General features: G+C 71.3%; 97 protein-coding genes, 6 pseudogenes and 1 riboswitch (1 of these 104 running past the window's edge). Of the genes and pseudogenes, 54 read left to right on the top strand and 49 right to left on the bottom strand.

Features of this window, described 5'->3' with window-relative positions:
• Positions 1-83: 83 nt before the first annotated feature.
• Positions 84-398, top strand: coding sequence for a hypothetical protein (locus ACQEV8_RS12220; RefSeq protein WP_432959669.1), 315 nt, complete (start codon positions 84-86; stop codon positions 396-398).
• On the opposite strand, the gene ACQEV8_RS12215 is transcribed toward ACQEV8_RS12220, so the two are convergent.
• Entirely contained in the window at positions 386-1,459 is a 1,074-nt protein-coding gene (locus ACQEV8_RS12215) for an aldo/keto reductase (RefSeq protein ID WP_432959668.1), read from the bottom strand. The genes ACQEV8_RS12220 and ACQEV8_RS12215 overlap by 13 nt on opposite strands.
• A gap of 94 nt (positions 1,460-1,553) precedes the next feature.
• Here ACQEV8_RS12215 and ACQEV8_RS12210 point away from each other — a divergent pair, with 94 nt between their 5' ends.
• Complete coding sequence (locus ACQEV8_RS12210; RefSeq protein ID WP_432959667.1) at positions 1,554-2,165, top strand: TetR/AcrR family transcriptional regulator; 612 nt, start codon at positions 1,554-1,556, stop codon at positions 2,163-2,165.
• A gap of 18 nt (positions 2,166-2,183) precedes the next feature.
• On the opposite strand, the gene ACQEV8_RS12205 is transcribed toward ACQEV8_RS12210, so the two are convergent.
• The 6 genes and pseudogenes from ACQEV8_RS12205 to ACQEV8_RS12180 all read right to left on the bottom strand — a co-directional run.
• Positions 2,184-3,812: an alpha/beta fold hydrolase gene (locus ACQEV8_RS12205; protein ID WP_432959666.1), complete on the bottom strand. Its 1,629-nt coding sequence runs from the start codon at positions 3,810-3,812 to the stop codon at positions 2,184-2,186.
• Positions 3,813-3,852: 40 nt separating this feature from the next.
• On the bottom strand, positions 3,853-4,440 hold the full coding sequence (gene pspAB, locus ACQEV8_RS12200; protein ID WP_432959665.1) for a PspA-associated protein PspAB: 588 nt from the start codon (positions 4,438-4,440) through the stop codon (positions 3,853-3,855).
• Positions 4,441-4,447: 7 nt separating this feature from the next.
• Positions 4,448-5,365: a zinc metalloprotease HtpX gene (gene htpX, locus ACQEV8_RS12195; RefSeq protein WP_432959664.1), complete on the bottom strand. Its 918-nt coding sequence runs from the start codon at positions 5,363-5,365 to the stop codon at positions 4,448-4,450.
• Between the two features lie 97 nt (positions 5,366-5,462).
• Positions 5,463-5,834: a signal peptidase I gene (locus ACQEV8_RS12190; RefSeq protein WP_432972630.1), complete on the bottom strand. Its 372-nt coding sequence runs from the start codon at positions 5,832-5,834 to the stop codon at positions 5,463-5,465.
• 44 nt (positions 5,835-5,878) lie between these two features.
• Positions 5,879-7,330 (bottom strand): hypothetical protein, encoded by a 1,452-nt coding sequence (locus tag ACQEV8_RS12185; RefSeq protein WP_432959663.1) that lies wholly within the window; start codon positions 7,328-7,330, stop codon positions 5,879-5,881.
• A gap of 86 nt (positions 7,331-7,416) precedes the next feature.
• A pseudogene (locus ACQEV8_RS12180) lies at positions 7,417-7,624 on the bottom strand (response regulator transcription factor); the annotation flags it as partial.
• A gap of 218 nt (positions 7,625-7,842) precedes the next feature.
• On the opposite strand from ACQEV8_RS12180, the gene ACQEV8_RS12175 reads away from it, so the two are divergent.
• Positions 7,843-8,391 (top strand): FtsX-like permease family protein, encoded by a 549-nt coding sequence (locus tag ACQEV8_RS12175; RefSeq protein ID WP_432959662.1) that lies wholly within the window; start codon positions 7,843-7,845, stop codon positions 8,389-8,391.
• Between the two features lie 11 nt (positions 8,392-8,402).
• Here ACQEV8_RS12175 and ACQEV8_RS12170 read toward each other — a convergent pair whose 3' ends face one another.
• Positions 8,403-8,675, bottom strand: a complete 273-nt coding sequence (locus ACQEV8_RS12170; protein WP_432959661.1) for a hypothetical protein — start codon at positions 8,673-8,675, stop codon at positions 8,403-8,405.
• A gap of 109 nt (positions 8,676-8,784) precedes the next feature.
• On the bottom strand, positions 8,785-10,194 hold the full coding sequence (glnA, locus tag ACQEV8_RS12165) for a type I glutamate--ammonia ligase (protein ID WP_432959660.1): 1,410 nt from the start codon (positions 10,192-10,194) through the stop codon (positions 8,785-8,787).
• Between the two features lie 210 nt (positions 10,195-10,404).
• Here glnA and ACQEV8_RS12160 point away from each other — a divergent pair, with 210 nt between their 5' ends.
• A complete protein-coding gene (locus ACQEV8_RS12160) occupies positions 10,405-10,872 on the top strand; it encodes an RDD family protein (RefSeq protein WP_432959659.1) in 468 nt (155 codons plus the stop codon).
• 89 nt (positions 10,873-10,961) lie between these two features.
• Here ACQEV8_RS12160 and ACQEV8_RS12155 read toward each other — a convergent pair whose 3' ends face one another.
• The 4 genes from ACQEV8_RS12155 to lipB all read right to left on the bottom strand — a co-directional run bounded on the left by ACQEV8_RS12155 (position 10,962) and on the right by lipB (position 14,072).
• A complete protein-coding gene (locus tag ACQEV8_RS12155) occupies positions 10,962-11,663 on the bottom strand; it encodes a DUF4191 domain-containing protein (RefSeq protein ID WP_432959658.1) in 702 nt (233 codons plus the stop codon).
• 75 nt (positions 11,664-11,738) lie between these two features.
• Positions 11,739-11,951: an SCO2195 family GlnR-regulated protein gene (locus ACQEV8_RS12150; RefSeq protein WP_432959657.1), complete on the bottom strand. Its 213-nt coding sequence runs from the start codon at positions 11,949-11,951 to the stop codon at positions 11,739-11,741.
• A 260-nt stretch (positions 11,952-12,211) separates the two neighbouring features.
• Positions 12,212-13,177, bottom strand: a complete 966-nt coding sequence (gene lipA / locus ACQEV8_RS12145) for a lipoyl synthase (RefSeq protein WP_432959656.1) — start codon at positions 13,175-13,177, stop codon at positions 12,212-12,214.
• A gap of 94 nt (positions 13,178-13,271) precedes the next feature.
• Positions 13,272-14,072: a lipoyl(octanoyl) transferase LipB gene (lipB, locus tag ACQEV8_RS12140; protein WP_432959655.1), complete on the bottom strand. Its 801-nt coding sequence runs from the start codon at positions 14,070-14,072 to the stop codon at positions 13,272-13,274.
• A gap of 238 nt (positions 14,073-14,310) precedes the next feature.
• Between lipB and ACQEV8_RS12135 the strand changes: the two genes are divergently transcribed.
• Entirely contained in the window at positions 14,311-15,789 is a 1,479-nt protein-coding gene (locus tag ACQEV8_RS12135) for a regulator (RefSeq protein ID WP_432959654.1), read from the top strand.
• Between the two features lie 77 nt (positions 15,790-15,866).
• On the opposite strand, the gene ACQEV8_RS12130 is transcribed toward ACQEV8_RS12135, so the two are convergent.
• Both ACQEV8_RS12130 and ACQEV8_RS12125 read right to left on the bottom strand, forming a co-directional pair.
• A complete protein-coding gene (locus ACQEV8_RS12130) occupies positions 15,867-17,264 on the bottom strand; it encodes an NAD(P)/FAD-dependent oxidoreductase (protein WP_432959653.1) in 1,398 nt (465 codons plus the stop codon).
• Between the two features lie 245 nt (positions 17,265-17,509).
• Positions 17,510-18,406, bottom strand: a complete 897-nt coding sequence (locus tag ACQEV8_RS12125; protein WP_432959652.1) for a TIGR01777 family oxidoreductase — start codon at positions 18,404-18,406, stop codon at positions 17,510-17,512.
• Positions 18,407-18,477: 71 nt separating this feature from the next.
• Here ACQEV8_RS12125 and ACQEV8_RS12120 point away from each other — a divergent pair, with 71 nt between their 5' ends.
• Positions 18,478-18,966: an N-acetyltransferase family protein gene (locus ACQEV8_RS12120; protein ID WP_432959651.1), complete on the top strand. Its 489-nt coding sequence runs from the start codon at positions 18,478-18,480 to the stop codon at positions 18,964-18,966.
• A gap of 7 nt (positions 18,967-18,973) precedes the next feature.
• Here the strand turns inward: ACQEV8_RS12120 and ACQEV8_RS12115 are convergent, their stop codons facing one another.
• The gene (locus ACQEV8_RS12115; RefSeq protein WP_432959650.1) at positions 18,974-20,158 is read right to left on the bottom strand and encodes a MarP family serine protease; all 1,185 of its coding nucleotides are present in this window, start codon (positions 20,156-20,158) and stop codon (positions 18,974-18,976) included.
• A 126-nt stretch (positions 20,159-20,284) separates the two neighbouring features.
• Here ACQEV8_RS12115 and ACQEV8_RS12110 point away from each other — a divergent pair.
• Positions 20,285-21,267 (top strand): annotated as a pseudogene (locus ACQEV8_RS12110) (peptidoglycan recognition protein family protein).
• A complete protein-coding gene (locus ACQEV8_RS12105) occupies positions 21,264-21,458 on the top strand; it encodes a hypothetical protein (protein WP_432959649.1) in 195 nt (64 codons plus the stop codon). The pseudogene ACQEV8_RS12110 and the gene ACQEV8_RS12105 overlap by 4 nt, the downstream one beginning before the upstream one ends.
• Here ACQEV8_RS12105 and ACQEV8_RS12100 read toward each other — a convergent pair.
• The 7 genes from ACQEV8_RS12100 to ACQEV8_RS12070 form a co-directional block, all read right to left on the bottom strand.
• The gene (locus tag ACQEV8_RS12100) at positions 21,448-21,966 is read right to left on the bottom strand and encodes a DUF4240 domain-containing protein (RefSeq protein WP_432972627.1); all 519 of its coding nucleotides are present in this window, start codon (positions 21,964-21,966) and stop codon (positions 21,448-21,450) included. The genes ACQEV8_RS12105 and ACQEV8_RS12100 overlap by 11 nt on opposite strands.
• Positions 21,967-22,022: 56 nt before the next feature.
• Positions 22,023-23,009 (bottom strand): helix-turn-helix transcriptional regulator, encoded by a 987-nt coding sequence (locus ACQEV8_RS12095; protein WP_432959648.1) that lies wholly within the window; start codon positions 23,007-23,009, stop codon positions 22,023-22,025.
• A 59-nt stretch (positions 23,010-23,068) separates the two neighbouring features.
• A complete protein-coding gene (gene aceE, locus ACQEV8_RS12090) occupies positions 23,069-25,771 on the bottom strand; it encodes a pyruvate dehydrogenase (acetyl-transferring), homodimeric type (protein ID WP_432959647.1) in 2,703 nt (900 codons plus the stop codon).
• Positions 25,772-26,040: 269 nt separating this feature from the next.
• Complete coding sequence (locus tag ACQEV8_RS12085) at positions 26,041-26,664, bottom strand: GntR family transcriptional regulator (RefSeq protein ID WP_432959646.1); 624 nt, start codon at positions 26,662-26,664, stop codon at positions 26,041-26,043.
• A 256-nt stretch (positions 26,665-26,920) separates the two neighbouring features.
• The gene (sucB, locus tag ACQEV8_RS12080) at positions 26,921-28,747 is read right to left on the bottom strand and encodes a 2-oxoglutarate dehydrogenase, E2 component, dihydrolipoamide succinyltransferase (protein ID WP_432959645.1); all 1,827 of its coding nucleotides are present in this window, start codon (positions 28,745-28,747) and stop codon (positions 26,921-26,923) included.
• Between the two features lie 61 nt (positions 28,748-28,808).
• Entirely contained in the window at positions 28,809-30,197 is a 1,389-nt protein-coding gene (gene lpdA / locus ACQEV8_RS12075; protein WP_432959644.1) for a dihydrolipoyl dehydrogenase, read from the bottom strand.
• A gap of 374 nt (positions 30,198-30,571) precedes the next feature.
• Positions 30,572-32,098 carry a leucyl aminopeptidase gene (locus ACQEV8_RS12070; RefSeq protein WP_432959643.1) on the bottom strand — a complete coding sequence of 509 codons (1,527 nt, stop codon included), beginning with the start codon at positions 32,096-32,098 and terminating at the stop codon, positions 30,572-30,574.
• 353 nt (positions 32,099-32,451) lie between these two features.
• On the opposite strand from ACQEV8_RS12070, the gene ACQEV8_RS12065 reads away from it, so the two are divergent.
• The 5 genes from ACQEV8_RS12065 (at position 32,452) to ACQEV8_RS12045 (ending at position 39,090) form a co-directional block, all read left to right on the top strand.
• Positions 32,452-34,485, top strand: coding sequence for a hypothetical protein (locus ACQEV8_RS12065; protein WP_432959642.1), 2,034 nt, complete (start codon positions 32,452-32,454; stop codon positions 34,483-34,485).
• 138 nt (positions 34,486-34,623) lie between these two features.
• Positions 34,624-36,147, top strand: a complete 1,524-nt coding sequence (gene pelF / locus ACQEV8_RS12060) for a GT4 family glycosyltransferase PelF (protein WP_432959641.1) — start codon at positions 34,624-34,626, stop codon at positions 36,145-36,147.
• Positions 36,144-37,655 carry a hypothetical protein gene (locus ACQEV8_RS12055; RefSeq protein WP_432959640.1) on the top strand — a complete coding sequence of 504 codons (1,512 nt, stop codon included), beginning with the start codon at positions 36,144-36,146 and terminating at the stop codon, positions 37,653-37,655. The genes pelF and ACQEV8_RS12055 overlap by 4 nt, the downstream gene beginning before the upstream one ends.
• Positions 37,652-38,311, top strand: coding sequence for a spherulation-specific family 4 protein (locus tag ACQEV8_RS12050; protein WP_432959639.1), 660 nt, complete (start codon positions 37,652-37,654; stop codon positions 38,309-38,311). Before ACQEV8_RS12055 ends, ACQEV8_RS12050 begins: the two co-directional genes overlap by 4 nt.
• Positions 38,308-39,090, top strand: a complete 783-nt coding sequence (locus ACQEV8_RS12045) for an endo alpha-1,4 polygalactosaminidase (RefSeq protein ID WP_432959638.1) — start codon at positions 38,308-38,310, stop codon at positions 39,088-39,090. Before ACQEV8_RS12050 ends, ACQEV8_RS12045 begins: the two co-directional genes overlap by 4 nt.
• A 16-nt stretch (positions 39,091-39,106) precedes the next feature.
• Here the strand turns inward: ACQEV8_RS12045 and ACQEV8_RS12040 are convergent.
• Positions 39,107-39,888: pseudogene (locus tag ACQEV8_RS12040) on the bottom strand (adenosylcobinamide-GDP ribazoletransferase).
• Positions 39,889-39,948: 60 nt separating this feature from the next.
• Here ACQEV8_RS12040 and ACQEV8_RS12035 point away from each other — a divergent pair.
• Positions 39,949-40,713 carry a hypothetical protein gene (locus ACQEV8_RS12035; RefSeq protein ID WP_432959637.1) on the top strand — a complete coding sequence of 255 codons (765 nt, stop codon included), beginning with the start codon at positions 39,949-39,951 and terminating at the stop codon, positions 40,711-40,713.
• Here the strand turns inward: ACQEV8_RS12035 and ACQEV8_RS12030 are convergent.
• Together ACQEV8_RS12030 and cobT are read right to left on the bottom strand one after the other, a co-directional pair.
• Entirely contained in the window at positions 40,653-41,351 is a 699-nt protein-coding gene (locus ACQEV8_RS12030; RefSeq protein ID WP_432959636.1) for a hypothetical protein, read from the bottom strand. The two genes, ACQEV8_RS12035 and ACQEV8_RS12030, sit on opposite strands and share 61 nt — an antisense overlap.
• Before the next feature lie 141 nt (positions 41,352-41,492).
• Complete coding sequence (cobT, locus tag ACQEV8_RS12025; RefSeq protein WP_432959635.1) at positions 41,493-42,602, bottom strand: nicotinate-nucleotide--dimethylbenzimidazole phosphoribosyltransferase; 1,110 nt, start codon at positions 42,600-42,602, stop codon at positions 41,493-41,495.
• A 156-nt stretch (positions 42,603-42,758) separates the two neighbouring features.
• Here cobT and ACQEV8_RS12020 point away from each other — a divergent pair.
• A pseudogene (locus ACQEV8_RS12020) lies at positions 42,759-43,795 on the top strand (class I SAM-dependent methyltransferase).
• A gap of 115 nt (positions 43,796-43,910) precedes the next feature.
• Here ACQEV8_RS12020 and ACQEV8_RS12015 read toward each other — a convergent pair.
• Positions 43,911-45,110: a bifunctional adenosylcobinamide kinase/adenosylcobinamide-phosphate guanylyltransferase gene (locus ACQEV8_RS12015; protein WP_432959634.1), complete on the bottom strand. Its 1,200-nt coding sequence runs from the start codon at positions 45,108-45,110 to the stop codon at positions 43,911-43,913.
• A 204-nt stretch (positions 45,111-45,314) separates the two neighbouring features.
• Between ACQEV8_RS12015 and ACQEV8_RS12010 the strand changes: the two genes are divergently transcribed.
• Complete coding sequence (locus tag ACQEV8_RS12010; RefSeq protein ID WP_432959632.1) at positions 45,315-45,527, top strand: hypothetical protein; 213 nt, start codon at positions 45,315-45,317, stop codon at positions 45,525-45,527.
• Between the two features lie 55 nt (positions 45,528-45,582).
• Here the strand turns inward: ACQEV8_RS12010 and ACQEV8_RS12005 are convergent.
• Together ACQEV8_RS12005 and ACQEV8_RS12000 are read right to left on the bottom strand one after the other, a co-directional pair.
• Positions 45,583-46,322, bottom strand: a pseudogene (locus tag ACQEV8_RS12005) (class I SAM-dependent methyltransferase).
• 80 nt (positions 46,323-46,402) lie between these two features.
• Complete coding sequence (locus ACQEV8_RS12000) at positions 46,403-47,002, bottom strand: DUF3043 domain-containing protein (protein WP_432959631.1); 600 nt, start codon at positions 47,000-47,002, stop codon at positions 46,403-46,405.
• Between the two features lie 331 nt (positions 47,003-47,333).
• Here ACQEV8_RS12000 and ACQEV8_RS11995 point away from each other — a divergent pair, with 331 nt between their 5' ends.
• The 5 genes from ACQEV8_RS11995 (at position 47,334) to ACQEV8_RS11975 (ending at position 53,661) form a co-directional block, all read left to right on the top strand.
• On the top strand, positions 47,334-48,104 hold the full coding sequence (locus ACQEV8_RS11995; protein ID WP_432972624.1) for a PspA/IM30 family protein: 771 nt from the start codon (positions 47,334-47,336) through the stop codon (positions 48,102-48,104).
• Positions 48,105-48,127: 23 nt separating this feature from the next.
• Positions 48,128-48,406, top strand: a complete 279-nt coding sequence (pspAA, locus tag ACQEV8_RS11990) for a PspA-associated protein PspAA (RefSeq protein ID WP_215121952.1) — start codon at positions 48,128-48,130, stop codon at positions 48,404-48,406.
• A 75-nt stretch (positions 48,407-48,481) separates the two neighbouring features.
• Positions 48,482-49,702: a sensor histidine kinase gene (locus ACQEV8_RS11985; RefSeq protein WP_432959629.1), complete on the top strand. Its 1,221-nt coding sequence runs from the start codon at positions 48,482-48,484 to the stop codon at positions 49,700-49,702.
• Positions 49,699-50,382, top strand: a complete 684-nt coding sequence (locus ACQEV8_RS11980) for a response regulator (RefSeq protein ID WP_432959627.1) — start codon at positions 49,699-49,701, stop codon at positions 50,380-50,382. Before ACQEV8_RS11985 ends, ACQEV8_RS11980 begins: the two co-directional genes overlap by 4 nt.
• 159 nt (positions 50,383-50,541) lie before the next feature.
• Positions 50,542-53,661 (top strand): efflux RND transporter permease subunit, encoded by a 3,120-nt coding sequence (locus tag ACQEV8_RS11975; RefSeq protein ID WP_432959625.1) that lies wholly within the window; start codon positions 50,542-50,544, stop codon positions 53,659-53,661.
• Positions 53,662-53,733: 72 nt separating this feature from the next.
• On the opposite strand, the gene nadA is transcribed toward ACQEV8_RS11975, so the two are convergent.
• Positions 53,734-54,918, bottom strand: coding sequence for a quinolinate synthase NadA (gene nadA, locus ACQEV8_RS11970; protein ID WP_432959624.1), 1,185 nt, complete (start codon positions 54,916-54,918; stop codon positions 53,734-53,736).
• A gap of 282 nt (positions 54,919-55,200) precedes the next feature.
• Between nadA and ACQEV8_RS11965 the strand changes: the two genes are divergently transcribed.
• Positions 55,201-55,557: a HesB/IscA family protein gene (locus ACQEV8_RS11965; RefSeq protein WP_189724605.1), complete on the top strand. Its 357-nt coding sequence runs from the start codon at positions 55,201-55,203 to the stop codon at positions 55,555-55,557.
• Positions 55,558-55,656: 99 nt separating this feature from the next.
• Here ACQEV8_RS11965 and ACQEV8_RS11960 read toward each other — a convergent pair whose 3' ends face one another.
• Entirely contained in the window at positions 55,657-57,672 is a 2,016-nt protein-coding gene (locus ACQEV8_RS11960) for a hypothetical protein (RefSeq protein WP_432959622.1), read from the bottom strand.
• A 145-nt stretch (positions 57,673-57,817) separates the two neighbouring features.
• Positions 57,818-58,027 carry a hypothetical protein gene (locus ACQEV8_RS11955; RefSeq protein WP_432959621.1) on the bottom strand — a complete coding sequence of 70 codons (210 nt, stop codon included), beginning with the start codon at positions 58,025-58,027 and terminating at the stop codon, positions 57,818-57,820.
• A gap of 132 nt (positions 58,028-58,159) precedes the next feature.
• Here ACQEV8_RS11955 and ACQEV8_RS11950 point away from each other — a divergent pair, with 132 nt between their 5' ends.
• Positions 58,160-59,134 carry a carbohydrate kinase family protein gene (locus ACQEV8_RS11950; protein ID WP_432959620.1) on the top strand — a complete coding sequence of 325 codons (975 nt, stop codon included), beginning with the start codon at positions 58,160-58,162 and terminating at the stop codon, positions 59,132-59,134.
• 92 nt (positions 59,135-59,226) lie between these two features.
• Here the strand turns inward: ACQEV8_RS11950 and ACQEV8_RS11945 are convergent, their stop codons facing one another.
• Positions 59,227-60,606, bottom strand: coding sequence for a cysteine desulfurase/sulfurtransferase TusA family protein (locus tag ACQEV8_RS11945; protein WP_432959619.1), 1,380 nt, complete (start codon positions 60,604-60,606; stop codon positions 59,227-59,229).
• 265 nt (positions 60,607-60,871) lie between these two features.
• Between ACQEV8_RS11945 and ctaC the strand changes: the two genes are divergently transcribed.
• The 4 genes from ctaC (at position 60,872) to ACQEV8_RS11925 (ending at position 65,392) form a co-directional block, all read left to right on the top strand.
• Entirely contained in the window at positions 60,872-61,870 is a 999-nt protein-coding gene (gene ctaC, locus ACQEV8_RS11940; RefSeq protein WP_432959618.1) for an aa3-type cytochrome oxidase subunit II, read from the top strand.
• The gene (ctaD, locus tag ACQEV8_RS11935) at positions 61,867-63,603 is read left to right on the top strand and encodes an aa3-type cytochrome oxidase subunit I (RefSeq protein ID WP_432959616.1); all 1,737 of its coding nucleotides are present in this window, start codon (positions 61,867-61,869) and stop codon (positions 63,601-63,603) included. Before ctaC ends, ctaD begins: the two co-directional genes overlap by 4 nt.
• The gene (locus ACQEV8_RS11930) at positions 63,600-63,998 is read left to right on the top strand and encodes a cytochrome c oxidase subunit 4 (RefSeq protein WP_432959614.1); all 399 of its coding nucleotides are present in this window, start codon (positions 63,600-63,602) and stop codon (positions 63,996-63,998) included. Before ctaD ends, ACQEV8_RS11930 begins: the two co-directional genes overlap by 4 nt.
• 131 nt (positions 63,999-64,129) lie before the next feature.
• The gene (locus ACQEV8_RS11925; protein ID WP_432959612.1) at positions 64,130-65,392 is read left to right on the top strand and encodes an Ig-like domain-containing protein; all 1,263 of its coding nucleotides are present in this window, start codon (positions 64,130-64,132) and stop codon (positions 65,390-65,392) included.
• A 119-nt stretch (positions 65,393-65,511) separates the two neighbouring features.
• On the opposite strand, the gene ACQEV8_RS11920 is transcribed toward ACQEV8_RS11925, so the two are convergent.
• Positions 65,512-65,913 (bottom strand): hypothetical protein, encoded by a 402-nt coding sequence (locus ACQEV8_RS11920; protein ID WP_432959610.1) that lies wholly within the window; start codon positions 65,911-65,913, stop codon positions 65,512-65,514.
• A 145-nt stretch (positions 65,914-66,058) separates the two neighbouring features.
• Here ACQEV8_RS11920 and ctaE point away from each other — a divergent pair, with 145 nt between their 5' ends.
• The 6 genes from ctaE (at position 66,059) to ACQEV8_RS11890 (ending at position 73,150) form a co-directional block, all read left to right on the top strand.
• Positions 66,059-66,679 carry an aa3-type cytochrome oxidase subunit III gene (gene ctaE / locus ACQEV8_RS11915; protein ID WP_328338040.1) on the top strand — a complete coding sequence of 207 codons (621 nt, stop codon included), beginning with the start codon at positions 66,059-66,061 and terminating at the stop codon, positions 66,677-66,679.
• An 81-nt stretch (positions 66,680-66,760) separates the two neighbouring features.
• A complete protein-coding gene (gene qcrC, locus ACQEV8_RS11910) occupies positions 66,761-67,573 on the top strand; it encodes a cytochrome bc1 complex diheme cytochrome c subunit (RefSeq protein ID WP_382587092.1) in 813 nt (270 codons plus the stop codon).
• Complete coding sequence (qcrA, locus tag ACQEV8_RS11905; RefSeq protein WP_432959607.1) at positions 67,570-68,640, top strand: cytochrome bc1 complex Rieske iron-sulfur subunit; 1,071 nt, start codon at positions 67,570-67,572, stop codon at positions 68,638-68,640. Before qcrC ends, qcrA begins: the two co-directional genes overlap by 4 nt.
• A complete protein-coding gene (gene qcrB / locus ACQEV8_RS11900; RefSeq protein WP_432959605.1) occupies positions 68,637-70,259 on the top strand; it encodes a cytochrome bc1 complex cytochrome b subunit in 1,623 nt (540 codons plus the stop codon). The genes qcrA and qcrB overlap by 4 nt, the downstream gene beginning before the upstream one ends.
• 125 nt (positions 70,260-70,384) lie before the next feature.
• Positions 70,385-71,449 carry an anthranilate phosphoribosyltransferase gene (trpD, locus tag ACQEV8_RS11895; protein WP_432959603.1) on the top strand — a complete coding sequence of 355 codons (1,065 nt, stop codon included), beginning with the start codon at positions 70,385-70,387 and terminating at the stop codon, positions 71,447-71,449.
• 74 nt (positions 71,450-71,523) lie between these two features.
• A riboswitch (SAM riboswitch) is annotated at positions 71,524-71,640 on the top strand.
• A gap of 142 nt (positions 71,641-71,782) precedes the next feature.
• On the top strand, positions 71,783-73,150 hold the full coding sequence (locus tag ACQEV8_RS11890) for an aminotransferase class V-fold PLP-dependent enzyme (RefSeq protein WP_432959602.1): 1,368 nt from the start codon (positions 71,783-71,785) through the stop codon (positions 73,148-73,150).
• On the opposite strand, the gene ACQEV8_RS11885 is transcribed toward ACQEV8_RS11890, so the two are convergent.
• The 7 genes from ACQEV8_RS11885 to ACQEV8_RS11855 all read right to left on the bottom strand — a co-directional run bounded on the left by ACQEV8_RS11885 (position 73,105) and on the right by ACQEV8_RS11855 (position 79,438).
• A complete protein-coding gene (locus ACQEV8_RS11885) occupies positions 73,105-74,298 on the bottom strand; it encodes a glycerate kinase (RefSeq protein WP_432959601.1) in 1,194 nt (397 codons plus the stop codon). The two genes, ACQEV8_RS11890 and ACQEV8_RS11885, sit on opposite strands and share 46 nt — an antisense overlap.
• An 11-nt stretch (positions 74,299-74,309) precedes the next feature.
• A complete protein-coding gene (locus tag ACQEV8_RS11880; protein WP_432959599.1) occupies positions 74,310-75,725 on the bottom strand; it encodes an SLC13 family permease in 1,416 nt (471 codons plus the stop codon).
• A gap of 159 nt (positions 75,726-75,884) precedes the next feature.
• Positions 75,885-76,544, bottom strand: a complete 660-nt coding sequence (locus tag ACQEV8_RS11875; RefSeq protein ID WP_215121980.1) for a response regulator transcription factor — start codon at positions 76,542-76,544, stop codon at positions 75,885-75,887.
• Positions 76,541-78,052, bottom strand: coding sequence for an ATP-binding protein (locus ACQEV8_RS11870; RefSeq protein ID WP_432972620.1), 1,512 nt, complete (start codon positions 78,050-78,052; stop codon positions 76,541-76,543). The genes ACQEV8_RS11875 and ACQEV8_RS11870 overlap by 4 nt, the downstream gene beginning before the upstream one ends.
• Complete coding sequence (locus ACQEV8_RS11865; RefSeq protein WP_432959597.1) at positions 77,982-78,308, bottom strand: small secreted hydrophilic protein; 327 nt, start codon at positions 78,306-78,308, stop codon at positions 77,982-77,984. The genes ACQEV8_RS11870 and ACQEV8_RS11865 overlap by 71 nt, the downstream gene beginning before the upstream one ends.
• A gap of 99 nt (positions 78,309-78,407) precedes the next feature.
• Positions 78,408-78,689, bottom strand: a complete 282-nt coding sequence (locus ACQEV8_RS11860) for an Lrp/AsnC family transcriptional regulator (RefSeq protein ID WP_030848030.1) — start codon at positions 78,687-78,689, stop codon at positions 78,408-78,410.
• Entirely contained in the window at positions 78,686-79,438 is a 753-nt protein-coding gene (locus ACQEV8_RS11855; RefSeq protein ID WP_432959596.1) for a rhomboid family intramembrane serine protease, read from the bottom strand. Before ACQEV8_RS11855 ends, ACQEV8_RS11860 begins: the two co-directional genes overlap by 4 nt.
• 159 nt (positions 79,439-79,597) lie before the next feature.
• On the opposite strand from ACQEV8_RS11855, the gene ACQEV8_RS11850 reads away from it, so the two are divergent.
• The 5 genes from ACQEV8_RS11850 to ACQEV8_RS11830 all read left to right on the top strand — a co-directional run bounded on the left by ACQEV8_RS11850 (position 79,598) and on the right by ACQEV8_RS11830 (position 84,943).
• Entirely contained in the window at positions 79,598-79,837 is a 240-nt protein-coding gene (locus tag ACQEV8_RS11850) for a hypothetical protein (RefSeq protein WP_003989675.1), read from the top strand.
• A gap of 37 nt (positions 79,838-79,874) precedes the next feature.
• Positions 79,875-81,224, top strand: coding sequence for an NYN domain-containing protein (locus tag ACQEV8_RS11845; protein ID WP_432959594.1), 1,350 nt, complete (start codon positions 79,875-79,877; stop codon positions 81,222-81,224).
• A gap of 246 nt (positions 81,225-81,470) precedes the next feature.
• The gene (locus ACQEV8_RS11840) at positions 81,471-82,511 is read left to right on the top strand and encodes an NlpC/P60 family protein (RefSeq protein ID WP_432959593.1); all 1,041 of its coding nucleotides are present in this window, start codon (positions 81,471-81,473) and stop codon (positions 82,509-82,511) included.
• 200 nt (positions 82,512-82,711) lie between these two features.
• Complete coding sequence (locus ACQEV8_RS11835) at positions 82,712-83,725, top strand: NlpC/P60 family protein (RefSeq protein WP_432959592.1); 1,014 nt, start codon at positions 82,712-82,714, stop codon at positions 83,723-83,725.
• A 33-nt stretch (positions 83,726-83,758) separates the two neighbouring features.
• Entirely contained in the window at positions 83,759-84,943 is a 1,185-nt protein-coding gene (locus ACQEV8_RS11830) for a hypothetical protein (protein WP_432959590.1), read from the top strand.
• A 191-nt stretch (positions 84,944-85,134) separates the two neighbouring features.
• Here ACQEV8_RS11830 and ACQEV8_RS11825 read toward each other — a convergent pair whose 3' ends face one another.
• Positions 85,135-85,665 (bottom strand): PadR family transcriptional regulator, encoded by a 531-nt coding sequence (locus ACQEV8_RS11825; protein ID WP_432959588.1) that lies wholly within the window; start codon positions 85,663-85,665, stop codon positions 85,135-85,137.
• A gap of 123 nt (positions 85,666-85,788) precedes the next feature.
• Between ACQEV8_RS11825 and ACQEV8_RS11820 the strand changes: the two genes are divergently transcribed.
• Complete coding sequence (locus ACQEV8_RS11820; RefSeq protein WP_432959587.1) at positions 85,789-87,114, top strand: MATE family efflux transporter; 1,326 nt, start codon at positions 85,789-85,791, stop codon at positions 87,112-87,114.
• On the opposite strand, the gene ACQEV8_RS11815 is transcribed toward ACQEV8_RS11820, so the two are convergent.
• On the bottom strand, positions 87,072-88,310 hold the full coding sequence (locus ACQEV8_RS11815; protein WP_432959586.1) for a glycosyltransferase 87 family protein: 1,239 nt from the start codon (positions 88,308-88,310) through the stop codon (positions 87,072-87,074). The two genes, ACQEV8_RS11820 and ACQEV8_RS11815, sit on opposite strands and share 43 nt — an antisense overlap.
• A 119-nt stretch (positions 88,311-88,429) precedes the next feature.
• On the opposite strand from ACQEV8_RS11815, the gene ACQEV8_RS11810 reads away from it, so the two are divergent.
• Positions 88,430-89,572 (top strand): glycosyltransferase family 4 protein, encoded by a 1,143-nt coding sequence (locus ACQEV8_RS11810; protein ID WP_432959584.1) that lies wholly within the window; start codon positions 88,430-88,432, stop codon positions 89,570-89,572.
• A gap of 103 nt (positions 89,573-89,675) precedes the next feature.
• The gene (locus ACQEV8_RS11805) at positions 89,676-91,262 is read left to right on the top strand and encodes a GMC oxidoreductase (RefSeq protein ID WP_432959582.1); all 1,587 of its coding nucleotides are present in this window, start codon (positions 89,676-89,678) and stop codon (positions 91,260-91,262) included.
• A 7-nt stretch (positions 91,263-91,269) separates the two neighbouring features.
• On the opposite strand, the gene ACQEV8_RS11800 is transcribed toward ACQEV8_RS11805, so the two are convergent.
• Together ACQEV8_RS11800 and ACQEV8_RS11795 are read right to left on the bottom strand one after the other, a co-directional pair.
• Positions 91,270-91,824 (bottom strand): hypothetical protein, encoded by a 555-nt coding sequence (locus ACQEV8_RS11800; RefSeq protein WP_432959580.1) that lies wholly within the window; start codon positions 91,822-91,824, stop codon positions 91,270-91,272.
• 85 nt (positions 91,825-91,909) lie between these two features.
• Positions 91,910-95,581: an ALF repeat-containing protein gene (locus tag ACQEV8_RS11795; protein WP_432959578.1), complete on the bottom strand. Its 3,672-nt coding sequence runs from the start codon at positions 95,579-95,581 to the stop codon at positions 91,910-91,912.
• Between the two features lie 606 nt (positions 95,582-96,187).
• Between ACQEV8_RS11795 and ACQEV8_RS11790 the strand changes: the two genes are divergently transcribed.
• The 3 genes from ACQEV8_RS11790 to ACQEV8_RS11780 all read left to right on the top strand — a co-directional run bounded on the left by ACQEV8_RS11790 (position 96,188) and on the right by ACQEV8_RS11780 (position 99,980).
• Entirely contained in the window at positions 96,188-96,682 is a 495-nt protein-coding gene (locus ACQEV8_RS11790) for a hypothetical protein (RefSeq protein WP_432959577.1), read from the top strand.
• A gap of 83 nt (positions 96,683-96,765) precedes the next feature.
• Entirely contained in the window at positions 96,766-98,958 is a 2,193-nt protein-coding gene (locus ACQEV8_RS11785) for a S1 family peptidase (protein ID WP_432959576.1), read from the top strand.
• Between the two features lie 101 nt (positions 98,959-99,059).
• Positions 99,060-99,980, top strand: coding sequence for an alpha/beta hydrolase (locus ACQEV8_RS11780; protein ID WP_432959574.1), 921 nt, complete (start codon positions 99,060-99,062; stop codon positions 99,978-99,980).
• A gap of 167 nt (positions 99,981-100,147) precedes the next feature.
• Here ACQEV8_RS11780 and ACQEV8_RS11775 read toward each other — a convergent pair whose 3' ends face one another.
• Positions 100,148-101,944 carry an AMP-dependent synthetase/ligase gene (locus ACQEV8_RS11775; RefSeq protein ID WP_432959572.1) on the bottom strand — a complete coding sequence of 599 codons (1,797 nt, stop codon included), beginning with the start codon at positions 101,942-101,944 and terminating at the stop codon, positions 100,148-100,150.
• A gap of 339 nt (positions 101,945-102,283) precedes the next feature.
• Here ACQEV8_RS11775 and ACQEV8_RS11770 point away from each other — a divergent pair, with 339 nt between their 5' ends.
• The 6 genes from ACQEV8_RS11770 (at position 102,284) to ACQEV8_RS11745 (ending at position 107,258) form a co-directional block, all read left to right on the top strand.
• A complete protein-coding gene (locus tag ACQEV8_RS11770; protein ID WP_432972617.1) occupies positions 102,284-103,039 on the top strand; it encodes a metallophosphoesterase family protein in 756 nt (251 codons plus the stop codon).
• 111 nt (positions 103,040-103,150) lie between these two features.
• The gene (locus ACQEV8_RS11765) at positions 103,151-103,591 is read left to right on the top strand and encodes an SRPBCC family protein (RefSeq protein WP_432959571.1); all 441 of its coding nucleotides are present in this window, start codon (positions 103,151-103,153) and stop codon (positions 103,589-103,591) included.
• A gap of 54 nt (positions 103,592-103,645) precedes the next feature.
• Positions 103,646-104,815: an ArsA family ATPase gene (locus tag ACQEV8_RS11760; RefSeq protein ID WP_432959570.1), complete on the top strand. Its 1,170-nt coding sequence runs from the start codon at positions 103,646-103,648 to the stop codon at positions 104,813-104,815.
• 57 nt (positions 104,816-104,872) lie between these two features.
• Positions 104,873-105,373: a DUF5304 domain-containing protein gene (locus ACQEV8_RS11755; RefSeq protein WP_432959569.1), complete on the top strand. Its 501-nt coding sequence runs from the start codon at positions 104,873-104,875 to the stop codon at positions 105,371-105,373.
• A 71-nt stretch (positions 105,374-105,444) separates the two neighbouring features.
• A complete protein-coding gene (locus tag ACQEV8_RS11750; RefSeq protein WP_432959568.1) occupies positions 105,445-106,398 on the top strand; it encodes an ROK family glucokinase in 954 nt (317 codons plus the stop codon).
• A 113-nt stretch (positions 106,399-106,511) separates the two neighbouring features.
• Positions 106,512-107,258, top strand: a complete 747-nt coding sequence (locus tag ACQEV8_RS11745; RefSeq protein WP_432959566.1) for an endonuclease/exonuclease/phosphatase family protein — start codon at positions 106,512-106,514, stop codon at positions 107,256-107,258.
• Here ACQEV8_RS11745 and ACQEV8_RS11740 read toward each other — a convergent pair.
• Together ACQEV8_RS11740 and ACQEV8_RS11735 are read right to left on the bottom strand one after the other, a co-directional pair.
• Positions 107,255-107,893 carry a hypothetical protein gene (locus tag ACQEV8_RS11740; RefSeq protein ID WP_432959565.1) on the bottom strand — a complete coding sequence of 213 codons (639 nt, stop codon included), beginning with the start codon at positions 107,891-107,893 and terminating at the stop codon, positions 107,255-107,257. The two genes, ACQEV8_RS11745 and ACQEV8_RS11740, sit on opposite strands and share 4 nt — an antisense overlap.
• Entirely contained in the window at positions 107,886-108,683 is a 798-nt protein-coding gene (locus ACQEV8_RS11735; protein ID WP_432959564.1) for an alpha/beta hydrolase, read from the bottom strand. Before ACQEV8_RS11735 ends, ACQEV8_RS11740 begins: the two co-directional genes overlap by 8 nt.
• Positions 108,684-108,885: 202 nt before the next feature.
• Here ACQEV8_RS11735 and ACQEV8_RS11730 point away from each other — a divergent pair, with 202 nt between their 5' ends.
• The 4 genes and pseudogenes from ACQEV8_RS11730 (at position 108,886) to ACQEV8_RS11715 (ending at position 112,800) form a co-directional block, all read left to right on the top strand.
• Positions 108,886-109,767: a 1-acyl-sn-glycerol-3-phosphate acyltransferase gene (locus tag ACQEV8_RS11730; RefSeq protein ID WP_432959563.1), complete on the top strand. Its 882-nt coding sequence runs from the start codon at positions 108,886-108,888 to the stop codon at positions 109,765-109,767.
• Positions 109,768-109,794: 27 nt separating this feature from the next.
• A pseudogene (gene macS / locus ACQEV8_RS11725) lies at positions 109,795-111,020 on the top strand (MacS family sensor histidine kinase).
• A complete protein-coding gene (locus ACQEV8_RS11720) occupies positions 111,017-111,718 on the top strand; it encodes a response regulator (protein ID WP_432959562.1) in 702 nt (233 codons plus the stop codon). The pseudogene macS and the gene ACQEV8_RS11720 overlap by 4 nt, the downstream one beginning before the upstream one ends.
• 53 nt (positions 111,719-111,771) lie before the next feature.
• Complete coding sequence (locus ACQEV8_RS11715) at positions 111,772-112,800, top strand: 6-phosphofructokinase (protein WP_432959560.1); 1,029 nt, start codon at positions 111,772-111,774, stop codon at positions 112,798-112,800.
• Positions 112,801-112,839: 39 nt separating this feature from the next.
• Here ACQEV8_RS11715 and ACQEV8_RS11710 read toward each other — a convergent pair whose 3' ends face one another.
• Positions 112,840-113,554, bottom strand: partial view of an anthranilate synthase family protein gene (locus ACQEV8_RS11710; RefSeq protein ID WP_432959558.1) — the 3' end only. It continues 1,142 nt past the right edge of the window; 715 of the gene's 1,857 nt are visible here — the last part of the coding sequence; the start codon falls outside the window, past its right edge; the stop codon is at positions 112,840-112,842.

The raw sequence follows: 113,554 nt of genomic DNA, 5'->3' as shown, positions 1-113,554 counted from the left end.
GGTAGAATATAAGCAGTGTTCGAGGGTGGCGCCGGGGTCGCAGAGGACTCCGGTGGCCGCCCGATCGCGACAGGAGGATGCCTGTGCCCGCTGCCGCTCTGAAGCCGAAGCCGTTGCCCACCCAGTCCACCGCGAAGCGTCCCGTCCTGCTCGACCTGCCGTACGCGCCCGTGGAGAAGCGGCCGCTGCCGCCGGGCCGGCCGCGCGAGTGGTACGTCACGCACAACCGTCGACTCAAGGCGATGCGACTCGCCATCGCCCTGCTCGACTCCGGCGTCTACATGCCGAACCAGGCCCGCAACGAGACGATCCGCAGCGCGGCGGAGCAGATCGGTGTCCACCCGCCGTCGGAGACGACGTGCCACATGGTGCGGGCGCTCATGCGTTACGCGCGCTGAAGCCGGTCCACCGGTGTTCCCGGCGCGGGGAACACCGGTGGGTTCAGCCGGGCGAAGCCCTCCTGGCGTTCGTACGGGAAGTAGGGGTACGGCGCCGGGCGGTGGCTCGCCGTGTCGAGCCTCGCCAGCTGCCCGGGGGTCAGACTCCAGCCCACGGCGCCGAGGTTCTGGCGCAGTTGCCGCTCGTCGCGGGCGCCGATGATGACGGAGGACACCGTCGGCCGCTGGAGCAGCCAGTTGAGGGCCACCTGCGGTACGGCCTTGCCCGTCTCCTCCGCGATCTCGTCCAGCGCGTCGACCACGTCGTAGAGGTGCCGGTCGGTGACGGGCGGGCCGTGGTCGGCGGTGCGGTGCAGCCGGCTGCCGGGCGGGAGCGGCGTTCCGCGGCGGACCTTGCCGGTGAGGCGACCCCAGCCGAGCGGGCTCCAGACGATCGCGCCGAGGCCCTGGTCGAGGGCGAGCGGCATGAGCTCCCACTCGTAGTCGCGGCCGATCAGCGAGTAGTACACCTGGTGGGCCACATGGCGCGGACGGTTGTGCTTCTCGGCGGCCGCGAGGGACTTCATCACCTGCCAGCCGGAGAAGTTGGAGACGCCGGTGCAGCGCACCTTGCCCGCCTGGACGAGCGTGTCGAGCGCGGCCAGTACCTCTTCGACCGGAGTCCCGGCGTCGAAGGCGTGGAGCTGGAACAGGTCGATGTGGTCGGTGCCCAGCCTGCGCAGAGCGTCCTCGCAGGCGGTGATCAGACGGGAGCGGGAGGAGCCCGCGTCCCCCGGTCCGTCACCCAGCGGCAGGCCGGTCTTGGTGGAGACGATCACCTGGTCCCGGCGGCCCTTGATCGCCTGCCCCAGCACCTCCTCGGAGGCGCCGGCGGAGTACACGTCGGCGGTGTCGAACATCGTGACCCCGGCGTCCAGGCAGATGTCCACCAGGCGGCGCGCCTCCTGCGCGTCGGTCGTGCCCCATGCGCCGAACAGCGGGCCCTGCCCGCCGAAGGTGCCGGCTCCGAAGCTCAGCGCGGGAACCATGAGTCCGGACGCGCCCAATCGCCTGTATTCCATCTCGGCTCCTTCCGGGTTTCTTAACGGGTCTATGGTTCCGTTAGTAGTCACTAAGGTAGCAGGGTGAGGCAGTTAATGGAATGGGAGTGCCGTTATGGCTGACGGAGGCGAGCCGGGGACCGTACGGCCCGGAGGGCGCACGGCGCGAGTACGGGAAGCGGTGCTGCGGGCGGCCGAGGACGCCCTGACCGAGCAGGGCCTCACCGGTCTGGACCTGGCCGACATCGCCCGACGTGCCGGAGTCGGCAAGACGACCGTCTACCGTCGCTGGGCGACGGTCACCGGGCTGGTGGCCGACCTCCTGCTGGACATGGCCGAGCAGTCCGCGCCGCGCACCGAGACCGGCTCGCTGCTCGGCGACCTGACGGCCAACGCCCGGCTGGTGCAGCGCACCCTGACGGACCCCCGGCAGGGGCCGCTGTTCAAAGCGCTGATCGCCGCCGCCACCGGCGACCCCAAGACGGCCGCGGCGCTACGGCGCTTCTACGACATCCGCGTCAGGGAATGGGCTCCCTGCGTTCGGCAGGCCGTCGACCGGGGTGAGGTGCCCGAGGGCACCGACACGCATGAGGTGATCCGCGCCGTCTCCGCCCCGCTCTACTACCACCTGCTGATCAGCGGCGCCCGGCTCGACGGCGCCACGGCCGACCGGGCCGCCGAGGCCGCCGCGACCGCGGCACGCGCGGGCGTCTACGTACGGGCCTGAGGCCGCGAAGACCCGGCCTCAGGCATACCGTTCCAACAGCCCCGTCACATACGCGGCCAGCCGCCCGCCCAGCACCTCCGGCGTCAGGTCGGTCCGCCCCAGCTCCCGCCAGGGGACCGCCAGTTTCGCCGCGTCGCGGACGTAGGCCAGGGCGTCGAGCAGCCGCCAGTACAGATGGTCCGGGCCGTCGGCCAGGTGGCGGCCGCCGTGTGCCTCGTAGCGCTCCCGGAAGCCGAGGCCGTACTCCGGGCCGTGCAGCAGCGCGAGCGCCGTCGAGCAGTGCGCTACGTCCAGGTCGGCGGGACCCCATGAGGTCTCCACCCAGTCGACGACACCGCCGATCCGCAGGCCGGCCCCCGAGCCCGTGAACAGCACGTTCCCGGGGTGGAAGTCCCGGTGCAGGAAACAGCCCTCGTACGGCGGGGGATCGCGGCGGATGACGTCCACGGCCCGCTCCCACCCCGGGGGAACGCCCTCCGGCGACGTCCACGCCTGGTACGCGCGCGGACGCACCTCGGGGACGACCCGGTGGATCCGGGCCAGTTGAGCCGCGAGCAGCTCCACGCGCGCGTCGAGATCCTCCCCGTCGACCCGGACCCGTCCCGGCAGTTCGGACATCAGCAGGGAGGGATGGTCACCGTGCTCGGCGGTCGCGTCCACCCCGACCAGGTCCGGGGCGGGCACGCCCTCCTGCCCGGCCAGCAGCATGAGCACGTCCGCCTCGCGGGCCAGCAGCCCCGGGGCATGCCGCCGGAAGAAGGGCTTCACGAACGTCCGCAGGACGAGGGCGCTGCCGTCGTCGAGGGTGAGCCGGCGCATCTGGGCGCTCCAGCCACCCGTCAGGAAAGACGACTTGTCGACCGTACGGCCCTCCGGGAGCTGCTTGGCCACCCACGTCCGGGTCGCCGCCCAGCCCTGCTCGCCGAGCCCGGTCAGCACGGCGGTGACGAACGCCCGCCGGTCGTCGGGACGGTCGCGGAACCACCGGCCCAACCGGTGCTCCGCCCCGGGAAGTTCCCAGTGGGTGAACTGGGCACGCCGGGCCAGCGCCGCCGAGACAGCCTCCGTCACGGCGGGCGGGATGACCTCGTCCGTGCCCGGCACCGCGAGCACCGCCCGCCCCTCGTACGCCCGCAGCACGTCGAGCGCGGGCGACGTACGCCAGCCGCCGGGCCGGCGGATGATCTCGCTGAACCGCCCGTCGCCCTGCCCGAACGGCACGTCCCACGCCTCGGCCGAGTACACCGCGGGCGCGCACAGGCCCAGGGCCGCCACCCGGTCCCCGTAGTGCCGGGCGAGATCGGCCACCGTCTGACCGCTCATGCTGAACCCGACCAGGAGCAGCGGCCCGTCCCCGTCCGCGTGCGCGTCGATCACGGACACGGCCTGCTCGAAGCGGCGGCGCAGGCTCAGCTCCCGCAGCCGGCCGGTGCTCTCCCCGTGGCCCGAGAAGTCGAAGGCGAGGGCGTGGCAGCCGTGCGCGGCGAACTCCGACAGCAGCGGCACCAGCCGCTCCTTGCTGCCGTTGCCCGCGCCGTGCAGGACCACGGCGGTCGCTCCCGCCGACGCGACGGCACCGCCGTACAGCCCGCTGAGTCGTTCACCGTCGGTGGTGTGCGTGAAAGGGATCAGCTCCAGCTCACTCATACGGTCATTCACTCACGCCGCGCAGACCCCTGCGGGGCGGTCACAGCCCGGGCGCTCCCCACACCGGGAACCAGCGGCCGAGATCCTGCTCGATCCGCAGGTCGCCGGCGAGCGCCGAGCGCACCTGGAGCTCCAGCGCGTTGTCGCGCCGCTGCGTCCCGCCGCCCGGCAGGGGCGCGAACGGGTAGAAGGTGCCGCGCTTGTAGAGGTAGACCAGCGCGAGCCGCCGCCCGGCCCGGTCCCGGAACCCGGCCAGGGAGCACAGCAGTTGCGGGCCGAAGCCGTTGACCTCCATCTGGCTGTTCACGGCGTGCAGGTCGTTCACGAGCGCGTGCAGCTGGTCGGGGGCGCGGTGCGAGACCAGCCAGGAGTAGCCGTAGTCGTCCTGCCGCAGTTCCACCGGTGGACCGTCGCGCTCGGTGTCGGCGTCCAGCAGAGCCTGCACCTCGCGGTGGCTCTGCTCGAAGGCCGCGCCCTCGACCGTGGCGAAGCACACCGCGCCCTGCCCGGTCGGGATGAAGCCCGCCGCGGCCTCCAGGGTCACGGCCGCCGACGGCAGGGCGAACAGCCGGTCGAGATCCGCCGCGACCGGCTTGGTCCGGCCGAGCAGGATGTCCAGCAGCCCCATGCCCCGCTCACACCCCTCCGGGTGCCGCCGCCTCGCCCAGCTCGGCGGAGATCCGGCCCAGTTGGTCGAGGCGCTGCTCCAGGCTCGGGTGGGTCGAGAAGAGCCGTGCGACACCGGGCTCGCGGCCCAGCGCCGGGGTGAAGTAGAAGGCGTTGAAGGCCTGGGCCGTGCGCAGGTCCTTCGTCGGGATGCGGGCGATGTCGCCGGAGACCTTGGTGAGGGCGGAGGCGAGTGCCGAGGGACGGCCGGTGAGCAGCGCGGCCGCCCGGTCGGCGGCCAGTTCCCGGTACCGGGACAGGGCCCGGATCAGCAGGAAGCTGATCGCGTACACGGCCGCCGCCACCCCCATCACCGCGGCGAAGACAGCGGCCGTGTTCTGGTCCCTCCTGGCCCCGCCGAACACCTGCGAGTAGAACGCGAACCGCACGATCAGCCCCGCGATCACCCCCAGGAAGGACGCGACCGTGATCACGGCGACGTCCTTGTGCGCCACATGCGACAGCTCGTGCGCGAGGACGCCCTCCAGCTCGGCCGGCTCCAGCCGCCGCAGCAGCCCGGTCGTCACACAGACCACGGCGTGGTCCGGGTTCCGCCCGGTCGCGAACGCGTTGGGCATGTCCATATCGGACACGGCCACCACCGGCTTGGGCATGTCCGCGATGGCACACAGCCGGTCCACGACCCCGTGCAGCTCGGGAAACTCCTCCCGCTCCACGACTCGCCCGCGCATGGCGTACAGCGCGATCCGGTCCGAGAACCAGTACTGAGCCCCCAACAGTCCCGCCGCGACCACCACGACGAGCACCCAGGACCTCAGCAGCACGATCAACGCCGCCACGAACCCCACGTACAACAACCCGAGCAGGAACAGCGTGATCCCCATACGGGTGGTCAACCGCCGGTCGCTCCGGAAGCGGCTGTGCATCTGCATCACCCCGCAGTCAGGCACTCGTCCCACTGCCAGTGTGCACCCGGCCCCGCCCATGAACGGGTCGTGATCACCCCCAGGACAGGCAAAGGCGTCAGCCGCCCGCGCCCACCGCGTACCCGGGCACGGACGGCCACCGGACGGTCAGCACCACCGACTCCTCCTCCGCGACCCAGGAATGATCCACCCCGCGCCCCCACACGACGTAGTCCCCCTGCCGCTCCAGCAGCACACCGCGCCCGGGCAGCTCCACCCGGAAACGCCCGCTGATCAGCACCAGCAGCGCGGTCCGCTCCTCACCCCGCACCCACTCCGCCCGCTCGTCACCCTTGGGATGGACACCCCACTTGACCTCGACGGCCTCACTCCGGCGAGGATCCCCGGCCCCCTTGAAATGCCCGAGCAGCCATCCCCGGTCCAACGCCGCGTCCACACCCGCGTTGCCCACGTACACACTGTCGTCCACACCCCCGTTGCCCCCATACACACTGTCGTCCACGCGCCGGGACGCTAGCAGCCGCTCCCGAGCTGACGCCGGGCCCGCGCCAGCAGTTCACCCGCCTCCGCGTCCGCGCGTACCGCCGCCGGGTACCAGGTCTCGGCCGACCGGGCGGCCCGCGTACGGAGTTTCCCGTCCGGATCGTCCAACAGCCGTACCGCGGCCCGCAGCCGTACGACCCCGCCCCGCGCCTCCAGCAACCGGAACGCGGCCACGCGCACCTGCCGTGGCCGCTCCGGCGCGAGGCGCTCCGCCAGCCACGCCTCGGGCAGCAGCGCCGCCGACGGCAGCAGAGCGCGGGTGGCCTCCCGTACGACACCGGGAGCAGGGTCGCCGAGCAGCGGACGCAGCCGCTCCACGTCCGTCACGTCCAGCACGCGCAGCCCCGCGACCGCCCGGGCCCGGACCGCCGGCACAGGGTGCGTGAGCAGCGGGTACAGCAGCTCGGCGTCCCCGCGCACCCCGCACTCCGCCAGCCCGACGGCCGCGCCCGGCGGCAGGGCCGGGTCACCCGCGTCCGCGCACAGCTCCCGGTACCGGCGCAGCGGATCCGCCCCGGACTGCCGTACGACATACCGCGCACAGGCCCGCACCACCGCCGACCGGTCGGTCAGGAACTCCGCGGCCCGCGGGGCCCGCCCCGTCCGTCGCAGCGCGGTGACACCGGCGGACCGGACCCGCGGATTGCGGGCGCCGAGCAGCGCTTCGAGCACGTCCTCCCCGTCCCCGCCCTCCCGTACGGCGGTCAGGGCGGCCTCGGCGCACAGGTCCTGGACGATGACGTCGTCGTCCCGGGCGGCGGTGCGGGCGAGCCGGGCGGGGGAGAGCAGCGACTCCTCCACGGCCACCCGGTACACGAACCGTCGCAGGCCGCGGTCCGGGTGCCTGAACAGGGAGTCGAACGTCCCCCGGGGCGCCCGCCGGAGCACCTCGCCCAGCAGCTCCACGCCGTACTTCCCCCGCTCCCGGCGGCCGACGCGCAGGATCAGGGGCGCGAGGGAGACGGCGGTGTCGACGTCGACGCTCTCCCGCAACAGCTCACGGGCCGTGTCCCGCACCGGCGCGACCCAGTCGGCGGCGCGCACGACGACCAAGGGCAACAGCACGGGATACCCAGCGGCCCGGACGAGGGCCGCCTCACGGGTCCGTCCGTCCGGGTGGCAGAGGGCGAGCGCGAGCCGCGGCTCGACCGGCTCCTCGGCCTGAACGGGCTCGGGCCGCCGCCGGGCAAGCCGCAGCAGACCACGGCCCTCGGCCTCCGCCGGCTTCCGGACCTGCCGGACCCGGCCCTCCACCCAGGCCCGGTCCGGCAGGTCCCGCGCCCGGTACCACCCCCAGGAGCGCACCCCGGCGTCCAGGGCGGTCCAGGCACCCGGATCCGCCGCGTCGAGAACCTCCTCCAGCAGCCCCCCGCCGGCCAGCCGCGCCGCAGCCGCCTCCCCACTCCTGACGTCCTCGTCCATCTCCGCCCCCGCTCGACCCGCTCTTTTGGGGAGCGTAGGGCGCACGGCCGGGCCGGTCGCGCGAATTATCCGGTTGTCCGGGGCCACTACGTCTGCTCGCCGGACTGCTGGGCGCCACCGCGCACGCCGGCGGTGACCAGCCCTGTCTCGTAGGCGACGATGACGGCTTGGACGGTCACGAAGTCCGAGTTCGGCGAGGACGCGGGCGACGTGGGTCTTGGCGGTCGCCTCGGCCAGGTGGAGGCGACCGGCGAGTTCGGCGTTGCTCAGCCCGCGGGCCAGCAGGCCGAGGACACCACCGACGTGATCGCCTTCACCGGCGACGCCTCCTGGGGCGGCTACACGATGGTCTCGGGCCGCTGGATCGACAGGCCCGGCGATGCCGTGGTCCCCACCCCCTTCCTGGCCGCCACCGGCACCCGCGTCGGCGAGGTCCTCGACCCCGCAAGGACGGGACGCAGGTCTTCACCGACGCCTCGACCCTCACGGCCGCGCATCCCGACCTGACGGAGATGAGTCATCACATCGCCGTCACGTCAGGCACCGGCGTCACCGGCTACGCCGACGCGCTGAACAGGGACCTGGCACTGCTGGGGGCCACCGCCCGGGCCGGCGGACTCGACGCCGGCAGCGACATGGCCGCCACGCTCAACGCGCTGTCCGCGATCCTCACACTGATGCTTGTCGCCGTCGCCGCGCTCGGCGTGCTGGGCGGCGTGCCGCTCGACACCCGCGAGCGCGTCCGGGAGATCGGTGTCCACAAGGCACTCGGCATGACCCCCCGGCAGACCGTCGTGATGGTCCTCACCTCGGTCGTCGTGACCGGCCTGGCCGCGGGCGCGCTGGGAGTGCCGCTCGGCGTGGCCCTCCACGGCTGGGTCCTCCCCGCGATGGGCGACAGCGTGGGGCTCCGCCTCCCCGGTTCCGTCATCGCCGTCTACTGCGCGGCCGAGCTGCTCCCGCTCGCACTCGGCGGCCTGCTCATCGCCACCCTGGGCGCGCTCCTGCCCGCCGGGTGGGCCGTTAGAACCCGGACCGCCACGGCCCTGCGCACCGAATAGGGAGGCAGACCCTAATGCGGCGCCCGGAAGTTGATGTACCCCAGCAGGACGATCACCGCCGCCACACAGCCGAACACCACGGCCGTGGAGATCCACGACGAGCGGGAGCGGCGGCCGCGTGAGCGGTGGTCGGGGTCGGGGCGGAAGGGGACGGGGCCGGGTGGGTCGTGCTTCCAGCGCGCGGCGAGCATGCGGGCCCGGGCCGAGGGCTCCTTGTGCTCGGCGTCGTCCGCCCATCTGAGGTCGAACTCGCGCTCCTGGCCGTCCTGTTCGTGTTCGGACATTCCCACTCCACCCCCGTGTGGTCCTGTGAGAAGAATAGAACATACGGCCGTGCCCCGCTGTCCGGACGGACAGCGGGGGCACGGCCGCAGTGCCTCGATCAGGTGTCGATCACACGTCGAAGTAGAGCTCGAACTCGTGCGGGTGCGGACGCAGCTGCAGCGGCGCGATCTCGTTCGCGCGCTTGTAGTCGATCCACGTCTCGATCAGGTCCGGCGTGAACACGTCGCCCTGGAGGAGGAACTCGTGGTCGGCCTCGAGGCGGTCGAGGACGGCCGGGAGGGAGGTCGGGACCTGCGCGACGCTGGCGTGCTCCTCGGGAGCCAGCTCGTAGAGGTCCTTGTCGATCGGCTCGGCCGGCTCGATCTTGTTCTTGATGCCGTCGAGGCCCGCGAGGAGCAGGGCCGAGAAGGCGAGGTACGGGTTGCCGGAGGAGTCGGGCGCGCGGAACTCGACGCGCTTGGCCTTCGGGTTGGAGCCCGTGATCGGGATACGCATGGCCGCGGAGCGGTTGCGCTGGGAGTAGACGAGGTTGATCGGGGCCTCGAAGCCGGGCACCAGACGGTGGTACGAGTTCACCGTCGGGTTGGTGAAGGCCAGCAGCGACGGGGCGTGCTTGAGGATGCCGCCGATGTAGTAGCGCGCGGTGTCCGACAGGCCCGCGTAGCCGGCCTCGTCGTAGAAGAGCGGCTGGCCGCCGGTCCACAGCGACTGGTGCACGTGCATGCCCGAGCCGTTGTCACCGAAGATCGGCTTCGGCATGAAGGTCGCGGTCTTGCCGTTGCGCCAGGCCACGTTCTTCACGATGTACTTGAAGAGCTGGAGGTCGTCGGCCGCGGCGAGCAGCGTGTTGAACTTGTAGTTGATCTCGGCCTGGCCGGCGGTGCCCACCTCGTGGTGCTGGCGCTCCACCTGGAGACCGGAAGCGGCCAGCTCCAGGGAGATCTCGGCACGCAGGTCGGCGAAGTGGTCGACCGGCGGGGTCGGGAAGTAGCCGCCCTTGTAGCGGACCTTGTAGCCGCGGTTGTTCTCCACCGCACCGGTGTTCCAGGCGCCGGCCTCGGAGTCGATGTGGTAGAAGCTCTCGTTCGCGCCGGTCGAGAAGCGGACCGAGTCGAAGACGTAGAACTCGGCCTCGGGACCGAAGTACGCGGTGTCCGCGATACCGGTCGAGGCGAGGTAGGCCTCGGCCTTCTTCGCCACGTTGCGCGGGTCACGGGAGTACTGCTCACCCGTGATCGGGTCGTGGATGAAGAAGTTGATGTTGACCGTCTTGTCGCGGCGGAACGGGTCGACGCGCGCGGTGGACAGGTCGGCGCGGAGCGCCATGTCGGACTCGTGGATGGCCTGGAAGCCGCGGATCGAGGAGCCGTCGAAGGCGAGCTCCTCGGCCGGGTCGAAGGCCTCGGCGGGGATCGTGAAGTGCTGCATCACGCCCGGCAGGTCGCAGAAGCGGACGTCGACGAACTTGACGTCCTCGTCCGCGATGAACTTCTTGGCCTCGTCGGCGTTCTGGAACATCCAGCTCCTCCTACTCCCGACCGTCCCGCCGGGGTGGTAGTTCGTTCGTGCTGCCAGTGCGGGTGGCACACGCTGACGTAGACCCTAGGGACGAGTGATTTCTCTGGCGTGACTCATTTGTTTCGCACAAGTTAACCGGCTCACCCTCCACCGTAGCCCTACCACACCCCGCCGTGCCCTGGTCATTTACGGGCGCAGTACCTTGGACGGGTGGACAACAGGCAAGCACTCGGATCGTGGCTCTCCGGGCCCCGCGCGGCCGCGGAAGAGGCCGGTGTCGACTTCGGATACCGCGGTGAGCAGCTCGGTCTGCCCGAGGAGGGACCCGGTTCGATCGCCCGCCCGGGCCGCCGGCTCGGCGCCCTCGCCGTGGACTGGGGCCTGAGCCTCCTGATCGCATACGGTCTTATCGCGCAGAACTACAACGAAGCGGCACAGATCTGGGCGCCGCTCATCCTGTTCGCCCTCATGGTGCTCACGGTCGGTACGGTCGGCTTCACCCCGGGCAAGCGGCTCCTCGGCCTGCGGGTGCTCGCCCTGGACACCGGCCGTGTCAGCCCCTGGCGCACGCTCCTGCGTACGGTCCTGCTCTTCCTCGCGATCCCCGCCCTGATCTGGGACCGCGACGGCCGCGGTCTGCACGACCGGATGGCGGGCACGGTCGAGGTCCGTATCTAGCGCGTCCGACCACCGTCCGGTCCAGCTACGAACGGCGAAGGGGCGCCCGGTGATCCGGGCGCCCCTTCGCCGTCAGTGTGTGCGGGGTGTCAGCGGGCCTTCGGCCCGCCCTTCGGCAGCTTCATGCCCTTCGGCATGGGCCCCTTCGGCAGCGGCATGTTGCTCATCAGGTCGCCGAGGGCGCGCAGCCGGTCGTTGGTGGCCGTGACCTGCGGTCCGGTCAGCACGCGCGGCAGCTTCAGCATGGTCGTGCGCAGCTTCTTCAGCTCGACCTGGCCCTCGCCGGTGCCCACGACCAGGTCGTGCACGGGCACGTCCGCGACGATGCGGTTCATCTTCTTCTTCTCGGCGGCGAGCAGGGACTTCACCCGGTTCGGGTTGCCCTCGGCGACCAGGACGATGCCGGCCTTGCCGACCGCGCGGTGCACCACGTCCTGGTTGCGGTTCATCGCCACCGCGGGGGTGGTCGTCCAGCCCCGGCCGACGTTGTCGAGCACCGCCGCCGCGGCGCCGGGCTGTCCCTCCATCTGCCCGAAGGCGGCCCGCTCGGCCCGGCGCCCGAACACGATCGCCGACGCGAGGAAGGCGAGCAGGAGGCCCAGGATGCCGAGATAGATGGGGTGACCGATCAAGAAACCGATCGCGAGGAAGACACCGAAGGTGACGATTCCGACTGCCGCGAGTACAAGACCGATCTTCTTGTCGGCCCTGCGGGTCATCTTGTAGGTCTGAGCGATCTGCTTCAGTCGCCCGGGATTCGCAGCGTCCGCTGCAGGTTCCTTCCTCGCCATGCCACGCAGTCTACGTGGCCCCACAAGCGCCGACGACGGCAGTGCTCGCGGGGGCCCCTGGGGGAGGGGCCGGGCTCAGGGGCGGACGGAGACGGACGGAGAAACGGACTGGTCGAGGACGCGCTGCGTCTCGACCCGGTCCTTGGCGCGGCGGCGGTCCTCCAGCACGGAGGTCCACGCGTTGCGGCGGGCGGTGCGCTGACCGCTGCTCATCAGCAGCGACTCGACGGCACGCAGTGCGGTGGTGAAGGACGGAATCGCGGTGGCGCGGACCGGCGCGGCCTGCATGGGTGAGGTCCCCCTCGGTATGGGTGTACGTGCTGTGAGTTCAGCGTCACTGATTGGTGTTACCAGGGCGTGACCGGCCGGTCAAACACCCGTGAAGCCCCGGCGGGGGCCGGTGAAACGCCGACGCGGTCCTGACATGTGCCCTCATCTGCGAGGACGGTCAGGACCGCGTCGAATCGGCCGCTACTGGCGAGTAGTCTCTTGTGCGGGAATTCACACGCTTGTCTCGCCCAGTGTCGGGCAAGGGCGGTGACGATGCGTCAGACGGCCTGGGCCGCGATGCGCGCGTCCCGCTGCTCCATGGCCATCTTGAAGAGCCGTCCCGCGCGGTACGAGGAGCGCACCAGCGGACCGGACATCACGCCGGAGAAGCCGATCTGCTCGGCCTCCTGCTGCAGCTCCACGAACTCGTGCGGCTTCACCCAGCGCTCCACGGGGTGGTGGCGCACGGAGGGCCGCAGGTACTGCGTGATGGTGACCAGCTCGCAGCCCGCGTCGTGCAGCTGCTTGAGCGCGTCGCTGACCTCCTCGCGGGTCTCGCCCATGCCGAGGATCAGGTTCGACTTGGTGACGAGGCCGTAGTCGCGGGCCTCGGTGATGACCTTCAGGGAGCGCTCGTAGCGGAAGCCGGGGCGGATGCGCTTGAAGATCCGCGGGACCGTCTCGACGTTGTGCGCGAAGACCTCGGGGCGGGAGGAGAAGACCTCCGCGAGTTGCTCGGGGACGGCGTTGAAGTCGGGCGCGAGCAGCTCGACCTTCGTCCGGCCGTCCTCGCGGTCCGCCGTCTGCTGGTGGATCTGGCGGACCGTCTCGGCGTACAGCCAGGCGCCGCCGTCCTCCAGGTCGTCGCGGGCGACGCCGGTGATCGTGGCGTAGTTCAGGTCCATCGTGACCACGGACTCACCGACCCGGCGCGGCTCGTCGCGGTCGAGTGCCTCGGGCTTGCCGGTGTCGATCTGGCAGAAGTCACAGCGCCGGGTGCACTGGTCGCCGCCGATGAGGAAGGTCGCCTCGCGGTCCTCCCAGCACTCGTAGATGTTGGGGCAGCCGGCTTCCTGGCAGACCGTGTGCAGGCCCTCGCTCTTCACGAGGTTCTGCATCTTGGTGTACTCGGGACCCATTTTCGCCCGGGTCTTGATCCACTCGGGCTTGCGCTCGATGGGGGTCTGGCTGTTGCGGACCTCCAGGCGCAGCATCTTGCGTCCGTCGGGTGCGACTGCGGACACGACCGGCTCCCTAGCGTTTGATTCTTCGGCGCCCTCAAGGGTACGCCCGTTGATTTGAATGCCTGTGTGGGTGCTAGCCCCTCCACGCGCGGCTTTATGCCGCGGGCGTCTTCTCGATCTCCCGCGGCTTCAGCTCCGCGTTCTCCAGTACGTCCCTCAGGTGCCGCTCGACGACCGGCAGCACCTCGGCGATCGGCACGTCGCGGCCGAGTTCGTTCGCCAGGGAGGCGACGCCCGCGTCGCGGATGCCGCAGGGGATGATCCGGTCGAACCACTTGTTGTCGGGGTTCACGTTGAGCGCGAACCCGTGCATGGTGACGCCCTTGGCCACGCGGATGCCGATCGCCGCGATCTTGCGGTCCTCGCGGCGTTGGCCCGCGTTGGACGGCGCGTACTCCGGGCCGTTCATGCGCGGGTCGAACTCCTCGTCGTGCAGACGTGGGTCGAAGTCCAGGGCCAGGCCGCCGAGCGCGGGGCGCTGTTCGACGGGGTCGCCCAGGACCCACACACCACTGCGGCCCTCGACCCGGGTGGTCTCCAGGCCGAACTCCGCGCAGGTGAGGATCAGGGCCTCTTCGAGGCGGCGTACGTGCGCCACGACGTCCACCGGGCGGGGCAGCTTCTGGATCGGGTAGCCCACCAGCTGCCCGGGGCCGTGCCAGGTGATCTTGCCGCCGCGGTCCACGTCCACGACCGGTGTGCCGTCCAGGGGCCGCTCGTTGTCCGCCGTGCGCCGTCCCGCCGTGTAGACCGGGGGGTGCTCCAGGAGCAGGACCGTGTCGGAGATCTCGTCGGCGAACCGCGCCGCGTGCACCCGGCGCTGCTCGTCCCAGGCCTCCTGGTACTCGACGGCCTCGTCACCGAACCCCATGCGGACGAACCGCAACCCACTCACGGCAAGCGCCTCCCTCGGACAGGTGTGTCAGGCACGTATCGCGCCCAAGCCACTGTACGTCCGGCCCGAACACGTCAGTCCCGGGGCCAATCCTCACACGATCGGATGAATGTCCGCGAAAATGTGTGATGGGGTGCTTACTCTCCGCTACATTCGCGCCGTCCAGCAAGCCAAAAGGCCTGCTCACAGGCAATCCGGCACAGCACTGACACCGGAAGGCAGGAGACCGCACCGCACCATGACGGAACGACCCGCGCAGCGCACCCCCAACCGACAGCTCGCCGCGCTCATCGCAGAAGCGGGGTTCTCCAACGCGGGACTCGCCCGTCGCGTGGACCAGCTCGGTCTCGAACACGGGCTCGACTTGAGATACGACAAGACCTCCGTCACCCGATGGCTGCGCGGCCAGCAGCCCCGGGGCACCACACCCGCGCTCATCGCCGAGGTCTTCACCCGGCGCCTGGGCCGCCGCCTCACCGCCCAGGACCTCGGCCTGGACGCCTGCGCCCCGGTCTACGCGGGGCTGGAGTTCGCGGCCGCCCCCGAGGAGGCCGTCGACATCGTCAGCGGGCTGTGGCGCAAGGACTCCGGCAGCCACGCCGAGCTGCGCAAGATCGCCTTCACCCCGGCCGGGCTCGTCGTGCCGAGCCGGGACTGGCTGATCGGCCGGGCCGACGAGAAGGTCGCCCGGGGCGAGCCGCCCGCAGCCCGCATCCCGGCCCAGGGCCGCGTCCCCGTCCGACTCCCGGGGTCGGCAGAGCCGGGCATTGCCTCCCTGCCCCGCCAGCGCGGCCTGGCCGAGCGCGGCCCCGGCCAGAAGGTCACCGCCGGCGACATCGCCGCCCTGCGCTCGGTCGGGGAGCTCTTCCGCACCCTCGACGACGCCTACGGCGGCGGTCACGCCCGCCAGGCCCTCGTGCGCTATCTGGAGCACGAGTGCGAGCCGATGCTGCGCGGCACCTACGGCGAGCAGACCGGCCGCCGGCTGTTCGCGGCAGCCGCCGACCTCACCCGGCTCGCGGGCTGGACGTCGTACGACATCGCCGCGCACGGACTCGCCCAGCGCTACTTCGTGCAGGCGCTCCGGCTCGCCCAGGCGGCCGGGGACCGGACGTACGGGGCGTATGTGCTGGTCACCATGAGCCGCCAGGCCGTCTATCTCGGGCACGGGCGGGAGGCCGTGCAGCTCGCCCGCGTGGCACAGCAGGGCGTCGGCACCTCGGCCCCGCCCGTCGTGCAGACGCTGCTGCACGCCTCCGAGGCACGCGGGCACGGGGTGCTCGGCGAGGTCCGGGCCTGCACCGCGGCCCTGGTACGCGCCGAGCGTGCCCTGGAGACGGCCCGGCCCGGGGACGACGTACCGCACTGGGCGAAGTTCTTCGACGAGGCACAGCTCGCCGACGAGTTCGGCCACTGCCACCGCGACCTGCAGCAGTTCCGCGCCGCCGCCCAGCACGCGGAACGCTCCTTGCAGCTACGCGCCCCCTCCTACGCCCGCAGCCGCCTCTTCTGCCGTGTGGTCCTGGCCACCGCCCGCCTGGGCCTGGGCGAACTCGACCAGGCCTGCCAACTCGGAGCGGAGGCGGCGGGCCAGGCCGCGGAGATGCGTTCGGTGCGGGCGGTGGAGTACGTGAGGGACTTCGAACGGAGACTGGAGCCGTACAAGGACGCGGCCCCGGTACGGACTTACCGCGACAAGGTAGCCGCCCTTCTTTAGGGGCGCGTGGCTGTGTCGATGGGCGGCTCCGCCGCGTGGGCGCGACCAGCCCCCACGCACCCGCAGCCGAGAAGCACCTAAGCAGCCCGCGGCACGGTCGGCAGCGGATCGGCGACATGCATCGACCGCCCCGCCCCCAAGTCCGTCAGAATCGCCGCCGAAGCCCGATGCCCGGAGTGCAAAGCCCCCTGCACCGTGCTGGTATCCCGGTGATCCCCACACACATACAGTCCGGCGATCAACCGCACCGGCCGCCGCAGATCATGCGGCGGCCGCATCGCCGGCACGGCCTCCACGGTCTGGTGCACGGCCAGCGTCTCCCACCGGGCCGTCGGCATCCCGTACAGCCGCGCCAGGTGCATCCGCACGGCCGTGTCGACATCCCCCGGCGGCCGCCCCAGCACCGTCGAAGACACCAGCGCCCGCCCGGCAGGGGCCCGGGACGGATCGACGCGGCTCACCACCGCCGTATGTGCGACCGGCCCGCCGAGGTCCGCGTCGAGCAGCAGCGACGCCCCCGTCTGAGGCGGCTCGTCGGTCGTGTGGTGCACCACCGTCACCGGATGAAAGTCCGGCACCCGCAGGCCCGGCAGCAGCTCGGCGGCGGCCCGGGCATCGGTCGCCACCAGCACCGCCCGGCAGCGGATCTCGCCGTGCTCGGCGGTGGTCACCGAGGTCGTGGAGACGGAGGTGACGCGCACGCCGGTGTGTACGGTGCCCGGCGGCAGCGTGCGGGCCAGCAGCTCCGGCAGGGCCTCCGCGCCGCCCTCCGGTACGCACAGCCGGCCACTCGCGAAGGCCCGCAGCGCCAGGTCCGCGCACCGGCTGGACGTGGTCAGGTCCGGGTCGCACAACAGGGCGGCGAGCAGCGGCCGCAGGAAGCCGTCGATCGTACGGGCGGGCAGTCCGCGCGCTGCCAGGGCCTCACCGGCGGGCCGCTCCGGGCGGGCCAGCAGCCGTTCGGCCGGGGTGCTCGCCAGCCGGGTGAGAGCGGCCCCCAGCCGGGCCTGGTCGACGGCCGTGCCGAGCGGGGCGCCGGACCGGCTCCGGGGCACGGAGACCTGCCGGCCCGGTACCGCCACCGGCCTCCTGGGCGCGACCGGCGACCGGGGAGCGCTCGCCAGGGCGCGCACCGCGTGGAGTGCGCCCCGTGCGCCCCCTGCGCCCGCCTGGACGCCCGCGCGATGGTGGCGTCCGTCGCCGTGCAGCAGGACACCGGGCGCGAAGGGGCGCAACACCAGCCCGCCCAGGCCGGGGGTCAGTCGTAGTTCCGGATACGCCGTGGACAGCAACTGGCCGATGCGGTCGAGCCGGAAGCCGTCGACCTTCTCCGTCGCCATGCGGCCGCCGACCCCGTGGGCGGCCTCCAGAACCATGGTCGTCACTCCTGCGCGGGTGAGCCGGTTCGCGGCCGAGAGTCCGGCGATCCCGGCCCCCACGACGACCACGTCCGCCTGGTACGCGGGCTCAAGCACGTGCCCCTCCTCGAGGTTGCGCGGGCGCTGGAGACGTCATGCCCTCAACAGGCCGCAGGGATACGCGAGTTCTGGTCGAGGGTAGGGCTGTGATCGGTCAAATGGGGTCGCGCATCAACAGGGCACGGTCGCACGGCGGTCGCATACGGATGCCTTGTGGGCATGAAGTGGTCGCAGAGGGCTGGGAGCCGACTCGAAGCCGTCCCGGAACGGCCGGGACCCGTACCGGACCTGCACCGGGGCCATCACAGCGCCGCCCGGATCGCCCCCTCGATCTCCGGGAACGCGAACCGGAAGCCCGACTCCAGCAGCCGCGTGGGCAGCACCCGGGCGCTGCCGAGCACATCTCCCGCCATCTCGCCGAGCACGCTCCGCAGGACGGGCGCGGGCACGGTGAACAGCGTCGGGCGGCGCAGCACGCGTCCCATCGCCGCGGTGATCTCACGGTTCGTCAGGGGATGAGGGGCGGTGAGGTTGAACGGTCCTGACAGACCGTCCGAGTCGATGAGATGCCGGATCGCGGCCACCTCGTCGTGCAGCGCGATGAACGACCAGTACTGCCGCCCGTCGCCCATCCGCCCGCCGAGCCCCGCCTGGAACAGCGGGAACAGCCGCCCCCACGCACCGCCGTCGCGGGACACGACCAGGCCGGTCCGGGTGAACACCGTGCGGACGCCGGCCTCCTGGGCCGGTGCCGTGGCGCCCTCCCACTCCACGCACAGCGAGGGCAGGAAGCCCTCGCCCGCCGGCGCGCTCTCGTCGACGGTCCGGTCCCCGGTCTCGCCGTAGTAGCCCATGGCGCTGCCGTTCACGAACACCCGCGGCCGGTCCCTGTCGCCGAGCGAGGCGACGGCCTCGGCGAGCGCCGCCGTGCCGTTCACCCGGCTGTCGTGGATCCGCCGCTTGTAGGCGTCCGTCCAGCGGCGGTCGCCGACCCCGGCCCCCGCCAGGTTCACCACCCCGTGGCACCCGGCGAGCCCGGCCGCGTCCACACTGCCGCCCTCCGGGTCCCAGCGGACCTCGTCCGCCGCCCGGGGCTCATGGCGCACCAGGCGCACCACCTCGTGCCCGTCCGCGGTCAGAGACCGCGTCAGAGCGCTGCCGATCAGACCGGAGGCGCCGGTCACCGCGATGCGTCGCATGGCTCAATCTTGCCGGTCGTCGCCATAAAAACCCCGTCGGGAACCGGTCTCGCCGACGTAACGTGACCGCCATGCCGACCCCGCACATACGCTCCGCACGGCTCGACGACGAGGAAGAGCTCGGGCTGCTCGACCGCGCCGTCTGGTCGCCTCTGCATGCCGTGATGCCCGAGCCGCAGCCGCCGTACCCGCCCTTCTTCAGCGAGCGGCACCCGCCCGAGGACTGCCTTGTCGCCGAGGCCGGCGACCGCCTCGCGGGCTATGTCCACCTCGGCTTCCCCACCCCGGTCGAGGCCAACCGGCACGTCCGCCAGATCCAGGGCCTGGCCGTCGGCGAGCACACGCGCGGCCGGGGCGTCGGGCGGGCGCTGGTCCGCGCCGCCGTCGACGAGGCCCGCCGGCGCGGCGCCCGCCGCCTCACCCTGCGCGTCCTCGCCCACAACGTCGCGGCCCGGGGACTCTACGAGTCCGAGGGGTTCGCGGTGGAGGGGATCCTGCCCGAGGAGTTCCTGCTCGACGGGAAGTACGTCGATGACGTACTGATGGGGCACGCCCTCTGAGCCGGATCTATGACGCGGCCAGCTCGCCCGTGTCCACCGGAGTCGTCGCGTCCGCCGCCCCTCGCGCGTCCGAGGCGACCTCGGCAGCCGTCAGGACGTAGCCGGTCTCGGCGTCCGAGGTGGAGCGGGCGAAGACCACGCCGTAGACCCGGCCGTCGGTGGTGAGGAGCGGGCCGCCGGAGTTGCCGGGGCGGACGGTGGAGCGGATCGAGTAGATCTCGCGGGTGACCGTCCCGTCGTTGTAGATGTTCTGGCCCGTCGCCCGCACGCGGTTCGCGACCGTCGCTGCCTGGAGGTTCAGGTCGCCGTCCTGCGGATAGCCCGCGACGACCGCCGAGTCGCCGCGCTCCGCCGCGTCGTCGAACGGCAGCACCGGGGCCTTCAGACCCGGCACGTACAGCACGGCCACGTCCTTCTGCGAGTCGAAGAGCACCACCCGCGCCTCGTACGTCCGACCGACCCCGCCGATCTGCACGGTCGGCTCGTCGATGCCGGCCACCACATGGGCGTTGGTCATCACGTGTTCCCGGGAGTACACGAACCCGCTGCCCTCGCGGCCCTGGGTGCCGGCGACGCCCTCGACCTTCACCGTGCTCCGCTTGGCGGCATTGGTGGCGGCCGCTGTGACGCTGTCACCGGAGGGCGCGGCGACCTCGGCGGTCGACTCGTTCTCGAACGGGTTGAAGACCTGCGGGAAACCCGCCTGGGTCAGCGCGGATGTGGCCCCCGAGAACCAGTCCGGCGTGGTGTCCGGCATCGTCCGCTGCACGGCGTCGAGCACCCGCGAGTCCCGGATCGCCGAGGTGACCAGCGGCGACGAGGACACGCCCAGGACGCTCGCGGCCACCCACGCCACGATCAGCACGGCCACGGCGTTGGCCACGGCCCCGCCGATCCCGTCCGCCACTCTGAGCGGCCCTCTGTCCAGCTCCCGCCGCAGCCGCAGCGCGAGGCGCCCCGCCAGCTCGTGGCCCACCACCGCCGGGAGCAGCACCGTGAACACCGCTGTCAGCGTCGCCCCCGTGGTCCCCGGCGTCACCAGGTCCATCACCCACGGCAGGACCCATACGCCGATGACCGCGCCGCCCACGAAGCCCGCCAGTGACACACAGCCGGCCACCAGCCCGCGCCGGTACCCGGACGCCGCATGGGCCAGGACGACCAGCAACAGCAGGATGTCGAGCAGGTCCACGCACGCCGCCTTTCATTCGGAACCCCTTAGTACGTGGGGGAGGGCCCGGTGATCAGTCACACGCGCGCGGATGATCAGAACCGGCCACGCGTCCGTGCACCAGGAAAAACGTCGCGGACCGTGACGATGGTTCCACCGGGTGGCACATCACACATCGCGGACGGACCGGATCGGGCCGACAGTGAGCACATGCGTGTCTTCCGAAGACGGCCGGGTGCGCGCAGGCACCGCGCCGCCAGGACACCCGGAATATCCGGACTGCCGCGCGCCGCCCGGGTGGGCCTCGGCTGCCTGCCGGGCCTCTCCGCCGCCGTCGCGCTGGTGCTGTGCGCCTACGGCGTCGAGAACGCCGCCGACAGCGCCCCCGAGCCGGCCGCGGCCCACCCCACCGCCAAGCCCTACACCGCCCCCGGCCGCACATCGTGCTCCGGTCGCACTGGCTGGGCGACGCCGCCCGCACCCAGCCACGCCCCCGCTACGACGACCGGGTCTCCGCCGTGTTCATCCACCACACCGACACGCCCAACGGCTACGACTGCGCCGACTCGCCCCGCATCATCCGGGACGTGTACACCGGCCAGACCGGCACCCGCGACTGGGACGACATCGGCTACAACTTCGTCGTCGACCGCTGCGGCACCGTCTACGAGGGCCGCGCCGGAGGCGTCGAGCGCGCCGTCACCGGCGCCCACACCCAGGGCTTCAACCACGGCACCACGGGCATCGCCGCCCTCGGCACCTTCACCGACGGCATGCCCGTACCGCAGGCCATGATCCACGCCATCGCCGCGCTGTCCGCCTGGAAACTGGGCCTGTCCGGCACCGACCCGCGGGCCAGCGTCCGCCTGGTCTCCAGCAACGGCCTGAGCCGGTACGCGGCCGGCACCACCGCGAAACTGCCCGCCCTCGCGGGCCACAACGACGGCTACATGACCAGCTGCCCCGGCGCCGCCCTGCACGCCCGCCTGCCGGAGATCAGAGAGCTGGCGGCCCGCCTGCAGCACCGGCCGGAGGACCCACAGCAAGGCCACAGCCGGCGCGCAGTGTCCTCAGATCCCGGCGCCCTACGGTCACCACCACAGGCAGCCGACCGGAGGTGGGGACCATGAACCACGTTCGTACGAAGAACCCGCACACCTGGAGCGCGGCCACGCGCGGCCCCTGGGCGGTGCTCCGCGCGGTCGCGACCGTCGTCCTGGGCCCGGCGGCGGCCACCGCGTCCGCCCTGGACCAGGCCAACGCGGCCCCGCTGCATCACGAGGTGAAGGCCGAGACCCGGAGCCTGGCCGTCAGCCCCTGAAGCGGTCCCACAACCGGGGGTATCGGTCGGCGAGGAGCCGCTCGTTCTCGAAGTCGAGCGACGTGCCCTCCGGCTCCGGGGGCGCGGGCGGGATCTCCAGATCCGGGGCGACCACGCCGGTGAGCTGCTCGTAGGCCTCGTCCGCCGCGTAGCCGAGTTCCTCTCCGTCGCCGTCGATCTCCTCGTCGAACTCGTCCAGCAGCTCGGCGAGCGAGTCCGGGTCGTGCACGGCGCCCTCGAAGACATGCCGGCCCTGGCCGATCAGCCAGCACCGGAAGAAGTCGAAGGCGTCGTCGCTCGCCCCGTCCAGCAGCACCCAGGCGGCGCCCCACAGGTCCCACCGGTAGGCACGGTTGTAGCGCGACTCGAAGTGACGGGCGAAGTCCAGGACCGAGTCCGGGTCCAGCTGCGAGAGCCGCTCCACGAGCAGGTCGGCCTGCTCCTCCGGGTCGCCTTCGGCGGCCTCGCGCGAGTCGTCCACCAGCTTCCAGAACTCCGTCTCGTCCATCACGGGACAAGCATCGGCCCTGGGGCACACGGGCGCACCCGGAGTGCGCGGGATCGTTATGAGGGGCGCTCGGGGTGGTACAGCCCCGCCAGCCGCAGCGCGTCCGCCGCGAACCGCTCGCGCAGGGCCTCGGGCGCCAGCACCTCCACCTCCGGGCCGAGCGCCGTCAGCTGGGTGTGGGCGACCTCCTCGGACTCCACCGGCAGAGCCACCGTCACCCATCCGTCGCCGTCCGGACCGTCCGCGTCCGCCAGGGCCTCCCTCGCGGACAGCGAATCGAGGGCGTACGGCAGCGCGCGCACACCGTCGGGGGACAACCGCACCACCACCCGCGCCCGCAGGATGGACCGGGCGAACTGTTCCGCCCGCTCCTCCCAGAAGGCGGGCAGCTCGAACTCCGGCTCCCGCTCGAAGCGCTCCTCGCCCGGGTCCACCGCCGTGAACCGGTCGATCCGGTACACCCGGAAGGACCCGCCCCCGGCCACCCGCGCGCACAGGTACCAGACGCCCGCCTTCAGCACGAGCCCGTACGGCTCCAGCTCCCGGACGGCCTCGTCCTCCCCGCGCCGGTAACGGGCGACGACCCGCCGGTCGTCCCACACGGCGTCGGCGACGGCCGGCAGCAGCGCGGGCGTCCTCGGCTCCTTGAACCAGTTCGGCGCGTCCAGATGGAAGCGTTGCGCCGCCGCCTTCGAGGCGTCCCGCAGGGACGGCAGCAGGGCCGCCGACACCTTCAACCGAGCGGCCGAGGCGGCGTCCTCCAGGCCCATCTCGCGCAGCGCCCCCGGCACCCCGGACAGGAACAGTGCCTCCGCCTCGCCGCGGTGCAGCCCGGTCAGCCGCGTTCGGTACCCGCCGACCAGCCGATACCCGCCCGCCCGGCCCCGGTCCGCGTACACCGGAACGCCCGCCTCCGACAGCGCCTGGGCGTCCCGGGTCACCGTCCGCTCCGATACCTCCAGCTCACGGGCGAGTTCGGCGGCCGTCATGGCGGGCCGGGACTGGAGCAGCAGCACCATCTTGATGAGCCGGGCAGCACGCATGGGCACATCATGCAGCAGGGCCCCCGACCGAAGCCGGGGGCCCTGCTGTTCACCGATCCTTACAGTCCGTACTTCTCGCGCGCTTCCTTCACGGCCGTCGCCTTGACCTCGCCGCGCTTGGCGAGCTGGGCCAGGGCCGCGACGACGATGGACTCGGCGTCCACGCCGAAGTGGCGGCGGGCCGCCTCACGGGTGTCCGAGAGGCCGAAGCCGTCGGCGCCCAGCGAGGACCAGTCCTGCTCGACCCACTGCGCGATCTGGTCCGGGACCTGGCGCATGTAGTCGGAGACCGCCAGCACCGGGCCCTCGGCGCCCTGGAGCGCCTGCCGCACGAACGGCACCCGCTCCTCGCCGCGCAGCAGCGCGTCGTCCGCCTCCAGGGCGTCCCGGCGCAGCTCGCCCCAGGACGTCGCCGACCACACGTCGGCCGCCACACCCCACTCCTCGGCGAGCAGCTGCTGCGCCTTCAGCGCCCAGTGGATCGCCGTACCGGAGCCGAGCAGCTGGATCCGCGGGGCGTCGGCCGGGGGCGTGATGCCCGCCGACTCCGCCGTGTTGAAGCGGTACAGGCCCTTGACGATGCCCTCGTCGACCCCGTCCACCGACGGCTTCGCCGGCTGCGGCATCGGCTCGTTGTAGACCGTCAGGTAGTAGAAGACGTTCTGGTCCTCACCCGGGGCCGCCTCGCCGTACATCCGGCGCAGACCGTCCTTGACGATCGCCGCGACCTCGTAGGCGAACGCCGGGTCGTACGACAGGGCCGCCGGGTTGGTCGCCGCGATCACGGGGGAGTGGCCGTCGGCGTGCTGGAGGCCCTCACCGGTCAGGGTGGTGCGGCCGGCCGTGGCGCCGACGAGGAAGCCGCGGCCGAGCTGGTCGCCGAGCTGCCACATCTGGTCGGCCGTGCGCTGCCAGCCGAACATCGAGTAGAAGATGTAGAACGGGATCATCGTCTCGCCGTGCGTCGCGTACGACGTCGAAGCGGCGATGAAGTCGGCCATCGAACCGGCCTCGGTGATCCCCTCGTTGAGGATCTGGCCGTTCTTGGCCTCCTTGTAGTACATCAGCTGGTCGCGGTCGACCGGCTCGTACGTCTGGCCCTTCGGCGAATAGATGCCGAGCGACGGGAACAGCGACTCCATGCCGAAGGTGCGCGCCTCGTCCGGGACGATCGGCACCCAGCGCTTGCCCGTCTCCTTGTCGCGGACCAGGTCCTTGACCAGGCGGACGAACGCCATCGTCGTCGCCACGTTCTGCGAGCCGGAGCCCTTGTCGAAGGACGCGAACGCCTTCTCCGCCGGGGCGGGCAGCGGGGCGACCGGGTGCACGCGACGGGCCGGGGCCGGACCGCCGAGGGCGGCACGGCGCTCCTGGAGGTAGCGGACCTCGGGGGCGTCGGCGCCCGGGTGGCCGTAGGGCACCACGCCGTCCACGAAGTCGCTGTCCTTGATCGGCAGCTCCAGCAGGTCGCGCATGTTCTTGAACTCGTCCACCGTCAGCTTCTTCATCTGGTGGTTGGCGTTCTTCGACGCGAAGCCCTCGCCGAGGGTGTGGCCCTTGACCGTCTGGGCCAGGATCACGGTCGGCGCGCCCTTGTGCTCGACGGCCGCACGGTAGGCGGCGTACACCTTGCGCGCCTCGTGACCACCGCGCGAGAGGTGGAAACACTCGAGGATCTTGTCGTCGCTCAGCAGCTTCGCCAGCTCCACGAGCGCCGGGTCTCCGCCGAAGAAATCCTGGCGGATGTAGGCGGCGTCACGCGTCTGGTACGTCTGGATCTGCGCGTCCGGTACCTGACGCAGACGGCGTACGAGCGCGCCCGTGGTGTCGAGCTGGAACAGCTCGTCCCAGGCCGTGCCCCACAGCGTCTTGATCACGTTCCAGCCGGCGCCGCGGAACTGGGCCTCCAGCTCCTGCACGATCTTGAAGTTGGCGCGGACCGGGCCGTCGAGGCGCTGCAGGTTGCAGTTGATGACGAACGTGAGGTTGTCCAGCTCCTCACGGGCCGCCAGCGCGAGGGCCGCCGTCGACTCGGGCTCGTCCATCTCGCCGTCGCCGAGGAACGCCCACACGTGCGAACCGGCGGTGTCCTTGATGCCGCGGTTGGCGAGGTAGCGGTTGAAGCGCGCCTGGTAGATGGCCGACAGCGGACCGAGGCCCATGGAGACCGTCGGGAACTCCCACAGCCAGGGCAGACGGCGCGGGTGCGGGTAGGACGGCAGGCCGTCGCCACCCGCCTCGCGGCGGAAGTTGTCGAGCTGCTGCTCGTTCAGCCGGCCGTCGAGGAAGGCGCGGGCGTAGATGCCGGGGGAGGCGTGGCCCTGGATGTAGAGCTGGTCGCCGGAACCGTCTTCCTCTTTGCCTTTGAAGAAGTGGTTGAAGCCGGTCTCGTAGAGCCAGGCAGCCGAGGCGAAGGTGGCGATGTGGCCGCCGACGCCGTACTTGCTGCCCCGGGTCACCATCGCGGCCGCGTTCCAGCGGTTCCACGCGGTGATCCGCTGCTCCATCGCCTCGTCACCGGGCACGCCCGGCTCGGCGGCGGTGGGGATGGAGTTGACGTAGTCGGTCTCGAGGAGCTTCGGCAGCGCGAGGCCGGCGCCCTCGGCGCGCTCCAGCGTGCGCCGCATGAGGTATGCGGCACGATGCGGTCCGGCCGCCTCGGTCACCGCGTCCAGGGAGGCCTGCCATTCGGCGGTCTCCTCCGGGTCCCGGTCCGGGAGCTGGTCGAGCTCGCTCGGCTGGATGGCTTTGGGGTCGGTCATGTCGCCGCCTTCCTCAGTCGAAGGGGGTTCCCTCATCGGTAAGGGTTCGGGGGTGCCCTTTGTCTTTGGCAGGACAGGGCGCTGGGCTTGGGTGGCAAGCCCGTCGGCGACTGTAACTCGCTGATCGATGATCGATCAAAGGGTTGAGCTGTAAAACCTCTTGATCACGAGAAAGTAGGCACGGGGTGCCTTCGGCAGTGGCACGCGGTGACCGATTTTCGGATGGTTTTCGCAGGTCGGAGGCTTTTGAGCGAGAGTGTGCTCGGGTGTCACGCCCGGGGCGCGCAGCCCAGGACGTGCGCCTTCACCAGTTCCGCGATCCGGGGGTCACGGCGCTTGAACGCGGCGACGAGTTCCTCGTGCTCCTCGGCGTACGACTGCTGCTGGGTGCCCAGCCAGCGGATCGACAGGGCCGTGAACACCTCGATGCCGAGGCCTTCCCAGGTGTGCAGCAGGACGGAGTTGCCGGCCGCGCGGACGAGTTCGCGGTGGAAGCCGACGGTGTGGCGGACCTGGGCCGTGCCGTCGGAGACGCGGTCGGCCTCGTACAGGGCGGTGACGTGCGGCTCCAGCGCGGAGCAGTTCTCGGCCAGCCCCTGGGCCGCCAGCTCCGCCGCGATGGCCTCCAGGCCGGCCCGGACCGGGTAGCTCTCCTCCAGGTCGGCGGCGGTGAGGTTCCGTACCCGGACGCCCTTGTTGGGGGCGGACTCGATCAGGCGCAGGGACTCCAGTTCGCGCAGAGCCTCGCGGACCGGGGTCTGGCTGACCTCCAGCTCCGTGGCGATCCGGCGCTCGACGATCCGCTCGCCCGGCTGCCAGCGTCCGCTGATGATCCCCTCCAGGATGTGCTCGCGGATCTGCTCGCGCAGCGAGTGGATGACGGGCGCGGTCATGTGGGCTCCTTAGGCGGGATTGACGTTTAGACAATACGGCCGGTTCGCTCCGCGGGCGGGGTGGGCGCAGGTGTCTCGGTGCAGGTGAGACGAGACTTACACGGGGGGTGTGAGGTTGTCGTTCGGCTGACGGTTGGTTGTGGTCGCTCGCGCCCACGCGGCGGAGCCGCACATCGATACAGCCCCGCGACCCTCGGGTACGACGGTGCCCCGCCCGGAAAATCCGAACGGGGCACTGTTCAGCCGTGCAGGAAGGTCAGAGGCCGAGCTCGACCTCGAACTCGCCCGCCTCCAGGATGGCCTTGACCGCCGTCAGGTAGCGGGCCGCGTCGGCGCCGTCTACCAGGCGGTGGTCGTAGGACAGGGTCAGGTACGTCATGTCGCGGACGCCGATGACCGTGCCCTCCTCCGTCTCGATGACGGCGGGGCGCTTGACCGTGGCGCCGATGCCGAGGATGGCGACCTGGCCCGGCGGCACGATGATCGTGTCGAAGAGCGCGCCGCGCGACCCGGTGTTGCTGATGGTGAAGGTCGCGCCGGACAGCTCGTCCGGGGTGATCTTGTTGGCGCGGACCTTGCCCGCGAGCTCCGCCGTGGCCTTGGCGATACCGGCCAGGTTGAGGTCACCGGCGTTCTTGATGACCGGGGTCATCAGGCCCTTCTCGGAGTCCACCGCGATACCGACGTTCTCGGTGTCGAAGTAGGTGATGGTCCCCTCGGCCTCGTTGATCTTGGCGTTGATCGGCGCGTGCGCCTTCAGCGCCTGGGCCGCGGCCTTGACGAAGAACGGCATCGGGGAGAGCTTCACGCCCTCGCGGGCCGCGAAGGAGTCCTTGGCCCGGCCGCGCAGCTTCATCAGACGCGTGACGTCGACCTCGACGACCGAGGAGAGCTGGGCCTGCTCCTGCAGGGCCTTGACCATGTTGTCGCCGATGACCTTGCGGATCCGCGGCATCTTGATGGTCTGGCCGCGCAGCGGCGAGGTCTCCAGCACCGGGGCCTTCTTGCCGGTGGCCGGAGCCTGGGCGGCGGCAGCGGCCGGAGCCGGGGCAGCGGCGGCGGCCGGAGCCGGGGCAGCGGCGGCGGCCTTCGCGGCCTCGGCGGCGGCGATGACGTCCTGCTTGCGGATACGGCCGCCGACACCGGTGCCCTGGACGCCGGCCAGGTCGACGCCGTTCTCGGCGGCGAGCTTGCGCACCAGCGGGGTGACGTAGGCACCGTCGTCGGCCGGCTGGGCGGCGGCCGGAGCGGCCGGGGCCTGGGCCCGAGCCGGAGCCGGGGCGGGCGCCGGAGCGGCCGGGGCCGGGTCGGGAGCCGGGGTGGTCTGCTGCTGCGGGGCCGGAGCCGACGGGGCCTGCGGGGCCGGGGCGGGCTGCGCCGGGGCCGGAGCCGGGGTGGGCTCGGGCTGGGCCGGAGCGGCCGGGGCCTCCTGCGCCGGGGCGGCGGCCGGAGCCGCACCCGCGACGCCGATGACGGCGAGCTTGGCGCCGACCTCGGCGGTCTCGTCCTCACCGACCACGATCTCCAGCAGAGTGCCCGCGGTGGGCGCCGGGATCTCGGTGTCGACCTTGTCGGTGGAGACCTCGAGCAGCGGCTCGTCGGCCTCGACGCTGTCACCGACCGACTTCAGCCAGCGGGTGACGGTGCCCTCGGTGACGGACTCGCCGAGCGCGGGCAGGACCACGTCCGTGCCCTCGGCGGAGCCGCCGCCGCCGGCGGCGGTGTCGGCGGTGGGAGCGGGCGCCGGAGATGCCTGCTCGGTGGACGGGGCGGCCGGGGCCGGCTCGGGAGCGGGCTCGGCGACCTGCTCGGCGGCCGGGGCCGGGGCGGCGGCGGGGGCACCGCTGCCGTCGTCGATGAGGGCCAGCTCGGCGCCGACCTCAACGGTCTCGTCCTCGGCGACCTTGATGGAGGCCAGGACGCCGGCTGCGGGGGAGGGGATCTCGGTGTCGACCTTGTCGGTCGAGACCTCGAGCAGCGGCTCGTCGGCCTCGACGCGCTCACCCTCGGCCTTCAGCCAGCGGGTGACAGTGCCCTCGGTGACGCTCTCGCCGAGCGCCGGAAGGGTTACGGAAACCGCCATGGTTTCGGTTGCTCCTTACGGAAAGTGCGGAAGTCTGTGTCGTCGCTTCTCGACCGAGGGGTCAGTCGTGCGAGTGGAGGGGCTTGCCGGCCAGGGCCAGGTGGGCCTCGCCGAGCGCCTCGTTCTGCGTCGGGTGGGCGTGGACGAGCTGCGCGACCTCGGCGGGCAGCGCCTCCCAGTTGTAGATCAGCTGGGCTTCGCCGACCTGCTCGCCCATGCGGTCGCCGACCATGTGGACGCCGACCACGGCACCGTCCTTGACCTGGACGAGCTTGATCTCGCCCGTGGTGTTCAGGATCTTGCTCTTGCCGTTGCCCGCGAGGTTGTACTTCAGAGCGACGACCTTGTCCGCGCCGTAGATCTCCTTGGCCTTGGCCTCGGTGATACCGACGGAGGCGACCTCCGGGTGGCAGTACGTCACCCGCGGGACACCGTCGTAGTCGATCGGAACGGTCTTCAGACCGGCCAGGCGCTCCGCCACCAGGATGCCCTCGGCGAAGCCGACGTGCGCGAGCTGGAGGGTCGGGACCAGGTCACCGACGGCGGAGATGGTCGGGACGTTCGTGCGCATGTACTCGTCGACCAGCACGTAGCCGCGGTCCATGGCGACGCCCTGCTCCTCGTAACCGAGGCCGGCGGAGACCGGGCCGCGGCCGACGGCGACCAGCAGGACCTCGGCCTCGAACTCCTTGCCGTCGGCGAGGGTGACCTTGACACCGTCCTGGGTGTACTCGGCCTTCTCGAAGAACGTGCCCAGGTTGAACTTGATGCCGCGCTTGCGGAACGCGCGCTCCAGCAGCTTGGACGAGTTCTCGTCCTCGACGGGCACGAGGTGCTTCAGGCCCTCGATGACCGTGATGTCCGCACCGAAGGACTTCCAGGCGGAGGCGAACTCGACGCCGATGACACCGCCGCCGAGGACGATGGCCGACTTCGGCACACGGTCCAGGACGAGGGCGTGGTCGGAGGAGATGACGCGGTTGCCGTCGATCTCCAGGCCGGGCAGCGACTTCGGCACGGAGCCGGTCGCGAGCAGCACGTGGCGGCCCTGGACGCGCTGGCCGTTCACATCGACGGAGGTGGGGGAGGAGAGCTTGCCCTCACCCTCGATGTACGTCACCTTGCGGGAGGCGACGAGGCCCTGCAGACCCTTGTACAGGCCGGAGATCACGCCGTCCTTGTACTTGTGGACGCCGGCGATGTCGATGCCCTCGAAGCTGGCCTTCACACCGAACTGCTCGCTCTCGCGGGCCTGGTCGGCGATCTCGCCCGCGTGCAGCAGGGCCTTGGTGGGGATGCATCCCCGGTGCAGGCAGGTGCCGCCGACCTTGTCCTTCTCGATCAGGGCGACGTCCAGGCCCAGCTGCGCCCCTCGCAGGGCCGCGGCGTAACCACCGCTGCCACCGCCGAGGATCACTAGGTCGAAAACGGTGCTGGCGTCGTTCGCCACGTCACGTCCTCCATGCATGTGCGCCGTACGCCGGTCTTCACTGACCGGCAGGCGGCTGGTGTCCGGCCGCTCGTTCTTCGGCCCTTCGGTGGGGCCCTGTCCTGCCGAGCCCCATCTTCGCACTTGTCGACACACAAAGAGACGCCGGGCTGCTGTGTGAGACGCCCCACGTTCAGATGAGAGCGCCCAGGGGTCATGCCTCAGGGGCGCGGGGCTGTGCCGGATCTGCGGCTCCGCCGCGCGGGCGCGACCAGCCCCCGCTCACCTGCAACGGACAGCAGGGTCACGCCTCAGGGGCGCGGGGAACTGCGCGAACAGCCCCCACGCCCCCGCACTCGCCACACAACGGACGAGACCGAGCTCTCAGGCGAAGGTCAGCCCAGATCACCCGCGGCCGTCAGCTCCGCAAGCCGCACCAGCGTCCGCACAGCCGACCCCGTGCCACCCTTCGGCGTGTACCCGAAAGGACCGCCCTCATTGAACGCCGGCCCCGCGATGTCGAGGTGCGCCCAGGTGATCCCCTCGCCCACGAACTCGCGCAGGAACAGACCGGCGACCAGCCCGCCGCCCATCCGCTCGCCCATGTTCGCGATGTCGGCCGTGGGGGAGTCCATCCCCTTGCGCAGGTGCTCCGGCAGCGGCATCGGCCACGCCGGCTCCCCGACCTCCTCGGCGGCCTCGTGCACCGCGGAGCGGAACGCGTCGTCGTTGCCCATGATCCCGAACGTCCGGTTGCCCAACGCCAGCACCATCGCCCCGGTCAGCGTCGCCACATCCACGATCGCGTCCGGCTTCTCCTGGGAGGCCGCCCACAGCGCGTCGGCCAGCACCAGCCGGCCCTCTGCGTCGGTGTTGAGCACCTCCACCGTCTTGCCGCTGTACATCCGCAGCACGTCACCCGGACGGGTCGCGGAGCCGGAGGGCATGTTCTCGGCCAGGGCGAGCCAGCCGGTGACGTTGACCTCGAGACCCAGCCGCGCGGCGGCGACGACCGCGGCGAACACGGTGGCCGCGCCGCTCATGTCGCACTTCATCGTCTCGTTGTGACCGGCCGGCTTCAGCGAGATGCCGCCCGAGTCGTAGGTGATGCCCTTGCCGACGAAGGCGAGGTGCTTCTTCGCCTTCGAGGAGGTGTAGGACAGCTTCACCAGACGCGGTCCCGCAGCCGAGCCGGCCCCGACGCCGAGGATGCCGCCGTAGCCGCCCTTCTCCAGGGCCTTCACGTCGAGCACCTGCACCTTGATGCCGTGCTCCTTGGCCGCGGCCTGCGCGACCGCGGCGAACGCCTCGGGGTTGAGGTCGTTCGGCGGGGTGTTGATCAGGTCGCGGGCGCGGTTGAGCTCCTCGGACACGGCGGCGGCACGCTCGATCGCCGCCTTGTACGCCTTGTCACGGGGCTTGCCGCCGAGCAGGGCGACCTCGGCGACGGGAGCCTTGCCGTTCTTCGCCTTGGCGTCCTTGCCGTTGTCCTTGTAGGCGTCGAAGGAGTACGCGCCGAGCAGCGCGCCCTCGCCGACCGCGCCGGCGTCGGCGGCGTCCGTCAGTGGCAGGGCGAAGGCGGCCTTCTTGGTTCCGGCCAGGGCGCGGGCGGCGACGCCGGCGGCCTTGCGCAGGGCCTCGGTGTCGTAGTCGGCGTCCTTCTCGGGCACCGCGCCCAGGCCCACCGCCAGTACGAGCGGTGCCTTGAAGCCGGACGGTGCCGGCAGCTTCGTCAACTCGCCCTCGGCACCGGAGGCGCCGAGAGTCTCCAGGACGCCGGCGAGCTTGCCGTCGTACGCCTTGTCCACGGCCTCGGCGCCCGGTGCGACGACCGGCCCCTTGGCACCCTTGGCGACACCGATCACGATCGCGTCGGCCCGCAGGCCGGGCGCCGCGGCGGTGCTGAGAGTGAGAGCAGTCACGGTGGTGAAATCTCGCTTCCGATGTGAAGTTGCGATGGTCGAACGGTGTGGGTCGACCGGGCCCGAGTCGACCCTATTCCGACTCAGGGTCGACGATCACGGGGCCTTCCCCGGTGCGGCGAACACTCGACGACGAGACTACGCGCGTGGCCGCGTTCGCTCATTACTGCGGGAGTTCACCTGTCGGCCGCGAAGTAGCCATTTCTTGATCCCTCAAGGCGGTGAACTCGGTCACACTCGCTCGGATCCGGCAAGAGTCTTGCTCGCCGCTTTGCATGATTTTCACTGATCCTCCTCTGTTCGGCCTCTGTTCGACCGCAAGGGGATCTCTGGGATCTTCTTGGGGAGGAATCATGGCGCAGCGTGCGCGCAGATGGCGAAACACGGCCGCCGCGATGACGGCGGCAGGCATGATCACGGCCGGGGTGACGGCACCCGGGGCGGCGGCAGCGGAAGAGCCGCGCATCGATCTCAAGGTGCTGGTGGTCGACAACGGCGACAGTCCCGTCAAGGCCGTCACCGCCCAGCTCAGGAGCACGGGTGTCCCGTACACCACCGTCGACCTGAACGACTCCGGCCGCCCGCGGATCACCGAGTCGTTCCTGAGCGACACGGTGAACGGCAGGCCCCGCGCCAAGTACCAGGGTGTCGTCCTGCCGAACGAGGCCCCGTTCGGCGCGGGCTCCGCCGAGCAGACCGCCCTGGAGACGTACGAACGGACGTACGGCATCCCGCAGGTCGACGCCTACACCTGGGCCCACCCGGAGGTCGGCCTCGACTACACCAGTGACGGCGGCTGGGCGGGCACCCTCGACGGACGCGAGGCATCCGTCACCGCCGCAGGGAAGGCGGGCCGGTTCGGCTACCTCCAGGGCGCGTTCCGGTTCGAGGACAACGCGCCGGACGTGCAGGAGAGTTACGGCTATGTCGCCCGGCCCCGTGCCGGCTTCACCAGTTACGTCGATCTCCCCGTGCCCGGCGGCACCGGCCGCGGCAGCCTCGTCGGCGAGTACGCCCACGACGGCCGCCGTGAACTCGTCGTGACCTTCGCGTACAACGACAACCAGCAGCAGTTCCGGCTGCTGGCCCGGGGCATCGTCGAGTGGCTCACCCAGGGCGTGCACCTGGGGCAGACCCGTAACTCCTTCGCGGTGCACGTCGACGACGTGTTCGCCCCGGACAGCCGCTGGGACACCGAACGCGACTGCACCCCGGGCGACTTCGACTGCGCGGGCGGCGACGGCGAGGGCACCACGCCGATCCGCATGACCGCGGACGACGCCGCCTACGCCGCCCAGTGGCAGCGTGAGCACGGCTTCACCATGGACATGGTCTACAACGCCGGCTCCGGCGAGGAGTGGAAGACCGAACACGGCGGCACCGACGCCCTCACCGACCGGCTGCTCGTCGACAAGGCGCAGTACCGCTGGGTCAACCACACCTACACGCACCCCTTCCTCGGCTGTGTACAGGACACCTCCAGCGTGCCGTGGAGCTGCGCGAAGAACGCGGACGGCTCGGTGAAGTACATGAGCCGCGCCGAGATCGCCGCGCAGATCCGCGACAACCACAACTGGGCCGTGGCCAAGGGCCTCCCGGTCGACCGCGCCGAACTCGTCACCGGTGAGCACTCGGGACTGAAGACGCTGCCCCAGCAGCCCGCCGACAACCCGAACCTGTCCGGCGCCCTCGCCGACACCGGCGTCAAGTGGATCGCCTCGGACAACTCGCGCGAGCCGGAGCAGCGGGCGATCGGCAACGCGCTGACCGTCCCGCGCCACCCGATGAACGTGTACTACAACGTGGGCACGGCGGCCGAGATGGCCGACGAGTACAACTGGATCTACACCTCGCGCGGCGACGGCGGCAGCGGCGCCTGCGAGGACAACCCCACCTCGACCTGCCTGGACGAGCCGCTCGACACCACCACTGGCTACGCCGAGCACATCGTCCCCCAGGAGGCGCGCACCGCCCTCGGCCACGCCCTGGCGGGCGACCCCAGACCGCACTACGCGCACCAGTCCAACCTGGCCGAGGACCGGCTGCTCTACCCGGTCATGGAGAAGGTACTGGCCGACTACCGGGCCCTGTTCGCAGACGACACACCGCTGGAGAACCCCCGGCACAGCGCCATCGGCACCGAGGTCCAGCGCCGCGCGGCCTGGCAGGCTGCCCTGGCGAACGGCCGCGTGACGGCCTACCGCATCGGCACCACCGTCACCGTCACGGCACCGTCCGGCACCCAGATCCCGGTGACCGCCCCGGAGGGCACCAAGAAGCAACTCCTCCTGGGTACCACCGCCTTCGGCACCCCGTACGCGGGATCCCGCTCGACCTGGACGACCCCGGCAGCACTCCAGTCGGCTCTCACTTTGAAGCTGCCGTAGGGCTGCGTACCTCAGGGGCGCGGGGCTGTATCTGACATGCGGCTCCGCCGCGGGGCGCGACCAGCCCGAACGATGCCCGCACTCGGCATCCGGACGCAGTTCCCCGCCCAACATCCGCACCACAGGGGGAAACACCGCATGAGGCGAACAGGCCGCCACGTCACCATGCTCACAGAGGGCACCTACCCGCACGTCCACGGCGGCGTCAGCACCTGGTGCGACCAACTCGTCAAGGGCATGCCGGAGGTCGACTTCCACATCGTCTCCCTCACCGGCAACGGCCGCGAACCCGTCACCTGGGACCTCCCGCCCAACGTCTACGCACACACCTCGGTCCCCACCTGGGGCCCCCGCCCCGGCCGCGCGAGGCCCCTCTACGGCAAGGCCCGCCGCCGCTTCACCGACACCTACGAGCGTTTCCTGCTCTCCTTCCTCGACCCCGGCTCGCCCACCGACTTCGGCACGTCCCTGAACGAGCTGGCCGAACTCGCCCGGGACGGCCGCCTGTCGGCTGCCCTGCGCACCGAGTCGGCGCTGAAGTCCCTGATGTGGATCTGGACGATGCCGCATCTGCCGACCGCCGCCGCACGCCCCACGGTCCATGACGCCCTCACCGCGACCGACCTCCTGGAACACGCCCTCAGGCCCCTGGGCGTCCGCATCCCCGAGGACTCCGTCGCCCACGCCGTCAGCAGCGGCCTCGCGACCCTGCCGGCGCTCGCCGCCCGCCACCTGGACGGCGTACCGTTTCTGCTCACCGAGCACGGCATCTATCTGCGCGAGCGCTACCTCGGCTACCGCAACGACGCCCAGCGCTGGCCCGTGAAGGCCTTCATGCTCGGCTTCTACCGCGAGCTGAACTCCTACGGCTACCGCGCCGCCGATCTGATCACCCCGTGCAACCAGTACAACCGCCGCTGGGAGGAGCGCGGCGGCGCCGACGCCGGCAAGATCCGCACGGTCTACAACGGCGTCGACCCGGCCGCCTTCCCGCACGCCGGCCCCGAGCCCGAGGTCCCCACCCTCTCCTGGTGCGGCCGGATCGACCCCATCAAGGACCTGGAGACCCTGATCCGCTCCTACGCGCTGGTGCGCGCCGAGATCCCCGCGACCCGGCTCAGGCTCTTCGGCCCGGTCCCGCCCGGCGGCGAGGCCTACCGCACCCGGCTGGAGAAGCTCGCCGCCGAACTGGGCGTCACCGACGGCCTGACCTTCGAGGGTCGGATCACCGAGGTGTGGCGGGCCTACGCGGCCGGCCACGTCGTCATGCTGTCGTCGATCTCCGAGGGTTTCCCGTTCTCCATCATCGAGGCCATGTCCTGCGGCCGTACGACGGTGTCCACGGATGTCGGCGGGGTGCGCGAGGCCGTCGGCGACACGGGCCTGGTCGTGCCGCCGCGCGAGCCCGAGAAGATGGCCGCCGCCGCGCTGACCCTGCTCAAGGACGACGAACGGCGCCTCGAACTGGGCGCGTTGTCGCGTCAGCGCGTCATCGACCGGTTCACGCTGCGCCGCTCGGTGGACGCCTTCCGCACCGTCTACAAGGAACTCGCGGGCGAGGACGAGGTCTACGAGCCCACGCTGGAGATGGTCGCCGACTGGACCCTGGAACTGCGCGACCCGTATTACGCCGCCGTGGCGACGGACGGGACCGGCTGGTGAGCGGAAGCGTCTGGCTCCCCCCGGGCTCCCGCCCGGACACCCTGCCCTACATTCCCCGGCAGCGCGCCACCCCGAGCTGGGCCCTGCCCGACCCGGTCGACGAACTCGCCGCCCGGCTGGAGGACTTCATCGCCGCCGCCGTCCACCCGGACGAGATAGCCGCCCTGCTGGAGTCCGACGGCCTCTCCGACGACCAGATCCGCGAGCGGTACGGCGTCAAGAACTCCTTCGCGCTCGCCGAGACCCTCTACGAACGCGTCGAACGCCGCTACCCCGAGCCCGACGGTCCCGCCCCCGACCCCTGGCAGAGCGGCCTGCTCGGCTGTCTGCTGCGCGGCGTCGTCTTCGCCCTGCCCGGCCTCGCCTACGTCCTCGGCGCACCCCTGTTCGCCGGCGACGACGGCTTCGGCCTCCCGCCGGGCTCGGTACCGCTGCTCGCCGGCGCGCTGTGCGGCTGGACGTGGAACCAGGGCCTCGCCCACCGGGCGTACGCGTGGCTGGGGCTGGGCGACCCGACGGCCGCCCGGCGCGCCCTGCTGCTCGGCGCCCCGGCCGGTGCCCTGCTCGGCTCGGTGGTCGCCCTGGCCTGTGCGGCCGGTGCCGCCCCGGCCGCGGTCGCCTTCGCCGCCGGGCAGTCCTGCTATCTGGCGGCGGCGACCGTCCTGCTGGTGATGGGCCGCGAGCGGCTCCTGCTGGCCGCCCTCGCGCCGATGGCGACGGGCGCCGTCCTGTCCCTGAGGAACCCGCTGCCCGAGGCCGTGAGCCTGGTTCTCCTGCTGGGCTCCCTGGTGGCCGTGGCGGCCCTCGCCGCGCGGGAAGTGGCACCGGCCGTGAAGGAGGAGGGCGGGTGGACCGCCGTTCTCACCGCCCTGCTCCCGCTGGGCGCGTCCGGCACCGCCCGCGCGCCCCGGCGCTCCACCGGACCCCGGCTCACGGGCTCCCTGCCGTACGCCCTGTTCGGGCTCGCCACCGGCGTTCTGGTGCTGTACGCGGCCCTCGGCGACGTCCTCGCCGGTGAGACCGGCAGCGCGGTCGCCGCCCCCGCCGCCGTGGCGCTCACCCTCAGCATGGGCCCCGCGGAGTGGCTGCTGTATCGATTCCGCGGCGACAGCCTCGCCGCACTGCGCTCCAGCGGCACCGCCGGGGCCTTCCGGCGCACCACCGTCCTCACCGTCGTCGCGTGCCTGGCCGCCTACCTCGCCACCCTGCTCTTACTGAGCCTCGCCGCCTCCGCCCTGTGGCCGCACGCCCCGGTCCCCGGCGGTGTCCGGCTGGTCGCGCTGCTCCTGCTGGGCGTGGTGCTGTGGACGGGCCTGCTGCTCCAGTCCTTCGGCGCGGTGACCGGCGCGACGGCGGTGTGCTGCGCCGCGGCCCTCGCCCAGACCCTGCTCCTCGTCACGCACGCCGGGGACCCGCACCTGGCGGGCCCGGCCGTGTACGGCACGGCGGCCGTCGTCCAAGGCGCCCTGGTGTGCGCCCTGCTGGGAAGGGCAACAGCCCACCGATGAGCACTCTCCTGGTCCCGTACTACGAGCACCCGTCCGTCCGCCCCGCCGAATGGGAGGCGATCGTGGCCTCCGCGCACCGCCTCTACGGGGTGGTCCTCAACCCGGCCAGCGGGCCCGGCGACAGCCCCGACGCGGCCTTCGCCGAGGTCGCCGCCCGGCTGCGGGACGCGGGCGTCCGGGTCCTCGGGTACGCCGACACCGGCTACGGCCGCCGCGCCACCACCGACGTCCTCCGCGACCTCACCCGGCACCGCGACTGGTACGGCACCGACGGTGCCTTCCTCGACCAGGTCCCCTCCGGTCCCGAGCAGTTCGAGTACTACCAGCGACTGGCGGTGGCCGCCTGGGGCGTGGGCTGCGGCACCCTCGTCCTCAACCACGGCACGGCACCGCATCCCTGCTACGCCCGCATCGCCGACGTCCTCGTCACCTTCGAGGGCACCTGGGCGTCGTACCGCGCGCTGCGCCCCGAGCCGTGGCCCGGCGGCGACGACGTGCGGCTGTGCCACCTGGTGTACGACGTGCCGCCCGACGCCGACCCGGAGGGCCTGGCCAGGGCGCGGGGCGCGGCGGTGCACTGTGCGGTGCCCGGCACCGGCGATCATCCTTGGGGCACACTGCCGTACACCCTGCACCACCCGGAGAACACCCCGTGAGACGCACGTCCTCGCTCGTCACCCTGCTCGTCCTGCTGCTCGCCGGCTGCGCCCAGGAGGCTCCCGACGACAAACCGGGCCCCCGCTGGCAGCCCCGGCCGGGCACCGCCTGGCAGTGGCAGCTCAGCGGGAAGCTGGACACCTCCGTCGACGTCCCGGTCTACGACATCGACGGCTTCGACCACTCCGAGGCCACCGTCACGCGCCTGCACCGCGAGGACCGCAAGGTCATCTGCTATCTGTCCACCGGCGCCTGGGAGGAGTTCCGCCCGGACGCCGGGAAGTTCCCGAAGTCCGTCCTCGGGCGCGGCAACGGCTGGAAGGGCGAACGCTGGCTGGACATCCGCCGCACCGACGTCCTGGAGCCCCTCATGGCGGCCCGGATCGACATGTGCCGAGAGAAGGGCTTCGACGCGGTGGAGCCCGACAACATGGACGGCTACCGCAATGAGACGGGCTTCCCGCTGAAGGCCGCCGACCAGCTCCGCTACAACCGCCTCATCGCCCGCCTGGCCCACGACCGGGGCCTGGCCGTCGGTCTGAAGAACGACCTGGACCAGATTCCCGAGCTGGTCAAGGACTTCGACTTCGCGGTCAACGAACAGTGTGCCCAGTACGGGGAGTGCGCGGCCCTGAAGCCGTTCGTCGACGCGGGCAAGGCCGTCTTCCACGTCGAGTACGAGGTGCCCACCCGCCGCTTCTGCGCCGAGTCCCGCCGCCTGCGGCTGAGTTCGCTGCTCAAGAAGTACGAACTGGGGGTGTGGCGACAGGCTTGCTGAGCCCGGGTCCGGTGTGTCAGCCCAGCGCCAGGACGACCAGCGCCGCGGTCGCCGCCGTCTCCGCGAGCCCGCCGAACACGTCCCCGGTGACACCGCCGAAGCGGCGCGTGCAGTGCCGCAGCAGCGCTTCGGCGGCGACCAGGGAGAGGACGACCGCGCACCCGGTCCGGACCACGTCGTACGGGCCCCAGAAGGCACTCCCCGCTGTCGCCGCCACCGTGACGGCGACTCCGGTGAGCAGCGCTCCGCGCAGGGGCACCACGCCCGCGACCGCCGCCCCCAGTCCCTCCGGCCGGGCGGCGGGCACCCCGGCCCGGGCCGCCAGGGTCAGGGCCAGCCGGGCGACCGTCGCGGAGACGACCGCGGCGAAGGCGCCCCGGGCCCAGGAGGCGTCGTAGGCCTGGGCGAGGGCGGTGACCTGCGCGAGCAGGACGAGGACGAGGGCGATGACCCCGAACGGCCCGATGTCCGACTGCTTCATGATCCGCAGCGCGTCCTCGGCGGGCTTCCCGCTGCCCAGCCCGTCGGCGGTGTCCGCGAGCCCGTCCAGATGCAGCCCCGGGTGAGGACGGCCGGCACGGCGACGGTGGCCACGGCGGCGAGCAGCCCGCCCGCGCCGAGGAACAGCGGCACCAGCCCGACGACGGCGGCAGCGGCGCCGACCGCCAGCCCGGCCAGGGGAGCGCACAGCATGCCGCCACGCGCGGCCTGACGGTCCCACCGGGTCACCCGGACCGGGAACACCGTCAGGGTGCCGAAGGCGAAGCGGAGACCGTCGAGGGGCGGGGTTCTGGACACCGGCGCAGGCTACCGGCCGGTCAGGAGAGCGGGCGCGGCGGCCGAGGATAAAGTTCACATATGGGATGGTTCGAGCGGAACATCATGGAACCCGGCAAGCTGCCGCTGCTTCTCGCTCTCATCTCCTTCGTGATGACCTTCTTGATCACCCGCGGCATCACCCGCCTCATCCGGGCGGGCAAGGGTCCCTTCCGCAACATCAGCGGCAGCGGCGGTGTCCATGTCCACCACGTGGTCCCCGGCGTCATCCTGACGATCATCGGCGGCTTCGGCGCGGTCGCCGGCGGCCAGCACGGCTTCGGCTCCTGCCTGGCAGCGGTGCTCTTCGGCATCGGGGCGGGACTCGTCCTCGACGAGTTCGCCCTGGTCCTGCACCTCGCCGACGTCTACTGGACCCCGGACGGCCGCAAGAGCGTCGAGATGGTCGTCCTCACCGCGTCCCTCGTCGGCCTGCTCCTGCTCGGCTTCTCGCCGCTGGGCGTCAACGACCTCTCCGACGACCAGCAGCAGAACCGCGCCGTCGTCCTCGGGAACGTCCTCGTGAACTTCGGCTTCGCCCTCATCGCCCTGTTCAAGGGCAAGGTCCGCATCGCCGTCCTGGGCGTGATCATCCCCCTCGTCGCCCTGGTCGGCGCCGTACGGCTGGCCCGACCCACCTCCCCGTGGGCCAAGCGGTTCTACCGCAACCGTCCCCGCGCCCGAGCCAAATCCGGCCTGCGGGCCTACCACCACGACCGCCGCTGGGTGGGCCCCCGGCGCAGATTTCAGGACTGGATCGGGGGCGCGCCCGACGTCGAGCCCGTCCGGTCGCTCGAACGCCGCTGACGCAGCGCACCGGCCGCGCACAGCACCAGCACGGCCGCGATCGCCGCCAGATGCTCCTTGCCCGCGAGGTTCTCCTTCAGGGCCACCTCGAACACCATGGCCACGGTCACCACCGCCGCCGTGACGTACGCGTGATAGCGCACGCCCAGGTAGACGGCCAGTCCCACCACCGCCGCCGAGGGCCCGGTGTCCACGACCCGCGCGTCCGAGGCGGGCAGACCCAGCGGGGCGTCCGGGCCCAGCCAGATGCCCAGGCGGGCGTAGAGCGTGCCCGCGAGCGTCGCGAGGTAGGCGATGAACAAGGCCCGCCGCCATCCCAGGCAGAGCTCCGCGATGCCGAACACCAGCAGGATCTGCGCCAGCGCACCCCACACCGGCAGATCCAGCGCGGGCACGAACAGCGACAGCGGCGTCCGCAGCAGCGCGAGCCACAGCGGGTCCTCGGCCCGCACGGCACCGATGTCCTGAACGAACCGGTAGCCCCACGACTGGTTGTGTACGAAGTGCAGCACGGACGTCAGGCACACGGCCCCGGCCGCCATCGGCACCGCGCGCAGGCGCCGCTCCCGCAGCGGCTCGCGCACCACGGCGTACAGCGGCCCCCATTCGGCGCGGGCCCAGCGGGCGAGCGTGGTCATCGGGTCGTCCTCGTCCAGGGGCCGGTGCGGCAGCGGGTGTGCGCGGTGTCTGTGGCTCAGTCAAACCGACACCACACCCGAAGACCGACCGGAACGGGACGAAGTTGAGCCAGGTGCGCGTGACCTGGATCTCCAGGGCGACTACTGCTCGGCGGGAACCTCGGAGTCCTCCGTGCCCTCCGGCTCCACCGGCTGCTCGGACTCCTTCGGCTTCTCGGGCAGCTCCGCCGCCAGCGCCGCCGCGGCCTGCACCAGGGGGAGCGCCAGCAGGCCGCCCGCGCCCTCGCCGACGGTCACGCCGTGGGTCAGCAGCGGCTCCAGGGCCATCCGGTCCAGCGCCTTCGCCTGCCCGGGCTCGCCGCTGTCGTGCGCGGCCAGCCACCAGTCCGGTGCCCGGAACGCGATCCGCTGCCCGACCAGCGCGCACGCGGCCGTCACGACCCCGTCGAGCACCACCGGCAGCTTCCGCACGGCGCTCTGCAGCAGGAAGCCCGTCATCGCCGCGAGATCGGCCCCGCCGACCGTCGCCAGCAGCTGCAACTGGTCCCCGAGCACCGGCCGGGCCCGGCGCAGCGCGTCACGGATCGCCGCGCACTTGCGCATCCAGGCCAGATCGTCGATCGCCAGCCCGCCACGCCCGGTGACGACCGACGCGTCGACCCCGCACAGCGCCGCGACCAGCACGCCCGCCGCCGTCGTGCCGCCGACGCTCACATCGCCGAGCACCACCAGATCCGTACCGGAGTCGGCCTCCTCGTCGGCCACCGCGACCCCGGCCAGGAACGCCGCCTCGGCCTCCTCGGCCGTCAGCGCGTCCTCGATGTCGATCCGCCCGCTGCCGCGCCGCACCCGATGCCGTACGAGGTCCTCGGGCAGGGCCTCGGGATCGCAGTCCAGGGCCATGTCGACGATCCGCACCGGCACGCCGAGCCGCCGGGCGAGCACCGAGACGGGCCTGCCGCCCTCCAGCACCTCGCGCACCAACTCCCCGGCACCGCCCGCCGGCCGGGCCGAGACGCCCAGCTCGGCGACGCCGTGGTCACCGGCGAAGAGCACCACCCGCGGGCGTTCGATGGGCCGCACCGGCACCGCGGACTGCGCCGCCGCCAGCCACTCACCCAAGTCGTCGAGCCGGCCCAGCGACCCTGGCGGCACGATCTGCCGCTCCCGGCGCGCCTCGGCGTCGCGGCGGATCCCGCCGTCCGGACGCTCGATCAGATCGGTGAAGTCGTCGAGATTAAGCGAGCTCATTCGCCGAACAGTACCGGCACCGATCGAACAGTAAGGCGCCACATCGCGACTCCGTCACGGCGACGTCGTTGCACCCAAGATCGGCATCCCATACGTTCCCGTTTGCAGCGGATTGTCGTACGTCCGTGCCGTACGCCTCGCGCCCGGGAGCCGCCCATGCCCGAACTTCCCGCCCCCTCCGTTCCTCAGGCGCCCGCGCCGGTCCACGAACCGCGCCGCGAGGACTGCCCCTGGTGCGGCTCCGGCCGGCTGCGCAACCGGCTGCGCACCGGTGACCTGCGGCAGTACAAGCCGGGCAGCTTCACCGTCGACGACTGCCGCGACTGCGGCCACACCTTCCAGAACCCCCGCCTCACGGCCGAGGGCCTCGCCCACTACCACCGGACCGTGCGCGGGGCGCCCATGGACCCCACGGCCGACGCCCTCGTCGCCCTGCGCGCCGGACAACACCGCCACCGGTCGGCCGCCCGGGCGATGCAGCGGTTCGGGGAGCCGGAGAGCTGGCTGGACGTGGGGACGGGCCTCGCGCGCTTCCCGGAGACGGCCCGGGAGTTCTTCCCCTACACCTCCTTCGACGGCCTGGACGTCACCCCGGACGTGGTCCGGGCCGTCTCGGCCGAACGCGTCGAGGAGGCCCACGTCGGCCGGCTGTCGGACCCCCGGATCTCGGGCCCGCTGCGCGCCCGCTACGACGTGGTCAGCATGCTCCACCACCTGGAGGGCGCCCCCGACCCCCGTACCGAACTCCACGCCGCCCTCCACGTCCTGCGCCCCGGCGGCCACCTGCTCGTCGAGACCCTCGACCCCGGCAGCGTCTTCGCCGCGCTCCTCGGCCGCTGGTGGCTCCCCTACGACCAGCCCCGCCACCTCCACCTGCTGCCCCCGCGCAACCTCCGGGCCGAACTGGAGACGACCGGCTGCACGGTCCTCACCCTCGACCACCGCCCCACCCACATCCCCCACGACCTCTCCGGCGCGACGTCCCTGGCCCTCTCCCACGCCCTGCCGGCCCCGGACACCCCCTGGCGCGCCATCCCCCGCCCCCCTTCCGCCGCCACGCCCGCGAGGCCCTCCTCCGAGCGGGCCTCCCACTGGTGGGAGCGGCGGCCCTGGCGGACCACCTACTGGCCCCGCTGGCCCGCCGCACACGCTTGGCGAACACGTACCGAGTCATCGCCCGCAAACCGGCCTAGCGCGCGCCCGAGCTGCGGGCATGCGTGCCGCTAAGGGCGGCACGGGTGGGCGCAGCGGCACCCCGCAACGCCGGGCTGCGCACCCACCCGCCCTCAGCTGCGACGCCCGCACCACTCACCCCCGCAGCACCACAGCCTGCCCCGCCACCACCAACAGCACCTGCTCACACTGCTCCGCGAACCCCGCGTTCAGCCGCCCGAGCTCATCCCGGTACCGCCGCCCCGACGCGGTCGACGGCACGATCCCCGACCCCACCTCGTTCGACACGGCGACAACGGTCCGCCGACTCGACCGCACCGCCTCCGTCAACTCCCGCACCCGCTCCCGCAACGCCTTCTCCCCCCGCTCCGCCCACACCGCGTCGTCCCACGCCCCGGCGGAGTCCATCGCGTCCGTCAGCCACAACGACAGACAGTCGACCAGCACCGGAGGCCCCTCCTCCGCCAGCAACGGCACCAGATCGCAGGTCTCCACCGTCCGCCACGACCCCGGCCGCCGCTCCCGGTGCGCGGCCACCCGCACCGACCACTCGGTGTCCCCGCCCCGCGTCCCGCCCGTCGCCACGTACAGCACGTCGGGAAAGGCCTCCAGCCGGCGCTCGGCCTCCACCGACTTGCCCGACCGGGCCCCGCCCAGCACCAGCGTGCGCCGCGGTACGTCCGGCACGTCCTCATACGCCCCCACCGCCAGCGTCGCCCCGTCCGGCACCGCCCGCGCCCCGGCTGCCGCGAGCCGCCGCCCGAGCTCCGGGCCCGGCGGCACGTCGTGGTCCAGATGGACGGCGACCACATCGGTCGTCGGCCCCACCGCCCCGACCGCCCGCAGCTTCGCCAGCGCGTCCGGCCGCCCCACGACATCCGCGAGGACCATGTCGTACGGCTCCGCCGGTTCCGCCAGCCCCGCCGGCGCCCCGCCCGGCGGCAGATACAGCAGCCGCTGCCCCTCCGGCCCGGTCACCGCGTACCCCGTGCCCGGCGCGTCCATCGCCACCGCCCGCACCCGGTGCCCCGTCAGCAGCGTCAACTCCTGCCCGTCCGGCACCCGTCCGGGCTGCGGCACCCCGGCGGGCACCTCGACCGCGGGCCCGTCATGCGGATGCGACAACAGCACCTGCCGCACGCCGGTCAGCGAACGCCCCGCCCGAGCCGCCGCGAACGCCGCTCCGGGCGTCAGATCGAGCAACAGCGCCCCGTCCAGGAGCGACGCGGTAGCCGCCCGCGCATCCGGCCCGAGAGCGGCCGCGCAAGCCGCACAGGGACAGTCGGGGCGGGGAAGCCCCGCGGGAGCGCCGGTACCGAGCAGAGTAAGTTCCACGCCCCGATTCTCACCCGTGACCATGGGGCATGCGTGACGGAGACGCCCTCAAGGGGCGCGGGGCTGTTTCGATATGCGGCACCGCCGCGCGGGCGCGACCAGCCCACCCCGACCCGCACACGCCCGAAACGCTTAGGCTCGACACAGGAGCCGGACCAAGATCCGGCTCCTGCTGTGCAGTGTGCTCACACATGGGAGGCGTACATGGCGGCATGGACGTGGCGGTTCGAGAAGACCGACGGGACTGAGGTCGAGCCCGCGGTGCCGCCGGAGGACTTCCCCACCCAGGGGGACGCCGAGTCCTGGATCGGCGAGCACTGGAAGGCCTTGCAGGAAGGCGGCACCGACCAGGTGCGTCTGTTCGAGGACGTCACAGAGATCTACGGCCCGATGAGTCTGCACGCGGCCGAGGCGTGAGCCCGGGCGGGGGCCGACGGCCCCCGCCCACCCCCTCTTCCGTGGCCCGGGGGCGTCAGCCCCGCACACCGCACAGGTGCAGCAGCGCCGCCACCCCGCGGTACGGATCCGTCCGCCCGGCCTTCTCCTCCACTGCGAGCAGCGTCTGGACGTCGCCCGGGACCTCCGTGCCGTCCGCCGCCGAGTCGGTGAACACGCTCACCCCGTACCAGGCGTGCAGCGGCGCCCCGATTCCCGCGAGCGTCGACGTCAGGTCCTTCAGCCGGTCGGCCCGTACGTCGAGTCCCAGCCGGATGGGGGTCTCCCCGTTCGAGTCTGTTCGAGGATGAGGGAGGCCGGCGGTCGTGTCGAAGGCGGTCAGCGCTTCCGCCCAGGCGCCGGACAGTCCTGGCCGCAGTGCGAGCGCGTCCCCGTTGCGCACGAGCAGCGACAGCAGTCCGCCGTGCGCGAGCATCCGGGCGAGACCCGCCAGCAGCGGGTCGGGCTCCTCGACGTACATGAGCACGCCATGGCACAGGACCACGTCGAAAGCGCCCGGCAGGAAGTGCACACCGGTGTCGCGGCCGTCGCCCTCGATGATCCGCATCCGCTTCCGGATGCCCTCGGGTTCCCCGCGAGGGCATCCCGGGCCGCGGCGACCATCTTCGGGTCCTGCTCCAGACCGGTCACCTGGTGCCCGGCCCGGGCAAGCCGCAGCGCCTGCGTGCCCTGGCCCATACCGACGTCGAGCACCCGCAGCCGCTGCCCGACCGGGAACCGCCCGGATATCTGTTCGTCCAGCTGCCGGGCGACCAGCTCCTGCCGGACCACATCGCGCAGCCCGCCCGGCCCGGTCACCCGGGCATCCGCCGCACTCTCGGGAAACGGCGTCGTGGTCAGGGCCGCTCTCCGCGCTTGACCTGCGGCTTCGGCAGCCGGAGACGACGCATCTGGAGGGAGCGCATCAGGGCGTAGGCGACAGCGCCACGCTTGTTCTCACCGGCGAACCGCTCGGCCAGCTGCTTCTTCAGACGGAAGGCGGAGACAAACGAGTCGAGCACGATCAGCACGATCACCACGAGCCACAGCAGCAGCGCCACGTTCTGCAGCGAGGCCACGCGCACCATGCTCAGCACGAGGATGACCACGGCCATCGGCAGGAAGAACTCCGCGATGTTGAACCGCGAGTCGACGAAGTCGCGCGCGAACCGGCGGACCGGTCCCTTGTCGCGAGCGGGCAGATACCGCTCGTCGCCGCTGGCCAGAGCCTGACGCTGGCGCTCCATCGCGGTACGGCGCTCCGCGCGCTGTCGCTTGGCGGCCTCCTTGCGCGTCGTCGACGTGTTGGCCACGCTGCGGCGCTGCGACTGGGCCGCACTGCGCTTGGGCGTGGGGCGGCCCTTGCGGGCCTCGGGGTGACGGGGCTGACTGGAGTCGGTCTCCGGCGCCTTCACGGCGGCCTGGGCCTTCTCATCCTTCGCACGGCTACGGAACACAAAACCCAAGGATAAGGGCTTCCGGGCATGGACCCCAGTCCCGTGGGGAACGATCCGGCAACACCAGTCGTCTGTATGGGGACAGAGGGGACGATGTGTACGGCTCCGGCGGTTCTCCGGGATGTAGGCCTCCGGTAACCCCGGGGATCACCTACTCCCTACGCCGGAGCGGGACCGTCCACAGTCGTCCTTGGGGATGAGCGCATCCGTCCCCGAACAGTGCGGTAATGGATGCAGGGCCCGTACTGTGGGTTCTGTCGCAGGAGCTGGAGCCGGTTCGGTCAGAAGGGGGCGCGCGAAGCCCATGAGCGGTGTCATGAAGCGTATGGGGATGATCTTCCGCGCGAAGGCGAACAAGGCCCTTGACCGGGCCGAGGACCCGCGCGAAACCCTCGACTACTCGTACCAGAAGCAGCTGGAGCTGCTCCAGAAGGTCCGCCGCGGCGTCGCCGACGTGGCGACCTCCCGCAAGCGCCTGGAGCTGCAGCTCGCCCAGCTGAACAAGCAGTCCTCCACGCTGGAGGACCAGGGTCGCAAGGCGCTCGCGCTGGGCCGTGAGGACCTGGCCCGTGAGGCGCTGTCCCGCCGTGCCGCCCTCCAGCAGCAGGTGACCGACCTGGAGACCCAGCACTCGACGCTGCAGGGCGAGGAGGAGAAGCTCACCCTCGCGGCCCAGCGGCTCCAGGCCAAGGTCGACGCCTTCCGTACGAAGAAGGAGACGATCAAGGCGACGTACACGGCGGCCCAGGCGCAGACCCGGATCGGCGAGGCCTTCTCCGGCATCTCGGAGGAGATGGGCGACGTCGGCCTGGCTATCCAGCGTGCCGAGGACAAGACAGCCCAGCTCCAGGCCCGCGCCGGCGCGATCGACGAGCTGCTCGCCTCCGGGGCGCTGGACGACCCCACCGGCATGCACAAGGACGACATCCAGGCCGAGCTGGACCGGCTCTCCGGTGGTACGGATGTAGAGCTGGAACTGCAGCGGATGAAGCAGGAGCTGGCAGGGGGCCCGGCCGCCGGGCAACAGGCCATCGAAGGTGGCACGAACCAGCAGCAGTCGCAGCAGCAGCCGCAGGACACCCCGCGCTTCGACAAGCAGTAGGGGCCCACGCCTAGGAGGGCGACATGATCGTACGGATCATGGGGGAGGGCCAGGTGAGGCTGGCCGACGGCCACCTCACCGAACTGAACAAGCTGGACGACGAACTCCTGGCCGAAATGGAGAACGGCGACGGCCCCGCCTTCCGCCGCACCCTCCAGGCCCTGCTGACCAGGGTCCGCGACCTCGGCGACCCCCTCCCGGACGACTCCCTGGAACCGTCCGAACTGATCCTCCCGTCCCCGGACGCGACCCTGGAAGAGGTCAGGGACTTCCTGAGCGACGACGGATTGATTCCGGGCTGAGCCGGCCCGGACGCCGAGCACCTCACACCCGACCCCCATACCCCCGCACACCCCGCCCGGCTACCGTAAACAGCCGTGAGCACACTCGCGCGGGCTAAAGTCCAGGCCAAGGCGCACCCCCTGGCCGTGGACGCGGTCCTGGCCGCCGCCGTCCTGGCCTGCATGGTCGCCGGCTCCTTCGTGGAGCCCCGGCACCGCGACACCGTCAACTGGGTCCTGCGCACCCCCGACCCCCTCAGCCTCGTCCTCATGGTCCTCGGCGCCGCCGCGCTGGTCTTCCGCCGCCGCGCCCCCATGACGGTCCTGGCCCTCACCGGCACGTTCTCCGTTATCGAGTCCGTCACCGGCGACCCCCGCGCCCCCGTCGCCATGTCCGCCGTCATCGCCCTGTACACCGTCGCCTCCACCACCGACCGCCCCACCACCTGGCGGATCGGACTGCTCACCACGACCGTGCTGACCGGCGCCGCCATGGCCGCCGGCCCCCTGCCCTGGTACGCCCAGGAGAACCTCGGCATCATGGCCTGGGCCGGCATCGGTGCCACCGCGGGTGACGCCGTCCGCAGCCGCCGCGCCTTCATCCAGGCCATCCGGGAACGCGCGGAGCGCGCCGAACGCACCCGCGAGGAGGAGGCCCGCCGCCGGGTCGCCGAGGAACGCCTGCGCATCGCCCGCGACCTGCACGACGTCGTCGCTCACCACATCGCCCTGGTCAACGTCCAGGCCGGCGTCGCCGCCCACGTCATGGACAAACGCCCCGACCAGGCCAAGGAGGCCCTCGCCCACGTCCGGGAGGCCAGCCGCTCCGCCCTCAACGAGCTCCGGGCCACCGTCGGGCTGCTCAGACAGTCCGGCGACCCGGAGGCCCCCACCGAACCCGCCCCCGGCCTGGACCGCCTCGACGAACTCGCCGGCACCTTCCGCAACGCCGGACAGCGCATCGAGGTCGCCCGAACCGACCAGGGCACCGCCCTGCCCGCGGCCGTCGACCTGGCCGCCTACCGGATCATCCAGGAGGCCCTCACGAACGTGCGGAAGCACGCCGGGCCGCAGGCCAAGGCCGAGGTCAGCGTCGTACGGGTCGGAGCGAACATCGAGATCACCGTGCTCGACGACGGCACCGGCGAGAATCAGGCCCCGGCCGACGGCGGCGGGCACGGACTGCTCGGCATGCGCGAGCGCGTCACCGCCCTGCGCGGCACCCTCACCACCGGTCCCCGCTACGGCGGCGGCTTCCGCGTCCATGCGATCCTGCCCGTCAAGAACCGCACACCGACCGGGGAGGACCCCGCATGACCATCCGTGTCCTGCTCGCCGACGACCAGGCACTGCTGCGCAGCGCCTTCCGTGTGCTCGTCGACTCCGAGCCCGACATGGAGGTGGTGGGGGAGGCGTCCGACGGCGCGGAAGCGGTGCGGATGACCAGGGAGCAGCACGCCGACGTCGTCCTCATGGACATCCGGATGCCCGGCACCGACGGTCTCGCCGCGACCCGCATGATCAGCGCCGACCCCGAACTCGCCGACGTCCGCGTGGTCATCCTGACGACGTTCGAGGTCGACGACTACGTCGTGCAGTCGCTGCGCGCCGGCGCCTCCGGCTTCCTCGGCAAGGGCTCCGAGCCCGAGGAACTGCTGACCGCCATCCGGACCGCCGCCGGCGGCCAGGCCCTGCTGTCCCCGGCGGCCACCACGGGCCTCATCGCCCGCTTCCTCGCCCAGGACCCCACCGACGACGGCGAGCGCGACCCGGCCCGCGCCGAGCGGCTCGACTCGCTCACCGGGCGGGAGCGCGAAGTGCTCGTCCAGGTCGCCGGCGGGCACTCCAACGACGAGATCGCCGAGCGTCTCGAGGTCAGCCCGCTGACGGTGAAGACGCACGTCAACCGGGCCATGGCCAAGCTGGGCGCCCGGGACCGGGCCCAGCTCGTGGTCACCGCGTACGAGTCCGGCCTGGTCCGTCCAAGGGTGGAGTGAGCTCGACCCGGGTGTACTGCGCCCGGAGTATGCGCGGCATAAGGAAATGGACCTGGGGCCTACGAAACCCCGGTCCCCCATGGCTCAGGGTGTAGGGGCGGGTGCTCATCTGCGCGCTCGCTGCCGCTTCTGCCGCTAACAGAAGAGAGACCCTCACCCATGTCCTGGCTGTCGAAATTCAGCCTCGCGCAACGGGCCCTGATCGGGCTGATGTCGATCATCGCGCTCGTCTTCGGGGCGATCGCGATACCCCAGCTCAAGCAGCAGCTGCTGCCCACCATCGAACTGCCCATGGTGTCCGTGCTGGCGCCGTACCAGGGCGCGTCACCGGACGTGGTCGAGAAGCAGGTCGTCGAACCCATCGAGGACAACCTCGAAGCCGTCGACGGCATCAGCGGCGTCACTTCCACCGCCAGCGAGGGCAACGCCGTGATCATGGCGTCCTTCGACTACGGCAACGACACCAAGCAGCTCGTCGCCGACGTCCAGCAGGCCGTCAACCGGGCCCGCGTCCAGCTCCCGGACGACGTCGACCCGCAGATCGTCGCAGGGTCCACGGACGACATGCCGACCGTCGTCCTCGCCGTCAGCTCCCAGCGGGACCAGCAGGCCCTGGCCGACCAGCTCGACAAGACCGTCGTGCCGGACCTCAAGAGCATCGACGGCGTCGGCCAGGTCACCGTCGACGGTGTGCGGGACCTCCAGGTCGCCGTCACCCCCGACAACGCGAAGCTCGCGAAGGCGGGCCTCACCCCGCAGTCCCTCATGGAGGCGCTCCAGGCGGGCGGCGCGACCGTCCCGGCCGGCTCCTTCGACGAGGACGGCGCCAACCGTACGGTCCAGGTCGGCGGCGGCTTCACCTCGCTGAAGCAGATCCAGGACCTGATGGTCACGGGCGAGCCCGGCAAGGGCAAGCCGGTGCGCCTCGGCGATGTCGCCACGGTGAAGCAGCAGGAGGCCCCGGCCGACTCCCTCACCCGCACCGACGGCAAGCCCAGCCTCTCCGTCGCCGTCACCATGGACCGCGACGGCAGCGCGGTCGCCATCTCCGAGGCCGTCCAGGACAAGCTCCCGGACCTCCGCAAGGACCTCGGCTCGGGCGCCGACCTCACGGTCGTCAGCGACCAGGGACCGGCGGTCTCGAAGTCCATCAAGGGCCTGACCACCGAGGGCGCGCTCGGCCTGCTCTTCGCGGTCCTGGTGATCCTGGTCTTTCTGGCCTCGATCCGCTCGACCCTCGTCACGGCGGTGTCCATCCCGCTGTCGGTCGTCCTCGCCCTGATCGTGCTCTGGACCCGCGACCTGTCGCTGAACGTCCTCACGCTCGGCGCCCTGACCATCGCCATCGGCCGGGTCGTCGACGACTCGATCGTGGTCCTGGAGAACATCAAACGGCACCTCGGCTACGGCGAGGAGCGCCACTTCGCGATCCTCCAGGCCGTCCGTGAGGTCGCGGGCGCGGTGACGTCCTCGACGCTCACCACAGTCGCGGTGTTCCTGCCGATCGGCCTGGTCGGCGGCATGGTGGGCGAGCTGTTCGGCTCGTTCAGCCTCACGGTGACCGCCGCCCTGCTGGCGTCCCTTCTCGTCTCCCTGACGGTCGTCCCGGTCCTGTCGTACTGGTTCCTGCGTCCCCCGAAGGGCACCCCCGAGGACGCGGACGAGGCACGCCGACTCGCGGAGGAGAAGGAGGCCAAGAGCCGCCTCCAGCGCATCTACGTCCCGGTCCTGCGCTTCGCGACCCGCCGCCGCCTCACCAGCGTGGCCCTCGCGATCGTCGTCCTGATCGGCACGTTCGGCATGGCGCCCCTGCTGAAGACGAACTTCTTCGACCAGGGCGAGCAGGAAGTCCTCAACGTCAAGCAGGAGCTGAAGCCCGGCACCAGCCTGGCGGCGACCGACGCCCAGGCCAAGAAGGTCGAGCAGCTGCTCGCCGACACCAAGGGCGTCAAGGACTACCAGGTCACCATCGGTTCGTCCGGCTTCATGGCCGCCTTCGGCGGCGGCACGGACTCCAACCAGGCCTCGTACCAGGTGATGCTGGACGACTCCGTGCCGTTCGAGGACGTCCAGGACGACATCGAGAAGGGTCTGGCCGGCCTCAAGGGCATCGGCACGACCACCATCGCCGCCGGTGACGGCTTCGGCGCCCAGGACCTGAGCGTCGTGGTGAAGGCCGCCGACGCCGATGTCCTGCGTACGGCGTCCGAGGAGGTCCGCAAGACGGTCGCCGAGCTCGACGACGTCACGGACGTCACCAGCGACCTCGCGCAGAGCGTGCCGCGCATCTCGGTGAAGGCCAACGACAAGGCGGCCGCGGCCGGCTTCAACGACCAGACCCTGGGCGCCGCCGTCGCGCAGGCGATCCGCGGCACCAACGCGGCCAAGGCGACCCTGGACGACAGCGAGCGCGACGTCGTCATCCGCTCGGCCGAGCCCGCGAAGACGCTGAAGCAGCTCCAGGACCTGCGCCTGGGCGCGGTGAAGCTCGGCGACATCGCGACGGTGAAGCAGATCGACGGCCCGGTCTCCATGACCCGGATCGACGGCCAGCGCGCGGCCACCATCTCCGCGAAGCCGACCGGCGACAACACGGGCGCGGTGAGCACGAAGCTCCAGTCCGAGATCAGTGCGCTGAAGCTCCCGGACGGCGCCACGGCGTCGATCGGCGGTGTCTCCGAGGACCAGGACGAGGCGTTCCTCAACCTGGGCCTGGCGATGCTGGCGGCCATCGCGATCGTCTTCATGCTGCTGGTCGGCACCTTCAAGTCCCTGGTCCAGCCGCTGATCCTGCTCGTCTCCATCCCGTTCGCGGCCACGGGCGCGATCGGCCTGCTGATCGCCACCGGCACGCCGATGGGCGTCCCCGCGATGATCGGCATGCTGATGCTGATCGGCATCGTGGTGACGAACGCGATCGTGCTGATCGACCTGATCAACCAGTACCGCAAGCAGGGCTACGGCGTCGTCGAGGCTGTCATCGAGGGCGGCCGCCACCGACTGCGCCCGATCCTCATGACCGCCCTGGCGACGATCTTCGCCCTGCTCCCGATGGCCCTCGGCATCACCGGCGAAGGCGGCTTCATCGCCCAGCCGCTGGCCGTGGTCGTGATCGGCGGCCTGGTCACGTCGACCCTGCTCACCCTCCTCCTGGTCCCGACGCTGTACGCGATGTTCGAACTCCGCAAGGAGCGCCGGGCGAAGAAGCGGGCGGCGAAGAAGGGCCTCCCGGCCCCGCGCACGGAGACGGCGGAGGAGCCGGAGCCGGCGCAGGTCTGACCCTTGCACGACACGTGAGGCCCCACCCGGACACCGGGTGGGGCCTTGCCCGTGCGGACTGCGGCAGGACCGTTACGGCAGCGCCAGCATCCGCTCCAGCGCCAGCTTCGCGAACGCCTCCGTCTCCTTGTCCACCTCGATGCGGTTGACGAGGTTGCCCTCGGCCAGGGACTCCAGGGCCCAGACCAGGTGGGGGAGGTCGATGCGGTTCATCGTCGAGCAGAAGCAGACCGTCTTGTCGAGGAAGACGATCTCCTTGTCCTCCGGTGCGAAACGGTTCGCCAGGCGGCGGACCAGGTTCAGTTCCGTGCCGATGGCCCACTTGGAGCCGGCCGGGGCGGCCTCGAGGGCCTTGATGATGTACTCCGTCGAGCCGACGTAGTCCGCCGCGGCCACGACCTCGTGCCGGCACTCGGGGTGGACCAGGACGTTCACGCCCGGGATGCGCTCGCGCACGTCGTTCACCGAGTCGAGGCTGAAGCGGCCGTGCACCGAGCAGTGGCCGCGCCACAGGATCATCTTGGCGGCGCGCAGTTCCTCGGTCGTGAGGCCGCCGTTCGGCTTGTGCGGGTTGTAGAGGACGCAGTCCTCCAGGGACATGCCCATGTCCCGCACGGCGGTGTTGCGGCCGAGGTGCTGGTCCGGCAGGAAGAGGACCTTCTCGCCCTGCTCGAAGGCCCAGTCCAGGGCCCGTTTCGCGTTCGAGGAGGTGCAGATCGTGCCGCCGTGCTTGCCTGTGAACGCCTTGATGTCGGCGGACGAGTTCATGTACGAGACGGGCACGACCTGCTCGGCTATCCCGGCCTCGGTCAGCACGTCCCAGCACTCGGCTACCTGCTCGGCCGTCGCCATGTCGGCCATCGAGCAGCCGGCGGCGAGGTCGGGCAGGACGACCTTCTGGTCGTCGGACGTCAGGATGTCCGCCGACTCCGCCATGAAGTGCACACCGCAGAACACGATGTACTCGGCCTCCGGGCGGGCGGCCGCGTCGCGGGCCAGTTTGAACGAGTCACCGGTCACGTCGGCGAACTGGATGACCTCGTCGCGCTGGTAGTGGTGGCCGAGAACGAAGACCTTGTCCCCGAGCTTCTCCTTCGCCTTGCGGGCGCGCTCCACCAGGTCCGGGTCGGACGGCGAGGGCAGGTCGCCGGGGCACTCCACGCCGCGCTCGCTCCTGGGGTCGGCCTCACGGCCGAGGAGCAGCAGGGCGAGGGGCGTCGGCTGTACGTCGAGCTCCTGGGGCTGGGCGGTGGTCACGACACGCACCCTTTCTGTTCCGCGACTTTTCGTCGATTTGACGCTATCTATCATAACCGCTTCACGTCACTTTGACGATGGCCATAGCGTCTGTGTGACGTGAATCCCGGTGAGTCGCCGTTCATTCCCGGGAACACCGGGAAAGAGCCGTTTTCCGGTTCCCGGCGTGTGTGCGAGCATGAAACGGAGCCGTAAATCGAGCGCCCGGCCCGGAATGAATCCGCGGCCCCGCCGGTTGCCACTGTCGGCAAGCAGTCTCCGTACAACCCGGGAGAGATGTAGATGTCCGTATCGGACGAGACCACCACCGTCAGCGACGGCATCATCCTGACCGACGCCGCCGCGGACAAGGTCAAGACCCTGCTCGACCAGGAAGGCCGCGAGGACCTCGCGCTGCGCGTCGCCGTCCAGCCCGGCGGCTGCTCCGGCCTGCGCTACCAGCTCTTCTTCGACGAGCGTTCCCTCGACGGCGACGTCGAGAAGGACTTCGGCGGTGTGAAGGTCGTCACCGACCGCATGAGCGCCCCGTACCTGGGCGGTGCCACGATCGACTTCGTGGACACGATCGAGAAGCAGGGCTTCACGATCGACAACCCGAACGCGACCGGCTCCTGCGCCTGCGGCGACTCCTTCAGCTGAGCCAGCCGGGCCGCCACGGGCGGCCGCGGACATGACGAAGGCGGCGGCCCCCTCCGAGGGGGCCGCCGCCTTCGCGTTCGCTACCTGCCTGGATCGGTCCTAGCGCTCCCGCGTCGGGGGAGCCGGCAGCCGCGCGCCCTCCTTGGCCAGCGGGACCCCCTTGCCGTCCGAGTCCACGACCGCACGGTCGCCGAGCGGCTCGTCCAGCCGCACGGTCTCCTGGAACTGCTTGGCGATCAGGATGCAGATCTTGTCCGGCCACGCCGTCGAGGTCACCTCGACCGTCACCTCGCCGCCCTTCTCGCTCGCCTTCACGTCGTAGTCGGCGCACACTCCGCCCGTGAAGGTCACGGTCAGCTCTGATCCCTCGGCCCGGTAGCCGTCCACCTCTACGTCGCGAGGCCCGGGCGCCGACGTCGGCTTGTCACTGGGCTCGCTCGGCTGGGCAGAGGTCAGATACTTCGGGTCGACCGCCGGGTACGTCACCGTGAACGAGTCCTTGGCACCTGGCGCCGTGACCTCGAACAGCCAGGACGGCACCAGTGCCTGGCGCCCGTCCACGAAGTGCGAGGCCAGTCCGAACTCCGCGTCCTCGACCGTGACCGAGTCCTGCTGCTCCTGCCCCTGCCCCTGTCCCTGCTCCGGAGAGCCGCTCGCCGGTGATCCGCAGGGCTGCTCCAGCCGGTCCTTCAGCGGCACGGCGCTCGCGCAGCCGCCGATGCCCATGCGGTGGTCGTTCGTCGGCCGCTCCTCCATCAGCTCCAGCGCCTTCTTGGCACTGACCACGGGGTACGTGTCCCCCTTCGCGGGCGCCTTCAGCTGACCGCTGCCGCCGACGACCTCGCCGTCGGAGCCGACCGTGACCCCGGTGTTCCAGCCGTGCGTCGGCAGTCCACCGACCTGGGGAGCGGCGTTCACCACCCGCTGGGCGCCCATGACCTGGCGCGCGTCCAGCTTCGCGTCGTCCTGGCCCAGCGCCTTCAGCACGGGCGCCGCGGCCTTCTCGGCCTCCGCCTCGGTCACCGGGGAGCCGCCGGACTGCGGAGCCGTGCAGGTGTCGGTGCCCTTGCAGTCGTCGGTGCCCGGGGCGTAGCGGTTGAACGTCCAGGCTCCCGGCGCCTGCTTGTTCACCTGGAGGTTCGGTCCCGAACCGTCCTGACCGGTCCCTACCTTCCAGGCCTCGCCCTGAGCCACCGGCGTCCCCTCGACCCCGAGGGCCTTGGCCAGCCGGGCCACGTCCTCCTTGGTGACCTCGCCCCGCGCCCGGTACACCGGGGCCTCGCCGGGGCCGTCCGGCAGCGTGCCGCCGAGCTTGTAGGTGGCGCCGTAGGGGTTGGGCTCACCGGGCGCGATGCCGTTGCCCTCGCCGGAGGTCGATTCCGAGTACCCGTCGAGCGCGAGCGGCGGGGGAGTGTCGTCCCCACCCGGCGCGCCGGACGTCTGGCCACCGCCCGGCCCGTCGGCCACGTTGGTGGCGAGCCAGGCCCCGCCCCCGCCGATCAGCAGCACGGCGGCGGCCACGGAGGCGATGATCGCGGGCGTCCGGGGGCGCCCGGCGCCCGGGTGGACCAGTTCCTCCACGTCCCGAGGCAGGTCACCGTCCGGCCCCTCGCCGGCTGCCGCGCGTGCCGCCCGGTCCGGGGCCGAGCCGGCTTCGTCGACGCCGGTGCTCTCGGTGCCGGCCTCGGGTTCCGGTGCGGCTGCCGCCGACTTCGCCGAGTCGTCGTCCTCCCGGACGTCGGAGGCGTCGGTGGAGTCGGACGCGTCATCGGAGGCGTCAGGGGCCTCAGGGGCCGGGTCGGCCTCGGCCTCAGGGTCCTGCTCCGTCTCGGCGACCTCGGGCGTGTCGGCCTCACCGGCCACGGAGTCCGGAGCCTCGGAACCCCGGCGGGCTTCGCCGCCTCCGCCGGACTCGGCGGCCTCCGCCCCGTCCCGGGCGTCCGCCGAGGTCACGTCCTCGGCGGACGCCGAACCCGCCTCCGTCTCGTCCCGCGCGTCCGCCGAACCCCGTTCACCGTCGGAGACGCCCCCGATGTCCCGGGCAGGGTCAGCGGCGGTTCCGGCGCCGCCCGCTTCCCTGGCGTCGTCGTCGTTGTCGGGTCGCTCGGTGTTCACCGCATCGCTCCTTCGGCTGCACAGCTGTCCCATGGGACCCGGACCGGTCACGATCGGGCAGCTGGTGGGTCGTATCCCGCCTCCCCTTTACGGGGGACAGCGATGGGACGCAGCGGGGGAGCACACGGTTCCCGCAGGGGCCCGTTCAGTCCCCGTAGTCCGACATGGCGTCGAGCAGCCGGGCCGACGCCGGGGGTACGGTCACACCGTGGATCAGGGCCGGGGAGACGGGCCGGGAGGCGATCCGGTCGGGAGCCGTCCAGTGGGGAGCCATCCGCGCCCCGTCACCCGGCAACGACGCCAGATCGCCTTCGAGGTCGACCGGAACGGGTGCCTGGACCTTGAGGTTCGTCATAGCGGCACCGTAGGCACGCTCGAGCTCGTGGAGAAAGATCTACTATCGGGTAGTTTCCTTGCCTTCAGAGCTGCCCCGTCCACCCGATAGCGTGAAGTGTCAAGGCCCGCCTCCCTCAGGAGAATCCACGCCGTGCGCATCGCAGTCACCGGCTCCATCGCCACCGACCACCTCATGACCTTCCCCGGTCGCTTCGCCGACCAGCTCGTAGCGGACCAGCTGCACACGGTCTCGCTGTCGTTCCTGGTCGACAAGCTCGACGTCCGCCGCGGCGGCGTCGCCGCGAACATCGCGTTCGGCATGGGACAGCTCGGCACCCGGCCGGTCCTGGTCGGCGCCGCGGGCGCGGACTTCGACGAGTACCGCGCCTGGCTCGACCGGCACGGCGTCGACACCGACTCCGTCCGTATCTCCGACACACTGCACACCGCCCGCTTCGTGTGCACGACCGACGCCGACCACAACCAGATCGGCTCCTTCTACACGGGCGCCATGAGTGAGGCCCGCCTCATCGAGCTGAAGACCGTCGCCGACCGGGTCGGCGGACTCGACCTGGTCTCCATCGGCGCGGACGACCCGGAGGCGATGCTCCGCCACACCGAGGAGTGCCGCTCCCGGTCCATCCCGTTCGCCGCCGACTTCTCCCAGCAGATCGCCCGGATGGACGGCGAGGAGATCCGCATCCTGCTGGACGGGGCGACGTACCTCTTCTCCAACGAGTACGAGAAGGGCCTCATCGAGACCAAGACCGGCTGGAGCGACGCGGAGATCCTGTCCAGGGTGGGCCACCGGGTGACCACCCTCGGCGCGCGCGGTGTCCGTATCGAGCGGGTCGGCGAGGACCCGATCGAGGTCGGCACGCCGGACGAGGAGCGCAAGGCCGACCCCACGGGCGTCGGCGACGCGTTCCGCGCGGGATTCATGTCGGGCCTCGCGTGGGGTGTCTCCCTGGAGCGGGCGGCGCAGGTCGGCTGCATGCTGGCGACCCTCGTCATCGAGACGGTGGGGACGCAGGAGTACCAGTTGCGCCGCGGGCATTTCATGGAGCGGTTCACCAAGGCGTACGGGGATGAGGCGGCGACGGAGGTTCAGGCGCACCTGGTCTGACCGTTTGCCGCGTGCGGGTGCGTGGGGGCTGGTCGCGCACCCGCGGCGGTAGCCGCATATCGACACAGCCCCGCGCCCCCGAAGCAGGGCGTTCAGCTCACCCGGCGGACCGTGTACGCCGTTCCTCTGTCCGCCGGTTCCTCGCCGACGTACTCCTGACCCCGCATCTCGCACCACGCCGGGATGTCCAAGCGCGCCGCCTCGTCATCCGACAGGACCCGCACCAGGCCGCCCACCGGCACATCACCGATGACCTTGGCCAGCTCGATGACGGGGATCGGGCACCGCTTGCCCAGGGAGTCCACGACAAGGACGTCCGCCTCCCGCACCACTGCCCCGGAGACCGGCGTCCCCAGCTTCTCCCGCACACCCGCCACCACTCGGGGGAGCACCTCCAGGAAGCGCTCCACCTCCTCCTCCGCCACCCCCAGCGGCAGCGAAACCCGCACATTCCCCTCGCTCAGCACGCCCATCGCCCGCAGCACATGGCTCGGCGTCAGCGTGCTGCTCGTGCAGGACGATCCGGACGAGACGGAGAAACCCTCCTGGTCCAGCTCGTGCAGCAGCGCCTCTCCGTCGACGTAGAGACAGGAGAAGGTGACGACCCCGGGCAGCCGGCGTACCGGGTCCCCGGCCACCTCGACGTCGGGCACCAGCCCGGGCACCCGGGCCCGGATCCGCTCCGTCAGCTCCCGCAGCCGCGCGGCCTCCCCGGCCGCTTCCGCCCGTACGGCCCGCAGCGAAGCGGCCGCGGCCACGATCGCGGGAAGGTTCTCAAAACCAGGTGCCCGCCCCGACTCCCGCTCGTCCACCGGCCCTTGCGCCGAGAACCGCACACCCTTCCGTACGACGAGCAGCCCGACCCCCGAGGGCCCGCCCCACTTGTGCGCACTGGCCGTGAGCAACGACCAGTCCCCTTCCACCGGCCCCCAGCCGAGCGACTGCGCGGCATCCACCAGCAACGGCACCCCGGCCTCCCGGCACAGCCAGGCCACCTCCGCGACGGGCTGCTCCGTCCCCACCTCGTGATTGGCCGACTGGAGACAGGCCAGCGCCGTGTCCCCGCGCAGCGCATCGCCGTATGCCGTCGGATCCACCGCCCCGCCCCGGTCGACCGGCACCTGGGTGACGGACCCGCCGCCCGCCTCGTGGGTCTCGGCCGAATGGAGTACAGAAGAATGTTCGACCGCCGACACGATCAGGTGGCGCCCGACCCGCCGCCGCCCGGCCAGCGCCCCCGCAACCCCCGCGTGCACGGCACGCGTTCCGGACGAGGTGAACACCAGCTCGTCCACCCGGCACCCCACCGCCTCGGCGGCGGCCTCCCGAGCGGCGTCCAACAGCATCCGGGCCCGGCGCCCCTCCCTGTACAGACGCGCCGGATCCGCCCACCCCTCATCAAGGGAGGCCAGCAGAGCCTGCCGGGCAACAGAATGAAGCGGAGCAGCGGAAGCAGCATCGAAGTAGGCCACACAGCAACGCTAGAACGTCCAGCACAGGGACGTCCCAAAGGGGCGCGGGGAACTGCGCGAACAACCACAACGAAGGCCGCACCCGCCAATCAAGCGAACACCCCACCCCACTAGGCACCCCTCCTAGAGAACCCCCGGAGGGCGTCGGCTAGGGTTTGGTCCGCATAAACATCCAAACCCCTGCCCGACGCAGGGCGGCGACCGACCAGCGAGAAGGCCAGGCCGCAGCCGATCCGCGCGGGCGAGACTCTCGGGAAGGCGCTACGTGAGTCCCAACGGCTCCGACCTCCCCCGCTGCCTGAAGGGCGCGGGTGGTACCCCCACGTCGCGGCGCCCGATGCGGCGGAAGCTGCTGCAGGCACTGACCGCGGGCCTGGTCTTGGCGACAGCCACCGGTTGCTCGTACAACTGGGAAGACTTCCCCCGCCTTGGTATGCCCACCCCGACCACGGAAGAGGCTCCGCGGATCCTCTCCCTGTGGCAGGGGTCCTGGGCGGCTGCGCTCGCCGTTGGCGTGCTGGTGTGGGGTCTGATCCTGTGGAGTGCTTTCTTCCACCGGCGCAGCCGCACCAAGGTCGAAGTTCCCCCACAGACCCGGTACAACATGCCCATCGAGGCGCTGTACACCGTGGTCCCGCTCATCATCGTCTCGGTGCTGTTCTACTTCACCGCCCGTGACGAGTCCGAGCTGCTCAGCCTCAAGAAGAAGCCCGACGTCACGGTCAACGTGGTCGGCTTCCAGTGGAGCTGGTGCTTCAACTACATCGAGCCCGTCGCGGGTTCCACCGGTGACGCCAAGACCTCCAAGGACCTGGACGCGATCCCGGACCGGTTCAAGGAGGACTTCCCGGCCAACGCCGGCGGCGCCTACGACTGCGGCACCCCTGGTACGCGGAACCCGCAGACCAACAACCCCGGTCCGACGCTCTGGCTGCCCAAGGGCAAGACGGTCCGCTTCGTGCTGACCTCCCGTGACGTCATCCACTCCTTCTGGGTGGTGCCGTTCCTGATGAAGCAGGACGTCATCCCGGGCCACACCAACGCCTTCGAGGTGACCCCCAACAAGGAGGGCACCTTCCTGGGCAAGTGCGCCGAGCTCTGCGGCGTCGACCACTCTCGGATGCTGTTCAACGTGAAGGTCGTCTCCCCCGAGCGCTACGAGCAGCACCTCAAGGACCTCGTGGACAAGCAGCAGAACGGTTACGTTCCTGCCGGCATCGCGCAGACGAGCCACGAGAAGAACCGGGAGACGAACAACCTGTGAGCATCCTCAACGAACCCCAGGGTGCCGCGGCAGCAGGGTCCCACTACCAGGACGAGCTGCCGGTCAGGCGCCAGAACCGCGGCAGTGTCGTGGTCAAGTGGCTGACGACGACGGACCACAAGACGATCGGCACGATGTACCTGATCACATCGTTCGCCTTCTTCGTCATCGGTGGCGTGATGGCGCTGCTCATGCGCGCCGAGCTGGCCCGGCCGGGCCTGCAGATCATGTCGAACGAGCAGTTCAACCAGGCGTTCACGATGCACGGCACGATCATGCTGCTGATGTTCGCGACGCCGCTGTTCGCCGGCTTCGCGAACTGGATCATGCCGCTGCAGATCGGCGCGCCCGACGTGGCGTTCCCGCGGCTGAACATGTTCGCCTACTGGCTGTACCTCTTCGGCTCGCTCATCGCGGTCGGTGGCTTCCTCACCCCGCAGGGCGCGGCCGACTTCGGCTGGTTCGCCTACAGCCCGCTCTCGGACGCCGTCCGCAGCCCGGGCATCGGCGCCGACATGTGGATCATGGGCCTGGCCTTCTCCGGCTTCGGCACCATCCTCGGCTCGGTCAACTTCATCACCACGATCATCTGCATGCGCGCCCCGGGCATGACGATGTTCCGCATGCCGATCTTCGTGTGGAACGTGCTGCTGACCGGTGTGCTGGTCCTGCTCGCCTTCCCGGTCCTCGCGGCCGCGCTGTTCGCCCTGGAGGCGGACCGCAAGTTCGGTGCCCATGTCTTCGACGCTTCCAACGGCGGCGCGTTGCTGTGGCAACACCTCTTCTGGTTCTTCGGCCATCCAGAGGTGTACATCATCGCGTTGCCGTTCTTCGGCATCATCTCCGAGGTCATCCCGGTCTTCTCCCGTAAGCCGATGTTCGGCTACACGGGTCTGATCGGCGCGACCATCGCGATCGCGGGTCTGTCCGTGACGGTGTGGGCGCACCACATGTACGTCACCGGCGGTGTGCTGCTGCCGTTCTTCTCCTTCATGACGTTCCTCATCGCCGTACCAACGGGTGTGAAGTTCTTCAACTGGATCGGCACCATGTGGAAGGGCTCGTTGTCCTTCGAGACACCGATGCTCTGGGCGACCGGCTTCCTGATCACCTTCACCTTCGGTGGTCTGACCGGTGTCATCCTGGCCTCGCCGCCGATGGACTTCCACGTCTCCGACTCGTACTTCGTGGTCGCGCACTTCCACTACGTCGTCTTCGGCACCGTGGTCTTCGCGATGTTCTCCGGCTTCCACTTCTGGTGGCCGAAGTGGACCGGCAAGATGCTGGACGAGCGTCTCGGCAAGATCACCTTCTGGACGCTGTTCATCGGCTTCCACGGCACGTTCCTCGTCCAGCACTGGCTGGGTGCCGAGGGCATGCCGCGCCGTTACGCGGACTATCTCGCGGCCGACGGCTTCACCGCGCTGAACACGATCTCGACGATCAGCTCGTTCCTGCTCGGCATGTCGATCCTGCCGTTCTTCTACAACGTGTGGAAGACGGCCAAGTACGGCAAGCCGGTCGAGGTCGACGACCCGTGGGGCTACGGCCGCTCCCTGGAGTGGGCCACCTCCTGCCCGCCGCCGCGGCACAACTTCATCACCATGCCGCGGATCCGCAGTGAATCCCCGGCGTTCGACCTGCACCACCCGGAGATCGCCGCTCTCGATCAGCTCGAGAACGTGGGCCACGGCGACAAGGCCCTCGCTGGCGGCAAGGAGGCCGGCAAGTGAAGATCCAGGGCAAGATGTTCATGTGGCTGAGCTTCTTCGTCCTCGTCATGGCGGTCGTCTATGGCGTGTGGTCGAAGGAGCCGGCCGGTACCACGGCCCTCTTCCTGACCTTCGGCCTGTGCATCATGATCGGCTTCTACCTCGGCTTCACGGCCAAGCGGGTCGACGTGGGCGCGCAGGACAACAAGGAGGCGGACGTCGCGGACGACGCCGGCGAGGTCGGGTTCTTCAGCCCGCACAGCTGGCAGCCGCTCTCGCTGGCGATCGGAGGCGCCCTCGCCTTCCTGTCGGTCGCCATCGGCTGGTGGCTGATGTACTTCTCGCTGCCGATCATCCTGATCGGCGTCTGGGGCTGGGTCTTCGAGTACTACCGCGGCGAGAACCGCACCCAGTAACACGCGCCGAGCGCTTCAGGGGCCCGGACACTCCGAGAGGAGCGTCCGGGCCCCTTCCTTTGCCGCAACATGTGTCACTCGTACGAGTCTCTCGGCGTGCCGGTGTTGACGGGTCTTCCTAGCGTGAGGCCATGAGCCACACAGCGATAGTCAGGCCCCGCACCGTCGTCAGTTGCACGCTGCTGGTGATAGCCCTCAGCGCGGGCGTCACCACCGCCTGCGGCTCGGACGGCAATCCGCTCTCCCACCGCCCCTACGACGCGGCGGACCAGATCTCCTTCAACGGCCCCTCAGAGGGCCATGAGAAGGCCGACCCGGACAAGCCCCTGGAAGTGGTCGCCGAGGACTCCGACGGGCGCATCACGGACGTCACGGCCCACGATGCCGCCGGACGCTATCTGGCGGGCGAACTCGCCGCCGACGGCAGCCGCTGGCACAGCACCGCTCCGCTCGCCGCCAACGCCGGCTACACGGTCCGGGTGAGCACCGAGGACGAGGACGGGGCGCCCGGCCGCAAGGTTGTCACCTTCGACACCGGCAAGCCCACCACCAAGAAGCGCCTGGACGTCACCTTCGGCCCCAGGACGGGTACCTACGGCGTCGGCCAGCCCGTCACCGCCGAGCTGAGCCGGGCCGTCAAGGACAGGGCCCAGCGGGCCGTCGTCGAACGTGCGCTCAAGGTCACCTCCATACCCGCGGTGGACGGCGCCTGGCACTGGGTGGACGACAAGAAGCTCCACTACCGCCCGAAGGACTACTGGCCCGCACAGGCCACCGTCCAGGTCCGCAGCAACCTGGAGGGCATCAAGATCGGCGACCGCATGTGGGGCGGCGGCAAGGCCAAACCGCTGACCATCACCACCGCCGACAAGCTGATAGCCGTCACGGACGCCTCGGCCCACCAGATGACGGTCTACAAGAACGACGAGATCATCCGCCAGATACCCGTGACCACGGGTATGCCCGGCTACGACACCCGCAACGGCGTCAAGGTCGTCCTGGCCAAGGAAGGCACCGTCCGCATGACCAGCGCCAGCATCGGCGCCTCGGACTTCTACGACCTGATCGTCCACCACTCGGTCCGGGTCACCAACAGCGGCGAGTACGTCCACGCCGCCCCCTGGTCGGTCGGCTCCCAGGGAGCCGCCAACGTCAGCCACGGCTGCACCGGCATGAGCACCGAGAACGCCGCCTGGTTCTACGACACCGTCCGCGAGGGCGACATCGTCAAGGTCATCAACTCCGGCGGCGACACCATGGCCCCCTTCGGCAACGGCTTCGGCGACTGGAACCTCGACTGGCAGAAGTGGCGCACGGGCAGCGCCCTTCTGGGCGGCACCCCGGACGGCCCCTCGGCGGCGGACAGCGCCCGACTGCGCCCGCAGAGCGTCTAGACGCCCTCAGGGCATCGTCCCCCAGGGGCGCGGGGCTGTATCCATATGCGGCTCCGCCGCGGGGGCGCGACAAGCCACAGCCCACCCGCACTCGCCGAACAACCGGGAGTCCCGAGTCCCTAGGCGTTCAAAGCCTTCTTCTCCCGCAGCAAAGAAGCCAGGGCGGCAGCGAACTCCACCGGCTCCACCGGCAGCGTCACAGCCGACTCCGCGCGGCTCCAGGTCGCCAGCCACGCATCCTGCGGCCGCCCGATCAGCAACAGCACCGGCGGGCAGTGGAACACCTCGTCCTTGATCTGCCGGCAGACCCCCATGCCCCCCATCGGCACGGCCTCACCGTCCAGCACACAGACGTCGATCCCACCCCGCTCCAGCTCCCTGAGCACCGCGTCCGGAGTCGCACACTCCAGGAACTCCACCACAGGGACGTCCGGAGCCGGCCGTCGGCCCGTGGCGAGCCGCACCTGCTCGCGGGTGTTGGAGTCGTCGCTGTAGACCAGCACCGTGGCGGTCGGCTGCATTGTTCCTCCGTGACGTCAGCGTCGTAAGGACAGGCCCGATGGGCGGGATGCTACTCCCTTGAACACCACGTCAACACCGGTACGACAAGGGAAGACACTCCGAACGGCACCCCCCGGAGTGAGGGCGGGATAAGCGACCGACATAATGTCGGTCGTGGCGACAGCAACGACAGCAGAAACCGGGCACGCGCACCCGTCGGTCAATCGGCCGAACCTCACCAGCGTCGGAACCATCATCTGGTTGAGTTCCGAGCTGATGTTCTTCGCGGCCCTCTTCGCGATGTACTTCACCCTGCGATCGGTGACGGGTCCCGATCACTGGAAGGAGATGGCCGGCCATCTCAACTTCCCGTTCTCGGCGGCGAACACCACCATCCTGGTGCTCTCCTCGCTCACCTGCCAGCTCGGCGTCTTCGCCGCCGAGCGCGGTGATGTGAAGAAGCTCCGGATGTGGTTCATCGTCACCTTCGTGATGGGTGCGATCTTCATCGGCGGTCAGGTCCTCGAGTACACGGAGCTGGTCAAGGAGGCGGGCCTGTCCCTGTCCTCCGACCCCTACGGCTCGGTCTTCTACCTGACCACCGGCTTCCACGGCCTGCACGTGACGGGCGGTCTCATCGCCTTCCTGCTGGTCCTCGGCCGGACCTACGCGGCCAGCAGGTTCACCCATGAGCAGGCGACCGCCGCGATCGTCGTGTCCTACTACTGGCACTTCGTCGATGTCGTCTGGATCGGCCTCTTCGCCACGATCTACATGATCAAGTAGCAGGGCCCGCATCCACGCGTGCTCCACGAAGCGCGCATCCCAGAAGCATCGACGCAGAAGATCCTGACACCGGGGTAATCCGTGAAAAAGCTCTCCGCACGACGACGCCACCCGCTGGCGGCGCTCGTCGTCCTACTCCTCGCGCTGGCATGCACCGGGGGGCTGTATGCCGTGTTCGCACCGACGAGCCCGGCGAAGGCCGACGAAACCGCCCAGTCCCTCACCATCGAGGAGGGCAAGAAGCTCTACTCGGTCGGTTGCGCCAGTTGCCACGGCACCGGCGGTCAGGGCACCTCCGACGGGCCGAGCCTGGTGGGTGTGGGCGCCGCGGCCGTCGACTTCCAGGTGGGCACCGGCCGGATGCCGGCCGCCACCTCGCAGGGCCCGCAGGTCCCGGCGAAGAAGAACATCTACTCGCAGGCCGAGATCGACCAGCTCGCGGCGTACATCGCCTCGCTGGGCGCCGGTCCGTCCATCCCGACGGAGGAGCAGTACGGCCCCGAGGGCGCCGACATCGCCGAGGGCGGTGAGCTGTTCCGCACCAACTGCGCGCAGTGCCACAACTTCACCGGCAAGGGCGGCGCGCTGACGCACGGCAAGTACGCGCCGACCCTCGAGGGCGTCTCCGCGAAGCACCTCTACGAGGCCATGCAGACCGGCCCGCAGAACATGCCGTCCTTCCCCGACACCACGCTGTCGGAGGAGAACAAGAAGGACATCATCGCTTACCTCGACGCGGTCAACAGCGACAAGACCGAGAGCCCCGGCGGCCTCGAGCTCGGCGGCCTCGGGCCGGTCAGCGAGGGCCTGTTCGGCTGGATCTTCGGTCTCGGCGGACTGATCGCCGTCGCCGTGTGGGTCGCCGCCCGGACCGCAAAGGCCAAGAAGTCATGAGTAGCCAAGACATTCCAGAAGAGAACCTGCCCGCCGAGCACGCGGGACGTGACGAGCACGGTCACGACGCGGTGAGCGTCCCGGACGACAAGCACCCGTTCGCCGACCCGGGCCTGCCTCCCCACGAGCACCGGATCCAGGACATCGACGAGCGGGCCGCCAAGCGGTCCGAGCGCTCGGTCGCCCTGCTGTTCACGGTGTCGATGCTGGCCACCGTCGCCTTCATCGCCTCGTTCGTGGCGATCCCGGTCGACAAGTCGGTCTTCATCTTCCCGCTGGGTCACATCAGCGCCCTGAACTTCGCGCTGGGCATGACGCTCGGCATCGCGCTGTTCTGCATCGGCGCGGGCGCCGTCCACTGGGCGCGCACTCTGATGTCCGACGTGGAGGTCGCCGACGAGCGGCACGCGATCGCGGCGACGCCCGAGGTCCGCGAGAAGGTCTTCGCGGACTTCAAGCAGGGCGCCAAGGAGTCCGCGCTCGGCCGCCGCAAGCTGATCCGCAACACCATGCTCGGCGCGCTCACGCTGGTGCCGCTCTCCGGTGTCGTGCTGCTGCGCGACCTCGGCCCGCTGCCCGGCACCAAGCTCCGCCACACGCTGTGGTCCAAGGGCAAGCTGCTCGTCAACATGAACACGAACGAGCCGCTGCGGGCGTCCGACGTCGCGGTCGGTTCGCTGACCTTCGCCAAGCCCGAGGGCCTGGAGGAGCACGACCACGAGTTCCAGAACGAGATCGCCAAGGCCGCCCTGATGATCGTCCGGATCCAGCCGGACAACATCAAGGACAAGCGCGAGCTCGAGTGGTCGCACGAGGGCATCGTCGCGTACTCGAAGATCTGCACCCACGTCGGTTGCCCGATCTCCCTGTACGAGCAGCAGACGCACCACGTGCTCTGCCCCTGCCACCAGTCCACCTTCGACCTCTCCGACGGTGCCCGAGTGATCTTCGGTCCCGCCGGTCACGCCCTGCCGCAGCTCCGCATCGGCGTGAACGACGAGGGCTATCTTCAGGCGCTCGGCGACTTCGACGAGCCCGTCGGCCCTGCTTTCTGGGAGCGCGGATGAGCACTGCACAAGACCGCCGCAAGGCACCCGCGGGTGAGCGGGTCGCCGACTGGGCCGACGGCCGCCTCGGGATCTACTCCCTGGCCAAGGCCAACATGCGCAAGATCTTCCCGGACCACTGGTCCTTCATGCTGGGTGAGATCTGCCTCTACAGCTTCATCATCATCATCCTCACGGGTGTGTATCTGACGCTGTTCTTCCACCCGTCGATGAACGAGGTGGAGTACCACGGCAGTTACGTCCCGCTCCAGGGGCAGCTGATGTCGGAGGCGTTCGCCTCCACCCTGGACATCAGCTTCGACGTCCGCGGCGGTCTGCTGATCCGGCAGATCCACCACTGGGCGGCGATCATCTTCCTCGCCGGCATGTTCGTGCACATGATGCGCGTCTTCTTCACCGGCGCGTTCCGCAAGCCGCGTGAGATCAACTGGATGTTCGGCTTCCTGCTGTTCGTCCTGGGCATGTTCACCGGTTTCACCGGCTACTCGCTCCCGGACGACCTGCTCTCCGGCACCGGTGTCCGCTTCACGCAGGGCGCGATCCTGTCCGTGCCGATCGTGGGCACGTACATCTCGATGTTCCTGTTCGGCGGGGAGTTCCCGGGCACCGACTTCGTCGCCCGGTTCTACTCGATCCACATCCTGCTGCTGCCGGGCATCATGCTCGGGCTCGTGGTCGGCCACCTGATCCTGGTCTTCTACCACAAGCACACCCAGTTCGCGGGTCCCGGACGGACCAACAAGAACGTCGTCGGCATGCCGCTGCTGCCGGTCTACATGGCCAAGGCCGGAGGCTTCTTCTTCCTGGTCTTCGGTGCCATCTCGGCCCTCGCCGGCATCGCGACGATCAACCCGATCTGGGTCCTGGGCCCCTACCGTCCCGACCAGGTGTCGACCGGTGCCCAGCCCGACTGGTACATGGGCTTCGCCGAGGGTCTGATCCGTGCGATGCCGGGCTGGGAGGTCAACTTCTGGGGCCACACGCTCGTCCTGGGCGTGTTCATCCCGCTGGTGCTCTTCGGTGTCTTCCTCGGGATCATCGCCCTCTACCCGTTCATCGAGTCGTGGGTCACCGGGGACAAGCGCGAGCACCACATCCTGGACCGGCCGCGCAACGCCCCGACCCGCACCGGTGTCGGTGTCGCGTGGGTCACCGGCTACATCATCATGCTGATCGGCGGTGGCAACGACATCGTCGCCACGCACTTCCATCTGTCGATCAACTCGGTCACCTGGTTCGTCCGGATCGGGTTCTTCGTCGGACCGGTCCTCGCGTTCATCGTCACCAAGCGCATCTGCCTCGGCCTGCAGCGCCGGGACAAGGAGAAGGTGCTGCACGGCCGCGAGTCGGGCATCATCAAGCGCCTGCCGCACGGTGAGTTCATCGAGGTGCACGAGCCGCTCAGCCAGGAGCAGATGTACACGCTCACCGCGCACGAGCAGTACCAGCCGGCCGAGATCGGTCCGACGGCCGACGAGAACGGTGTCGAGCGCAAGGTGAAGGGCTCCGAGAAGCTGCGCGCCAAGCTCAGCGAGTCCTACTACGGCGAGGGGGCCCAGATCCCGAAGCCCACCGCCGAGGAGTACCGGGAGATCACGAGCGGCCACGGCCACCACTGATCGCTGCTTCGCCACGCCACAGAAGGGCCTCGTCCGGTGTTCGGACGGGGCCCTTCGTGGTGCCCGGGGCTGGATAGGGTGGGACCACTGCTTTTACGTGACGTACGAGGACCCAGGAGCGGCTGATGAGCGCTGTGACCCCCGCTGGAGGCGACACCGCGGCGGGCCGCTCCTGGCCCGCCCTGCTGAACGGCCTGCTGGACGGCAGGCACCTGAGCGCGGACGACACCGCCTGGGCGATGGACCGGATCATGCGCGGCGAGGCGACCGAGGCGCAGATCGCGGGCTTCGTGGTGGCCCTGCGGGCCAAGGGCGAGACCGTCGAGGAGATCAACGGCCTCGTCCGGACGATGTACGAGCACGCGAACGTCATCGAGGTGCCCGGGGCGACGGTCGACATCGTCGGCACGGGCGGTGACGGCGCCAAGACGGTCAACATCTCCACGATGTCCTCGATCGTCGTCGCCGGCACGGGCGCGAAGGTCGTCAAGCACGGCAACCGGGCCGCGTCCTCGGCGTCCGGGGCCTCCGACGTGCTGGAGAAGCTGGGGGTCAATCTGGAGCTGCCCCTGCACCGGGTCGCGGAGGTCGCCGACGAGGCCGGGATCACCTTCTGCTTCGCGGTGAAGTTCCACCCGGCGCTGCGCCACGCGGGCGCGGCTCGCGGCCAGCTGGGCATCCGTACGGTGTTCAACGCGCTCGGCCCGCTGACCAACCCGGCCCGGGTGCGCTCCCAGGCCGTCGGTGTGGCGGACCCCCGCATGGCACCGATCGTCGCGGGCGTCTTCGCCGAGCGCGGCAACTCGTCCCTGGTCTTCCGGGGCGACGACGGCCTGGACGAACTGACCACCACGGCCACCTCCCGGGTGTGGATCGTCCGGGACGGCAAGGTCACCGAGGAGTCCTTCGACCCGCGCGACGTGGGCCTCGAGCTGGTCCCCGTGGAGGCCCTGCGCGGCGCGGACGCCTCCTACAACGCGGAGGTCGCGCGACGGCTGCTGGAGGGCGAGACCGGGCCGGTGCGGGACGCGGTGGTGCTGAACTCGGCGGCGGCGCTGGTGGCTCTGGAGCCGATGGCGGCACCGCTGGCCGACCAGGTCCGTGCCGGGATGGCGAAGGCGGCGGAGTCGATCGACTCGGGGGCGGCGAAGCGGACCCTGGAGCGCTGGGTGGCAGCCAGCAACGCGTAGCGGATCCCGTACGGCGTCCCGCGATCCGGACTCGGGTTGCGGGGCGCCGATCTTTTCACGTACTTTCCTGACCAGGTCATGAGTGACAGTCATGAGGCCCCGGCCGACTGTCCGGCAACCCTCCGTCCGTGGCGGGGTGCCCCGGGTGAAGACCGGGCCGTAGGCAGCGAGGTCTACGGCAAGCGCGGACCCCTCGCACGCTTTTGATTCAGCGAGGGCAGGGGTCCTGGTCGTCGAGGAGCCCCCCGTGAGCAAGCGAATGCGATAGGGCCGCAGAGCCCCGCCTCCGCGCACCCCTTTTCTCTCACCCCTGTCTCTCACGGGAGTTCCGCCATGTCTGTCTCCACCGCTGCCGCCGACCAGTCCGTTTGTGCCTCGCTGCCCGTTCTCGGCCGGGATGTCACCGTGCCGCTCGTGACCGGCGGCGAGGTCACCTACGCCGCGCTCGACTACGCCGCCAGCGCCCCGGCGCTCCAGCGCGTCTGGGACGACGTCGCCGCCTACGCGCCGTACTACGGCAGTGTCCACCGCGGCGCCGGGTACCTGTCCCAGCTGTCGACCGACCTCTTCGAGAACGCCCGGCGGATCGTGGCGGAGTTCCTCGGCTGCCGGGACGGTGACCAGGTGGTGTTCACCCGGTCCACCACCGACTCCCTGAACCTCCTCGCCGCCGCGCTCCCGGACGGCTGCCAGGTCTTCGTCTTCGAGACCGAGCACCACGCCTCCCTCCTGCCGTGGCGGAACGCGCGCGTCACCTACCTCGACGCCCCGAGCAGCCCCGGCCAGGCCGTCGAGACCCTGGAGCGCGCCCTCGCCGACCGGGACCCCTACGGTCCGGCCCTCGTCTGCGTCACCGGCGCCTCTAATGTCACCGGCGAGCTGTGGCCCGTACGGGAGCTCGCGGCGGCCGCGCACGCCCATGGCGCCCGGATCGTGCTGGACGCCGCCCAGCTGGCCCCGCACCACCCGGTGTCCGTCGCGGACCTCGACGTCGACTGGGTCGCCTTCTCCGGGCACAAGCTGTACGCGCCCTTCGGCTCCGGCGTCCTGGCCGGCCGGGCCGACTGGCTGCGCGAGGCCGACCCCTACCTCGCGGGCGGCGGTGCCTCGCGCAAGGTCGCGCGGCGTACGGACGGCGGCGTGGACGTGGAGTGGCACGACAGCGCCGCCCGGCACGAGGCCGGTTCCCCGAACGTCATCGGCGCCTACTCCATCGCCTCCGCCTGCACGGCGCTCACCGAGGCCGGGTTCGACAACCTGGTCGCACGCGAGCGGTACCTGATCGAGAAGGTGCGTACGGGACTCGCCGAGGTGCCGGAGGTCCGGATCCTCTCCCTCTTCGGTGACGACGCCCCGCGCGTCGGCGTCATCTCCTTCGTGGTCGAGGGCTGGAACAGCTCCCACTTCGCCGCAGCCCTCTCCGCCGAGTACGGCATCGGGGTGCGGGACGGGCTGTTCTGCGCCCACCCCCTCCTGCGGACCCTGCTGGGCAGCGACCCACAGACCCAGGGCGAGTGCGGAGCACCGGAGGCGGCTCCCGGGGAGAAGTCCCTCAACGCCATCCGGGTGAGCTTCGGCGCGGGCACGCCCGACGAGCACGTCGAGCGGTTCGTCGACGCCGTGCGTGAGCTGGTCCGGGACGGCGCGCGGTGGAACTACCGTACGGAGGACGGCCGTTGCGTCCCCGACACCTCCGCGTGAGCCGGTAGCCGGGCACCCAGAAGGATCATTCCCAGGGCGCGTTCGGTCGCGTCCGTGAGGAGTTCGGAGGCCCGCACCAGGGCCTCCGCCAGGGCCATCGGTGCCGGCAGGATGCCGCTGAACGCGTCCACGCCCGGCACCTGGTGCGCGCCCTCGCCGAGCGTGCCCGCGAGGGCCAGGACCGGGCGGCCGTGGAGCTTGGCCCGCCGGGCCACCTCGGCCGGGACCTTGCCGCGCGGTGTCTGGTGGTCCAGGGCGCCCTCGGCGGTGATGACCAGGTCGGCGCGGGCCAGGCGGGCGTCCAGGTCGAGATGGTCCAGCAGCACGTCGAAGCGGGGGAGGAGCCGGGCGCCGAGGGCTGCGAGACCGGCTCCCAGGCCGCCGGAGGCTCCCGTGCCGGGACCGGAGCGGAGATCGGTGTCCGGGACGGCGACGTCGCGGGTGAGGACGAACGCCCAGTTCTCCAGTGCGGCCGACAGCTCCTCGACCTGGAGAGGCGTCGCGCCCTTCTGCGGGCCGAAGACCCGGGCGACGCCCCGCTCGCCGCACAGCACGTTGTAGGGATTGCAGGCGACGAGCAGCTCCACCTCCGCCAGCCGGGAATCCAGGCCGTGCGGATCGATGCGGTGCAGGCGCGCCAACGCGGCGCCTCCGTACGGCAGTTCCCCGCCCTCCTCGTCCAGGAGCCGGGCCCCGAGCGCCTGGAGCGCGCCCGCGCCGCCGTCCGAGGTGCCAGAGTCGCCGCAGCCGACGAGGATCCGCCGGACGCCCAGGTCGAGCGCGGAGCGGATCAGTTCGCCGACGCCGTAGGTGGTGGTGGCGCCCGGGTCGCGCAGGTCGCGCGGGACGAGGGAGAGGCCCGCGACCGCCGCCATCTCCACCACCGCCGTGTCCCCGGAGCCCAGCAGGGCGAAGTGGGCGCCGATGGTCTCCCCGGTCGGACCGGTGGCGGGCACGGTGACGAGCCGGCCTCCGGTCGCGGCGGCCAGGGCGAGCGCCGTGCCCTCGCCGCCGTCCACCAGCGGAACCAGGTCGATCTCGGCGTCGGGCAGGACTCGGCGGACACCAGCGGCGATGGCGTCGGCCGCCGCCTCCGCGGACAGGGACTCCTTGAAGCCACTGGGGGCTACGACGACACGGGTCAGCATCAGGACTCTCCTCAACGGGTGACGGACACGCCGAGCAGCGGCCACACCGCGACGGCGAAGAGCAGGACCAGCGCGGCGGTCAGCGGCGCCAGGAACGCGGACAGCCGCAGCAGGTCGCGCGGGGTGTAGGTGGGGGTGCCGGGGAGCTGCGCGAAGAGCGTGACCGGCTTGGCCGAGGCGGGCAGGGTGTGGCAGAAGCCCGCGGCGGCGGTGGAGGCGAGCGCGGCGGCGACCGGGTTGACGCCGACGCCGACGGCGGCGGCCACGACCAGCGGGACCAGGACCGACGAACGGGCCGAGCGGGACTGCAGGACCAGGTGGGCCGCCGTACTGACGGAGATCACGATCGTGAGGAACAGCACCGGCGATTCGCCCGTGGGCAGCCCCGAGACCAGCCACTTCGCCGCTCCCGAGTCGGCGAGCGCGACGCCCATCGCCATCGTCGCCGCCATGAACAGCAGCAGCGACCAGGGGACGGTCTTCAGCGCGTCCTTCAGACGGACGGTGCCGAGGGCGGGGGAGGAGGCGATGACCGCGCCGATCAGCGCGACCAGGGCGGGCGGCACCCGGTGCAGCGGCTCACTGCACCACAGCAGCACCACCGTGGCCAGAAGCAGGGCGCAGCGCTTCTCGGCCTGGTTCCAGGAGCCGGTCACCGGCTGCTCGCTGTGCTCCTGGACCTGCTCCGGGGTGATGCTGACCGGGCCGCGGCGGTCCGCCCGCCGGGTCGTCGTCAGCATCACCAGCTCGGCGGCCAGATGAGACGAGGCCACGGCCAGCGGCAGGCCGAGCAGCAGCCACTCCGTGAAACCGATGTGCTGCCCGGTCGTCTCCCACAGCACCGACACGGTGATCAGATGCGCGCCCGCACCGATCAGGGTCGCCACCGCCGACAGAAGGATCACGGTCGGAAACAGCAACGCCAGCATCACCACCAGTCGCTTCCGGTCGGCGAGAACCTTCGCGAGGGCGAGGAACACCGGCAGCGCGAGCGCGGCCCGGCCCGAGGTGGCGGGCACCGCGAACGCCGTGACGACGAGCGCGGCCGTCGTCAGGTGCACAAGCTGCCGTACGGTGCGGGCACCGCTGACCAGGAACACCGCCGCCCGGCCCGCGAGCCCGGTCCGGCTCACCGCGGCCGCCAGGACGAACGCGCAGATCAACAGCCACACCGTGGCATCGCCGAGCGTGCCGAACAGGGTGTCGCTGCTGATCACCCCGGTCACCGTGAGCGCGAGCCCGGCGCCCAGCGCGATGTAGGTGTCGTCGATCGACGTCCCGATCCAGGCGCAGGTCGCCAGCACGAACACGGCGAGCGTGAGACGGGCGTCGCCGCCGAGTCCCGGGAAGTTCACGGGGACCGCGAGCAGCGCGCACAATGACAGCGCCAGGCAAAGGGCGGTGGTGGAGCGCAGGTTCAGGGTCACGCCATAGACGATCGGCGAGAGCGGTGAGCCCTCCATGAGCCTTGCATGAAGGAGTTTTCACCCGCCCCAGGGGCGCGGGGCTGTATCGATGTGCGGCTCCGCCGCGTGGGCGCGACCAGCCACACACGACCCGCACCCGGCAACGGCGAACACGTCGCACTACGGCACCCGGTACCCCATCCCCCGCACCGTCTCCACCCGCTCCGCCCCCAGCTTCTTCCGCAGCGTCCGCACATACACATCCACGATGTTGGACCCCGGATCGAAGTCGTACCCCCACACATGGGACAGGATCTGCTCCCGGGACAGCACCTGGCCCGGATGCCGCAGGAACAGTTCCAGCAGCACGAACTCACGAGCCGTCAGGTCTACCGTCCGCTCCCCGGACCGTGCCCGCCTGGTACGGAGATCGAGGCTCAGCGAGCCCGACCTGAGCACCGTCACCTCCGGCGCCCGCGCCGCCGTACGGAGCCTCAGCCGTACCCGGGCGAGCAGTTCCTCGAAGCGGAACGGCTTGGTCATCCAGTCGTCGGCGCCGCCCTCCAGACCGGCCACCGTGTCCCGTACGGAGTCCCGCGCGGTCAGCACGATCACCGGCACCGACACCCGCGCCTCGCGCAGCTCGCGCAGGATGGTGAAGCCGTCCCGGCCGGGCAGTCCGATGTCCAGGACGACGAGGTCGAAGCCGCCGGTCAGGGCGTACTCGTAGCCCGCGTCGCCGTCGGTGACGACGGTCGTGGTGAAGCCGTTGGAGCGCAGGCCCTTCTCCACGAAGGAGGCGATGCGCTCCTCGTCCTCGACGATGAGGATGCGGTTCACGTGGGGTCCCCTTCCGGTGCCCGGGGTGCGTGCAGGACGAGGGCGAAGCCGGCGCCGCCACCGGGCGGGTCGTAGAGCCGTACCCGGCCCCGGTGGCCCTCGGCGATGGCCTTGACGATGGACAGCCCGAGGCCCGCGCCGGAGCCCCGGGCGCCGCGGCGGGCCGTGCCGCGCCGGAAGCGTTCGAAGATCACCTCGGCGTCCTGGGGCTGCACCCCTGGGCCGGAGTCGGCGACGTAGAGCTCCAGGTCCGGGCCGTCGGCGCGGGAGCCGATACGGATGGTCTGGCCGGTCGTGGTGTGCTGCACGGCGTTCTGCGCCAGCTGCACCATGGCCTGGGTGATCCGCTGCGGATCCAGCTCGGCCTCCAGGTCGGCGACCCCGTCGAGCCGCCAGTCGCGTTCGCCCAGGGTGCGGGCCTTGACGTAGACGTCGGCGGTGAGTTCGGCGACCTGGACCGGCTCGGTGGTGACGAAGTCGGGGCGTTCGGCCTTGGCGAGCAGCAGCAGGTCCTCGACGATGCGGCTCATCCGGTCCAGCTCGTCGGTGACCAGCCGGACCGTCTCCTCGCGCTCGGCCGGGTCGTCGCCCATCAGCTCCAGATGGCCGCGCACGATGGTGATGGGGGTACGCAGTTCGTGCCCCGCGTCGTCGACGAACTCGCGCTGGGCGGCGAAGGCCCGCTCCAGCCGGTCGAGCATGCCGTTGAACGTCTCGGCGAGGGCCGCTATGTCGTCGTTGCCGTGCACCGGGATCCGCCGGGTGAGCCCCTGCTCGGTGAGCTGGGCCGCCGCGGTGCGCACCACCCGCACGGGTTTGAGGATCCGCCCGGCGACAGCCCAGGCGATGCCGACGGTCAGCAGCAGGGCGGCCCCGGAGATGACGAGCAGTGTGCGGAACATGTCGTTCACCCGGGCCTGCTCGCGTTCCGGGTGGAAGGCGACGACGAACGCGGCGTCCGGCGCCCGGCCCTGCTGGGCCACCGTGACCTTGGCCCAGCGGATCTCGCCCTCCGGCCGCTGGAGCACCCCGGAGGACTCGGGCGAGTCGAAGACGGCGCGCTTGGCGGCGGGATCCCGGTGCAGGGGCAGGGCGACGGGCAGGTCGTGCCGCTGGCGGATCTGCCGGGGGCCGTCGCCCGCCCGGCCGACCAGGCCGATCAGCTCCTCGTCCGCGTCGGGGTACTGCCGTTCCAGGAACACCGTCAGCAGCCGGTTCGCGTCGGTGAACGGGCGGCCCGTCTGTGGATCCCCGCCCCGTTCCTCGAAGTTGGCGAACTCGCCGGTCTCCTGGGTGAGCAGGCGGTTGATCCGGTTGTCGACGTCCCGCAACAGGAAGGAGCGGGTGGTCATGGCCACCGAGGCGAGCGCGACCGCCATCACGAGCAGCAGCCAGAGCAGGATCCGGACCCGGGCGGAGACCCGCCGCCGGCCGGGGTCAGTTGTCGGAGCCGGGTCCGTCGTCGCCCGGTCCGTCGTCCCCGTTGCCCTGGCCGCGGTCGTCGTCATCATCGTCACCAGCCGAGCTGTCGGTCACCGGAGGCCGCGAGACGACCTCGTCGCCCGGCGTTCCGGCGGGCGGCGTGGGCTTCGCGGCGGGCGTGAGCGTGGAGGTGGGCGTGGGCGAGCGGCTGTCCAGCTCCACCTGCTGGGAGGGGACCTTGGGCGACTCGGGGCTGTCCGCGAGGGCGTAGCTGGTCGCGGCGATGCCCAGCGGGATCAGGACGACAGCGGACAGGGCCGCCATCCGGCGAGAGAAAACCATGCGCCCGATCCTGCGGACGGAACCCGGGGAGCGGGATGAAGCGCGGATGAAGAACTCTTCATCCCGAGCCCGCGGCCCGCGTTCACGGGCGGCGGTTCCTCAGTTGTCCAGCCCGATCGAGAACGCCGCCTCCAGGTCGTGCTGCGAGTACGTACGGAACGCCACGTGCGTGTCCGTGCCCTCGACACCGGGGATCTTGCTGATCCGGCCGGGGATGACCTCGGCGAGGTCCTCGTGCTCCTTCACCCGGACCATGGCGATGAGGTCGTAGGTGCCGGTGACCGAGAAGACCTCGCTGACGCTGTCCAGCGCCGCGATCGACTCCGCGATCTCGGGGATCCGGTCCACGCTGGTCTTGATCAGGACGATCGCGGTGATCACGGCTGGTTCTCTCCCTCGGGGGCCGGAGCAGGGGCGGTCTTCACTCTAGTGGGGCCGGTGGGACGGCCGTAGCGGACCGAGGCGTAGCAGAAGCCCAGGCCGAATCCGATCAGGTGGGCGAGGTAGGCCACCCCGGGCCCCTCCGAGGCCCGTCCCGCCGCCAGCCACTGCAGTGCCGCCCAGAACGGCAGCACGACCCAGGCCGGGAAGCGCACCGGCAGGAAGAAGAGGAAAGGCAGGAGACTGGTCACCCGGGCACGGGGAAACAGGTACAGGAACGCGCCGAGGACCGCCGAGATCGCCCCGGAGGCACCGACCAGGGGCTGCTCGGAATCCGCGTTGGCGATGGCGTACCCGAGCAGGGCCAGGTAGCCGCAGCCGACGTAGAACAGGGTGAACTGCACCCGCCCCATCCGCTCCTCGGTCATCGCCCCGAAGACGTAGAGGAAGAGCATGTTGCCGAGCAGGTGCACCCAGGTGCCGTGGACGAAGAGCGCCGTCACCGGGGTGAGGGCTGCCTCGGGGGATCCCTCGAACAGTTCCGCGGGGATCACGCCCCAGTGCCGGAAGTAGGCCCGCTGCGCGGCGAGCAGATCGTCGCCCGAGCCGTACGCCGGGCCGATGCCCGAGGCGGGCCCGGCCAGGAAGACCGTGCAGCACAGGGCGATCAGTGTGTACGTCACCGGCGCCGACGAACCCCTGATCGATCCGCTCGCCCGGGTGATCGACGCACTCCACTTGCTGATCATGGCTACAGAGCATGACGTAACCGGACGCAACCGCACAGACCGCCTCGCCGCCGTGGACACGCAGGCTACGAGGACGCCGCAGGCCGTAGGGTTACGAGCCACACGCACCGGGGAAGCCGGTGGCGTCACGGACACTAGAAGGAAAGAGAACAGGCCACGATGACGGTTCCCCTGCCGACCGCCGAGACGCGGTGGCGCTGCACCCTCTGCGGCAACCTCACGCGCTTCGACGTGACCCGCTCGTCGAAGGTCGTCGAGTACGTCCACCTGGACCTGGCCGGAGAGCCGAAGGTCGAGGAGCGCGAGGTGCTCAGTGAGACCATCGAGTCGGTGCGCTGCCGCTGGTGCAACGCGGTGGACCAGGTGGAACTCGTGGACAGGCCGGGCGCCGGCTCCTGAGGGGAGCTGGCCCCGCACAGGCATTGGGGTGTGACGGATGGTGGAGACCACGGGCGGGGGGCCGGGCGACGGCGCCGCCGAGGTGCTCGACCGTCCGCTGCCCGACGGCGTGCGCCGCAAGGTCGTGCAGATCGTCTCCGACGGCTTCGGATCGCTGACGGTCGGCGAGCTGCCCGCACAGCTCAGGCAGTACGCCCGGTTCGCCCCCAACCGCAGGGCCAAGTTCGCCGGCAATGCCATGGCCTCGGCGCTGGAGACCGACCCGCTGTTCCGGCAGCGCATCGGGGAGAAGCTCAGAGAGGCCCAGCCGGAACTCGCCGGCGCCCTCGACTCAGGCTCCCCGCCCCCGGCCGCGGACCCGCTCGACGTGGCGGCCGCGGCCTACGTACTGCGGCCCACCGACTGGGTCAAGCTGGTGACCGCCGCGGGCGAGGAGGCCCAGCGGGCCGACGCCGAGCGCGTCGACGAGGAGAGCCGGGCCGAGCTGGAGCGGCTGCGCGCCGAGCTGGCCCGGGCTCGTGACCACACCAGGGCCGAGACCGAGCGGCTGCGCACGGAGCTGGAATCGGCCAAGAGGGAATCCGAGTCGCTGCACCGCAAGCTCCGCGCCGCCCTCAGCGACGTCAAGCGCGGCGAGGCCGCCCTGCGCAAGGCGAACGGCGAGATGGAGGCCGTCCGCGCCGAGGGGCACGCCCAGGTGTCCGCCGCCGAGAGCGAGACCCGGCGGCTCAAGGCCCGGCTGGGGGAGACCGAGGCGGCCCTGGAGGCCACGCGCCGGGCCGCCCGCGAAGGCCGCAGCGTCGAGGACATGCGGGTCCGGCTGCTGCTGGACACCCTGCTGGACGCCACCCAGGGGCTCCGGCGCGAACTGGCCCTGCCGCCGGTGTCGGTGCGGCCCGCCGAGACCGTGGACGCCGTCGAGCCGGGCCGGATGACCCCGAAGGACATCGCCGCCCGCGCCCTCTCCGAGAACGACCCGCAGGTCCTCGACCAGCTGCTGGCGCTGCCGCAGGCCCATCTGGTCGTCGACGGCTACAACGTCACCAAGACCGGCTATCCGCAGATGCCGCTGGAGAAGCAGCGCCTCAGGCTGCTGGGGCAGCTCTCCCAACTGGCGGCGCAGAGCGGCGCCGAGGTGACGTGTGTCTTCGACGGGGCCGAACTGGCCGCGCCGGTCCTGTTGGCGCCGCCGCGAGGGGTACGGGTGCTGTTCTCGAAGCCGGGCGTCACCGCCGACGAGCTCATCCGTCAACTGGTGCGCGCCGAACCACCCGGAAGGCCGGTCATCGTCGCGTCCACCGACCGGGAGGTCGCCGACGGGGTGGCCCGGGCCGGCGCCCGCCCGGTGGCCTCGGCGATGCTCCTCAAGCGCCTTTCGCGGGCCTAGGCACCGTACGGGCGATGCGTAACGTCCGGGCGTGATGCCCGCATTGATGAGGCATGTGGGCCACGTTAAGTCAAGTGAGTCTCACCGCCTGTGAGTCCAGGGGAAAAGTTGGCTCACTGTGACGCAATTTTTCATCTGAGGATTTGAACTGATCACAGGAAGGTCACTAGGGTCGGGCTCCGAAACCTCCGCTCGGGTGATCACTCATCGGGAGAGACGGCGGAGGGGCAGAAGGAGCTTTCACCCGTGGCGTCCCACCGTCGTCCGAAGCAGCCGAGCCGTGCACGTGTGACCGTGCTGACCACCGCCGCCGCCGCTGCCGTCGCCTTCAGCTCGCAGGCCGCCAACGCGGCCCCCAGCGAGAAGCCGAGCAAGGACGAGGTCAAGGCCAAGGTCGACAAGCTCTACGAAGAGGCGGAGCAGGCCACCGAGAAGTACAACGGGGCCAAGGAGAAGCAGGAGAAGCTCCAGAAGGAGATCTCCACCATCCAGGACAACGTCGCCCGCGGCCAGGAGGAGCTCAACGAGCTGCGCGACAGCCTGGGCCTCGCGGCCGCGTCGCAGTACCGCACCGGCTCCATCGACCCCTCGGTCCAGCTCTTCCTCTCCTCGAACCCGGACGACTACCTCGACAAGGCCTCCACGCTCGACCAGTTGAGCAGCCAGCAGGTCGAGGCGCTGAAGAAGGTCCAGGAGAAGCAGCGCGAACTCGCCCAGGAGCGCGCCGAGGCCTCCGAGAAGCTCAAGGACCTCGCCTCCACCCGCACCGAACTGGGCAAGAAGAAGAAGGAAGTCCAGGGCAAGCTCGGCTCCGCGCAGAAGCTGCTCAACAGCCTCACCGCCGCCGAGAAGCAGGCGCTCGCCGCCCAGCAGGACCGCGCCAGCCGGGACAGTGAGCGCGACGCCATCTCCGGCAACGTCCCGCCCGGCTCGGGCCGGGCCGCCGCGGCCTACGCCTTCGCCCAGAGCCAGCTCGGCAAGCCCTACGTCTACGGCGCCACCGGCACCAGCTCCTACGACTGCTCCGGCCTCACCTCCCGGGCCTACGCGGCGGCCGGCATGCAGATCCCGCGCACCTCCGAGGCGCAGTCCCAGATCGGCACCAGGATCTCCTCGGTCAGCCAGCTCAAGGTCGGCGACCTGGTCTTCTTCTTCAACGACCTGCACCACGTCGGCCTCTACGCCGGCAACGGGCAGATCATCCACGCCCCGCGCACCGGCACGGTCGTCCGCTACGAGTCGATGGACACCATCGGCGGCCCGTTCATGTTCGGTGTCCGCGTCTGACGAACGGCTCCCCGGAGGACGCCGTGTCCGCCATTCGAGGGAATCAGCACAGTCTTGAGTAAGCCCACGCCCCGCCGGTGACCTGCGTCAGCGGCGGGGCGCGGTGCCGCACACCCCCGGATGGTCGTTGGCTGCCCCCGGTCGCGGGGCTACTGTCTGCCGCGTTTCCAAGTCCGTCAGCGGAAGGAGCGCGGCTTCCCGTGGGGTCCCATCGCCGACTTGCACCGTCCGGGTTCGACCGGGGCGCCGGTGCCGCGGTCGGTTTCCTGTCCGTCGCGGCCACCGCCCTGTGCGCGGTACCGGCCGCGTCCGCGCCGCACGACGACACCCGGGCCGAGGTGGACCGCCTCTACGAGCAGGCCGAGAAGGCCACCGAGGCCTACAACGAGGCCGACGAGCGCGCCGACGAACTGCGTGAGGAGGCCGGTACCGCCCGGGACCGGATCGCCCGTCAGCAGCAGCGCATCAACTCCATGCGGGAGTCGCTCGGTTCGCTCGCCGGCGCCCAGTACCGCTCGGGCGGCCTCGACCCGGCCCTCGCCCTGCTGTTCTCCGACGACCCGGAGGACTACCTCGACAGGGCCGCCCGGCTCGACCGTGTCACCGCCCACCAGGCCGGTGAGCTGAAGGACCTCCAGGACGCCATGCGCGCACTCGCCCAGGACCGCGAGGAGGCCGCCGAAAAGCTCCGCGAACTGGAGAAGAGCCGCAAGACGGTCGCCGTCCACAAGAAGTCCGTCGAGCGGAAGCTCGCCACGGCCCGGCGGCTGCTCAACTCCCTGCCGGAGAGTGAACGCGCCGCCTACGACCGGGCCTCCCGCTCCGGCCGCGGCGACCTGCCCTACCTCGGGAACGCCACCCCCGCCTCGGGCCGCGGAGCAGCCGCCGTCGCCGCCGCTCGCAGCGTGGTCGGCCGGCCCTACGTCTGGGGCGCCAACGGCCCCTCCGGCTTCGACTGTTCGGGCCTGACGCAGTGGTCGTACGCGCAGGCCGGGGTCTCCCTGCCGCGCACCTCGCAGGCCCAGCGGTACGCCGGCCGGCAGGTCCCGCTCTCCGAGGCGCGCCCCGGTGACCTGGTCGCCTACCGGGACGACGCCAGCCATATCGGGATGTACATGGGCAACGGCCAGGTCATCCACGCGCCCTACCCCGGTGCACCCGTGCGCTACGACCCGGTCGGGATGATGCCCGTCTCGTCGGTCACCAGGGTCTGACCGGCGCGGCCCGGCGCCCGTACGATCAGGAACGTGGCTGGTCGAAGGTCGGGGTCCGCGGTGGTGGCGCTCGTCGTGCTGCTCGTCGGCCTGGTCGGGTGCGGCGGCCGGTCCGCCGCCGACAGCGCCACGGCCGACGTCCAGCGGCTCCTGGACCGGCGGGCCGCAGCCGTCCTGGACCGCGACGAGCGGGCCTACGAACGGACGGGCACGGGGGTTGATTTCGCCCGGCTGCGCGCGGTGCCGCTGGCCGCCTGGTCGTACCGGGTGACCGAAGTGCGCCGCACCGGCGCCACGGCCACCGCCGACGCCGAATTGCGCTACCGCGTCGCCGGGTACGACCGGGCGCCGGTGACCGCGGGCCGCACCCTGCGGCTGAGCCGGGACGCGGACGGGCAGTGGTCCGTCGAGGCCGACCGGCCCGCGAAGAAGTCCGCGCAGCAACTGTGGGACCAGGGAGCGGTGCGGGCCGTCCGGGGCGCCCGCAGCCTCGTCCTCGGCGTCGGGCAGTCCGGCCGGTCGCTGCGCGACTTCGCGGACCTGGCCGACCGTGCGGTGCCCGCCGTGTCGGAGGCGTGGGGCACGGACTGGTCCCGGCACGTGGTCCTGCTCGTGCCGAAGTCCCTGGAGGGGATGGCGGGCCTGCTGGGCTCGCCCGCGTCCTCCTATCGGGGGATCGCGGCCGTCACCACCGGAGAGACGGGCGCGCCGGCCCGGGCGCCCGCGGACCGGATCATCGTCAACCCGGACGCGTTCGCGCTCCTCGGCGGCCTCGGCGAGCAGGTCGTCGTCACCCACGAGACCACCCATGTCGCCACCCGCGCCCACACCAGTGCCGCCACCCCCCTCTGGCTGTCCGAGGGGTACGCCGACTGGGCCGGCTACCGCGCCACCGGCCGTGTCCCCTCCGAGGCCGCGCCGGAACTGTCCCGGGCAGTGAGCCAGGGTCAGCTCCCGCAGGCGCTGCCGGAGGACAAGGACTTCGGCTTCACCGGAGACGCGAGCCGCCTGGCCCGGGCCTACGAGAGCGGCTGGACGGCGTGCCGGCTGATCGCCGACCGCTGGGGCGAGTCCCGGCTGGGCGAGTTCTACCGGGCCGTCGGGGACCACCGGAAGCGGTCCGGGGCGGTGGCGGAGGCGATGCGTGAGGTGCTGGGGACGACGCTGGAGGCCTTCACGGAGCAGTGGCAGGAGTATCTGCGGGCTCAGCTCGGCTGATCGAGCAGCGGTCGGGCCGGACGGGCCCGCGGCCTGAGTCCGGCTGATCGCGCCGATGGCTCGGAACCGGCGGCACACCGGGCTCGGCGGTCCGGCCGTGGCCGGAGCCGGGCGGGTGCGCGGCCCGCCGAGAGGGGCCCCGAGCTCTCGGCCTCCGCCGAGCAGGGACCCATAGCCCATCCGCCTCGCGCTCAGTCCGGCTGATCGAGCAGCGCGACGGTCTCCCGCAGCCAGGCCCGCTCCGCCTCGCCCGTCGCCCGGGCGACCCGGAGCATGCCCTGGCGGAACAGGTCGTCCTCCTCCTCGGCACGGACCGGCTTGCCGGAGTCGTAGAAGAAGCTCGCCGGGGTCTCCAGGAAGTCCAGCCGGCGGCGCAGCACCGTGGCCTGCTCGTGCCGGTCGGGCAGGTGGCGCAGGAACGCCAGGACCGTGTTGAAGCGGACGTGGTCGGTGATCTCGGTCTGCTTCGGCCGGCGCAGCCGCTCCAGCAGTTCCTCACGGCCCCGGTCGGTGAGGGCGAGGATCCGGCGAGGGGCCGCGCTCGCGCCCGGCTCGGTGTGCTGGTCGAGCAGGCCCGCCCCGACCAGGCGCGTGATCGCCGGGTAGAGCGCGCCGTCGCTCACCGGCCGGACATGGCCGGTCAGCGCCTTGATGCGCTCCTTGAGCTCATAGCCGTGCAGGGGCTCCTCGGCCAGGAAGCCCAGGATCGACAGCTCCAGCATGGTCCTCCTTGCGGGTGATGTCCGACGCATGCTACCTCTTAACGAGCTACCTCGAATCGAGATGCATCGTTTCGAGGGTTACAAGGTTCAGGAGGGTCATGAGAACCAGGGGGGACAGCCACCGTGAACGCCCATCGCAAGCACCTCCTCCTGCTCGCCGGCCCCGTCTACCTCTCACTGCTCGCCTCCGTCGCCGCGGGGATCATCAACACCGTCTGGGTCGCGCGGCTGGGCGGTCCGGCCGTGGCCGCCGTGGCGGTGGCGACCAACACCGAGAACGTGCTGCTCGGCATCGCCCTGGTCTTCGGCTCGGGCACGACCGTGCTGGTCGCACACGCCCGGGGTGCCCGCGACCCCGTGGCCGTGCGGGCGGCCGTACGCGGCGGATGGGCGCTGTGGGCGCTGGTGACGCCGCTGGTCGTGGCGGGTGGCCTGCTGGGGCGCGAACCGCTGGCCCGGCTGGTGCTGGGCGGGACCGACAGCGCCGCCCTCCCGCTCGCCGTCGCCTACTTCACGCTCTCCCTGCCGGGCATGGCCGTCTTCTTCGCCCAGCAACTCGTCGACGGCCTCCTCAAAGGCACCGGCGACACCCGCACCCCGCTGCGGCTCGCCCTGCTCTCCAACGGCCTGATCCTGGCCCTCGACCCGCTCTTCATCCATCTCTACGGCGTCCGGGGCGCCGCCGCCGCAACGGTGCTGTCCCGGTCCGTGGCGCTTGCGGCGGGCCTCGTCGCGGTACGGCGCAACGCCCTGCTGGGCGAGGCACGCCGGGCGGAGGCGGGCGAGTCCCTGGCCGTCTCCCTGCGCCGGACCCTGTCGACCGGTCTGCCCATGTCCGCCGACTTCACCGTGCGGCAGACCGGCGCCCTGGTCCTGGTCGCGATCGTGGCGCGGCTCGGTGTGGCGGCGGTGGCCGGGTACGCGATCGCCTACAAGGTCATGTACGTGGCGACCATGGCCTTCTACGCCGTCCGCCAGGCCGCCGCCATCCACACCGCGCACTCCCGGGGCGCGGGAGAGGACGAGCGGCGGGCGATCGGCCGGCAGGCCGTGCTCGTCTCGGGCGCCCTCGGCCTCAGCGCGGCCGTACTGCTGGCCGCCGGTGCCCCCTGGCTCATGGCCGCGTTCGGTGCCGGGACCGGGGTCGCGCACGAGGGCGTGCTGTTCCTGCGCTGCGTCGGGCCCTACCTGTTGCTGATGGCCTGTCTCATCGCGCTCGGCGGGGTCTTCGAGGGCAGCGGGGGCGCCTCGGCGCTGCTGCGGGTGACCGTGCTCGGGACCGGGGTCCAGCTGGCCCTCGCGTACGGCCTGACGGGATTCGGGCTGCCGGGGGTGTGTCTCGCGCTGGCGTTCGCGACAGCGGTGCAGTGCGCGCTGGCGGGCGTGCTGTTCCGGCGGGCCCCGGCTCAGGAGGAGACGGGGGTCTCCCCGGCGCGGGCGGCCGGCTGAGACGGCAGGGGAGCGGGGACCGTGCGCGGCACCGTCGCCTGCCACAGGGCGCGGGCCGCGAGGAGGGTGGCGGCTACCAGGAGGCCGTTGCGCAGGAGCAGCAGGGTGAGGCCGAGGCCGTCGCTGGCCACCACGTTGGCGAAGTAGAGCGGGAACTCCAGTACCGTCACGAAGCACGCCACCAGGACGAGGCCGACCGGCAGCCGCATCCGGGTCCCGGGGAAGCAGAGGCACACCGCGGCCAGCCCGACCAGCCACACCATGTACTGCGGGCTGATCACCCGGCTGGTGGTCGTGAACATCAGCACCGCCACGAAGGCCGCGTCGGCGAGCGTGTGCTCCTCGAAGCGCCGGGCCAGCAGCCGCCACAGCACCAGCCAGCCGAGGGCCGCACCCGTCAGGAACAGCGCGCCCGTGCTCACCTCGCTCACGTACGGCCCGAGGAACTCGATCGAGCCGTAGTTCAGCCGCACCTCGCCCTGCCAGCCGAAGTGCCGGGCGACATGGAAGACGAGCGCGCCGAGCGACTCCACCTCGGTGCCCCGGTCGCGCTGGAAGGTGAGGAAGGCGAACCCGCCGGGCATGGCGAGGGCGAAGACGCCCGTCACCGCGAGGCCGGTGACCAGGGCCGACACCCAGGCGCTCCGCCGGCGGGCGGCCAGCAGGAGCATCGCAGGCCAGACCTTCAGCAGCGCGCCGAAGGCCGCCAGCGCCCCCAGGGTCCTCGGGTGCCGGGCGCCCGCGAGCAGGGCGGCCACCGCCACGGCCGTGACCATCACGTCGTAGCGCGCGTACACCGTCGGCCCCAGCAGCGGGACGCCCACCACCCAGACCCAGGCGCCGCGCAGGGTCCTGCCGGGCCGCCGCCCGGCGTACGCCAGCAGGGCCAGGACGGCCAGGTCGGTGACGCAGACCAGGACGAAGAACGCGGTCGCGTAGTGCAGGAAGGGGAGCAGCGCGGGGGAGAGGATCGCCAGGGCGGCCGCGGGCGGGTACTGCCAGGTGACGTCGTTCTGAGGGAACGTTCCGGTGCGCAGGACGTCGTACCAGCCCTGGTAGATGACGTGCACGTCGCTCGTCACGTCCGGGCCCGGGAAGACGTACACCTTCGTCACGAACAGCAGCAGCGCCAGCCTCGTGAGACACCAGATCACCGGCAGCCATGCCAGGGACCGCCTCGTGCCCGTCGTCTTCACCTGATCCCTGCCCGTCCGCGTGCTCTGTCGATGGGGTCATGATGTCCCGGAGAGCTGTGAGCGTGCCATAGGAGCCGCCCCGCACGGCTGTGAGGGTCGGGTTCGGTAGGGTCGGCGGCGTGCGCAAGACCCTGATCGTGACCAACGACTTCCCGCCCCGCCCCGGCGGCATCCAGGCGTTTCTGCACAACATGGCGCTGCGGCTGGACCCGCGGCAGCTGGTCGTCTACGCGTCGACGTGGAAGCGGAGCCAGGAGGGTGTCGAGGCGACCGCGGCCTTCGACGCCGAACAGCCCTTCACCGTCGTACGGGACCGTACGACCATGCTGCTGCCGACGCCCGCCGTCACCCGGCGCGCCGTCGGGCTGCTGAGGGAGCACGACTGCGCGTCGGTGTGGTTCGGGGCGGCGGCGCCGCTCGGTCTGATGGCACCGGCGCTGCGCGACGCGGGCGCCGAGCGGCTGGTGGCCACCACGCACGGGCACGAGGCCGGCTGGGCCCAGCTGCCCGCCGCCCGGCAGCTGCTGCGCCGGATCGGGGACTCCACGGACACGATCACCTACCTCGGCGAGTACACGCGCTCGCGGATCGCCGGCGCACTGAGCCCCCAGGCGGCCGCGCGGATGGCGCAGCTGCCGCCCGGCGTCGACGAGAAGACCTTCCACCCGGACTCGGGCGGCGACGAGATCCGGGCGCGGCTCGGGCTGACGGACCGCCCGGTGATCGTGTGCGTGTCCCGGCTGGTGCGGCGCAAGGGCCAGGACACGCTGATCCGGGCCATGCCCCGGATCCTGGCCGCCGAGCCCGACGCCGTACTGCTGATCGTCGGGGGCGGCCCGTACGAGGGTGACCTGCGCAAGCTGGCCCAGGAGACCGGAGTCGCCGCCTCCGTACGTTTCACCGGAGCCGTCCCCTGGTCCGAGCTGCCCGCCCACTACGGCGCCGGGGACGTCTTCGCGATGCCCTGCCGGACCCGGCGCGGCGGCCTCGACGTCGAAGGCCTCGGCATCGTCTACCTGGAGGCCTCGGCGACCGGCCTGCCCGTCGTCGCCGGCGACTCCGGCGGCGCGCCGGACGCGGTCCTCGACGGCGAGACGGGGTGGGTCGTCCGGGGCGGCTCGGCGGAGGAGACCGCCGAGCGGGTCGTCACGCTCCTCGGTGACGCCGAGCTGCGCCGGAGGATGGGGGAGCGGGGCCGGGAGTGGGTCGAGGAGAAGTGGCGCTGGGACCTGCTGGCGGAGAAGCTCAAAGCTTTGCTCTGAGCATGGCTCCCGGACCCTAGGCGGAACGTAAAAATCCGCACATGCTGCGCGCATGGCAGCAAAACTGATTAGTCATCAACTGACGAGACGTCAAATCTTGGGCATGATAGCCCTCCAGACGGCCGCCGCGTCCGGCCTCACCCGCATCGGTCTGCAGTCCGCGTCGGCCGTCGAGCCGGCTGCCGTGGACAACGCGCCCGCCATCGTCGTCGGTTCCGGCTACGGCGGCGCCGTGGCCGCCCTCCGCCTCGGTCAGGCCGGCATCCGCACCCTCGTCCTGGAGATGGGCGGGCTCTGGAACACCCCAGGCCCCGACGGCAAGATCTTCTGCTCCACCAGCACCCCGGACCGGCGCTCCATGTGGTTCCGCACCCGCACGGAGGCCCCGCTGGCCACCTTCCTGTGGCTGGACCTGGTCAACAGGGACATCAGCGCCTACCCGGGCGTCCTGGACCGCGTGCACTACGACCACATGTCCGTGTACGTCGGCCGGGGCGTCGGCGGCGGTTCCCTGGTCAACGGCGGCATGGCGGTGACCCCGCTCCGGTCCTACTTCGCCGAGCAGTTCCCGACCGTGGACACCGCGGAGATGTACGACACGTACTTCCCGCGCGCCCGCTCCATGCTCGGCGTCAACACCATCGACCCGGCCTGGTTCGAGTCCACCGAGTGGTACCGCTTCACCCGGATCTCCCGCAATCACGCGGACAACGCCGGGCTGAAGACCACCTTCGTGCCCAACGTCTACGACTTCGGCCACATGGAGCGCGAGGCGGCCGGCACGGCGACCAGATCCGCGCTCGGCGGCGAGGTCATCTACGGCAACAACCACGGCAAGCGCAGCCTCGACAAGACCTACCTGGCCTCAGCGCTCGGCACCGGGAACGTCACCCTCCACACCATGGAGCGGGTGACGTCGATCAGCGGGGCCGCCGACGGGACGTACGTCCTGAGCGCCGACCGGATCGACGACACCGGCGCCGTCGTCGAGACCAAGGAGTACGCCTGCACGTACCTGTTCCTCGGCGGCGGCAGCATCGGCACGACGGAACTCCTGGTCCGCGCCCGGGAGTCGGGCACCCTGCCCGCCCTGGACGCGAGCGTCGGCACCGGCTGGGGCACCAACGGCAACGTGATGCTCGGCCGGGCCAACCACCTGTGGGACACGGTGGGCGCGAACCAGTCGACCATGCCGGTCATGGGCATCGACGACTGGGCCAACACCGCCAACCCCGTCTTCGCCGAGATCGCGCCCCTGCCGATGGGGCTCGAACACTGGGTCAGCCTCTACCTGGCGATCACCAAGAACCCGCAGCGGGCGTCCTTCACGTACGACTCGGCGAGCGGCGCCGTGCGGCTCGGGTGGAGCGCCGCGCAGAGTGCCGTGTCGGTGGGCATGGCGAAGAAACTGTTCGACCGGATCAACAGGGCGAACGCCACGATCTACCGGTACGACCTGTTCGGCTCGGGCAACAAGGTCTTCGCGGACGACTTCACGTACCACCCGCTGGGCGGTTGTGTGCTCGGTAAGGCGACCGACGACTACGGCCGGGTGAAGGGGTATCCACACCTGTACGTCACCGACGGCTCGCTCGTGCCCGGGTCGATCGGCGTCAACCCCTTCGTGACCATCACGGCCCTCGCCGAACGCACGATGGCGCGGGTCCTGGCCGAGGACACCGCGCCCTGACCGCGCCTCACATGTACTGGAAGTACCGGTCCAGCCAGACAGGAGGAAGATCATCCTCCTCTTCCTCTTCCTCCTCCCCGTCCGCGGACGGGGCCGCCAGCGTGGCCAGGATCGCTTCGTCGGCCTCGTTGTCCCCGAGGGCAGTTGGTCCGTCGTACGGCTCCATGAGCAATTCGATGGGAACGTAGATGCAGCCGAGCTCCGTACACAGCTCGTCGAGCCAGATGAGGAACTCGTCGTCAATGCCATCTTCACAGCCGGGCATGCCCAGTCCAAGGCCCGTTCCGGCAGTGACGAAGGGACCGAAGTTGCTCATCGCCACCCGCAGGGGCAGGCCCGTCCCCGTGGCATCGGCCGGGGCCGAAACGACACCGAGGAAGCTCGAGTCCTGCCCCATGCCGGCCGACACGGACGGCCCGAACCGCCTCTCCAGGGCGTCGGCGAACCGGCGAAAGCGCTGCCGGGCGGCCGGAACGTCGTAGTCCCGGGGCATCTCCCGGTGGGCGGGGTCGGGGTCGTCCAGCTCGCGCAGGAGTTCCCGGAGGCGGTCGAGGGAAAGCATGGTGGTGTCCTTTGCGGTGTTCGGCGAAGCGCCGGCGCCGCCGGGCCGGGAACCGGCCCGGCGGCACTCGCTGGTCATTCTCTGGTCAGGCGGTCGGGCAGTCCCTCGACGCAGACGGGTACGCGGTGATCACGCGGTACATCTTGCTCTTGTACCGCGTGACGATGCACAGGAACTTCTCGCCGCCGTCACCGATCGCTTCGTCGTACTCGACGGGGAAGACCTTGTTGCCCCGGTTGATGATCGGATCGGTGCCACGCTTCTTCCAGGCGTCGTCGATCAGCCCCAGGAGCTTGGCCTGGTCCTTCTGCTTGAAGACGCCGTGCAACGGCTTGTCGGGGTTCGGCTTGGTGTGCTGCATCACATGGTCGATGCGGTGCTGACCGCCGCCCGCCGGCCGCATCCAGATCAGACCGCTGGGCGACTGGAACATTTCCCTGCCCACAACCCTGAAGCCCACAGGACAACTGACCTCGGCCGCCGCCCGCGTGACCGACATCGTGCGCGCCATCGACCGCGCGCACAGCGCGAACGCCGGGTTCTTGCCGAAGAGCTTGCGGAAGAAGTCGTCCGCCTTGGTGCCCCACTTGCCGAACTTGACGCCCGCGGCGCCCCATCCGGCGAACGGTACGGCACCGGCGCACGACAGGCCCGCGTCGATCTTGTTGTCCTCGCCGAAGTACCAGGCGCAGTTGATGCCGTCCGCGGCCTCACCGAAGCCGGGGACCAGACCGAGGATGTCGAGGGTGAAGTGGCCGCCCTCGGACAGCAACTGCCCCCAGTCGATCTCGTTCAGCTTGGCCATCTGCTCCGCGAACTCCTCGTCCTCCGCCAGCAGGCCGCGTTCCTCGGCCTCGGCGGCGAGGTCCGCGAAGTGCTTGCGGATCTCCTCCTGGAGCTTGCGGAACGCCACGTCGCCCGCCGCGTCCGCCGCCTTGCTCGCGGCGGCCGCGTCCTTGCCCGCCTCGATCGAGGAGGCGTACGCAGCGTCCGCCGCGGCCCAGGCGTCACTCGCGGAGACCTGCGCCGCGGCGGCGGAGGCGGTGGCACGCTCGGCCGAGAGGTCGGCCGAGCGCGCGGCCTGCTTCGCGTCGGCTTCGGCGGCCCGGGCCTTCTTGGCCGAGGCAGCGGCCTCGGCCGCGGACTTCTCCGCCGCGTCGGCGTGCGCGTCCGCCTCCTTGGCGTGCTCGCCCGCCTGCCTCGCCGACTCCCGCGCGGCGTTGGCGTGCTTCGTCGCCTCTTCGGCCGCTTGGATGGCCTCGGCCGCCACCTTGGCGGCCAGAGCGGCGTCCTGCTGTGCCGTCGCCGCGATCTTCGCCGCCCCGGCGATCAGACCCTGAACCCGGGAGACATGGGTCGTGGTGAGCTGGTCCTGGCGTGCCGCGCGGTACTGCTCGACCTCGATGAACTGGTGCAGCACCTGCGGTGGTCCGGCCAGCGCCACGTCGGCCGCGGCCTTGAGCTCCGGTCCGCCCGTGCTGCGCAACTGGACGGCGCGGACCCGCTCGTCGCTCGTCCGGGCCGTGAAGTACCCGGTGTGGACGAATGCCCGCGCCTTGTCGGCGGAGCCGGAGTCCAGTGCCTCCTGACCGGCCTTCTTCACCGCGGACCCGGCGTTCTGCATCAGCTGGGTGACCTTGATGCGGTAGTCATGACGGGCCGCTTCGTGCTGACCGGTCGCGATGAAGGCGCTGATCTGTGCCGCGTCGCCGTTCAACGCGGTCTTGGCCGCCGTACGGACCGGCTCGTACTCCGACTGCCACGCCAGGTTGACCGTACGCGCGTACTCGTCGCGCTGGGCGGCCTCCTTCAGACCGGAGCGGATGTACTCCACGACCAGTGCGTCCGAACCCGCCAGGGCGGCCTCGGCCGTGGTGGCGCTCCACGGGCCGCGGGTCTTGGCGACATGCAGCGCGATCTTGCGAGCCTTGCCGGCGGCGGTCGGCACATCGACGTCCGGCGCGTTCACCTCGGCGGCCAGACGCACCGCCTCCTCGTCGGCCGCACGGCTCTCCGTCGCGGCCTTCTGCTCACGCGCCTTGCGCTCGTCGTTCGAGGTCTTCAGCGCCTTGGCCTTCTCGACCTCGGTGTACCGGCGGTCGGCGAGTTCCTCGGTCTCCACCTCGCGCGCCAGGTCGAAGGTGTTCTTGGCCTTGACCACGGCCGTGGTCGCGGCGTCGGCGGCCTTCTTGGCCTCGGCGGCGTGTTTCTTGGACTCGGTGGCCGCCGTGGCCGCGTCGCCGGCGTTCTTGGCAGCCTCGTCGGCGGCCTTGCCGGCGTTGCGGGCGTGGGTGGCTGCCGAGTTGGCGGCGTCCCGGGCCTCCCGGGCGGCCTGGGCGGCCTTCCCCGCCAGTGTCACGGCCCGGTTCGCGGCGCGGGTGGCCTCGGCCGCCTGCCGCCGGGCATCGGCGGCCGCGTCCCGGGCCCGCTGGGCCTGGGCGGCGGAGACGTTGGCGTGACCGCTCGCCTCCTGAGCCGCGGTCGCGGCGTTGTCGGCGTTGGTGCCCGCGCCGGCGGCGGCCTTCGCGGCCTTGCCGGCCTCGTCGGCCGCGGTCGCCGCGTGGTCGGCCGCCTCGGCGGCGGTCTCCGCGCCTTCGGCCGCGGCGTATGCGCCCTTGGCGGCCTTGCGCGCGGCTTCGGCCTTCCCCGCGTTCGTGGCCGCGTCGGCGGCGGCGCTGCGGGCGCGGGATGCGGCCTGGGCGGCGGCAGCGGCGGCGGATGCCGCCTGGGACGCGGCGTTGGCCGCGATCCGTGCCGAGGTGTTGGCGGCGCGGGCGGCGCTGATTGCCTCCTGGGCCGCCTTGGCGGCCCCGCGGGCGGCGTCGGCTGCCCGGCCGGCGGCGTTGGACGCCTTGGTCGCGTCGTTCTTGGCGGCCGCGGTCTCGGCAGCGGCCTTCTGCGCGGCTTCCTTGGCCAGCTTGGTCGCCGCGATGGCGCGTGCGGAGGCCTCCTTGGCCGCCTCCGTCTCCTCCCGCGCCTGCCGACCGGCCTCCTTCACCAGGGCGACCAGGTCCTCGACGGTGGCCTGCTCCTGGTCCCGGCCCCGGGCGATGTGCTGGCCCACCTCCAGGAAGTCGGTGACGTCCTCGTGCGTACCGTCCAGCGCGGCCTGGGCCGCCTCCCTGGTGGCGGTTCCGCCCGTGCTGAGGATCTGCACGACCTCCACGCGCTCGTCGTCGCGGCGGGCGTCGTACTGGCCCTCGGTCAGGAAGCGCTGTACGTCCTCGGCGGTGCCGTTCAGGGCGGCCTGGCCGGACTCCTTCACCCCGGGGCCGCCCGCGCTGACAATCTGGGTGGCGCGGACCCGCTGGTCCTGCTCCAGCGGCGCCTGCCAGCCCGACTTCAGGAATGTGTCCAGCTCTCCGGGCGTCCCGGCCAGAGCCTTCTCGGCGGCCTCGCGTACGCCCCGGCCGCCGGCCGAGAAGACCTGCACGGTGGCCACCCGGTCGTCGGACAGTTCGGCGACCGCACGCTCGCTGTCGAGGAACGCGCGGACCTGTGCGTCCGTGCCCAGCAACGCCGCCTCCGCGGCGGCCTTCACGCCGGGTCCGCCCGCCCTCCAGGCTTTGAGGACCTCCCCTCGCGGGGTGGCGGGGATGTGATCCGTACTCGTCTCGTCGCCGGGGTCGACGGTTTCGGTCGTCGCCGCATGGGCCGGGACGCCGAGCAGACCGACAGTGAGGGACAGGAAAAGAGCCAGGCAGAGTGTCCGGGCGGAATGGCGTGCGACGTGTGCGCGGTGGTTTCTCCCGGCCAACCGGAATACGCCGGTCCGGGTTCTGAATCTCTGAGTCAAGGAACAAGCACCCATTTCGTTTTCTGGTCAACCGACGGACCAGTCACCGAATTTCGGCCTCGTTGAGAATACGCCGAGATTTCCAGCGTCCGATTCTATTACCGACGCTGCCAGTTGGTTTTCGGACGCACGCGAGCGAGTTTCTGATGTGACGTCAGACACATAAAGCGGGAGCGAAGATACGGTAAAACGCTGGCAAACTCGACATAAAAGGGTCGAAGATGCGTCGTACAGATCCGAAAAAAACGTGATCAAAGAGTGTGAGTGGTGTGTTACGCCTGTGGGGTGTTTAGGCGGCGATTACTTGCTATCGTGCGATCGCCGCCGGGACCGTGCGGCCGCGAAGGGGGCGTTCAGGCGATTACGCAGGGACGTGCTTCTGGGGGGCGAGGGGGAATCGTGCCGACCGGGCGGAATTCCCGGTGTTTTCGCGCGCATCACCGTATGTCTGCGTTCCTGGATCCTTTCTCGGCATGCCGTTCCGGCATGCCCGCGGTGTCGATCTGCTTCTGCTGGCCGGCCCGTATCCGCATGCTCCCGCACGTCGCTTCCCGGAAGGAATCCCTCGTGATACCCAGAGCCCGAAAAGTCCTGCTCGCCGGCATCATGATCGGTGCTGTCGCCGCCGGAGGCACCGCTCTGGCCACCGCCGCCCCGAAGGCGGCACCCGGCGACGCCGCCGACGCCCAGCCGCCGGTCGCGGTCGAGGACTTCTCCTACCCCGGCGCGGACCGGGTCCTCGCCGAGCAGGGCATCAGCCTCAAGCGGGGCGACGGCCGCATCACCCTGGCCGCCTGCAACGAGGCCGCCGACCAGATCAAGGTCATGACCCGGGTCGGCGGCGGCGAGTTCTGCTTCGCGGCCACGCACACCAGCGGCTACCTCACCCTCGAACTGCCCGACGTCTACGGCATCCAGACCGAGAGCCACCCGGTGCGGGCCGAGCTGACCGCCGAGGGCAAGAGCCAGACCGTCGACGTCAAGAAGAACGAACTCAAGGGCGTCGGCGAAGGCTTGGGCGAGCCATCCACCGTGCTCCTGGAGATCCGCGTCACCGGCTGACGCGCGTGATGGGACCACACCTGCCCGCTCCACGGCGGCCACGCACGGCCACCGTCCCCACTCGAAGCCAGAAGGAACCGAACGTGTCTCCCTTCCGCCCACGCGCGGCGCTGCTGAGTACGGTGGTCACGGCCGCCCTGCTGACCGGCGCGTTCTCCGGCGGCCCCGCACAGGCCGTCACCGGCGACCAGAGCGCCGACGGGGCTCACACCTACACCGCCCGGCTCGACATCGGCTCCGGCGAACGAGCCTGCTCCGGCGTGCTCGTGGACCCCCGATGGGTGCTGACGGCCGCGAGTTGCTTCGCGGACAACCCGCAGCAGAGCTTCCAGATCCGCGCGGGCAAGCCCGCGAAGACCACCAACGCCACCATCGGCCGCACCGACCTGACCAGCACCGCCGGCCAGGTCCGCCAGGTCGTGGAACTGGTACCGCGCACCGACCGCGACGTCGTCCTGGCCCGCCTCGCCACGCCGGTCACCGGCGTCACACCGGCATCGGTCGGCACCACCATGCCCACCACGGGCGAGACCCTCACCGTCCCGGGGTTCGGTCGCACCAAGACCGAATGGTCCCCGCTGAAGCTACACGTCGGCGACTTCACGGCCGGCACGATGGCGACCGAGACCCTGGACCTGGCCGGCAAGGACGGCGTCGCCGTCTGTGCCGGTGACACCGGTGGCCCGGCACTGCGCGCGCGAACCGGCGGAGCCGGCGGGTACGAGGTCGTGGCCATCGCCACCAGGTCCTGGCAGGGCGGCTGCTTCGGCCAGGACCCGGACGAGACCCGAACCGGCGCGGTCGGTGCCCGCGTGGACAACCTGCGCTCCTGGCTGGACACGACCATGCAGGCGGCTCCGGTCACCGACTTCAACTGCGACGGCGTCCGCGACACCGCCGTCGCCGACCCCGACGCGGCCGTCGGCGGTGACGCCGGCGCGGGTCTGGTCCGGGTCGTGTACGGCGGTGGCAAGGGCACCGGCGAGCTCACCCAGGACCTCGCCGCGGTGCCCGGCGGTGCCGAGGCGAAGGACCGGTTCGGTGCCTCGCTCGCCACGTTCGACCACAATCTCGACGGCTGCACCGACCTCGTGGTGGGCGCTCCGGCCGAGGACCTGGGCACCGCCAACGACGCCGGCATGGTCAGCCTCCTCTACGGCGCCCCGGCCGGGCTGACCACCGGCAAGGCGTCCGCCGCCCTGGAGCAGGGTGCGGGCACCGGTGCCCTCGCCTCGATGGCGTCCGAGTCCGGCGACCAGTTCGGCGCCGCCCTCGCCGCCGGCACCACGCTCACCGGTGATCCGTACCTGGCCGTCGGCGCTCCCGGCGAGGACGCCGCCGGGAGCCTCACCGACGCGGGCGGGGTCCTCTACCTGCGCGGCACCGGCACCTCCAACGTCCTGATCCACCAGGACAAGTCGGGCGTGCCGGGCGCGATGGAGGCGGGTGACAAGTTCGGCTCCACCATCGCCGGTTCGCCACAGCACCTCGCGGTGGGTGCCCCGGGCGAGGCCATCGGCTCGCTCGTCGTCGCCGGCGGGGTCTCCCTCTTCAGCCACACCCTCAAGGCCGACAAGCTGCCGACCGGCATGACCGGCATCGACCAGGACCTCGACACCGTCGAGGGCGGCGCGGAAGCCGACGACCGGTTCGGCGCGTCCCTGGCCCTTGTGCAGTACCGGGCCAATGCCGCCGCGAACGGTACCGAGTCGATCCTGGCCATCGGCTCGCCGGGCGAGGACGGCGCCCAGGCCGCCAACGCGGGCCGCGTCGACACCTTCCGTGTCACAGCCTCCGGATTCACCCAGATCTCCGGCATCTACCAGGGAACCACCGGCGTCCCGGGCGCCATCGAGGCCGGTGACGCCTTCGGCCAGTCCCTGTCGGCCGTGAACACCGCCCCGGGCGCGGTCAGCACCGGGCAGAACAACCTGCTCGCGGTGGGGGTGCCCGGCGAGGACAGCACCGGCGCCACCGACGGCGGTACCGTCTACACCTTCAGCCTGACCAACGGCGCCTTCATCAACACGGTGTACCCGGGCAAGTTCGGCATCCCGGGTGCCCTGGGCAACGCGCAGAAGGTGGGCACCGCCCTGCACGCGACCGGTACCGAGCTCTACCTCGGCCTGCCCAACGGACCGGTCTCGTACGGTTCCGCGCACGCCGTGCCGTGGGCCAACGTCCTCAGCGGTGCTACTCAGCCGGTCACGACGTTCCAGCCGGGCACCGATGGCCTGCCCGCGGCCGGTGAGACGTTCGGCTCCGTGATCCGCTGACGCCCCGACGCACTCAGACCCACCTCGGCCGGTTCCGCGACACGCTCGTGCAGCGGAACCGGCCCGCCACCCGACTTCTTCCTGCTTGAAAGCACACGCCCATGCGCCGCTTACTGCTGCCCGCCCTCGCCGCCCTCCTTGTGGCCGGTGCCGCCGCCCTGTCCACCACCGTCTCAACAGCCCCGGCCCCCCACGGCGCCCGCACGACACAGTCCGTGCAGGCCGGCGCCGCCAAGACCACCCACAAGTACGGCACCCACCCCCGCCAGACCCTCGACGCCCATTGGAACGCAAGCAGCTCCGGCCCCAAGCCGGCGCTGGTGCTGATCCACGGCGGCTACTGGTACCACCAGACCGACTGGTCCGCTTCAGCGGAGCGCTTCGCCGCCGAGGGCTTCCAGGTGTTCGCCATCAAGTACCGGCTCAATTTCGAGGCCGCGTGGCCTGCACAGAGGGACGACGTCGCCGACGCTGTTGCCTGGATCCGCTCCCACGCCGCCGAGTTCGACGTCGACCCCGACCGGATGCTGCTCCTCGGCTCCTCGGCAGGGGGCCAGCTCGCCACGGACGCGGCCACCCACGGCGCCAACGGTCTGAGACTCAAGGGCGTGGTCGCCCTCTCGCCCGTCGCCTCTCCCTACCGGGCGTGGAACGACGGCAACACCTCCACCGACGCCAAGAAGCGCAAACTCCGCGACAACTCGACTGTCCTCGCCCGCTGTTACCCCGACTCCGGTGACACATCCACCACGCTCCACCCCTCGTGCTGGGACACCTGGCGCAGCATGGTGTCCAAGAACTGGGTCGACCCGGCCGACGCCCCGATGTACCTGATCCACTCCGAGGACGACTTCGTACCGCCGGTCCACTCCACCGACCTGGAGGCCACGGCCGAGGCCAAGGGGGTGCCCAACGGACGGATCCAGACCCAGATCGTCGCCGGCTCCGCGCACGGCGGCTCCCTGCTGAGCGCACCAGGGGTGTACGACCGCATCGTCACCTGGCTGAAGAGCAAGGCATGAGGGACTGACTCCGCCACGAGCGTCCGGGGCCCGCCCTGCCGTGCCTCTCACTTCGGCACGTCCGGGCGGGACTCGTTCTCGTCCCGCGACGTGGTGGCCGGCTCGGCCGGCGAGACGACACCAGGCAACGCGGACCGTGGCTGAGGCTCCCGGTCAGGTCGTCCCGGTCACTTCGCGTAGATCGCCTCGACCTCGTGCGCGTAGTCCTTCGCCACCACGTTCCGCTTCAGCTTCAGTGAGGGGGTCAGGTGGCCCGACTCCTCCGTGAACTGGGAGGACAGAATGCGGAACTTCCGCACCGATTCCGCCTTCGACACCGCGGCGTTGCCGTCGTCGATCGCCGCCTGGATCGCGGCCAGCAGGTCCGGGTCCTCGCACAGCGACGCCGCGGTGGAACCCGCCGGCTTGCCGTGGTCCGCGCACCAGCGGCCCAGGAACTCCTCGTCGATGGTGACCAGCGCGCCCACGAACGGCCGCCCGTCGCCCACCACCATGCACTCCGCCACCAGCGCGTGCGCCCGGATGCGGTCCTCGATCACGGCCGGGGCGACGTTCTTGCCGCCCGCGGTGACGATGATCTCCTTCTTGCGGCCGGTGATCCTGAGGTAGCCGTCCTCGTCGAGGGTGCCGATGTCACCCGTGTGGAACCAGCCGTCGGCCAGTGCCTCGCCGGTCGCGCCGGGGTTGTTCCAGTACTCCTTGAACAGGTGCTCGCCGTGCAGCAGCACCTCGCCGTCGTCGGCGATCCGGACCACCGAGCCGGGCAGCGGCTGGCCGACCGTGCCGATCTTCTGCCGGTCCCAGGGGTTGAACGCGGTCGCCGCGCAGGACTCGGTCAGGCCGTAGCCCTCCAGGACCGTGAAGCCGATGCCGCGGAAGAAGTGGCCCAGGCGCTCGCCCAGCGGGGCGCCGCCGGAGATGGCGTACTCGCCCCGGCCGCCGAGGACCGCGCGGAGCTTGCTGTAGACCAGCTTGTCGAACGTCTTGTACTTGACCTTCAGGCCGAAGGACGGACCCGAGGGGGTGTCCAGCGCCTTGCTGTACGCGATCGCGGTGTCGGCGGCCTTGTCGAAGATCTTGCCCTTGCCGTCGGCCTGCGCCTTGGCGCGCGCCGAGTTGTAGACCTTCTCGAAGACGCGCGGCACGCCCAGGATCAGGGTCGGGCGGAACGCGGCCAGCTCGTCGGTGAGCTGCGAAATGTCCGGGACCATGCCCAGCTTGATCGGCGCCATCATCGGCGCGATCTGCACCAGACGCCCGAAGACGTGCGCGAGCGGCAGGAAGAGGAGTACCGAGCACTCGCCCGTGCGGAACAGCGGACGCAGCCGCTCCACGATGTTGCCGCACTCGGCGAAGAAGCTGCGGTGGGTGAGCACGCAGCCCTTGGGGCGGCCGGTGGTGCCCGAGGTGTAGACGATGGTCGCCGGGTCGTCGGCCTTGGCGATCGAGCCGCGCTCCTCGACCGTCCGGTCGGTGACGTCCTGCCCGAGCCGGCCCAGTTCGTCGAGACCGCCGCCCTCGATCTGCCACACGTGCTTCAGCGCGGGCAGCCCGTCGCGCACCGACTCGACGGCGGCCGTGTGCGCGTCCGACTCCACGATGCACGCGGTGGCGCCCGAGTCACCGAGGATCCACTGCACCTGCTCCGGCGAGCTGGTCTCGTACACCGGCACGGTCACCGCGCCCGCGCTCCAGATCGCGAAGTCCAGCAGCGTCCACTCGTAGCGCGTGCGGGACATCAGAGCGACCCGGTCGCCCGGCTGGACACCGGCGGCGATCAGCCCTTTCGCGGCCGTGTGCACCTCGGCGAGGAAGGCGGTGGCCGTGACGTCCTGCCAGGTACCGCCGATCTTGCGGGCGATGACGGCGACGTCCGGGTGCTGCGCGGCGTTTCTGCGGACGATGTCGGTGAGATTTCCGTCCGCAGGGACCTCGTACAAAGCCGGAAGGCTGAACTCGCGCAAGACTGCTGCTCCTCATAGGGCGCCGGCGCCACGACGTTGTGTGCTGCGACGGTGTGGTCCAAGGCTCGGGCAGGTACTCAGACATTCACTTGTTGAAATGCTGAGCACGACTGGACGGCCCGGACGTTACCCGCCGGTATGGCTTCTGCGACAGGGGGTCCTGTCGAGATGTTCGCTGCGTCACACACTTGGGTATTCCTTCGCGCACAGTAGTCCACGTACTAACTGACTGGCCAGTAACCGCAGGTAGGGCCGCCACTGTTCACAAGGACAGCGCTCGGCCTACCCTTGATCGCCATGGCACCCACACCAGCCCCGAACCACAGGACACGCGTGCACGTGGTGAGCGACGTGCACGGCAACGCCCGTGACCTGGCCAGGGCCGGCGAGGGCGCCGACGCCCTGATCTGCCTGGGCGACCTCGTCCTCTTCCTCGACTACGCCGACCACTCGCGCGGCATCTTCCCCGACCTGTTCGGCGTCCAGAACGCCGACCGCCTCGTGGCGCTGCGCACCGCCCGCCGCTTCGAGGAGGCGCGGGAACTCGGGGCCCGGCTGTGGGCCGGGGTCGGTGCGGAGCGGGCCTCGGTGATCGAGAAGGCGGTCCGCAAGCAGTACGCCGAGATGTTCGCCGCGTTCCCCACTCCTACGTACGCGACCTACGGCAACGTCGACATGCCGCCGCTGTGGCCGGAGTACGCCGGGCCCGGCACGACCGTCCTCGACGGAGAGCGCGTCGAGATCGGCGGCCGGGTCTTCGGCTTCGTGGGCGGCGGCCTGCGCACGCCGATGCGGACGCCGTACGAGATCAGCGACGAGGAGTACGCGGCGAAGATCGAGGCCGTCGGCGAGGTCGACGTGCTCTGCACACACATCCCGCCCGAGGTTCCCGAGCTGGTCTACGACACCGTCGCCCGCCGCTTCGAGCGGGGCAGCCGCGCCCTGCTGGACGCCATCCACCGCACCCGGCCCCGGTACGCCCTGTTCGGGCACGTGCACCAGCCGCTCACCCGGCGGATGCGGATCGGGGCCACCGAGTGCGTGAACGTGGGGCACTTCGCGGCGACGGGGACGCCCTGGGCGCTGGAATGGTGAGGACGTCCCAGGTCGGGTGAGATCGGCGAGCCCCGTGCGCGGTAGCCTTCACGCTGCACACACGTGCGCACGACGACGTCTTACCGGCCCGTATCTGGAGGAGCCACGGCGATGGCGGAACACACCAGCTCGAGCATCACCATCGAGGCAGCCCCGGCCGACGTCATGGCGGTCATCTCCGACTTCGCCCGCTACCCGGACTGGACCGGCGAGGTGAAGGAGGCGGAGGTCCTCAAGACCGACGAACAGGGCCGCGCCGAGCAGGTCCGCCTCGTCATGGACGCGGGGGCGATCAAGGACGACCAGGTGCTCGGGTACACCTGGACCGGCGAGAACGAGGTGTCCTGGACGCTGGTGAAGTCCCAGATGCTGCGGTCTCTGGACGGCTCGTACATCCTCAAGCCGGCGGGGGCGGGAAGCACGGAGGTCACGTACGTGCTGACCGTGGACGTCAAGATCCCGATGCTGGGGATGATCAAGCGGAAGGCCGAGAAGGTCATCATCGACCGGGCGTTGGCGGGGCTGAAGAAGCGCGTCGAATCCGGGAAGTAGCCGCCCCGGCCGCAGGCAGTCCCTCCGAGGGCGACTCGGTTACCGTTCATTCCCATGCGCACCATCCTGATCACCGGCCCCGGCGGCAGCGGTCGTACCACCCTCTCGGCCGCGACCGCCCTGGCCGCGGCGGCGAAGGGCACCAACACCCTCGTCCTCAGCGCCGACCGCACGGACACCCTCGGTGCCGCCCTCGGTGTCCCGACCGGCCCGACCCCGGTCGAAGCCGCACCGCGTCTCACCGCCTGGCGGCCCGACCCCGCCCAGGACTTCCGCAGGGACCTCACCGCGCTTCAGGACCGTGCCTCCTCCGCCCTGGACCTCCTCGGCGCCTCCCGGCTGGATCCCGAGGAACTCACGCCGCTGCCGGGTGCCGGGGAACTCGCCCTGCTGCGCGCCCTGCGCGACGCCGCGCTGGCGGAGTCGTACGACCTCCTCGTCGTCGACCTGCCGCCGACCCCGCAGGCCCTCGCCCTGCTGGCTCTGCCCGAGGAGCTGCGCCGCTATCTGCGCCGGCTGCTGCCGCCCGAACGGCAGGCCGCCCGCGCCCTGCGCCCCGTGCTGGGACGGCTCGCGGGCGTTCCCATGCCCGCCGACTGGCTGTACGAGACGGCAGGCCGCTGGGACCTGGAGCTGGCGGCCGCGGAGGCGGTCGTCGCCGACCGTGACACCGTCGTACGGCTGGTCGCCGAGCCGGGCCCGGCCGGTGCCGACGCCGTCCGCGGCGCCGGTCTCGGTCTCGCCCTGCGCGGTCTGCGCACCGACGTCGTGGTCGCCAACCGCGTCCTGCCCGAGGCGTCCCCGGACACCTGGCTCGCCGGGCCGGTCGCCCAGCAGCGCAAGACACTGGAGGAGTGGCGGGAGGCGTACGACGTGCGCACCGTCGCCCACCTCGGACGCGACCCGCTCGGCGCCGACGACCTCACCGCCCTCGCGGCGCCCGGCGCCGAGCACACCGGCTCCCCGGTCGAATGGCCCGTGACCGACCGGCTCGGCGAGGACGGTGTGCTCGTCTGGCACATCCCGCTGCCCGGCGCCATACGCGAGGAACTGGACCTCGTCCGGCGCGGCGACGAACTGGTCGTCACCGCGGGGCGGTTCCGCCGTATCGTCCCGCTGCCCTCCGCGCTGCGCCGCTGCACCGTCGACGGGGCCGGCCTGCGCGACGGCGAGCTGTGCGTCCGTTTCGCGCCCGACCCGAAACTGTGGCCGCGGGCCCGGTGAGCGCGGTACGTCCGTTCGGGTAACGTCGTAGGGACGAACCGTAGTCAGGAGTCCGTCATGAGCGAAGAGCTCCCCCCGTCCGACGCCGCCCGCGAAGAGGCCGTGGACGAGGTACGGGCGACCGACGCCGACGCCTGGGCGACCGCGTGCGCCGAGGACCTCGAGGCGGAGAAGGCCCGCCGCCGCGCCGAGTACGGCCCGCCCCCGGGCTCCGCGGCCGAGGAACTGAAGAAGCTCGTCGACGCCGTCGCGGACAAGCTGTCCGGCCTCGAGTCCCCGCTGTTCGGCGCGGTCGCGGGGCCCGCGGCCCAGCAGGTCGTCAAGCAGGTCGTCCAGCAGGCCAAGGACGCCGTGGAACCCGTCATCGAGCGCAACCCGGACGTCTTCGACCACCTGGCGGCGGCCGGGAACGAACTGCTCGCCGCCTACCGCTCCGCCGTGCAGGCCCAGGAGCGGCGCTGGACCGGCCGCGGCGACGAGGCCGATCCTCGTGACCTGGACGAACGCCGCGACCGGGGCGACGACGACGGCCCCGGCGAGCGCATCGACCTGGACTGAGTCCCCGGCCGAGCCCCCGTCCACTCGGGTACCGTTGGCCGTAGCGGGGCTCGACCGAAACTGAGGGATTCATGGGACTCACCATCGGCGTCGACATCGGCGGCACGAAGATCGCGGCCGGCGTGGTCGATGAGGAAGGCAACATCCTCTCGACCCACAAGGTGCCGACCCCGGGCACGGCCGAGGGCATCGTGGACGCCATCGCCTCGGCGGTGGAAGGCGCCCGCGTCGGGCACGACATCGTCGGCGTGGGCATCGGCGCCGCCGGCTATGTGAACCGGCAGCGCTCCGAGGTCTACTTCGCGCCCAACATCCACTGGCGCAACGAGCCGCTCAAGGAGAAGGTCGAGGCCCGCGTGGGCCTTCCGGTGGTCGTCGAGAACGACGCGAACGCCGCGGCGTGGGGCGAGTACAAGTTCGGCGGGGGCAAGGGCCACCGCAACGTCATCTGCATCACCCTGGGCACCGGCCTCGGCGGCGGCATCATCATCGGCAACAAGCTGCGCCGCGGGCACTTCGGCGTGGCTGCCGAGTTCGGCCACATCCGCATGGTGCCGGACGGCCTGCTGTGCGGCTGCGGATCGCAGGGCTGCTGGGAGCAGTACGCCTCGGGACGCGCGCTCGTCCGGTACGCCAAGCAGCGCGCCAACGCCACCCCGGAGAACGCCGAGACCCTGCTCGGTCTCGGCGACGGCACGCCCGAGGGCATCGAGGGCAAGCACATCTCCATGGCCGCCCGCCAGGGCGACCGCGTGGCCGTCGACTCCTACCGCGAGCTGGCCCGCTGGGTCGGCGCGGGCCTCGCCGACCTCGCCTCCCTCTTCGACCCCTCCGCGTTCATCGTGGGCGGCGGCCTCTCCGACGAGGGCGAACTGGTCCTCGGCCCGATCCGCAAGTCCTACAAGCGCTGGCTGGTCGGCGGCAACTGGCGTCCGGTGGCGGAGGTAAGAGCCGCGGAACTGGGCAACAAGGCGGGCCTGGTAGGCGCGGCGGACCTGGCGCGGGAACCCGACCCGATCATGTAAACGCACCTTCAGGGGCGCGCCCCGGGGGCGCGGGAAACTGCGCGACAAGCCACAGCCAACCGGCACACGCGTACAAACCCCGCGCCCCGACCTATCGGGCGTAAATTGATCACATGCCCCTGCTCCCCAACTCCCGCACGGAACCGGACGGTTCCGCAGTCATCAGGGTCCTCAGCTACAACATCCGCTCGATGCGCGACGACACAGCCGCCCTGGCCCGCGTCATCAGGGCGTGCGAGCCCGACCTGGTCCTCGTCCAGGAAGCCCCCCGTTTCTTCCGCTGGCGCAAGAAACTCGCCCGCCTGGCCCGCGCGGCCGACCTCGTCATCCTCACCGGCGGCGCCACCGCCGCGGGCCCGGCGATCCTCTGCTCGCTCCGGGCGACGATCGAGCGCACGGAGGACGTCCTCCTGCCCCTCACTCCCGGCCTGCACCGCCGCGGCTTCGCCACTGCCGTCGTCCGGTTCGCCGACGCCCGGCTCGGCGTCCTGAGCTGCCATCTGTCGCTGCAGAAGGACGAGCGCTACGAGCAGGGCGGCATGCTCCTCGATCGGCTCGCCGGGATGGGCGTGGAGCACGCGATCGCCGGCGGCGACCTGAACGAACGCCCCGACGGCCGCACCTTCCGCCGGCTGACCGACGGGCTCACCGACTGCCGGGCCGCCGCGCCCTGGGGCGGCGAGCACACCTGGACCCCCGCCGACCCCTACCAGCGCATCGACGCGATCTTCGCGACCGAGGGCATCGAGGTGCTGGGCTGCGGCGTGCCGGCCGGGCTCCCCGGGGTGACCGGGACAGACCTGAGGGCGGCCACGGACCATCTCCCGGTCCTGGCCGCCCTCAAGATTCCAGCCGCTTAGACGACCGCCCCGCGCCCCGGATCCTCGTCGTCCTCGTCGTCCGTCCGCATCCGCATGACCAGCGTCGCGAACCCGCCCAGGAATCCGCCGATCCCCGCCGTGGCCAGCCACCAGGTCATCTCCCAGCCGAGCACCACGGCCAGCAGGAGCAGGACCGGACCGCCGAGCACGCCCAGCCAGGCGAACTTCGCGGTGGCGTCGGCCGCCGGCAGCGGGGGCGGCTCCGGCGGCACGAAGTGGCCTTCGTCGTCCTCATCGAAGTCGTCCTCGGCGGGTTCGGGCGCGGAGTAGTCGCGCGGGCCGACGCCGGGAGCGAAGGAAACGGAGCCGCCCAGCGGTGTGGCCGGTGTGGCTGAGGTAGGCGGCTTGTCCCCGGCTCCCTTGACCTCCGGTCCCTCGGGCTCAGCCGGCTTCGCGGCCTCCCCGGATGCCCCGGCCGTGTCCACCCGGTCGTCGTTGGTCCCGGTCTCCAGCAGGGCCAGGTCCTCGATCGACTTGTACGGCTTGGCGCCCGGCGGGTCCGGCGGCTCCTCGCCGTAGGCGGCGACGATCGCGGCCCAGGCGGCCTCCTCGTCGAACGGGACGCCCTGCTCGTCCGGCTCGCGGTCCTCGCGGTCCGAGTCGTGCTCAGCCACCTGCGGTCGTCCCTTCCTTGCCGAGACCGGGCTCCTTGCCGAGGCCGGACGCGAGCCGGCCGATGAACTCGACGCTCTCCTCGAAGATCCGGTCCGCGTCATGGTCCAACGTGGCGACGTGGTAGCTCTGTTCCAGGATGACCTCTTTCACATCCGTCGAGGAGATGCGGCTGAGGACGCGGGCGGAGTCGGCGGGCGGCACCACATGGTCCTGCGGGCTGCGCATCAGCAGCACCGGCTGTGTGACCTGCGGCAGCTCGCCGTCGACGATTCGGAAGAACTGGCGCAGGGAGTGCGCCGCGTGCAGCGGCACCTTGTCGTAGCCCAGTTCCCTGCTGTCCGGCTTGGCGATGTCGCTGGCGATGCCCTTCGTCGCCGGGACGAGGTGGCGGACCACCGGCAGGGCGTGCGCGGCCAGGCCGTGCACCTTGTTCGCGGGGTTGACGACCGCCACGCCGCTGACGGCGTCGCCGTGCTTCGCGGCGAGGCGCAGGGCCAGGGCGCCGCCCATGGACAGACCGGCCACGAACACCTGCGCACGGCGCTCGCACAGGAGGCGCAGCTCGCGGTCCACCTCCGCGTACCAGTCCTGCCAGCCGGTGATCCGCAGGTCCTCCCAGCGGGTGCCGTGCCCGGGCAGCAGCGGCAGGGAGACGGTCAGGCCGCGCTCGGCGAGATGCTCCGCCCAGGGGCGCAGCGACTGCGGTGATCCGGTGAAACCGTGGCAGAGGAGGACGGCGACCTCCCCGCCCTCGTGGCGAAACGGCTCGGCTCCGGAAAGGACCGGCACCTTCGGCCTCCTGGTCGTGAGAAGGGACTGACACGATCACGGAATGTCACGGAACGTCATGGAGGGGGTCGCACGTCGTTCGCGGGACCTTCACCGTACGCGACCGCACTGACACCGACCAGGGCCGTCGGCGCCTTTGACAGCGCTCCGGGTTAAGGTCTGACCGACACATACAGGAGGCACTCGGTTGTTGTACGGCGCGATGAAGGTCGCTGTTGGGGGACCGCTGAAGGTCGCCTTCAGGCCCTGGGTGGAAGGCCTGGAGAACGTTCCCGCAGAGGGCGCCGCGATCCTGGCGAGCAATCACCTGTCCTTCTCGGACTCGTTCTTCCTGCCCGCGGTCCTGGACCGCAAGGTCACGTTCATCGCGAAGGCGGAGTACTTCACCACGCCCGGTGTGAAGGGCCGGATGACGGCCGCCTTCTTCAAGGGCGTCGGCCAGCTCCCCGTGGACCGCTCCGGCGCGCGCGGCGCGGGTGAGGCCGCCATCAAGAGCGGCATAGAGGTGCTGGAGCGCGGCGAGCTGTTCGGCATCTACCCGGAGGGGACGCGCTCGCCCGACGGCAGGCTCTACCGCGGCAAGCCGGGCGGCCTCGCGCGCGTGGCCCTCGCCACCGGCGCCCCCGTCCTGCCCGTGGCCATGATCGACACGGAGAAGATCCAGCCGCCCGGGAAGGTCATGCCGAAGCTGATGCGCCCGGGCATCCGGATCGGCAAGCCCCTGGACTTCAGCCGCTACCAGGGCATGGAGCACGACCGTTTCGTGCTGCGCGCGGTGACCGACGAGGTCATGTACGAGATCATGAAGCTCTCCGGCCAGGAGTACGTCGACATGTACGCGACAGCCATGAAGCGGCAGATCGCGGACGCGGCGAAGGCGGACAAGGAAGCCGAGAAGGCGGCGAAGGCCGCACTCGCGCGGGCGGAGAAGGAACAGGCCGCGAAGGAAAAGGCCGAGAGGGACCAGGCCGAGAGGGACCAGGCCGAGAGGGACCAGGCCGAGAGGGACCAGGCCGAGAGGGACCAGGCCGAGAGGGACCAGTCCGAGAAGGACCGGACGGAGCAGCGGCGGACCGAGCCCTAGTCGGGGCTCGAAGCCGGGGGCGGGGAGATGGCCAAGCGCGAGCGAGTCATGAGGATGTCGGTCGAGCAGCCGCTGTGGCGTGCGCTGTCCGGCTACCGGGTACTCACGATGCTGTACGCGGTCGGCCTGTTCGCCACCGCCTACGACGAGTTCACCCGCCCCTGGGTCGCCGTCGCCTACTACGCCGTGCTGGGCGTGTGGACCCTGGCCACCCTGCCCGGGTCGCGAACGCCGCCCGCTGCACCAAGCGGTTCCTCGCCGCCGACCTCACCCTCGCGATCGCCGGCATCATGCTCACGCCCGTCGCCGACGCCCACGAGCGAGTCCAGGCCGGCGGCCCGACCCTGCCGTCGATCTGGACCGCCGGAGCCGTCCTCGCCTTCGCCGTCAAGGGCGGCTGGCGCTGGGCCGCCCTCGCCTCCGGCCTCGTGGCCGTAGCCAACCTGGTCGAGCGCGGCACCCCGGCCCGCGACACCGTCCACAACGTCATCCTCGTCTGCATCGCCTCCATCGCCATCGGCTACGTCGTCGAGGTCGCCCGCGCCTCCGAGCGCACCCTCGCCCGCGCCCTGGAGATCGAGGCCGCGACGAGAGAGCGGGAGCGGCTCGCCCGGGACATCCACGACAGCGTGCTCCAGGTGCTGGCCATGGTGCAGCGGCGCGGTGCGGTGATCGGCGGCGAGGCGGCCGAGCTGGGCCGGATGGCCGGCGAGCAGGAGGTCGCGCTGCGCACCCTGGTCTCCGGCGGACTGGTGCCCGTCTCCAGGGTGTCGGAGGACGCCGCCGAGGGAGCGCTCGTCCGGTCCGTCGACGAGGAGCCTGAGGACAGTGGCCCCGTCGACCTGCGCGCCCTGCTCGCGCCCTACGCCGGGGCCAAGGTCAGCCTCGCCGAGCCCGGCGCGCCCGTGCCGCTGACCCCGGTCGCCGCCCGCGAGGTGGCCGCGGCCGTCGGGGCCGCCCTGGACAATGTCCGCAGGCACGCCGGGGAGCAGGCGCGCGCGTGGATCCTGGTCGAGGACGAGCCGGACGAGGTGATCGTCACCGTCCGGGACGACGGCCCCGGCATCCCGCAGGGGCGGCTCGCCCAGGCCGAGGGCGAGGGCCGGCTCGGTGTCGCCCTGTCGATCCGCGGCCGGCTGCGCGACCTCGGCGGCAGCGCGGAGCTGATCTCGGTGCCGGGCCAGGGCACGGAGGTCGAGCTGAAGGTACCGAAGGCAGTGACGGACGCACGGGGGAAGGCGGAACGGCGATGACGGACACCACGGAGAACCTTCCGGACCCGGCCAAGGACCCGATCAAGGTCATGGTCGTCGACGACCACCCCATGTGGCGTGACGCCGTCGCCCGTGACCTGGCCGAGTCGGGCTTCGAGGTGGTCGCCACCGCGGGCGACGGCGACCAGGCCGTGCGCCGCGCCAAGGCCGCCGCACCCGACGTCCTCGTGCTGGACCTGAACCTGCCCGCCAAGCCCGGCGTCCAGGTCTGCAAGGAGGTCGTCGCCGCGAACCCGGCGCTGCGCGTCCTCGTGCTGTCCGCGAGCGGTGAACACGCCGACGTCCTGGAGGCCGTGAAGTCCGGCGCGACCGGCTACCTGCTGAAGTCGGCCTCCACCGGGGAACTCCAGGACGCGGTGCGCCGCACGGCCGTCGGCGACCCGGTCTTCACCCCCGGCCTCGCCGGACTGGTCCTCGGCGAGTACCGCCGCCTGGCCTCCGAACCCGCCCCCGCCCCGGACACCGACGAACCGAAGGCGCCGCGGCTCACCGACCGCGAGACCGAGGTGCTGCGCCTGGTCGCCAAGGGCCTGAGCTACAAGCAGATCGCCGAACGCCTGGTCATCTCCCACCGCACGGTGCAGAACCACGTCCAGAACACCCTCGGCAAGCTCCAGCTGCACAACCGCGTGGAGCTGGTCAGGTACGCGATAGAACGCGGCCTCGACGACGAGTGAGGCGCACGTCACACTGACCCTTCGTCAGGCACCTGCGGCGAAGGGACTGTTCCATGCGCGTCGGAGTACTGACCGGAGGCGGCGACTGCCCCGGCCTCAACGCCGTCATCCGGGCCATCGTCCGCAAGGGCGTGCAGGAGTACGGCTATGACTTCACCGGCTTCCGGGACGGCTGGCGAGGCCCCCTGGAAGGCGACACCGTCCGGCTCGACATCCCCGCCGTGCGCGGCATCCTGCCCCGCGGCGGCACGATCCTCGGCTCCTCGCGGACCAACCCGCTGAAGGTGGAGAACGGCATCCGCCGTATCAAGGAGAACCTCGCCGCCATGGAGGTCGAGGCGCTCATCGCCATCGGCGGCGAGGACACCCTGGGCGTGGCCGCCCGGCTGTCCGACGACCACGGCGTGCCCTGCGTCGGCGTCCCGAAGACCATCGACAACGACCTGTCCGCCACCGACTACACCTTCGGCTTCGACACCGCGGTCGGCATCGCGACCGAGGCGATCGACCGGCTGCACACCACCGCCGAGTCCCATATGAGGGTCCTGGTCGTCGAGGTGATGGGCCGGCACGCCGGCTGGATCGCCCTCCACTCCGGCCTGGCCGGCGGCGCGAACGTCATCCTCATCCCCGAGCAGCGCTTCGACGTCGAGCAGGTCTGCGCCTGGGTGACGTCCCGCTTCAGGGCGTCGTACGCCCCGATCGTGGTCGTCGCCGAGGGGGCGATGCCGAAGGACGGCGACATGGTCCTGAAGGACCAGACGCTGGACTCCTTCGGGCACGTGCGGTTGTCCGGCGTCGGCGAGTGGCTGGCCAAGCAGATCGAGAAGCGCACGGGCAAGGAGGCTCGCACCACCGTCCTGGGCCATGTCCAGCGTGGCGGCACCCCCAGCGCCTTCGACCGCTGGCTCGCCACCCGCTTCGGACTGCACGCCATCGACTGCGTCCGCGACGGCGACTTCGGCACGATGGTCGCCCTGCGCGGCACGGACATCGTCCGGGTCCCGATCGCCGACGCGACGGCCCGGCTGAAGACGGTGGACCCCACGCTGTACGAGGAGGTCGGCGTCTTCTTCGGCTGACCGGGACACGGACGTCCGGGGGCGCCGGCCCCCGGACGGCTACACGGTCGTGTTGCGCGACTGCCCCACCAACTCCCGTACGACCGCGGCGCCGTTCAGCGTCAGGATCGACTCCGGGTGGAACTGCACCCCGGCGAACCCGGGCCCGCGCATCGCGTGCACCTCGCCGTTCGCGGCCCGGCTGACCTCGACGCCGTGCGCGGCCAGCTCCTGGTGCGCCTCTTCGTCGCAGCGCGCCACGAAGCTGTTGTAGAAGCCGACGGTCTCGCGCCGGCCGAACAGCTCGATCTCCGTCTGCGCGCCCTGGTACGGCACGTCCTTCCGTACGATCTCCAGCCCCAGCTCGGCCGCGATCAGCTCGTGCCCGAGGCAGACGCCGAGCACGCCGTGCGGATGGCCGCGCAGGACCTCGGCCGTGAGGTTCCGCAGGATCCGCATCTTGGGGTCGGTGAGATCGGCGGGGTCCCCGGGACCCGGGCCGAGCACCACCGGACCCTCGTGCGCGAGCACCGCCTCCCGCAGCCCCGCCTCGTCGTAGCGCCGGACGGACACCTCCAGGCCGCTCGACCGCAGCACATGCGCGAGCATCGCCGTGAAGGTGTCCTCACCGTCGACGACCAGGGCGTGTCCCGTGAGCTTTTCGGAGCGCTCCTGCATCCGCAGCCAGAACGGCGCCAGCGACGCCCGGCGGCCGTCGAGCGCGGCACGCACGCGTGGATCCTCGGCGAGCCTCGGCCGCACGGACTCCGCACGC

Origin of the sequence: Streptomyces sp. CA-179760 (assembly GCF_050937045.1) — a bacterium.
Lineage (GTDB): Bacteria > Actinomycetota > Actinomycetes > Streptomycetales > Streptomycetaceae > Streptomyces.
Note: the sequence above shows the minus strand (reverse complement) of the source record. Positions and strands in the feature narration are given on the sequence as shown.

Excerpts from the sequence above, each read along its gene's own strand:
- ACQEV8_RS11920 (WP_432959610.1), bottom strand. The coding sequence starts at position 65,913 with ATGCAGCCGACCGCCACGGTGCTGGTCTACAGCGACGACTCCAACACC.
- ACQEV8_RS12095 (WP_432959648.1), bottom strand. The coding sequence starts at position 23,009 with ATGCGTGCTGCCCGGCTCATCAAGATGGTGCTGCTGCTCCAGTCCCGG.
- ACQEV8_RS11800 (WP_432959580.1), bottom strand. The coding sequence starts at position 91,824 with ATGCTTTCCCTCGACCGCCTCCGGGAACTCCTGCGCGAGCTGGACGAC.
- ACQEV8_RS12170 (WP_432959661.1), bottom strand. The coding sequence starts at position 8,675 with ATGTCCGAACACGAACAGGACGGCCAGGAGCGCGAGTTCGACCTCAGA.
- ACQEV8_RS12215 (WP_432959668.1), bottom strand. The coding sequence starts at position 1,459 with ATGGAATACAGGCGATTGGGCGCGTCCGGACTCATGGTTCCCGCGCTG.
- ACQEV8_RS11730 (WP_432959563.1), top strand. The coding sequence starts at position 108,886 with ATGAAGGTCGCTGTTGGGGGACCGCTGAAGGTCGCCTTCAGGCCCTGG.
- qcrB (WP_432959605.1), top strand. The coding sequence starts at position 68,637 with ATGAGCACTGCACAAGACCGCCGCAAGGCACCCGCGGGTGAGCGGGTC.
- ACQEV8_RS11845 (WP_432959594.1), top strand. The coding sequence starts at position 79,875 with ATGGTGGAGACCACGGGCGGGGGGCCGGGCGACGGCGCCGCCGAGGTG.
- ACQEV8_RS11965 (WP_189724605.1), top strand. The coding sequence starts at position 55,201 with ATGTCCGTATCGGACGAGACCACCACCGTCAGCGACGGCATCATCCTG.
- pelF (WP_432959641.1), top strand. The coding sequence starts at position 34,624 with ATGAGGCGAACAGGCCGCCACGTCACCATGCTCACAGAGGGCACCTAC.
- ACQEV8_RS11720 (WP_432959562.1), top strand. The coding sequence starts at position 111,017 with ATGACGGACACCACGGAGAACCTTCCGGACCCGGCCAAGGACCCGATC.
- qcrA (WP_432959607.1), top strand. The coding sequence starts at position 67,570 with ATGAGTAGCCAAGACATTCCAGAAGAGAACCTGCCCGCCGAGCACGCG.
- ACQEV8_RS11980 (WP_432959627.1), top strand. The coding sequence starts at position 49,699 with ATGACCATCCGTGTCCTGCTCGCCGACGACCAGGCACTGCTGCGCAGC.
- ACQEV8_RS12155 (WP_432959658.1), bottom strand. The coding sequence starts at position 11,663 with ATGGCGAGGAAGGAACCTGCAGCGGACGCTGCGAATCCCGGGCGACTG.
- ACQEV8_RS11955 (WP_432959621.1), bottom strand. The coding sequence starts at position 58,027 with ATGACGAACCTCAAGGTCCAGGCACCCGTTCCGGTCGACCTCGAAGGC.
- ACQEV8_RS12125 (WP_432959652.1), bottom strand. The coding sequence starts at position 18,406 with ATGCGACGCATCGCGGTGACCGGCGCCTCCGGTCTGATCGGCAGCGCT.
- ACQEV8_RS12185 (WP_432959663.1), bottom strand. The coding sequence starts at position 7,330 with ATGGACGAGGACGTCAGGAGTGGGGAGGCGGCTGCGGCGCGGCTGGCC.
- ACQEV8_RS11870 (WP_432972620.1), bottom strand. The coding sequence starts at position 78,052 with ATGACGACGACCGCGGCCAGGGCAACGGGGACGACGGACCGGGCGACG.
- cobT (WP_432959635.1), bottom strand. The coding sequence starts at position 42,602 with ATGAGCTCGCTTAATCTCGACGACTTCACCGATCTGATCGAGCGTCCG.
- ACQEV8_RS12030 (WP_432959636.1), bottom strand. The coding sequence starts at position 41,351 with ATGACCACGCTCGCCCGCTGGGCCCGCGCCGAATGGGGGCCGCTGTAC.
- glnA (WP_432959660.1), bottom strand. The coding sequence starts at position 10,194 with ATGTTCCAGAACGCCGACGAGGCCAAGAAGTTCATCGCGGACGAGGAC.
- ACQEV8_RS11715 (WP_432959560.1), top strand. The coding sequence starts at position 111,772 with ATGCGCGTCGGAGTACTGACCGGAGGCGGCGACTGCCCCGGCCTCAAC.
- ACQEV8_RS12085 (WP_432959646.1), bottom strand. The coding sequence starts at position 26,664 with ATGACCGCGCCCGTCATCCACTCGCTGCGCGAGCAGATCCGCGAGCAC.
- ACQEV8_RS12065 (WP_432959642.1), top strand. The coding sequence starts at position 32,452 with ATGGCGCAGCGTGCGCGCAGATGGCGAAACACGGCCGCCGCGATGACG.
- pspAB (WP_432959665.1), bottom strand. The coding sequence starts at position 4,440 with ATGGGGCTGCTGGACATCCTGCTCGGCCGGACCAAGCCGGTCGCGGCG.
- ACQEV8_RS11865 (WP_432959597.1), bottom strand. The coding sequence starts at position 78,308 with ATGGTTTTCTCTCGCCGGATGGCGGCCCTGTCCGCTGTCGTCCTGATC.
- ACQEV8_RS12205 (WP_432959666.1), bottom strand. The coding sequence starts at position 3,812 with ATGAGTGAGCTGGAGCTGATCCCTTTCACGCACACCACCGACGGTGAA.
- ACQEV8_RS12135 (WP_432959654.1), top strand. The coding sequence starts at position 14,311 with ATGACGGAACGACCCGCGCAGCGCACCCCCAACCGACAGCTCGCCGCG.
- ACQEV8_RS11890 (WP_432959602.1), top strand. The coding sequence starts at position 71,783 with ATGTCTGTCTCCACCGCTGCCGCCGACCAGTCCGTTTGTGCCTCGCTG.
- ACQEV8_RS11850 (WP_003989675.1), top strand. The coding sequence starts at position 79,598 with ATGACGGTTCCCCTGCCGACCGCCGAGACGCGGTGGCGCTGCACCCTC.
- aceE (WP_432959647.1), bottom strand. The coding sequence starts at position 25,771 with ATGACCGACCCCAAAGCCATCCAGCCGAGCGAGCTCGACCAGCTCCCG.
- ACQEV8_RS11765 (WP_432959571.1), top strand. The coding sequence starts at position 103,151 with ATGGCGGAACACACCAGCTCGAGCATCACCATCGAGGCAGCCCCGGCC.
- ACQEV8_RS11760 (WP_432959570.1), top strand. The coding sequence starts at position 103,646 with ATGCGCACCATCCTGATCACCGGCCCCGGCGGCAGCGGTCGTACCACC.
- ACQEV8_RS12105 (WP_432959649.1), top strand. The coding sequence starts at position 21,264 with ATGAACCACGTTCGTACGAAGAACCCGCACACCTGGAGCGCGGCCACG.
- ACQEV8_RS12120 (WP_432959651.1), top strand. The coding sequence starts at position 18,478 with ATGCCGACCCCGCACATACGCTCCGCACGGCTCGACGACGAGGAAGAG.
- htpX (WP_432959664.1), bottom strand. The coding sequence starts at position 5,365 with ATGCACAGCCGCTTCCGGAGCGACCGGCGGTTGACCACCCGTATGGGG.
- ACQEV8_RS11780 (WP_432959574.1), top strand. The coding sequence starts at position 99,060 with ATGCGCCGCTTACTGCTGCCCGCCCTCGCCGCCCTCCTTGTGGCCGGT.
- ACQEV8_RS11755 (WP_432959569.1), top strand. The coding sequence starts at position 104,873 with ATGAGCGAAGAGCTCCCCCCGTCCGACGCCGCCCGCGAAGAGGCCGTG.
- trpD (WP_432959603.1), top strand. The coding sequence starts at position 70,385 with ATGAGCGCTGTGACCCCCGCTGGAGGCGACACCGCGGCGGGCCGCTCC.
- ACQEV8_RS11975 (WP_432959625.1), top strand. The coding sequence starts at position 50,542 with ATGTCCTGGCTGTCGAAATTCAGCCTCGCGCAACGGGCCCTGATCGGG.
- ACQEV8_RS12100 (WP_432972627.1), bottom strand. The coding sequence starts at position 21,966 with ATGGACGAGACGGAGTTCTGGAAGCTGGTGGACGACTCGCGCGAGGCC.
- ACQEV8_RS11855 (WP_432959596.1), bottom strand. The coding sequence starts at position 79,438 with ATGATCAGCAAGTGGAGTGCGTCGATCACCCGGGCGAGCGGATCGATC.
- ACQEV8_RS12150 (WP_432959657.1), bottom strand. The coding sequence starts at position 11,951 with ATGCAGGCCGCGCCGGTCCGCGCCACCGCGATTCCGTCCTTCACCACC.
- ACQEV8_RS12210 (WP_432959667.1), top strand. The coding sequence starts at position 1,554 with ATGGCTGACGGAGGCGAGCCGGGGACCGTACGGCCCGGAGGGCGCACG.
- ACQEV8_RS12175 (WP_432959662.1), top strand. The coding sequence starts at position 7,843 with ATGAGTCATCACATCGCCGTCACGTCAGGCACCGGCGTCACCGGCTAC.
- ACQEV8_RS11805 (WP_432959582.1), top strand. The coding sequence starts at position 89,676 with ATGATAGCCCTCCAGACGGCCGCCGCGTCCGGCCTCACCCGCATCGGT.
- ACQEV8_RS12050 (WP_432959639.1), top strand. The coding sequence starts at position 37,652 with ATGAGCACTCTCCTGGTCCCGTACTACGAGCACCCGTCCGTCCGCCCC.
- ACQEV8_RS11995 (WP_432972624.1), top strand. The coding sequence starts at position 47,334 with ATGATCTTCCGCGCGAAGGCGAACAAGGCCCTTGACCGGGCCGAGGAC.
- ACQEV8_RS12035 (WP_432959637.1), top strand. The coding sequence starts at position 39,949 with ATGGGATGGTTCGAGCGGAACATCATGGAACCCGGCAAGCTGCCGCTG.
- ACQEV8_RS11745 (WP_432959566.1), top strand. The coding sequence starts at position 106,512 with ATGCCCCTGCTCCCCAACTCCCGCACGGAACCGGACGGTTCCGCAGTC.
- ACQEV8_RS12010 (WP_432959632.1), top strand. The coding sequence starts at position 45,315 with ATGGCGGCATGGACGTGGCGGTTCGAGAAGACCGACGGGACTGAGGTC.
- ACQEV8_RS11825 (WP_432959588.1), bottom strand. The coding sequence starts at position 85,665 with ATGCTGGAGCTGTCGATCCTGGGCTTCCTGGCCGAGGAGCCCCTGCAC.
- ACQEV8_RS11925 (WP_432959612.1), top strand. The coding sequence starts at position 64,130 with ATGAGCCACACAGCGATAGTCAGGCCCCGCACCGTCGTCAGTTGCACG.
- pspAA (WP_215121952.1), top strand. The coding sequence starts at position 48,128 with ATGATCGTACGGATCATGGGGGAGGGCCAGGTGAGGCTGGCCGACGGC.
- ACQEV8_RS11750 (WP_432959568.1), top strand. The coding sequence starts at position 105,445 with ATGGGACTCACCATCGGCGTCGACATCGGCGGCACGAAGATCGCGGCC.
- ctaE (WP_328338040.1), top strand. The coding sequence starts at position 66,059 with ATGTCGGTCGTGGCGACAGCAACGACAGCAGAAACCGGGCACGCGCAC.
- sucB (WP_432959645.1), bottom strand. The coding sequence starts at position 28,747 with ATGGCGGTTTCCGTAACCCTTCCGGCGCTCGGCGAGAGCGTCACCGAG.
- ACQEV8_RS11885 (WP_432959601.1), bottom strand. The coding sequence starts at position 74,298 with ATGCTGACCCGTGTCGTCGTAGCCCCCAGTGGCTTCAAGGAGTCCCTG.